Annotated in this window: 92 protein-coding genes and 5 pseudogenes (2 of these 97 running past the window's edge); 47 read left to right on the plus strand and 50 right to left on the minus strand. The window is 63.8% G+C overall.

Going from position 1 to position 115,343, the window contains the following annotated elements; translation table 11 throughout:
• The 7 genes and pseudogenes from U9J23_RS25215 to U9J23_RS25245 all read left to right on the plus strand — a co-directional run.
• Window positions 1-24 carry the final stretch of a chaperone modulator CbpM gene (locus U9J23_RS25215; RefSeq protein ID WP_145709045.1) on the plus strand. 306 nt of this gene lie to the left of the window's left edge, so only the last 24 of its 330 coding nucleotides appear in the window; the start codon falls outside the window, past its left edge; it ends in the stop codon at window positions 22-24.
• Entirely contained in the window at window positions 6-2,639 is a 2,634-nt protein-coding gene (gene clpB, locus U9J23_RS25220; RefSeq protein WP_272268843.1) for an ATP-dependent chaperone ClpB, read from the plus strand. Before U9J23_RS25215 ends, clpB begins: the two co-directional genes overlap by 19 nt.
• 14 nt (window positions 2,640-2,653) lie before the next feature.
• The gene (gene trxA / locus U9J23_RS25225) at window positions 2,654-3,106 is read left to right on the plus strand and encodes a thioredoxin (RefSeq protein ID WP_029540149.1); all 453 of its coding nucleotides are present in this window, start codon (window positions 2,654-2,656) and stop codon (window positions 3,104-3,106) included.
• Window positions 3,103-3,369: a ubiquitin carboxyl-terminal hydrolase 14 gene (locus U9J23_RS25230; protein ID WP_088899721.1), complete on the plus strand. Its 267-nt coding sequence runs from the start codon at window positions 3,103-3,105 to the stop codon at window positions 3,367-3,369. Before trxA ends, U9J23_RS25230 begins: the two co-directional genes overlap by 4 nt.
• Window positions 3,347-5,062, plus strand: a complete 1,716-nt coding sequence (locus tag U9J23_RS25235; protein WP_145709047.1) for an FAD-dependent oxidoreductase — start codon at window positions 3,347-3,349, stop codon at window positions 5,060-5,062. The genes U9J23_RS25230 and U9J23_RS25235 overlap by 23 nt, the downstream gene beginning before the upstream one ends.
• Before the next feature lie 13 nt (window positions 5,063-5,075).
• Window positions 5,076-5,515: pseudogene (locus tag U9J23_RS25240) on the plus strand (DUF1931 family protein).
• Window positions 5,516-5,909: 394 nt separating this feature from the next.
• Window positions 5,910-6,867 (plus strand): annotated as a pseudogene (locus U9J23_RS25245) (IS256 family transposase); the annotation flags it as partial.
• On the opposite strand, the gene U9J23_RS25250 reads toward U9J23_RS25245, so the two are convergent.
• The 5 genes from U9J23_RS25250 to U9J23_RS25270 all read right to left on the minus strand — a co-directional run bounded on the left by U9J23_RS25250 (window position 6,848) and on the right by U9J23_RS25270 (window position 10,952).
• Entirely contained in the window at window positions 6,848-7,789 is a 942-nt protein-coding gene (locus tag U9J23_RS25250) for an energy-coupling factor ABC transporter ATP-binding protein (RefSeq protein ID WP_272268845.1), read from the minus strand. The pseudogene U9J23_RS25245 and the gene U9J23_RS25250 sit on opposite strands and share 20 nt — an antisense overlap.
• Window positions 7,786-8,538: a cobalt ECF transporter T component CbiQ gene (cbiQ, locus tag U9J23_RS25255; protein WP_272268846.1), complete on the minus strand. Its 753-nt coding sequence runs from the start codon at window positions 8,536-8,538 to the stop codon at window positions 7,786-7,788. The genes U9J23_RS25250 and cbiQ overlap by 4 nt, the downstream gene beginning before the upstream one ends.
• A gap of 37 nt (window positions 8,539-8,575) precedes the next feature.
• Complete coding sequence (locus tag U9J23_RS25260; protein ID WP_088899715.1) at window positions 8,576-8,929, minus strand: energy-coupling factor ABC transporter substrate-binding protein; 354 nt, start codon at window positions 8,927-8,929, stop codon at window positions 8,576-8,578.
• Window positions 8,916-9,629 (minus strand): energy-coupling factor ABC transporter permease, encoded by a 714-nt coding sequence (locus U9J23_RS25265; RefSeq protein ID WP_272268847.1) that lies wholly within the window; start codon window positions 9,627-9,629, stop codon window positions 8,916-8,918. The genes U9J23_RS25260 and U9J23_RS25265 overlap by 14 nt, the downstream gene beginning before the upstream one ends.
• A 240-nt stretch (window positions 9,630-9,869) precedes the next feature.
• Window positions 9,870-10,952: an AAA family ATPase gene (locus U9J23_RS25270; RefSeq protein ID WP_272268848.1), complete on the minus strand. Its 1,083-nt coding sequence runs from the start codon at window positions 10,950-10,952 to the stop codon at window positions 9,870-9,872.
• Between the two features lie 442 nt (window positions 10,953-11,394).
• Here U9J23_RS25270 and U9J23_RS25275 point away from each other — a divergent pair, with 442 nt between their 5' ends.
• Both U9J23_RS25275 and U9J23_RS25280 read left to right on the plus strand, forming a co-directional pair.
• Window positions 11,395-12,432 carry an aliphatic amidase gene (locus tag U9J23_RS25275; protein ID WP_272268849.1) on the plus strand — a complete coding sequence of 346 codons (1,038 nt, stop codon included), beginning with the start codon at window positions 11,395-11,397 and terminating at the stop codon, window positions 12,430-12,432.
• 117 nt (window positions 12,433-12,549) lie between these two features.
• Window positions 12,550-13,644 carry a substrate-binding domain-containing protein gene (locus U9J23_RS25280; RefSeq protein WP_272268850.1) on the plus strand — a complete coding sequence of 365 codons (1,095 nt, stop codon included), beginning with the start codon at window positions 12,550-12,552 and terminating at the stop codon, window positions 13,642-13,644.
• Window positions 13,645-13,755: 111 nt separating this feature from the next.
• Here U9J23_RS25280 and U9J23_RS25285 read toward each other — a convergent pair whose 3' ends face one another.
• On the minus strand, window positions 13,756-14,214 hold the full coding sequence (locus U9J23_RS25285; protein ID WP_326603142.1) for a MarR family winged helix-turn-helix transcriptional regulator: 459 nt from the start codon (window positions 14,212-14,214) through the stop codon (window positions 13,756-13,758).
• 306 nt (window positions 14,215-14,520) lie between these two features.
• On the opposite strand from U9J23_RS25285, the gene U9J23_RS25290 reads away from it, so the two are divergent.
• From U9J23_RS25290 to U9J23_RS25305, 4 genes are all read left to right on the plus strand, one after another.
• Window positions 14,521-16,065: a tubulin-like doman-containing protein gene (locus tag U9J23_RS25290; RefSeq protein ID WP_272268852.1), complete on the plus strand. Its 1,545-nt coding sequence runs from the start codon at window positions 14,521-14,523 to the stop codon at window positions 16,063-16,065.
• The gene (locus U9J23_RS25295; RefSeq protein WP_094979951.1) at window positions 16,062-16,379 is read left to right on the plus strand and encodes a hypothetical protein; all 318 of its coding nucleotides are present in this window, start codon (window positions 16,062-16,064) and stop codon (window positions 16,377-16,379) included. The genes U9J23_RS25290 and U9J23_RS25295 overlap by 4 nt, the downstream gene beginning before the upstream one ends.
• A 12-nt stretch (window positions 16,380-16,391) precedes the next feature.
• On the plus strand, window positions 16,392-18,101 hold the full coding sequence (locus tag U9J23_RS25300) for a hypothetical protein (RefSeq protein WP_326603144.1): 1,710 nt from the start codon (window positions 16,392-16,394) through the stop codon (window positions 18,099-18,101).
• Window positions 18,102-18,300: 199 nt separating this feature from the next.
• Entirely contained in the window at window positions 18,301-18,681 is a 381-nt protein-coding gene (locus U9J23_RS25305) for a hypothetical protein (RefSeq protein WP_272268854.1), read from the plus strand.
• A gap of 58 nt (window positions 18,682-18,739) precedes the next feature.
• On the opposite strand, the gene U9J23_RS25310 is transcribed toward U9J23_RS25305, so the two are convergent.
• Complete coding sequence (locus tag U9J23_RS25310) at window positions 18,740-18,994, minus strand: hypothetical protein (protein WP_272268855.1); 255 nt, start codon at window positions 18,992-18,994, stop codon at window positions 18,740-18,742.
• 162 nt (window positions 18,995-19,156) lie between these two features.
• Window positions 19,157-19,693, minus strand: coding sequence for a helicase associated domain-containing protein (locus U9J23_RS25315; RefSeq protein ID WP_159419404.1), 537 nt, complete (start codon window positions 19,691-19,693; stop codon window positions 19,157-19,159).
• Window positions 19,694-20,246: 553 nt separating this feature from the next.
• On the opposite strand from U9J23_RS25315, the gene U9J23_RS25320 reads away from it, so the two are divergent.
• Entirely contained in the window at window positions 20,247-20,507 is a 261-nt protein-coding gene (locus U9J23_RS25320) for a hypothetical protein (protein WP_272268856.1), read from the plus strand.
• A 178-nt stretch (window positions 20,508-20,685) separates the two neighbouring features.
• Here U9J23_RS25320 and U9J23_RS25325 read toward each other — a convergent pair whose 3' ends face one another.
• Entirely contained in the window at window positions 20,686-21,861 is a 1,176-nt protein-coding gene (locus tag U9J23_RS25325; protein ID WP_139000153.1) for an ATP-binding protein, read from the minus strand.
• Window positions 21,862-22,428: 567 nt separating this feature from the next.
• On the opposite strand from U9J23_RS25325, the gene U9J23_RS25330 reads away from it, so the two are divergent.
• The gene (locus U9J23_RS25330) at window positions 22,429-23,379 is read left to right on the plus strand and encodes a phosphatidylserine/phosphatidylglycerophosphate/cardiolipin synthase family protein (RefSeq protein WP_272268857.1); all 951 of its coding nucleotides are present in this window, start codon (window positions 22,429-22,431) and stop codon (window positions 23,377-23,379) included.
• A 202-nt stretch (window positions 23,380-23,581) separates the two neighbouring features.
• Here U9J23_RS25330 and U9J23_RS25335 read toward each other — a convergent pair.
• From U9J23_RS25335 to U9J23_RS25375, 9 genes and pseudogenes are all read right to left on the minus strand, one after another.
• Window positions 23,582-24,357 (minus strand): annotated as a pseudogene (locus tag U9J23_RS25335) (VOC family protein).
• Window positions 24,358-24,604: 247 nt separating this feature from the next.
• Window positions 24,605-25,780, minus strand: coding sequence for a zinc-dependent alcohol dehydrogenase (locus U9J23_RS25340; protein ID WP_272268860.1), 1,176 nt, complete (start codon window positions 25,778-25,780; stop codon window positions 24,605-24,607).
• A gap of 597 nt (window positions 25,781-26,377) precedes the next feature.
• Window positions 26,378-27,766, minus strand: a complete 1,389-nt coding sequence (locus U9J23_RS25345) for an NAD-dependent succinate-semialdehyde dehydrogenase (RefSeq protein WP_326603149.1) — start codon at window positions 27,764-27,766, stop codon at window positions 26,378-26,380.
• 67 nt (window positions 27,767-27,833) lie between these two features.
• Window positions 27,834-28,406: a helix-turn-helix domain-containing protein gene (locus U9J23_RS25350; protein ID WP_272268862.1), complete on the minus strand. Its 573-nt coding sequence runs from the start codon at window positions 28,404-28,406 to the stop codon at window positions 27,834-27,836.
• An 85-nt stretch (window positions 28,407-28,491) separates the two neighbouring features.
• On the minus strand, window positions 28,492-29,475 hold the full coding sequence (locus tag U9J23_RS25355) for an ABC transporter permease (RefSeq protein ID WP_272268863.1): 984 nt from the start codon (window positions 29,473-29,475) through the stop codon (window positions 28,492-28,494).
• Window positions 29,472-31,010, minus strand: a complete 1,539-nt coding sequence (locus U9J23_RS25360; RefSeq protein WP_272268864.1) for a sugar ABC transporter ATP-binding protein — start codon at window positions 31,008-31,010, stop codon at window positions 29,472-29,474. Before U9J23_RS25360 ends, U9J23_RS25355 begins: the two co-directional genes overlap by 4 nt.
• Entirely contained in the window at window positions 31,007-32,653 is a 1,647-nt protein-coding gene (locus U9J23_RS25365) for an amidohydrolase (protein WP_272268865.1), read from the minus strand. Before U9J23_RS25365 ends, U9J23_RS25360 begins: the two co-directional genes overlap by 4 nt.
• Complete coding sequence (torT, locus tag U9J23_RS25370) at window positions 32,650-33,822, minus strand: TMAO reductase system periplasmic protein TorT (protein WP_272268866.1); 1,173 nt, start codon at window positions 33,820-33,822, stop codon at window positions 32,650-32,652. Before torT ends, U9J23_RS25365 begins: the two co-directional genes overlap by 4 nt.
• A gap of 84 nt (window positions 33,823-33,906) precedes the next feature.
• Window positions 33,907-35,043, minus strand: a complete 1,137-nt coding sequence (locus U9J23_RS25375; protein WP_139000141.1) for an FAD-dependent oxidoreductase — start codon at window positions 35,041-35,043, stop codon at window positions 33,907-33,909.
• 1,691 nt (window positions 35,044-36,734) lie between these two features.
• Between U9J23_RS25375 and U9J23_RS25380 the strand changes: the two genes are divergently transcribed.
• Window positions 36,735-37,433 carry a GAF domain-containing protein gene (locus U9J23_RS25380; protein ID WP_272268867.1) on the plus strand — a complete coding sequence of 233 codons (699 nt, stop codon included), beginning with the start codon at window positions 36,735-36,737 and terminating at the stop codon, window positions 37,431-37,433.
• Between the two features lie 539 nt (window positions 37,434-37,972).
• Here the strand turns inward: U9J23_RS25380 and U9J23_RS25385 are convergent.
• Both U9J23_RS25385 and U9J23_RS25390 read right to left on the minus strand, forming a co-directional pair.
• Window positions 37,973-38,593, minus strand: coding sequence for a cysteine hydrolase family protein (locus U9J23_RS25385; RefSeq protein ID WP_272268868.1), 621 nt, complete (start codon window positions 38,591-38,593; stop codon window positions 37,973-37,975).
• Window positions 38,594-38,622: 29 nt separating this feature from the next.
• Complete coding sequence (locus U9J23_RS25390; protein ID WP_145709439.1) at window positions 38,623-39,696, minus strand: LLM class flavin-dependent oxidoreductase; 1,074 nt, start codon at window positions 39,694-39,696, stop codon at window positions 38,623-38,625.
• A 265-nt stretch (window positions 39,697-39,961) separates the two neighbouring features.
• Between U9J23_RS25390 and U9J23_RS25395 the strand changes: the two genes are divergently transcribed.
• The 5 genes from U9J23_RS25395 (at window position 39,962) to U9J23_RS25415 (ending at window position 46,304) form a co-directional block, all read left to right on the plus strand.
• A complete protein-coding gene (locus U9J23_RS25395) occupies window positions 39,962-40,702 on the plus strand; it encodes a GntR family transcriptional regulator (protein ID WP_120285066.1) in 741 nt (246 codons plus the stop codon).
• A 371-nt stretch (window positions 40,703-41,073) separates the two neighbouring features.
• Window positions 41,074-42,441, plus strand: a complete 1,368-nt coding sequence (locus U9J23_RS25400; RefSeq protein ID WP_272268899.1) for an MFS transporter — start codon at window positions 41,074-41,076, stop codon at window positions 42,439-42,441.
• Window position 42,442: 1 nt separating this feature from the next.
• Window positions 42,443-44,347 carry an FAD-dependent monooxygenase gene (locus U9J23_RS25405; protein ID WP_272268869.1) on the plus strand — a complete coding sequence of 635 codons (1,905 nt, stop codon included), beginning with the start codon at window positions 42,443-42,445 and terminating at the stop codon, window positions 44,345-44,347.
• A complete protein-coding gene (locus tag U9J23_RS25410; RefSeq protein WP_085471007.1) occupies window positions 44,344-45,213 on the plus strand; it encodes an alpha/beta fold hydrolase in 870 nt (289 codons plus the stop codon). The genes U9J23_RS25405 and U9J23_RS25410 overlap by 4 nt, the downstream gene beginning before the upstream one ends.
• Window positions 45,214-45,347: 134 nt before the next feature.
• Window positions 45,348-46,304 carry a 3-carboxyethylcatechol 2,3-dioxygenase gene (locus U9J23_RS25415; protein ID WP_088898913.1) on the plus strand — a complete coding sequence of 319 codons (957 nt, stop codon included), beginning with the start codon at window positions 45,348-45,350 and terminating at the stop codon, window positions 46,302-46,304.
• 209 nt (window positions 46,305-46,513) lie between these two features.
• On the opposite strand, the gene U9J23_RS25420 is transcribed toward U9J23_RS25415, so the two are convergent.
• Both U9J23_RS25420 and U9J23_RS25425 read right to left on the minus strand, forming a co-directional pair.
• A complete protein-coding gene (locus tag U9J23_RS25420) occupies window positions 46,514-47,425 on the minus strand; it encodes a ParB/RepB/Spo0J family partition protein (RefSeq protein ID WP_272268870.1) in 912 nt (303 codons plus the stop codon).
• Window positions 47,425-48,129: a ParA family protein gene (locus U9J23_RS25425; RefSeq protein WP_085471009.1), complete on the minus strand. Its 705-nt coding sequence runs from the start codon at window positions 48,127-48,129 to the stop codon at window positions 47,425-47,427. The genes U9J23_RS25420 and U9J23_RS25425 overlap by 1 nt, the downstream gene beginning before the upstream one ends.
• 1,286 nt (window positions 48,130-49,415) lie before the next feature.
• Here U9J23_RS25425 and U9J23_RS25430 point away from each other — a divergent pair.
• The 7 genes and pseudogenes from U9J23_RS25430 (at window position 49,416) to U9J23_RS25460 (ending at window position 58,281) form a co-directional block, all read left to right on the plus strand.
• Window positions 49,416-50,515 (plus strand): annotated as a pseudogene (locus U9J23_RS25430) (carbon-nitrogen hydrolase family protein).
• A 355-nt stretch (window positions 50,516-50,870) separates the two neighbouring features.
• Entirely contained in the window at window positions 50,871-51,830 is a 960-nt protein-coding gene (locus U9J23_RS25435; protein ID WP_006553303.1) for a helix-turn-helix domain-containing protein, read from the plus strand.
• Between the two features lie 1,647 nt (window positions 51,831-53,477).
• Window positions 53,478-54,062 (plus strand): TetR/AcrR family transcriptional regulator, encoded by a 585-nt coding sequence (locus U9J23_RS25440; RefSeq protein ID WP_326603160.1) that lies wholly within the window; start codon window positions 53,478-53,480, stop codon window positions 54,060-54,062.
• 22 nt (window positions 54,063-54,084) lie between these two features.
• Complete coding sequence (locus tag U9J23_RS25445; RefSeq protein WP_326603162.1) at window positions 54,085-55,335, plus strand: acyl-CoA dehydrogenase family protein; 1,251 nt, start codon at window positions 54,085-54,087, stop codon at window positions 55,333-55,335.
• Window positions 55,332-56,408: a selenide, water dikinase SelD gene (gene selD / locus U9J23_RS25450; RefSeq protein ID WP_272268873.1), complete on the plus strand. Its 1,077-nt coding sequence runs from the start codon at window positions 55,332-55,334 to the stop codon at window positions 56,406-56,408. Before U9J23_RS25445 ends, selD begins: the two co-directional genes overlap by 4 nt.
• Complete coding sequence (locus U9J23_RS25455) at window positions 56,405-56,950, plus strand: adenylyltransferase/cytidyltransferase family protein (protein ID WP_272268874.1); 546 nt, start codon at window positions 56,405-56,407, stop codon at window positions 56,948-56,950. The genes selD and U9J23_RS25455 overlap by 4 nt, the downstream gene beginning before the upstream one ends.
• Window positions 56,947-58,281, plus strand: coding sequence for an alkaline phosphatase family protein (locus tag U9J23_RS25460; RefSeq protein ID WP_272268875.1), 1,335 nt, complete (start codon window positions 56,947-56,949; stop codon window positions 58,279-58,281). The genes U9J23_RS25455 and U9J23_RS25460 overlap by 4 nt, the downstream gene beginning before the upstream one ends.
• A gap of 274 nt (window positions 58,282-58,555) precedes the next feature.
• On the opposite strand, the gene U9J23_RS25465 is transcribed toward U9J23_RS25460, so the two are convergent.
• The 5 genes from U9J23_RS25465 to U9J23_RS25485 form a co-directional block, all read right to left on the minus strand.
• Window positions 58,556-58,915, minus strand: coding sequence for a DUF5313 family protein (locus U9J23_RS25465; RefSeq protein WP_255312755.1), 360 nt, complete (start codon window positions 58,913-58,915; stop codon window positions 58,556-58,558).
• Window positions 58,916-58,941: 26 nt separating this feature from the next.
• Window positions 58,942-59,478, minus strand: a complete 537-nt coding sequence (locus U9J23_RS25470) for a MarR family winged helix-turn-helix transcriptional regulator (RefSeq protein ID WP_088898921.1) — start codon at window positions 59,476-59,478, stop codon at window positions 58,942-58,944.
• Between the two features lie 446 nt (window positions 59,479-59,924).
• Window positions 59,925-60,509 (minus strand): acyl-CoA-like ligand-binding transcription factor, encoded by a 585-nt coding sequence (locus U9J23_RS25475; RefSeq protein WP_272268876.1) that lies wholly within the window; start codon window positions 60,507-60,509, stop codon window positions 59,925-59,927.
• A gap of 953 nt (window positions 60,510-61,462) precedes the next feature.
• Window positions 61,463-62,551, minus strand: a complete 1,089-nt coding sequence (locus tag U9J23_RS25480; RefSeq protein WP_272268877.1) for a helix-turn-helix domain-containing protein — start codon at window positions 62,549-62,551, stop codon at window positions 61,463-61,465.
• 14 nt (window positions 62,552-62,565) lie between these two features.
• Window positions 62,566-63,531: an alpha/beta hydrolase gene (locus tag U9J23_RS25485; protein WP_326603315.1), complete on the minus strand. Its 966-nt coding sequence runs from the start codon at window positions 63,529-63,531 to the stop codon at window positions 62,566-62,568.
• Between the two features lie 179 nt (window positions 63,532-63,710).
• On the opposite strand from U9J23_RS25485, the gene U9J23_RS25490 reads away from it, so the two are divergent.
• A complete protein-coding gene (locus U9J23_RS25490) occupies window positions 63,711-64,892 on the plus strand; it encodes a serine hydrolase domain-containing protein (RefSeq protein WP_272268878.1) in 1,182 nt (393 codons plus the stop codon).
• A 699-nt stretch (window positions 64,893-65,591) separates the two neighbouring features.
• On the opposite strand, the gene U9J23_RS25495 is transcribed toward U9J23_RS25490, so the two are convergent.
• The 3 genes from U9J23_RS25495 to U9J23_RS25505 form a co-directional block, all read right to left on the minus strand.
• The gene (locus U9J23_RS25495; protein ID WP_272268879.1) at window positions 65,592-67,346 is read right to left on the minus strand and encodes a sigma-54-dependent Fis family transcriptional regulator; all 1,755 of its coding nucleotides are present in this window, start codon (window positions 67,344-67,346) and stop codon (window positions 65,592-65,594) included.
• Window positions 67,347-67,783: 437 nt separating this feature from the next.
• Window positions 67,784-68,845 carry an alpha/beta fold hydrolase gene (locus U9J23_RS25500; protein ID WP_272268880.1) on the minus strand — a complete coding sequence of 354 codons (1,062 nt, stop codon included), beginning with the start codon at window positions 68,843-68,845 and terminating at the stop codon, window positions 67,784-67,786.
• Between the two features lie 119 nt (window positions 68,846-68,964).
• Window positions 68,965-70,608 carry a flavin-containing monooxygenase gene (locus U9J23_RS25505; RefSeq protein WP_272268881.1) on the minus strand — a complete coding sequence of 548 codons (1,644 nt, stop codon included), beginning with the start codon at window positions 70,606-70,608 and terminating at the stop codon, window positions 68,965-68,967.
• A 1,182-nt stretch (window positions 70,609-71,790) separates the two neighbouring features.
• On the opposite strand from U9J23_RS25505, the gene U9J23_RS25510 reads away from it, so the two are divergent.
• Entirely contained in the window at window positions 71,791-72,723 is a 933-nt protein-coding gene (locus U9J23_RS25510) for an MHYT domain-containing protein (RefSeq protein ID WP_272268882.1), read from the plus strand.
• A gap of 111 nt (window positions 72,724-72,834) precedes the next feature.
• On the opposite strand, the gene U9J23_RS25515 is transcribed toward U9J23_RS25510, so the two are convergent.
• From U9J23_RS25515 to U9J23_RS25525, 3 genes are all read right to left on the minus strand, one after another.
• Window positions 72,835-74,280, minus strand: coding sequence for an NAD-dependent succinate-semialdehyde dehydrogenase (locus U9J23_RS25515; RefSeq protein ID WP_138999841.1), 1,446 nt, complete (start codon window positions 74,278-74,280; stop codon window positions 72,835-72,837).
• A 135-nt stretch (window positions 74,281-74,415) separates the two neighbouring features.
• Complete coding sequence (locus tag U9J23_RS25520) at window positions 74,416-75,285, minus strand: alpha/beta fold hydrolase (RefSeq protein ID WP_088898931.1); 870 nt, start codon at window positions 75,283-75,285, stop codon at window positions 74,416-74,418.
• 34 nt (window positions 75,286-75,319) lie between these two features.
• A complete protein-coding gene (locus tag U9J23_RS25525; protein ID WP_006553284.1) occupies window positions 75,320-75,727 on the minus strand; it encodes a hypothetical protein in 408 nt (135 codons plus the stop codon).
• A gap of 217 nt (window positions 75,728-75,944) precedes the next feature.
• Between U9J23_RS25525 and U9J23_RS25530 the strand changes: the two genes are divergently transcribed.
• Window positions 75,945-76,913, plus strand: coding sequence for a LysR family transcriptional regulator (locus U9J23_RS25530; RefSeq protein ID WP_138999840.1), 969 nt, complete (start codon window positions 75,945-75,947; stop codon window positions 76,911-76,913).
• Between the two features lie 302 nt (window positions 76,914-77,215).
• Window positions 77,216-78,235 carry a nucleoside hydrolase gene (locus U9J23_RS25535; protein ID WP_183070853.1) on the plus strand — a complete coding sequence of 340 codons (1,020 nt, stop codon included), beginning with the start codon at window positions 77,216-77,218 and terminating at the stop codon, window positions 78,233-78,235.
• Between the two features lie 262 nt (window positions 78,236-78,497).
• On the opposite strand, the pseudogene U9J23_RS25540 reads toward U9J23_RS25535, so the two are convergent.
• The 6 genes and pseudogenes from U9J23_RS25540 to U9J23_RS25565 form a co-directional block, all read right to left on the minus strand.
• A pseudogene (locus U9J23_RS25540) lies at window positions 78,498-79,592 on the minus strand (hypothetical protein).
• A 331-nt stretch (window positions 79,593-79,923) separates the two neighbouring features.
• Window positions 79,924-81,303 (minus strand): MFS transporter, encoded by a 1,380-nt coding sequence (locus U9J23_RS25545; protein WP_039584280.1) that lies wholly within the window; start codon window positions 81,301-81,303, stop codon window positions 79,924-79,926.
• 54 nt (window positions 81,304-81,357) lie between these two features.
• Window positions 81,358-82,368, minus strand: a complete 1,011-nt coding sequence (locus tag U9J23_RS25550) for a 2Fe-2S iron-sulfur cluster-binding protein (protein WP_039584281.1) — start codon at window positions 82,366-82,368, stop codon at window positions 81,358-81,360.
• Window positions 82,365-83,378, minus strand: a complete 1,014-nt coding sequence (locus tag U9J23_RS25555; protein WP_326603174.1) for a PdxA family dehydrogenase — start codon at window positions 83,376-83,378, stop codon at window positions 82,365-82,367. The genes U9J23_RS25550 and U9J23_RS25555 overlap by 4 nt, the downstream gene beginning before the upstream one ends.
• Entirely contained in the window at window positions 83,375-83,845 is a 471-nt protein-coding gene (locus U9J23_RS25560; protein ID WP_006552196.1) for an aromatic-ring-hydroxylating dioxygenase subunit beta, read from the minus strand. Before U9J23_RS25560 ends, U9J23_RS25555 begins: the two co-directional genes overlap by 4 nt.
• Window positions 83,842-85,107 (minus strand): aromatic ring-hydroxylating dioxygenase subunit alpha, encoded by a 1,266-nt coding sequence (locus U9J23_RS25565; RefSeq protein ID WP_272268885.1) that lies wholly within the window; start codon window positions 85,105-85,107, stop codon window positions 83,842-83,844. The genes U9J23_RS25560 and U9J23_RS25565 overlap by 4 nt, the downstream gene beginning before the upstream one ends.
• 164 nt (window positions 85,108-85,271) lie before the next feature.
• Between U9J23_RS25565 and U9J23_RS25570 the strand changes: the two genes are divergently transcribed.
• Window positions 85,272-86,006, plus strand: a complete 735-nt coding sequence (locus U9J23_RS25570) for an IclR family transcriptional regulator domain-containing protein (protein WP_326603317.1) — start codon at window positions 85,272-85,274, stop codon at window positions 86,004-86,006.
• A gap of 829 nt (window positions 86,007-86,835) precedes the next feature.
• Here the strand turns inward: U9J23_RS25570 and U9J23_RS25575 are convergent.
• Genes U9J23_RS25575 through U9J23_RS25590 form a run of 4 tightly spaced genes read right to left on the minus strand, consistent with a single transcriptional unit; the run spans window position 86,836 to window position 90,822 of the window.
• Window positions 86,836-87,813 (minus strand): PDR/VanB family oxidoreductase, encoded by a 978-nt coding sequence (locus tag U9J23_RS25575; RefSeq protein ID WP_272268887.1) that lies wholly within the window; start codon window positions 87,811-87,813, stop codon window positions 86,836-86,838.
• Window positions 87,814-87,815: 2 nt separating this feature from the next.
• Window positions 87,816-88,322 (minus strand): hypothetical protein, encoded by a 507-nt coding sequence (locus tag U9J23_RS25580; protein WP_326603177.1) that lies wholly within the window; start codon window positions 88,320-88,322, stop codon window positions 87,816-87,818.
• Window positions 88,319-89,506: a zinc-dependent alcohol dehydrogenase gene (locus U9J23_RS25585; protein ID WP_088898940.1), complete on the minus strand. Its 1,188-nt coding sequence runs from the start codon at window positions 89,504-89,506 to the stop codon at window positions 88,319-88,321. Before U9J23_RS25585 ends, U9J23_RS25580 begins: the two co-directional genes overlap by 4 nt.
• A gap of 32 nt (window positions 89,507-89,538) precedes the next feature.
• Window positions 89,539-90,822: an aromatic ring-hydroxylating dioxygenase subunit alpha gene (locus tag U9J23_RS25590; RefSeq protein ID WP_006552202.1), complete on the minus strand. Its 1,284-nt coding sequence runs from the start codon at window positions 90,820-90,822 to the stop codon at window positions 89,539-89,541.
• 313 nt (window positions 90,823-91,135) lie between these two features.
• Between U9J23_RS25590 and U9J23_RS25595 the strand changes: the two genes are divergently transcribed.
• The 4 genes from U9J23_RS25595 to U9J23_RS25610 all read left to right on the plus strand — a co-directional run bounded on the left by U9J23_RS25595 (window position 91,136) and on the right by U9J23_RS25610 (window position 95,918).
• Complete coding sequence (locus U9J23_RS25595; protein WP_272268888.1) at window positions 91,136-91,966, plus strand: IclR family transcriptional regulator domain-containing protein; 831 nt, start codon at window positions 91,136-91,138, stop codon at window positions 91,964-91,966.
• Window positions 91,967-92,219: 253 nt separating this feature from the next.
• Window positions 92,220-93,464, plus strand: coding sequence for an MFS transporter (locus U9J23_RS25600; protein WP_272268889.1), 1,245 nt, complete (start codon window positions 92,220-92,222; stop codon window positions 93,462-93,464).
• Entirely contained in the window at window positions 93,461-94,255 is a 795-nt protein-coding gene (locus U9J23_RS25605) for an IclR family transcriptional regulator domain-containing protein (protein ID WP_272268890.1), read from the plus strand. The genes U9J23_RS25600 and U9J23_RS25605 overlap by 4 nt, the downstream gene beginning before the upstream one ends.
• A gap of 454 nt (window positions 94,256-94,709) precedes the next feature.
• The gene (locus U9J23_RS25610; RefSeq protein ID WP_326603182.1) at window positions 94,710-95,918 is read left to right on the plus strand and encodes an MFS transporter; all 1,209 of its coding nucleotides are present in this window, start codon (window positions 94,710-94,712) and stop codon (window positions 95,916-95,918) included.
• Window positions 95,919-96,123: 205 nt separating this feature from the next.
• On the opposite strand, the gene U9J23_RS25615 is transcribed toward U9J23_RS25610, so the two are convergent.
• Complete coding sequence (locus U9J23_RS25615; RefSeq protein ID WP_272268891.1) at window positions 96,124-97,599, minus strand: aldehyde dehydrogenase (NADP(+)); 1,476 nt, start codon at window positions 97,597-97,599, stop codon at window positions 96,124-96,126.
• Window positions 97,600-97,761: 162 nt separating this feature from the next.
• Here U9J23_RS25615 and U9J23_RS25620 point away from each other — a divergent pair, with 162 nt between their 5' ends.
• From U9J23_RS25620 to U9J23_RS25665, 10 genes are all read left to right on the plus strand, one after another.
• Window positions 97,762-98,898 carry a CaiB/BaiF CoA transferase family protein gene (locus U9J23_RS25620; RefSeq protein ID WP_138999832.1) on the plus strand — a complete coding sequence of 379 codons (1,137 nt, stop codon included), beginning with the start codon at window positions 97,762-97,764 and terminating at the stop codon, window positions 98,896-98,898.
• 50 nt (window positions 98,899-98,948) lie between these two features.
• On the plus strand, window positions 98,949-100,067 hold the full coding sequence (locus U9J23_RS25625) for an acyl-CoA dehydrogenase family protein (protein ID WP_272268892.1): 1,119 nt from the start codon (window positions 98,949-98,951) through the stop codon (window positions 100,065-100,067).
• A 7-nt stretch (window positions 100,068-100,074) separates the two neighbouring features.
• Window positions 100,075-101,274: a CaiB/BaiF CoA transferase family protein gene (locus tag U9J23_RS25630; RefSeq protein ID WP_230792362.1), complete on the plus strand. Its 1,200-nt coding sequence runs from the start codon at window positions 100,075-100,077 to the stop codon at window positions 101,272-101,274.
• Window positions 101,271-102,425 (plus strand): zinc-binding dehydrogenase, encoded by a 1,155-nt coding sequence (locus U9J23_RS25635; RefSeq protein WP_264721955.1) that lies wholly within the window; start codon window positions 101,271-101,273, stop codon window positions 102,423-102,425. Before U9J23_RS25630 ends, U9J23_RS25635 begins: the two co-directional genes overlap by 4 nt.
• Window positions 102,422-103,546, plus strand: a complete 1,125-nt coding sequence (locus U9J23_RS25640) for a glycoside hydrolase family 88 protein (RefSeq protein WP_088898947.1) — start codon at window positions 102,422-102,424, stop codon at window positions 103,544-103,546. Before U9J23_RS25635 ends, U9J23_RS25640 begins: the two co-directional genes overlap by 4 nt.
• A 10-nt stretch (window positions 103,547-103,556) precedes the next feature.
• Complete coding sequence (locus U9J23_RS25645) at window positions 103,557-104,783, plus strand: GAF domain-containing sensor histidine kinase (RefSeq protein ID WP_326603190.1); 1,227 nt, start codon at window positions 103,557-103,559, stop codon at window positions 104,781-104,783.
• A complete protein-coding gene (locus tag U9J23_RS25650) occupies window positions 104,780-105,418 on the plus strand; it encodes a response regulator (protein WP_272268893.1) in 639 nt (212 codons plus the stop codon). The genes U9J23_RS25645 and U9J23_RS25650 overlap by 4 nt, the downstream gene beginning before the upstream one ends.
• 130 nt (window positions 105,419-105,548) lie before the next feature.
• Window positions 105,549-106,859 (plus strand): MFS transporter, encoded by a 1,311-nt coding sequence (locus tag U9J23_RS25655; RefSeq protein ID WP_230792364.1) that lies wholly within the window; start codon window positions 105,549-105,551, stop codon window positions 106,857-106,859.
• Window positions 106,860-107,040: 181 nt separating this feature from the next.
• Window positions 107,041-107,802: an SDR family oxidoreductase gene (locus U9J23_RS25660; RefSeq protein WP_064060768.1), complete on the plus strand. Its 762-nt coding sequence runs from the start codon at window positions 107,041-107,043 to the stop codon at window positions 107,800-107,802.
• Window positions 107,803-107,816: 14 nt separating this feature from the next.
• Window positions 107,817-109,199 (plus strand): potassium channel family protein, encoded by a 1,383-nt coding sequence (locus U9J23_RS25665; protein WP_326603194.1) that lies wholly within the window; start codon window positions 107,817-107,819, stop codon window positions 109,197-109,199.
• Between the two features lie 165 nt (window positions 109,200-109,364).
• On the opposite strand, the gene U9J23_RS25670 is transcribed toward U9J23_RS25665, so the two are convergent.
• The 6 genes from U9J23_RS25670 to U9J23_RS25695 form a co-directional block, all read right to left on the minus strand.
• Entirely contained in the window at window positions 109,365-109,622 is a 258-nt protein-coding gene (locus U9J23_RS25670) for a MoaD/ThiS family protein (protein WP_064060767.1), read from the minus strand.
• The gene (gene fdhD, locus U9J23_RS25675) at window positions 109,615-110,490 is read right to left on the minus strand and encodes a formate dehydrogenase accessory sulfurtransferase FdhD (protein WP_064060766.1); all 876 of its coding nucleotides are present in this window, start codon (window positions 110,488-110,490) and stop codon (window positions 109,615-109,617) included. Before fdhD ends, U9J23_RS25670 begins: the two co-directional genes overlap by 8 nt.
• A gap of 156 nt (window positions 110,491-110,646) precedes the next feature.
• Window positions 110,647-113,007: an FdhF/YdeP family oxidoreductase gene (locus U9J23_RS25680; RefSeq protein ID WP_272268895.1), complete on the minus strand. Its 2,361-nt coding sequence runs from the start codon at window positions 113,005-113,007 to the stop codon at window positions 110,647-110,649.
• 349 nt (window positions 113,008-113,356) lie between these two features.
• Window positions 113,357-113,554 carry a tautomerase family protein gene (locus U9J23_RS25685; RefSeq protein WP_006552221.1) on the minus strand — a complete coding sequence of 66 codons (198 nt, stop codon included), beginning with the start codon at window positions 113,552-113,554 and terminating at the stop codon, window positions 113,357-113,359.
• Between the two features lie 125 nt (window positions 113,555-113,679).
• The gene (locus U9J23_RS25690) at window positions 113,680-114,936 is read right to left on the minus strand and encodes a metal-dependent hydrolase family protein (protein ID WP_039583665.1); all 1,257 of its coding nucleotides are present in this window, start codon (window positions 114,934-114,936) and stop codon (window positions 113,680-113,682) included.
• Between the two features lie 69 nt (window positions 114,937-115,005).
• Window positions 115,006-115,343, minus strand: the 3' portion of a protein-coding gene (locus U9J23_RS25695; protein ID WP_088898952.1) for an aldehyde dehydrogenase. Its footprint extends 1,138 nt past the window's final position; the window shows 338 of its 1,476 coding nt (coding positions 1,139-1,476); the start codon falls outside the window, past its right edge; its stop codon occupies window positions 115,006-115,008.

Raw genomic sequence — 115,343 nt, forward strand, 5'->3', positions numbered from 1 at the left:
CCCCCATGGACACCGGCAGTCTGACTGAAAGGTCACGAGAAGCCCTGCAGGAGGCCCAGAACATCGCGACCAGAATGGGCCACACCGAGGTCGACGGAGAGCACCTGCTGCTCGCGTTGGTCGATCAGCAGGAAGGGCTCGTACCGCGACTGCTCGAGCAGGCCGGTGCGAACGTCGACGCCCTACGCTCCGATCTGGAACGGGCACTCATGCGTAGGCCGAAGGTCAGCGGCCCCGGCGCGACGCCCGGTCAGGTGATGATCACCCAGCGCCTGGCCAAACTGCTCGACGCCGCCGAACGAGAGGCAAAGCGACTCAAGGATTCCTACGTGTCGGTGGAGCATCTCGTGATGGCCCTCTCCGAGGAGGGGTCGACCAGTGCGGCCGGACGGGTTCTCACCAGCCATGGGGTCACACGAGAGACCTTCCTCGCCGCCTTGACCACAGTGCGCGGCAACCAGCGCGTCACCTCGGCCACCCCGGAGGGGGCGTACGAGGCGCTCGAGAAGTACGGACGCGACCTCGTCTCCGAGGGCCGAGCAGGCAAACTCGATCCGGTCATCGGGCGAGACGCCGAAATCCGCAGGGTAACGCAGATCCTGAGCCGGAAAACGAAGAACAATCCGGTGCTGATCGGCGACCCCGGCGTCGGCAAGACCGCGATCGTCGAGGGACTCGCCCAGCGGATCGTCCGCGGCGACGTGCCCGAGGGCCTACGCGACAAGACGATCTTCTCGCTCGACATGGGTTCCCTGGTGGCCGGCGCGAAGTACCGCGGCGAGTTCGAGGAACGGCTGCAGGCGGTGCTGTCCGAGGTGAAAGCGGCCGAGGGGCGCATCCTGTTGTTCGTCGACGAGTTACACACCGTCGTCGGCGCAGGATCGGTCGGCGGCGAGGGATCTCTCGACGCCGGCAACATGCTCAAACCGATGCTCGCCCGCGGCGAACTGCACATGATCGGTGCCACCACTCTCGACGAGTATCGCAAACACATCGAATCCGATGCAGCATTGGAACGTCGATTCCAGACCGTTCTCGTCGACGAACCCAGTGCCGAGGACGCAATCTCGATTCTGCGCGGACTTCGAGAACGCCTCGAGGTGTTTCACGGCGTGAAGATCCAGGACGGCGCACTGGTGGCCGCCGTAACCCTCTCGCACCGGTACATCACCGACCGTTTCCTTCCGGACAAAGCGATCGACCTGGTAGACGAAGCGTGCGCCCGGCTACGCACCGAAATCGACTCGATGCCAGCCGAACTCGACGAACTCACCCGAAAAGTGACCCGGCTGGAGATCGAAGAGGCCGCCCTGGCCAAGGAAACGGACGCGGCCAGCAAGACACGCCTCGAGGAATTGTGTAAGGAACTGGCCGATCTGCGGGCCGAGACCGACGCCCGGCACGCTCAGTGGGAGGCAGAGCGCCAAGCGATCCGGCGGGTGCAGGAGCTACGGGGAGAGCTGGAACGCTTGCGCCACGAAGCCGAGGAGGCCGAACGCAATTACGACCTCAATCGGGCCGCCGAGCTGCGATACGGCGAGATCACCGAACTCGAACGCAAACTCAAGGCGGCGGAGGAGCAACTGGCCACCAGGCAAGGCCGCAATCCGTTGCTGCGCGAGGTGGTCACCGAAGACGAGATCGCAGAAATCGTGGCCGCATGGACGGGTATCCCGGTCGCTCGACTGCAAGAAGGTGAGCGGGAGAAACTGTTGAAGCTCGACGAGATCCTGCACGAGAGAGTCATCGGTCAGGACGAGGCGGTACAACTAGTCGCAGACGCGGTAATCAGAGCAAGGTCGGGTATCCGCGATCCACGCCGGCCGATCGGTTCGTTCATCTTCCTGGGTCCAACAGGTGTGGGGAAGACCGAACTCGCAAAGACGCTGGCCAGTGCCCTCTTCGACAGCGAAGACAACATGGTGCGCCTGGATATGAGCGAGTACCAGGAACGGCACACGGTGAGCAGACTCATCGGTGCACCCCCCGGGTACGTCGGGTATGACGAGGGGGGCCAGCTCACTGAGGCGGTACGTCGCAAGCCGTACTCCGTGGTGCTCTTCGACGAGATCGAGAAGGCCCACGCCGACGTCTTCAACACCCTTCTACAGGTGCTCGACGACGGCCGGATCACCGATTCTCAAGGCAGGCAGGTCGATTTCCGGAACACGGTGATCATCATGACCTCGAACATCGGATCCCAGCATCTCCTCGACGGAGTCACAGCGGACGGCGAGATCAAGCCGGACGCCCGGGCGCGGGTGCTGGCGGAACTGCGCGGGCACTTCCGTCCCGAGTTCCTCAACCGGATCGACGACATCGTGTTGTTCACCCCGCTCACGCTGCCCCAGATCGAGCATATCGTCGAGCTACAACTCACCGATCTGCGGAATAGATTGTCAGAGAGACAGATACACTTGAACATCACACCGGAAGCACGCCGGCTCATTGCCGAACACGGCTTCGACCCGGTCTACGGTGCACGACCCCTGCGCAGGTATATCGCCCATGAGGTCGAAACCAGGATCGGACGTGCGCTGTTGCGCGGCGAAATCGAACCGGGCGGCACCATCGATGTCACGGTCGATGACGGCGAACTCTCCGTCGCATATGCGGAACCCGCCATCGCGGCGGCCTGAGAAGAGGTGTCGTCATGGGATCCGACAAAGTGAAGTGCCCACACTGCGGCAAGGTCAACAGGGTGCCAGCGGCCGGGAACGGGAGACCCCGCTGCGGAAATTGCCACGAGCCGCTGCCCTGGATCGCCTCGGCAGGGGACGGCGACTTCGCGGAGGTCGCCGAGAAATCCTCGGTGCCTGTACTCGTTGACCTCTGGGCGACGTGGTGCGCTCCGTGCCGAATGGTCAGCCCTGCGCTCGAGCAGCTCGCCACAGAACGCGCAGGCCAGATCAAGCTCGTCAAGGTTGACGTGGATGCTGCACCCCAAACGGCCGAACGTTTCACCGTCCGTGCCGTTCCGACGCTGCTGGTGATGGACCGCGGTGAGGTACTCGCTCGTCAGGCGGGCGCCGCTCCGGTACCGGTGTTGCGCACATGGCTCGATCAGGCGCTCTCGGAAAAGGCAGGTAAGGAGGCGAACTCATGACTTTTGCCCACGCGGACCCACATGTGATCGCGATCCGGGCCGTGGCGCCCCGCACTCCACAAGGTTGCGAGGAATGTCTTCGCCTCGGCACCCCGTGGGTACATCTGAGGCTGTGCCTGACGTGCGGACACGTCGGTTGCTGCGACTCCTCGCCGGGCAAGCACGCGAGCGCACACGCTCACGCCCTTGGCCATCCGATCGTCCAGTCGATGGAACCCGGTGAAGATTGGCGCTGGTGTTATGTCGACCAGAATTTCGTCTGAGGACGCCACACGCCTCGGCGACGGTCAGCCCGTCGACGACGAGACTCCGGATGCAGTCGGGGCATTCCCGCGGTTGACGGACGCCCAGGTAGCGACGCTCGAGACCGGAGGCACACGTCGATCGGTTCACGCCGGCGAGGTGCTGATCCGAGCGGGCACCCGCAGCAGCGACTTCTTCGTCATCCTTTCCGGCAAGGTCGCGATCATCGACGAGGGCGCCGAGGACGGTGAGCGTCGGATATTGCGCCTGCACGGTCCGGGCCGATTCCTGGGCGAGCTCGGACTGCTGGAAGACCAGGTGGCGTTCTTCACCGCCGAGGCGATCGAAGACGGCGAGGTGCTCGTCGTCCCAGCCGAGCGGGTGCGCGAGCTCGTCGCCCACGACCTCGTGCTCAGCGATCTGATCCTGCGGGCCTACCTGGTGCGCCGTCACCTACTGATCGGGCTCGGTTCGGGGTTCCGAATCATCGGCTCCTGCTATTCCCCGGACACGTTGCGGCTTCGCGAGTTCGCGATGCGCAACCGGCTGCCCCACAAATGGATCGATCTGGAGCAAGACGAACGGGCGGAGCAACTGCTGCAAAGCCTGGGTGTCACCCCAGAGGACACTCCCGTCGTGATCTGGCACGGCGAGAAGGTGCTGCGCAATCCGACGAACGCCGAACTCGCCCGCATCGTCGGGCTTCCGGTCCCGGACGCAGCGCACGACGTGTGCGACCTCGTCGTCGTAGGTGCCGGACCGGCGGGTCTGGCCGCGTCCGTGTACGGCTCATCCGACGGGTTGAACACGGTGACACTGGAGTCGATCGCCGCAGGTGGGCAGGCTAGCACCTCCTCCCGGATCGAGAACTACCTGGGTTTTCCGGCGGGGATCTCCGGTGCCGAATTGGCGGAGCGGGCCGTGATTCAGGCCGGGAAGTTCGGTACCCGCCTTCTAGTATCGGCGGAGGTGACCGGTTTGGGATCCGACGGCGGGCACCATGTGCTCCAGCTGGCGGACGGCGGCGAGATCCGCGCCCGGGCGGTCGTGCTCGCCACCGGGGCGCGATATCGCAAGTTGGAGGTTCCGGGAATCGAGGCGCTGGAGGGGAGAAGCGTGTATTACGCCGCAACCAATCAGGAAGCGCGTCTGTGCGGCACCGACCCTGTAGCCATCGTCGGCGGCGGAAACTCCGCCGGCCAGGCCACCGTCTTCCTCGCAGACCATGTTTCCCACGTTCACCTCCTCATCCGCGGCCACGACCTCGGAAAAAGTATGTCCCGGTATCTCGTCGACCAGATCGAACGCCATCCGCGCGTGACCGTGCACCGAAATGCCGAGATTCGTGAGGTCCACGGCGACAAGTACCTCGAAGAGATTGCAATCGAGGACAATTGCACGGGCGACAAGGCCAGGATCCGGGTGCACGCTCTGTTCGTCTTCATCGGGGCGACGCCGCATACCGGGTGGCTGACCGACGCGATCGCGCTCGACGACCACGGCTTCGTCCTCACGGGCGTGGACGCCGTCCCCGCCCGTGAGGACGGCAACCAGAGACTCGGCGCCCCGCCGTCGAGAACACTCGAAACAAGCCGGGCCGGCCTGTTCGCAGCGGGTGACGTCCGCAGCGGCTCGGTAAAACGGGTCGCATCCGCTGTCGGTGAAGGAGCGATGGCGGTACGACAAATCCATGAATACTTCGAGAGGAGCTGACGACATGCCAGTGATGGGCACTGCAAAATTCCAGCGGTTCTTCCGGGCAGCGGCTGGACTGCACGTCGACCGGAACGATCTCAAACGCTATACAGATTTCATCGACGACAAGATCTACGACGTGATCCTCATCGGTAAGGCCTCGGCAAAGGCAAACCTTCGGGACGTGATCGAACCGTGGGACCTGCCGATCACCAAGGGGCTGCAGGAGAGCATCGACCGATTCGAGAAGCTGGACGAGGAGATCGAACTACAACCTCTGCTCGACCAACTGGCGGCCCAACCGCCCTTGGACGTAGCCCTCTCCGAGAAAACCGAGCAGAGGTTGCCGCTGATTGCCGGAGGCTTGAGCGTGGCGCTGGCGCGCACTTTCGTCACTGTCCAGCCGGACCGCAAAAACCCGGGACCGCCGAATGGAACGTCACCTTCGACATCTTCCATCAACTGCTCTGAACCCAGCCAGCGACCGGGCACTGATGGCGGACAAACGTGCCAGACACATCGAGGACGATGTGATCTGGCCAAGATGCAAAGGCGGAATGCACCGCTACTCACAAACGACATCTCGTAGATGAGGACGATCAACATTCACGTATCGGTCTTCCCTCCTGCGGTCGTTGTCGTCAAAGCATGCGGGTACATCGCCACGTTCATCCGGGCGGAACACCTCTCGTTGCCGCTTCGTCTTCGGCCTACATTGCGCCGCTTCGTGAACTGGATCTGTAACGACATACAGAAGGAGGGATCACCCCGGGGGTGTGCCGCAACTTCACCGCCCCGCATAGATACGCTCGATGCCCGCTTCCAACACGCACGGGATGCGCGGGCCGGGAACGGTCCTACTCGGTTGACTACCGGCGAGATCGCCGCCCACTTCGACGACGTCTACGGCGCGACGGTGTCGAAGGAGACGATCAGCAAGATTCCCCCGAGCACTGCGTGCAGGGAGGTACCCCCACCGACAAGGTTCTTGCCGAAATGACGGAGTGGTCCGTCCGGCCGCTCGATCCGGTGTATCCGGCGGAAGTTCATCGATGCGATCCCCATCAAGGTTCGCGACGGACAGGTCACCAACCGGCCGGTCTATGTGGCGATCGGCGTGACCGTCGACGGGCATCGCGACATCATCGGACTGTAGGCCGGCGACGGCGGTGAGGGCGCGAAGTTCCGGCTCGCCGTCCTGACCGAGATCAAGAACCGCGGCACCGGCGACGTGTGCATCGTGGTGTGTGACGGACTCAAGGGCCTACCCGAGGCCATCACCACCGTGTGGGAGCATGCGATCGTCCAGACGTGTGTGATCCATCTGCTGCGCAACACCTTCCGTTACGCGTCACGCAGGTACTGGGACGAGATGAGCCGGGATCTGCGGCCGATCTCTCCCCCGAGCACTACGTGCAGGGAGGTGCCCCCACGGCAGCTACCGAGGCGAGGCCAGCGAGCGGTTCGACGAGTTCACCGTCAAATGGGGTCCGCGCTATCCGGCGATCACCCGGTTGTGGCGCAACGCCTGGAGCGAATTCGTGCCGTTCCTCGATTACGACCCGGAGATCAGACGCGTGATCTGCAGTACCAACGCGATCGAGAGCATCAACGCGCGATACCGCCGGGCGATCCGGGCCCGCGGGCATTTCCCCTACGAACAGGCCGCGTTGAAGTGTCTGTATTTGGCGACCCGAGAGTTGGCGACCCGAGCGCTGGACCCGACAGGGAAGGGAAGAGCACGATGGGCAACGAGGTGGAAGCCGGCACTGAACGCTTTCGCTATCACGTTGGAGGGCCGGATCACCCCGAGTGAGAACTAAACCTATGCGCCAGAACCGGATCCACCGGAGAACTGACAGGCCCTGCCCCCTCCGGTGTGAACTGCAGCTGCCAGGCGGTGTTGCGCGACTGTAGTAGTTCGGCGATGTGCTGTGCGCATTCGTCGGTGTTTCGTGGCACGGAGCGGGGTAGTTCCACCTCGCGTGCGTGTAGACGGTCCCATAGCTCGATCAGCCAGGGGGGCCGCAGCCGTGCCGCGGTCATGACGTTGCCATCGCGCAGTATCTCATCGGGGGGTCCTTGCCGAACGGCGCCTCCGTGTACCACGGCTACGGAGTCGGCCCATTCGTAGGCCAGGGCGGTGTCATGAGTCGACAAAACGACTGTGGTGTGGTTTTTTTCGAGCTTGTCGAGTGCTTGGAACATTTCCTCGACTCCTGCTGGGTCAAGACCGGCTGTTGGCTCATCGAGCAGCAGCACGCAGGGGCGCATAGCCATCGCGCCTGCAATGGTCACGCGTTTGCGCTCTCCGTAGGACAGTTCGTGCGTCGGTCGGCTGGCGAGCGGTTCGATAGACAGCAGATCAAGCGCCTCGGCGACCCGTTCGCTTATTTCTGACCCGTTCAAGCCGAGATTGGCCGGTCCGAACGCCACGTCATGGACAACATCAGCCGAGAACAGTTGGTCGTCGGGATCTTGCAGCACGAGTTGAACGTCCTGCCTGTGCCGGCGTAGTCCGTGTCGGGTGTGCCGAAGCGGTATACCGTCGACTTCGACGGTGCCGCTGGTAGGTTCGAGCGAGCCGGCGAGAATCTTCAGGAGTGTCGTCTTCCCTGAACCGTTGGCACCCAGGATCGCCACCCGAGACGCGGGTGGGATGTCGATCGTGGCGCCGGCGAGAGGTTCGGTGCCGGAGGGATAGGAATAGGATATTCCCTTGGCGCACAACGATAGATGGCTCACAGCAATGTTCCTTCCAGGAGGGACGCTCCGGCAATCGCGCTGAACGTCACCACACAGGCGCCGATGAAACGCCAGTTCACCGCCGGTGTATCCAGCGTCGGCATCGAAATACCGAAGTCACGTCCTGCAAGCCCCATCTCCAATCGGCGTGCCTGTGTCCAGGCTCGTGTGAGCACGGCTGCGGTGAGCAGGCCCGCCGAAGTGAGGGTGCGTCTGGGAGTCGAGTATCCGAGGCGCGAGGTCTGGGCTTGTCGGATCACCGAGATCGATTCGAGGAGAACGAATACGAGTCGGTACATAACGGTGACCACGTCGATGCAGGGTCCCGGCACTCCGAGTCGTCGGAGCGATGCCATCACCGTGGTCAGTGGCGTCGTCGAAGCGAACATCAGCATCGCGATGGATGCGGTCATTGCCCGGGCACTCAGTGCGGCTGCCTGCACGATTCCTTCTTCGGACACAGACAGGTCCCAGTTGTTCAAGTCCACCGTGAGCATCGTCGACGCGGCCGCAATGACGATGAACGCCGCGGGTCCGCGGGCGCAGCGCAGCACGTGTCCTGTTCGGATGCCGGCCGGCCGGGTCGTTGCCAGGCACAGTGCCAGCAGCAGTGGAATGGTCGGCCAGGGCGGTAGCACCACTGCAAGTGTGGCGACCCCGCCGTACAGCACCGCTTTTTCGGCGACGGTTTTCTGCCGCCACGGGCTTCGCCAGGCGACTGTGTCGATTCGTGCTGCGCTCGAGGACATTGCGTTCCCTTCGGTGGGGGCATCGCTGGTGTGATGATCAATCCTCTGCTGTGGCGGCCGTCGGCGCCGGAGATGTCGCAGACGGCCCCGATTCGGTGCGCCGGCGTTGCCATAGTGCGCCGACAGCGAAGCCGAACACCGCAGCCCCGACGGCGGCCTGCACGGCGAACAGGCCCGACTCGATCTCCCCCGATCCGGGGGTGAACACCGGGGAGAACCAGGGTTGGTACTCGGGGTTGGCGTCTTCGATGTATTCGGTCGCGGCGGTGTCGGTACCGACGAAACTCGCGTCCTCGTCCAGATCACGGTTGAGCCAGATCGAGGCGACGAAGATGAGGGCGATCGCGATCACCAGTGATGCGGTCGTGAGGGCGGACTTATGACGCAACATAACTATCCTTCGTCTGGGGCTGGGCTTCTGCCCGGTTGCGGCGCGTCAGTACGCTCAGGCCTGCGAGTTCCGGGCCGGCGATCCTGCGCAGTGTGCGGAAGACCAGGACGCCGAGCAGTCCTTCGATAACTGCGAGCGGGATCTGTGTGAGCGCGAATACCGAGAGGAACTTCACCAACGAACCTCCGATTCCGCTGGTTGCGTCGGGAAATGCGATGGCCAGCTGCAGTGAGGTCGTGCAATAGGTGGCGAGGTCGGCGCAGAACATCGCGGCGAAGATGCCGACGCTGACAGGAGCATTGAGGGTGCGGAGCCCGCGCCATGCGCCGTATCCCACCCAGGGGCCGATGATCGCCATGGAGAAGACGTTGGCGCCGAGGGTGGTGAGACCACCGTGAGCGAGCAGGAGTGCTTGGAAGAGCAGCACTACGGTGCCCATCAATGCCATCACCGGGGGCCGGAAGAGCACGGCCCCGAGGCCCGTGCCGGTGGGATGGCTCGAGCTTCCTGTCACCGACGGTAGTTTGACGGCCGAAAGAACAAAGGTGAAGGCTCCGGCTGCACCGAGGAGTAGGCGCGTTTCGGGTTTCTCCCGTACTTGGCGCACCACCGCTGTGGCACCGTGAACAACGAAGGGTGCGGCTGCTGCCGTCCATGCTGCCGCTTGTAGAGGCGGTAGAAATCCTTCCGCGATGTGCATGTCTACAGGCTCCTTTCGGAAGAATATGAGTACTCGCGCCCGAGTTGCCGATATCTGGGCGGGCCGGGGTATGCCGATCAGGGATCTGATCCTCGCTACTACCAGATCGGCTCGGTCATGGACCGTCTATGTGCAGTCGCTGCTCGAACTGTGGAACCGAGGGATCGCGCCGGGCGGTGAGGTGACAGGCCCTGCGGTGTCGAGAGGAGCCGATCAGGGTGGTATGGCCCCGCTCCGAGGTCAGAACGCGTCGTTCCTGCACTTGACGGCGATGATTGTTTCGCGGTGGACCGAGGTTGCGATCCGGAAGGGTCGGTCCTGCAGGTCCGAGTTGACGACGAGGTCGGCGATGGGTGCATGCAGCTGCGTGCGCACAACCCTCTTGAGATTACGCGCACCGTAGACGGGGTCGAATCCTTTGTCCGTCAAGAACCCGCAGATGGTGTCGTCGGGTTCCCATTCGATACCGTTCTTGAGCAATTGTGTCCGCAGACGCACAAGCTCGTGGTCGACGATCATCCGGGACTCGTCTCGGCCCAGCGGACGGAACTTGACGATCTCGTCGAAGCGGTTGAACAACTCGGGGTCGAAGAAGTTTTCCACCGCGTCCATGACAGGGTCGTGGTCCGTAGCGAGACCGATGCCGGCTGCGCTTTTCACCGTATTCCATACATTGCGCATGGTCGTGGAGTCGGCGCGTGCTTGTCGGGCCAGCTCATGGGATCCGAGATTCGAGGTGAGGAGGATGATCGAGTTTCGGAACGAAATGCTCGACGTTCCCGAGGCGAGGGTGAGGACACCGGTGTCGAGAATTTGCAGCAGTGACCGCAAGACGGTCTTGTGGGCCTTCTCCACCTCGTCGAACAGGACGATTCCGGGTCTGGAGATGTTGCCTTCGACCAGTTCCCGGTCGAAAAGAGTGAACTGCTCCTTCGAACCGGAGTACCCCGGGGGAGCGCCGGACAACGACGCTGCGTAGTGCTCCTGTGCAAGTGAGTTCATGTCGATCCGACAGAGCTTGTCCGGATCTCCGGCCACTTCGGCCGCTATCCGTCGAGCCAGTTCAGTCTTTCCCACACCCGTCGGGCCGACGAAGAGCAGCGACGCGATCGGGCGGTGCGGGTCGCGAATACCGGCGGCGGCAATCGTGAGGGCACGCACCACCGAGGCGATTGCCTCGTGCTGGCCCAGGATTGCTTGCTGCAGGTTCTGGGACAGCTGTTGAGGGGACGTGCACCGGCCCATGGCGAACTGCCGGGGGGCCGGTCGTGCGACGTGCCCCGAGTTCAGGTCGTCGACTTTTTGAGACAGGTAGCCGGACATCGAGATTCCTCCTCCTTGTGATCAGCCCCGGCGCGGCGCGCATCCACACGTGTATCGGTATTCACCTCAGGCGATCCGCGTGCCGGTCTGGGTCGCTGCTGCCGGATGGACGATCTCGGAGGTACGCATCGATGCCGTCTCCAACCAGATGTCATTCAGGCACCCGAATCACTCGCCGCACAGACCGCGACGGGACGTGCACCGAGGCATTCACGGCCGAGCACATGAACTCTTCCAATCGGAAGCATATGCTACTGATACCAGTATCTCCATAGCGGTGACAACCAGACAACCTGCAATTTTTCGCCAACATTCGACCGATCGGCCAGATTTAACAGTCTGGAAACAGCCATTGCTCTAGTGTGGAGTTACTTTCAGATGGAAGTAATCTCGCCCCGCGGATGGGGCACAGTACCCGCTCAACGAGAGAGGTCCCACTCAAGTGCGACACGGAGACATTTCATCGAGCCCGGATACCGTCGGCGTCGCGGTCGTCAACTACAAGATGCCGCGCCTGCACACCAAGGCCGACGTCCTGAAGAACGCACAAGCAATCGCGGACATGGTCGTAGGAATGAAGGCAGGACTTCCCGGCATGGACCTGGTGGTCTTCCCCGAGTACTCCACCATGGGAATCATGTACGACCAGGACGAGATGTACGCGACGGCGGCAACGATCCCCGGCGACGAGACAGCGATTTTCTCCCAGGCCTGCCGCGAGGCGAAGACCTGGGGAGTCTTCTCGATCACCGGCGAACAGCACGAGGATCATCCGCACAAGCCCCCGTACAACACCTTGGTACTCATCAACGACGAAGGCGATATCGTCCAGAAGTACCGAAAGATTCTGCCGTGGACGCCGATCGAAGGCTGGTACCCCGGAGATCAGACCTATGTCACCGAAGGCCCGAAGGGCATGAAGATCTCGCTGATCATCTGCGATGACGGCAACTACCCCGAGATCTGGCGCGATTGTGCGATGAAGGGTGCCGAACTGATCGTCCGCCCTCAGGGCTATATGTATCCGGCCAAGGACCAGCAGGTTCTCATGGCCAAGGCGATGGCGTGGGCGAACAACTGCTATGTGGCCGTGGCGAACGCTACAGGTTTCGACGGCGTCTACTCCTACTTCGGCCACAGCGCCATCATCGGCTTCGACGGTCGCGCACTGGGTGAGTGCGGCGAGGAAGAGTACGGCATCCAGTACGCGCAGCTGTCCCTGTCCACCATCCGCGACGCCCGCGCCAACGATCAGTCCCAGAACCACCTGTTCAAGCTGCTGCACCGTGGCTACACGGGCGTCCATGCTGCCGGCGACGGCGACAAGGGTGTGGCGGAGTGCCCATTCGAGTTCTACCGGAACTGGGTCAACGACGCCGAAGCCACCCAGCGTCAGGTCGAATCGATCACCCGGGAGACCATTGGCGTCGCCGACTGTCCGGTGTACGATCTCCCCACCGAGCGAACGATGAATGCCTAGCGAATCGTTCTGGTGAAGGTCGCGCTGCGTACGGATAGGGCAACGTCGCTCTGCAGGTGACCGTACAACTGCAGCCTTCGGCCCAGAACGCCGCTTCTCACCGGTGGAGGAACGCGCATGTCCCGCGCGGATCAGATCAAGATCGGCTTGGTGATTCCCGAAAGTGGTCCCTCGGGAATCTTCGGTCCCTCGTGCGCAGCAAGCGCCCAGCTGGCGGTCGAAGAGATCAACTCCCGGGGCGGAATCCTGGGACGCGAGGTTGTGGTGTCGACCATCGACGGTGGCACAGAGCCGGTCACGGTGGCCAACTGTGTCCGGACTCTGTGCCACCAGCAGGCGATCGACGCGGTGGTCGGCTGGCACACCTCGGCGGTCCGACTCCGGGTGGCAGCTGCGATAGGGGGACAGATCCCCTACATATACACCGCCCTCTACGAAGGCGGAGAGTCCACACCCGGGGTGTTCCTCACTGGCGAGATACCCGACGAACAAGTCGTTCCCGCCCTGAAATGGATGGCAACCCACCACAACGTCCGCCGCTGGTACGTCGTCGGCAGCGACTACGTCTGGCCCCATGAGACCCTGTCGCAGATCATCGATCGATGCGTCGACGGGACCCACTCCACCACGAGCGCCGAGATCGTCCTGACCGGCGCGCGGTTCCTGCCTCTCGGCGCATCGAACTTCGATGACGTGCTCGACGCAATCGAGGTCTCCTCCGTCGACGGGGTCCTGGTACTGCTTCTAGGACAGGACGCGGTCCGGTTCAACCGGGCATTCGGTGAGCGGGGACTGCACCGGGACATCGTGCGGTTGAGTCCGCTCATGGACGAGAACATGCTTCTCGCCACCGGAGCCGAGAACGCTCTCGAGTTGTACTCTGCCTCAGGGTATTTCGAATCTCTTGCAACCGGCCACAGTATGGACTTCGCGAACAGTTACTTCGGCATGCACGGGATGTCGGCGCCCCCGTTGGCATCACCGGGCGAATCCTGTTACGAGGGCATATCTTTGTTCGACAAACTGGCACACCAGGCCAAAGCATTCGACGTCGGTGCACTCGTCCACACCGCGGACACCACCCGGATCGACTATGAAAGTCCTCGTGGGATGGTGCGTTTCGTCGACAATCACTTGGCTCAGGATGTCTACATCGCACACGCAGACGGATTGGACTTCGATATCGACGCTCGTGTCGCTGAGGTAGTCTGACTGGCGGTCACGCCCGCACGGCAAGGCGAAACACACCACGGCGATCGGCACTGCGCTCGGAAGTACGCCAGCCAGAACGGAACCCAGGACAGCAGTCGTACGAGGCGTACGTTAGTGGTCCTCCGGTGCGTTCAACGCCTGCAGCGCGTTCAGCTGTGCATCCGACCATCCCAGTTCGGCCATGAACCGGGCTTCGATCTCGCGCGCCCGCTGCGACGCGGTTGCGTGGACCTCACTGCCGCGAAGCGAGGCGTGAACCAACGTCCGACGACGATCGGTGTGATCGACGAGCCTGAACACCAACGCTTTCGACGCCAGGCGATCGACCAGCTTGGTCAGCGTCGGAGCCGGGATGGCAAGCCTGCGTGCAAGATCGTTCATGGCAATACCGTCGTGCTGCACGATCAGATCGAGCAGATAGCACGTGTCGGCCGTCAAGTCGAGATCGTTCAGCGCATGATCGACCTGTCGGCTCAGTGCACGCGAGACCGCTGCGAGCGAGCCCCCGACCAGGGAACGCGCGTCCCCCGAGATCCGAGCACTTCCGTGTGACACGTCCGCGTCAGGCAAGGCCGATCCTCTCTGGTCGTACCGATCTGGGGAACGGGAAAGAACTGGAAAACCTACCCCTCTGCAGGGTAACCCATACCCCCTGCGGGACAACCGCACCCGCCGAAAATCACCCCTACCAAGATCGTTACACGGATTTTTCACAGAATTACTTTACAATGACAGTATCTGTCGTAGTCTCTACACTTGCGTGCTGCAGATCAGCAATACGTATCTGACCAGTGCATATGCCGTCGCTCATCGAAGCGCATCACGGGACAACCACGCTCTGAGCCTGGTATATGGACCGTTTGAAAGGAATCACGAATGTCAGGGCTACATTCACACGACCACGGGCACAGCCACACCGCATGTGATAGCGAATCGGCAGGCTACGCCACAGACAAGGTTCGACTCGAAGCACTCATCACCGACAACGTCCACCGCATCGGTGAGCACGAAGGCCCGTTCTCGATCCACACCGTCGGCATCGGAAAGACCGGGGCGAACATCGTCGAAGCACTGGTGAAGCAGTACTCCGAAGGCGGCGTCGCCACCGCCGGGACCACGAACTTCACCGGCCTGGCGATCGACATCGGAGATACCGAACTGGCCGGAGTTCGAGCCGCGGCCGACACCACCGACGCGCGCGTCACAGTACGCACGGTCGACCTGCCGGCACTCGACAACAGCAACCTGTTCGCCGGCCTTCGCCGGTACCGCGAATTCCTCAAGAACGAGTATCCGCGCTACTACTGGAACCCGAACTACGAGCCCTGGCTGCCGAGCGACCTGGAGGTCCCGGGCGCCGGTGAGCACTTCCCCCGCGCAGTATCCAAGGGCATCTACGGTGTCGAGTACTACACCGGCGGCGAAGTCGCCGACGCGCTCGACGAGTTCGCCGAAGGAGTGCTGAACAGCTCGGAAACCCCGCTGGTGATCGTCGCCTTCTCCATGGTCGGCGGCACCGGAAGCGGCATCGTCGTGGAACTGGCCCGACACCTGTCCAACATCCGCCTCGGTCGCCGCGCCCTGGTGCTCGGCCTCGGCGTACTGCCGGCCGACGCCGACCCGGACGAGCTCAAGGACGGCCGCGCATTCGTGGCCATCAACGAACTGGACTGCATGGTCGATGCCGTCAAAAACAACGGCGTCATGACCGTCTGGGGCGATCTGTACAAGAACCCGTTCACAGCGGGCTTCTTCGCCATCCCCCAGAACGCGGTGATAGCCACCTCCAACAGTCTCGACGAGGCACACCGTAAGATCGACACCGGTGTCGCCGAGTTCGTCCTCCGGGACGGCGGCACGCATCTCTACGAGTCGATCAAAGCTCTGAACTGGATGAACGTTCCCGCCGACGCGTGGCACCCGGCCACCCGCGGTGATCAGACCGACAAATGGATCAACCTGCTGGCAGTCGGTGTCGAGGCCGGCAACCCACTGATCACCGGGGAGCTGCGCTCCGGCGCGACACCGGAATTCGCCGAAATCCGCTCCTTCGGGGCCGACCCCTCGGCAGTCGAGGTCTCGGCCAAGGCACTGACCGAGACACTCGCCCCACAGGTCGGCCCCTCGCAGCTCGCCTTCGACGCCACCGGCGATGACGCTGTGGTTGCATTCGTACCGCGGCTGAGCAAACTCGACCTGGCCTCGTTCGTCCCGTCCCGCGACCGTTACGACAAGCTCGGCTGGGAAGAGAAACTGATGCGGCACGCGTGGCTGCTCGACCTCGGTGTCCTGCTGTGCGAGCCGTCCACGCGTTTCGAAGGCGTCGGCGGCGAGTGCCTGCTCGGGTGCGCGTGCTGGGTCGTGGTGCCCCACGCCGCCATCCGCGGTGAAGTACCCGAGGAAGCGATGGTGGCGTCATGACCTCGTCTTCTGTCCAGGAACTCGACTGGGACCACGTCGTCGAGAAGTACCGCGACGGCGCCGCAGTCGAGACACTGCCCGGCGGCGCAGCCATCACGGTCAGCGGCGCCGACGCCGACAAGATCTACGTCAAGCACCGCCTGTGGACCGCCGAGCTCAATCGAGCCAACCTCCAGCGAGGAGTCGCCCTCGTCAACGAGGGCTTGATCTCGCGCAACGCCAATCAGTTCATCGACAAGTACCGGACCCTCGTCGCCGACGAACGTCCCACTGTGGCAGCCACGGTCCTGAAGGACCTCGGATACCTCGACTAGGAAGACACCTCAATGGCACTATCGCTGTACCACAGCGCCACCGGTAAGCAGGCGCCTCACTGCATCAACGTCGTCGGTCTCGGCAAAGCAGGTGCCCAGCTGATCGACGCATTCCTCCGCACGGGCGAGATCGAAGATCTCCTCGAAGACCCTCGCGCTCGGTTCACGGCGTTGGCCGTCGACATCGGTGACGGCGACATGCGCCAGATGCAGCAGTACGCCGCCTCCTTCCGCGAGCGCCTGGAAAGCCGCGGCATTCCCGCGGACAGGGCGCAGATCAAGACGTTGAACTTGGAGGTCCCCACCGCCGAGGATCTGATGTCCTCGGTCTCGCGGATCCCCGAATACCTCGGACGGGAGTTCCCCCGCTTCGAGTGGAGCGGTGCCGACTCCTCGCCCACCGTCAACTGGATCGCGCCCGACACGGCCATGCCGAACCCGGACAAGCACTACGAAGCTCAGCTCGAGGTGCCCTCGACCGACGAACACGTATCCCGCTCGGTGGCCAAGGCGATCTACAACCGCGCCTACTACGAAGGCGACCGGCCTGCGTATCAGGCACTGCGCGAATTCGCCTCGAGCATCGACGACACAGGGCTGCCGTGCCTGGTCTTCGTGGCCTTCGGCGTCGGTGGTGGCACCGGAAGCGGCATTGTCGTCGACCTCGCCCGACATCTGACCACCGGGGCACTGGGCCGTCGGGTGCCTGTCATCGGCGTCGGTTTCCTGCCGTGCTCCGGGGATCCGGAGTACCGGCGCGGCGCGTCGGTGTACACCACGCTCAACGAGATCGACTGCATGCTCGACGAGTCGAAGAATGACAAGATCACCGCGATCTGGGGTGACATGTACAAGAACCCGTTCACCGGTGGGTTCTTGGCGCTGCCGCAGGAGCAGTCCTGGGAGCGGCTGTTCCGTTACACCACCATCAAAAAGGGTGTGCGGCCCGAAATCCGCCGACAGCAGGCGCTGCATGTCACCAACAAGTTCGTCGACGACTCGTTCGCCCGCTATGTCGTCCACGACTACGGCCGAGAGATCTTCCGCGTCCTGCGTCCCGCCGGCTTCACCGGCGCCCCGCACGAGACGGTGAGCTTCGGGGCCCGCAACTTCACCATCTTCAACGTAGCCAAGCTCATGCATCCCGGCGTCGAAGTCGTGCCCGGCGAACCGATGAGCAAGTGGCGCAGTGCCATCAGCGACTGGGTGGGCTACCTGCCGAAGTGGATGGGCCTGAAGGACGGCTTCAAGACCGATCACATCGAGGCCCACACGTATTCCGCCCGCGGCAAGTGGAATGGCACACTCCAGAAGCAGCTGGAAGACGTGCTGTCCCACTACCTGCTACCCGGCGAGGACGGCTACCTCTATACGACCGAGAGCGAGTTCTTCGACGCGCTGACCCTGTACACCAACGTCATCATCCCCGGAGTGGCAAAGACCGACCTGACCGCGTTCGATGAGGCGAAGAAGCTGTACGACACGACCCCGGAGTCCAACCGGGTCGCGTTGAGTTCCTCGCTTCTGGAGCTGGGAATCGTACTGTCGGAACCGTCCGAACAGTTCGAGGGAATGATGGGTCAGGCCCTGCCCGGTGCCCCCGGCTGGAACACGCGCATAACAGCGTTGTCGTTCTACGGTAAGGATGTGCCCCGCACGGCCGTCGACCACACTCGTGAGGTGATGGCTGAGGTCGTTCCCACCGTCGTGCCGACGCCGTGACCTGACCGTCAGATCACAGCCATCGTGTATGAACATGCGTCGAGACGGAGTCGCTACTGCCACAGCAGTACTCCGTCTCGACGCACCAGGCGCAAGAAACGACGAATCGGTGGTTACGGATTCTCACGCGCACTGGTCGACGATGTTCTCACAATGGATACGGAGGGTACGTGCTACCCACTATTCGATACGGGAATCGGTGGCGCAAGAATCCGGGGATGCACTGCGTGCAGAACGCGTAGCGATTCAGGTCATCCAGCACATGGTTTCACGTCCTGCCATTTTTCGGCATCGAGGGAAGGAATACGACCGGCGAGTATCGGCCCTGACCGAGCTGTTCACCGCTTCCTACGACAACTCCGCCCCCTGCCATCTGCCCAGCTGGGAACAGCTTGCACAGCATCTCAACCACATGCCAGAGGGTTTGAAAATCGTACACATGGCTGTGGCCGTATGCGGAAAGACAGTCTCCGAAGCGGCCTCGGGAACAGAATTGACCAGTGCCGATATCCCCAATCTCCTGGCCGATCTCGAAGAGTATCTGTCTTTCGGCCAGACCACTCCGGAAGGAAGTCATTAGAGCATCGCGTGCACCCACCCGACCCAGCCTCAGCGTCTCGAGATGAGCTCCCGCGCAGTCACTTCGCTATGACATTCGATACCGTACACACTTCGCCACCCGACGCGTCCGCACAGAACCCATCGAGATGGTTGATGCCGGCATCACCCTCGGAACGTTTCGTACCGCCGATGCGCGGACAGCCGAGCTGGGCACGATCGGCATGCTCAACTCGATTGCCTGGTGTGATCACGAGGGCAGCGAAGCGGCGCAGGTTGCCGATGATCTCCTCGACAAGGCAGTGCGCATCGTTCAAGGCGACAACCTCGACCATCAACCACCCACAGGAGAGCATGTACATCTCGCGTGTGCACTTCGTAGGTTTGTAGCCTACGAAATGCACACTATTTGGAACGCTGGTGCCGTTGGTCGGATTCATATGGAACGACGCCCCCACTGAATCCGCCCCGACCGCACCGATGCCGGATCGGGGTGTTCAGTGCGCCAAGGCTGCAGACCGCCGGGTAGAAGTCCCTCGCCTGGCGGTGCGTGGTCCGCGCGGCCGAGGAGTCGGTGAGATGCCGAGAAGTTCGAGGACAGCCTGCTCGTCAGCCGGGAGCTGACCGTCGCGCCACTTGCGGACCTTGCGGTAGAGCCACTCCCCCACGGGCTCACCCTCGTCGGAGAGGTAGGTGCTCGGAATCTCTCCGGTACCGTGCTTTTCGCGGTAGGCAGCGATCTCGAGCAACATCCGGCGATGCTTGCTGTCGAAACCCGCGGGACGAGGGGCTTTCCAGTCGAATCCGATCGCGTCGAGCTCGGCCTCGCGATCTGCGGGAAGGATGCCGAGGGCACGGGCGATGCGGTGCCGGTCCGCCCAGCGTCCGAGGTGAAATCCGTCCTCGGCCAAAACATGTGAATCCAGGTCGGTGTTGTTCGCATGCTTGTGGTAGCGACGCACCGCCGGCGACAAGGCGGCGGTGGGTCGGAGTCCTCGACGAGCGTGGGGAGCTGCGCAATCTGGCATTCGCATGGGTTCAGTATGCCCACCGAAACTGCCGCTCACACCCCTTGGGCGGCAGGATGAGCGGCCTGCCGAGCTTGTCTGCCGTTGACGTAGGGAACTCAACGCCACCGAGCGCCGAACCGCCGGCCCCTACATTCACACCCAGGCGCAGCCCCCAAGTCGACTACAGATCGGCGCTGCCAGCGTGTGGGGCGCCATCCGCGCACCCGCGTGGGCCGTCGAGACCGTGCCCGCATCGAATAAACCAGGCAAGAATCACGTCGTCGACCGCGACGCCGACCACTCTTCTTCCCAATCACCGGAACCGCTGGTACCCGTGCTGATTCACCAACCCCACGCCGCTCACCGAGTTCCGTACCCCAATCAGGAGAGATCACCGAGCGCGCACACGTGCAGGCGAACAGAACTCGACATCGACCATGATCCGCCTCTCGAGCGAGCATCCGCACAACTCATCGAACGCGTCCGCGTACTGTGCACGATCGTCGGTATCGACGGCGCCCAAGCTCTGAACCACGACGGCACCGCTCGCGGATGGACATGGCCCACGGTGCACGTGATGACCTCACCCTTGCGTGTTCGCAATGCGATGGCCAGCAGGGCATGCTCGGGCTTGCGGCGCCCGTCGGCCGAAGCCGTGTCGACGAACTTCTTGATCTCGCCGGCGGCGTGGATGAGTGCCACACCGCGATCGCAGGCGATCTTCCGCAACAAGTTCTGCGCGTGGATGACCATGGTGCTCTCGTACCACGAGTCGATCTTCAAGTCGCCGATGTGCTGCTCGACGTTCCCGGCGGTGGGCGCGTTCCTTGATCCGTGAGACTTCTCCAGGCTTGCAGTCGGTGACCGGCGGCTCACGCGGGTGACGGCGTCTCGTTCGTCTCCACCGGCGGTCGTGCGCTTGATGGTTGCTCCTGCCGTTCGCTGTGCTGTTGTGATGGCACAACTTTCACAACAAAAGACGGTGGGTGTCCCAGTTCTGCAGCCGGGCGCACGGGTCAGACAGTAGGTTGGCGCCGAATGAAATCCGCCATGCCGGGCACGGTGAATGCGATCCGACCGTGCTCGGGCGCCCAGATCAGGCCCTTCTTGATCGCGGATTCGCGGACGTCGCTGACACCGCTGGTGGTCACCCCCATCAGTTCGGCCACCTTGCCCGACCGAGGTGCATCTTCACCGGTGGCGGCGAGGGCCGTCAGATAGCGACGTTCCCTGTCCGTCGCCCGATTCCACCGGGAAGGAAAGAAACCTTCATCGAGGTGGCGCCGCCCGACCTCGACGGCAAGTTCTGCGTCTTCCGTTTGGAACGGCGCCTCCGGGGCGAGATTCCAGATGGCCTTGCCATACTCCTGCAGGAAGTACGGGTAGCCGCCGCTGGCGGTGACGAGCACTTCGAGCGCGTCGTCGGTGAAGTCACCTCCGTGTTGACGAACGGGGATCCTCAGCGCGTCGGCGGCGGCGTCTCTGTCGAGGGGACCGACTGTGCTGTAAAGGAACTGACGTTCGGCGTAGGAGCGGTTCTCGGCCAGGATGGCAGGCAGGTTGGGAAGACCGGCGCCGATGAGGAAAAACGGCCATTCGCGTTGACTGGCCCGGTGCTGGACGGTCAACAGCGCCGAGAGCAGGTCAGCGTCGAGGTCCTGCATTTCGTCGATGAACAGGCCGAAGGCGCTGCCCCGCGGTTTGAGTGCGGCGGTGATCGCTTCGACGAGTTCCTCGATGTCAAGGTCGATGTCGCCGCTCGAGGCGGCGGGTTGAGAGGTGCCAACGTTGACGGTGGCCGGTCCGAGGCCGATTTCGACGGAGAATCCGCGGGCCAGCTCGATCAGGGGGTCGATGAGCTTCTGGATTTTGTGCTTGCGGCTGTATCGGCGCAGGCCGACAGTCAGTTCCTGGCCCAGTTTGGCGCGCACAGCGGCGGTACCGGCAGCGTTGGGTCGTGCTTCGATACCGATGGTCAGCCAACCCTCCCGGTCGGCGTGTTCGGCGAGAGTGTTCAACAAGGTCGTCTTACCGACTCCACGCAGGCCGGACAGGACCATACCCCGGTCGTAGTTGTGTCGTTTGCTTCGCGCGACGAGCAAGTCGAACGCCTCGATCTGCTGGTCCCGACCTTCCAGCGCGGGAGGCCGCAACCCTGACCCGGGCTTGAAGGGGTTCAGTTCCAGATCCATATGGAACAGTATAGATAGATATGGAAAATTTCCCATACTTTCCCATACAGCCCCCGAAGTCCCCCAATTCGCGGCCCTACATCGCCTCAGCATGCTCCTGGGCATCCTCTGGACGGCGGATCGCCTCACGGATCTGCTAGATCTCGCGCAGCAGTGCCTACCGCCGGCGCCATCCGAATCCCGACCGTGCCTGGATACACAGCGCTCAAACTCGTCGCCTGACCCGACCGGAGCGAGGTCGGCGGCGGCGAGGATGCCCCTGGTTGCGGACGGAGCCATTCCCGCTACGCCGACGCCGTAGGCAAAACGAGGTGCCGCAGTGCCCTGTACGAGCCCCCTGCTCCCTATCAGGGCACTGCGGCGCCTCAGTGTCGCAACCGCCACCACCGTCATAGAAGACTTGTCATCCGCACGAACGAATCCTCCGACGCAACCCTTCGCACCCGAAGTAAAGCACCCGATCCGGCAGTAATGTCGCCCCCGCAGAACCCCACCCCACATCGACAGGACACATGGCGCTCATCATCTAGCCCGTGCACCGCATCATCCTTCGGTACCGTGCCGACCATGGGTACGACCCTGCACGCACCCCACCCCTGGCCGCACATCACCGCTGCCCTCCGCGGACCCGGTCCCCACCGTGTCGCCATCGCCTACCTCGACCACACCGCCCTCGACCTGCTACCACTGCGTGCCGGGGACCAACTCATCGTCAACGCCGCACGACCCGCCGTGCGCGCGCACGCCACCTCCCCCACCGCCCTCGCCCACTTCCTCAACGCCGGCGTGCGCGTGCTGTCGACTCCGAACCTGCACACCGGCCTGATCCTCACCAGCGAGACGGTGATCGTCGGCCCTGCCAGCGCCTCGATCAGCTCCACCGTGGCCGACGAAACCGCGCTGATCACCGACGACCCCGACGCCATCGCTGCCGCCCACGCCTTCCTCGACGATCTCGAAGACACTGTCGTGGTCGACGAGGTGTTCCTCGACAGTGCCACCGCGATCTGGCAGATCGGACGAGTGGTGCCCCTAACAGGGATCGGCAGCCACACCCGCACCGGCCACGATTTTCTTCCTACCCCCGTGCGCCGGATGTTCCTACGGCACCTCGGTGACTACAACCCCACCGATGAAGACGAAACATTATGGGCCGCAACCGCCGCCAGTTGGAACCGGCCGGACCCGCGCTACCGCACCACATGGATCCGCCAGAACACCCCCGGTCCCGACCGCCGCACCCGCCTGCAACCCGGCGACGTCATCCTCCGGATCAGCGACGACGACACCCGGCTGCATCCGCCGGCCGTCGTCGACACCGGCCCGCACCGCATCCCCCACACCCGCTCTGCGGGGGCCTACCGGCTACGCGTCCGCACCGACCTCGACCCCATCTCAATAGCGGACGCCGCGCGCAGTCTCGCCGAGCACGGCCACCCGAACCCGCGCCTGCACACCGATCACCGTGTCATCTCCCCGAGCCTGCGCGCAGCATTGCTGCGGTTGTGGAGGCTATAACCCCTCGACTCCCCGCACACCTTGCTTCCACGCTGACCAACAACCCGATGGCGGATACGCTCCACGCAAAAGCCGAAAGGAAGCGACCCTCGCAAGGAACGGCGCTACCGCCTCTTCAAAGCACCCAGGCCGACGGCCCCGCGATCACCGTCGGCGCCACCGAGCACGCACCAACTGCGGGCAGATAGCCCGATAGGAGCGTCTACCCCTGTACACCCCGCAGCGGGGAACCCACCGTGAACTTTGCACCGAACGGATCAGTGACCTCCGCGGTCCGCCCGTACGGCATATCCATCGGATCGTCCGCGGTACCCCCGCCTGCCCGGGCCGCGGCAACGACCACGTCGGCATCGACGACCTGGAAGAGCGTGCCCCAGGAGGACACCGCGGCGGACGGGTCGCCCACGATACCGCCGATCTCGTGCCCATCCGGCCTACGCAGAAAGGTGAAGTCCACGCCGGGCAAATCGTCGTTCCCGTCCAGGGTGAAGTCGAACACCGCCGCGTAGAACTCCCGCGCCGGACCGGGATTCGGGGTCACCAAGTCGTTGCGTAACAATGTGTTCGGCTCGTTCACGAGCTCGCAACCGACATGTGCCCGGCCCTGCCACAGGCCGAACTGCGCACCGGACGGATCCCGCACTATCGCCATCCGACCTTGGTCGGCGATGTCCATCGGCTCCGTCAGCAGCGCGCCGCCCGCAGCGACGGACCGAGCGACCGTCGCATCGACGTCGTCAGTCGCCAGGTAGACGTTCCACCAGAACTCCGTCGCGTTCTCGTCCAGATTCGGCATCAGCGCGGCGACCTTTTGCCGCCGAGCAGACACATCGTGTACCTGCCGTACTCCTCCGGACCGATGTCGAACTCCCAACCCAAGACCGACCCGTAGAAGGCCATCGCCCGGTCGAGATCCGGGATGCCCAGGTCGATCCAGGTGGGGGTGCCGAGAGGTTGATTCGTGGTGACCGCGCTCATCGCTGCTCCTCCGCCGGGTGGATACACTCGACGCTAGCCCGCGGCACCGACATTCGACGGCAGAGCCAGGGATTCACTGTCGCGCTTCGCGAACCGTCGGTACCGCCCGTTCGGTCCGCATGTCACCACAAGCACACCACTGGATAGCGCACTGCGCCCATGACCACCGGACCACGGTCGAGGCATGACCGTCCGAGCCCGATCCCACGGGATCGAAGTCGCGCCGCCCGGCCGGGGCTACGGCTCGCTACGGCTTGAGGACCACCTTGATGCAGCCGTCTTCCTTCTTCTGGAACTTCTCGTACATCGCCGGCGCCTCATCCAGCGGCGCAGTGTGCGTCTTGAGATCGAGCACGCCCAGCGGATCCGAGGGATCGTCGACCAGCGGCAGCAAATCCTCGGTCCACCGCCGCACATTGCACTGACCCATACGCAGCTGCAGCTGCTTGTCGAACATCGTCATCATCGGCAGCGGATCCTTCATGCCGCCGTAGACCCCACTGATCGAGATCGTCCCACCGCGCCGCACGGCGTCGATCGCGGTATACAGCGCATCGAGCCGATCCACCCCGGCCATCTCCATCGCCTTACGCCCCAGCGGGGACGGCAGCGCACCCACCACCTGGTGGGTCGCCCACGCGATGGGGGAACTGTGGGCTTCCATCCCGACCGCATCGATCACAGCATTCGGGCCCCGGCCACCGGTGAGATCCTTCAACTTCTCGGCGACCTCGCCCGTCGAGTCCACCGTATGGATGCCATGGCGTTCGGCCATCGTCCGACGCTCGGGAACCGGGTCCACCGCGAACACCTCGTAGCCCAGATGGCGGCCGATCCGGGCAGACATCTGCCCGACCGGTCCCAGACCCAGCACCGCCAGCGATCCGCCCTGCGGCGGCGCGGCATACTGCACCGCCTGCCAGGCGGTCGGCAGCACATCCGAAAGGTACAGGTAGCGTTCGTCCTCCCCGATCTGCGGCACCTTGATCGGCCCGTAGTCCGCGTGCGGCACACGCAGGTACTCGGCCTGTCCGCCAGGCACCGAACCGTACAGGCGGGAGTACCCGAGGAACTGGGCATTGTTGTTGTACTCGCGCACCTGGGTGATCTCGCACTGGGACTGCAGACCCTGGGTGCACATCAAACAGTGGCCGCAGGACACGTTGAAGGGGATCACCACCCGGTCCCCGGCCTTGATGTGGGTGACGGCCGAACCGACCTCCTCCACGATGCCCATCGGCTCGTGACCGATGATGTCGCCCTTGTCCATGAAGGGAGTGAGCACTTCGTACAGGTGCAGATCCGAGCCGCAAATGGCGCTGGAGGTGATCCGCACGATCGCGTCCGTAGGCTCCTGGATCTTTGGGTCCGGGACATTCTCCACGCTCACCGTGCGTTTTCCCTGCCATGTCAGAGCCTTCATGGTCCTCCTTCACAGGGCTGCCGCCCCACCAGAACGACAACACGTTGATCCGATCGAGTTCCCACGACCCGACGAGCCGAAACGGACGTCGGCCGGAGTTGTCACGGTCTCGCGCAGGGGTGTGCGCAGCACCTACTGGTGACGATCGGTCCCGTCGCCGACCGGTCTGGGGCGCCGACCGAGACGGGCCGATCTGTGCTCACCTTCGACGTGGCTGATACGACGAGTCGGGACCGATCAGGTCCGAAACACATCGCAGAGCCATCATCGACAACGCCTCCACTTTCATGCGGTGGCCGCATCCCCGGGCTATGAACGACTCTGACGGTGAAAACGAAATCCAGGCGGACCGGCCAGCATGGACCGTGAGCAGATCACCCATCACTGCCACCGAGAGCTCGACGAGGTGGCAACGAGATCACCTGCAACTGATACCCGTGAACCAAAGGGCTAGGGCAAGGTCACCGTGCACTTGCAGTGCCAAAGGTGCACGGCGACCTGGCCTAGGCGATCAACATGCTCACGAGATTGCGGACATGACCCGCACGGCCGAAGGACGAGGACAGCGTGATGAGGCGACGTCCGAAGCTCTCGTTGTCACTGTGGCCAGTCGACGCTCAGGTACTGGGTCTCCTGGAAAGCTCGAATTCCGTCGCGCGCCCCTTCGCGTCCCAACCCGCTCTGCTTGACGCCACCGAACGGCGCCGATGGATCGGACACGACACCTCGGTTGATCCCGACCATCCCGGCCTCGAGCTGTTCCGCGAGCCTGATCGAGTACGCCAGGTCACCGGCGAAGACGTAGGCGGCCAGCCCGTGCTCGGTAGCATTCGCCAGCTCGACGACTTCTTCCTCATTCCTCCAGACCACGATCGGCGCCACCGGACCGAACAGTTCCTCCTGGAGAAGAGCGGCGCCGGAGTCGACATCAACCAGGACGGTCGGGGCGACAAAGTGGCCAGGAAGATCGGGCAGCTGCGCCTGGCAGGTCACACGAGCACCGTCGGCCACCGCCGAGGCGATGAGCTTGTTCAAGCGGTCACGCTCGCGTTCGTTGATCATCGGGCCGATGTCGGCACCGGAATGTGCGGCCCCGACCTCGAGCCGACAGACCTGCTCGCTCAGCTTCTCCGTGAAGCGCTCGACGATGTCTTCGTGCACCAAGATGCGGTTCGCTGCGGTGCACGCTTGGCCCCCGTTGCGGAACTTGGCCACCATCGTGCCGGCGACCGCTCGGTCGAGGTCGGCATCTGCCGCCACAATGACAGGCGCGTTGCCGCCCAGTTCCATCGAGCAGTTCACGACACGATCCGCGGCGCTCCGCAACAGGAGGCGGCCGACCCGGGTCGACCCGGTGAACGACAGTTTGCGGACACGCTCATCACCGAGCCATGCATCGACGACCGGGCCCGGATCAGACGTCGTGACCACCGTCAGCAGGTCGTCCGGGGCGCCCGCATCCGACAGCAGATCCGCGATAGCCAGAGCGGTCAGTGGGGTTTCGGCGGCAGGCTTGAGAACTGCTGAACAGCCCGCAGCGAGTGCAGGTGCCACCTTGCGCGTCACCATCGCAGCCGGAAAGTTCCATGGCGTCACGAGGGCTGCTACCCCTACCGGTCTGTGGGTGACGATCGTTCTACTGGTTCCACCGGGAGCCGTGCCGTAGCTGCCTTCGGGCCGGACAGCCTCTTCGGCATACCACCGGAAAAATTCGGCTGCGTAGCGAACCTCGGCGGCAGCGTCGGTGAGCGATTTGCCGTTCTCACGGGTGATGAGTTCGGCGAGTGTCTCGGACTGTTCGAGCATCAGCTCGTAGGTCCGCATCAGGATGTCCGCGCGCTCCCGGGGCGCACGGCGCGCCCACGGGACGAGTGCGAGATGGGCACGCTCGACAGCATGTCGAGCATCGTCCGGGCCCATGTCCGGGATCTGTGCGAGGGTTTCCAGCGAGGCTGGATCCTCGACGATGAAGGTGTGGTCGAGCACAGGTTCCTCCTCGGAACATGCAGAACACTCGTGACAGAGTGGCGACGAGAAGAATGAGCCGGCTTGTTCAGACTTTGGCTGAAATCCACAGCCAGCGAACAGCAATCGAGCCTGGGTTGCGATAAGAATGCGGGATGCGAGGATCGACGAGCAATGACTCGCCCTGTTTCAGAAGGCGCGTCATCTCCCCCGACCTGAACTCGAGCTCTCCGTCGAGGACGAGGATCAGTTCTTCTTCCTCATCGTGCTTGTACGGGGCGACGCGGGACTGGTCCCCGGGCTCGAGGATCGCCTCGAGGACCTGGATCGTCTTCGCGTCGGCAGGGGTGATGAAGCGATCCCGGTACATTCCGGAAGGGTGCACAGCATGCCGATGAGGACCGTTACCAGGCTTTTCATCCGACGGGCCGGCTTCAGGGACTGTCGAGTCGGCCATCAGCGCCGACATCGGGAGGTTGAGGGCCCCGGCGATCCGGAGCAACGATGCCAAGGAGGGGTTCGATCGGCCTCGTTCGAGCATGGACAGATATCCGATCGACAATCCGGTCTGCTCGGACAACTGCTGAAGGGTCATTCCGCGCTTCTTGCGCGCACTTCGCACCTCGGCGCCGATCTGTTCGGGGCCGTCGAGCTCGCTCACTAGTTCCTCAGAAGTCGGTGATCGGTTGACATGTCCACCCGCACTTTACCCATGCATCGGCGCCGTAAGCGGTGAGCCATGTACCTCACGTGGCCTCCCTCAACCGCTCGAGCCCCACCGCGCAGATCAACACGGCACCGATCACAAGCTGTTGGACATAGCTGGAAACGTGAAGGAGGTTCATGCCGTTACTGAGCACCCCCAGAAACAGCACCCCTACGACAACCCGCCAGACCTTCCCTTCGCCTCCGAACAGAGAGGTTCCACCCAGCACAGCTGCAGCGATCGACAACATGACATAGCTTCCTCCGAGGGACGCTTCACCGGAGCCGACGCGCGCGGTGAGAAGAACCCCCGCCAACGCTGCAAGTACCGAGCACAAGACGAATCCGATCAACATCGTGCGACGCACATCGATACCTGCTGCACGGGCCGCCTCGGCATTACCACCGATGGCATACATATCGCGGCCGATTCTGAAGCGTCCGAGCAGCAGTCCGATCACAGCTATCGTCGCCAAACCCAGGAGCACGGAAACGGGGATGCCCAGGATCCGTGAGGTGCCGAGGATGTCGGAGAAAGTGAGCGGAATCCCGGTGACCGGCGCGCCGTTCGAGATGATCAAGGCGAGTCCGGTCAGTACCGACGTGGTGCCGAGCGTAGCCATGAAAGACGGAACCCTACCGAAGGCAACGATGGCACCATTGACGAGCCCGATCACCACTCCTGCTCCCAGCCCGACGAGGAGCCCGACGGGGACGCTGGCGGCGGGCACGACCTCACGAGTCGCAGTTGCTACCAGCACGCTGGTGGCCGCCACAGTCGCACCGACGGACAGATCGAGTTGCGCGTGGATCAGCACGATCATCTGCCCCAGAGTGATGAACAACAAAAACACGGACTGCCGAGCAACATTCACCAGATTGGAACCGTCCATGAACTGGGGTTCGAGTGCCGCGAAGACCACCACCATCACGATCAACATCGCGGGCAGTAGGTAATCGTTGAGTCGGCGTAGCACCAGTTGCGGTTCGGTACGGGCATCGTGCCCTACGGCTGCAGTGGTCATGAGACCGTTTCCTTTGTCCGGGAATGGGAATCGCACGTCGATGTGGTGTGTGCCGGCAAGCCGAACATCGCACGTCCGACGCTGTCGGCGGTTATCTCTCGACCGCTGAGGTGGGCGGTGACACGCCCCTCGGCGATGACATAGATTCGGTCGCTCACCCCTACCAATTCGGTCAGGTCGGAAGAGATCACGATTACTCCACAGCCACTGTCGGTGTAGTCGCCGAGGAGCCGATAGACATCGGCCTTGGCGCCGACGTCGATTCCGACCGTGGGCTCGTCGAAGACATGGACATCAGCGTTGTGCAGCATGCCGCGGGCCAGAACTGCCTTCTGCTGGTTGCCTCCGGAATAGGAGCGGATCGGCCGTTCGAGATCGCGGGGACGCATGTCGAGACTCGCCGCCACCTTCTCGCACAACGCGTGTTCCTGCTTGCCGCGAACCACACCGAATCCGGTGAGTCCTCCGGCTCTGTGGGCTCCCATCGTCATGGTTTCGCGCGCGGCGCGCATCGGAACGATGCCCTCACGTCGACGGTCCGCGGGATAGTAGACCAGTCCGTGACGAAGCATCTGCGATGGTCGTTTCGGGTGCACGGGAGAACCGGCCAGGGTCACGCCCTGCGAGGTAGACGGTTCCAGGCCGAACAGGGCCCTGCCGATGTCCGACTTCCCGCACCCGATGAGACCTGCGATGCCGACGACCTCTCCACGGCGCACCGTCACACTCACCTCCTGCAGCAAGGCGGTGTTGAGCTTCTCCACCCGGAGGACCTCCTCACTCGGGGTACGGGAGGTGTGCTGGTAGAGCGACTGAGCGGACCGTCCGGTCATACGCTCGACGAGATCGCTTTCTACGACCGGCCGGCAGGAGGTGTCGACGTATCTGCCGTCACGCAGCACGGTTACTCGGTCAGCGATCTCCACGATCTCGGCCATTCGGTGGCTGACGTAGAGCACTGCCACACCGCGTCCACGAAGTCCGTCGACGATTGTGAGCAACTGCCGGCTTTCCTCGTGCCCCAACGATGCCGTCGGCTCGTCCAGGATCAGAACACGAGGCTCGTGTCGGAGCGAGCGTGCGATCTCGACGAGCTGCTGCTCGGAGCGCGTCAACGACCTCGCCGGACGATCGACGTCGAGATCGACACCCAACTGCGCCAACGCTCGAGAGGCTTCCCGGCGTATCTGTGCCGGCCGGACGAACATCCGTGAACCGGGCGCTTCCCCGAGGACGACGTTTTCCGCGACAGTCAGGGACGGGACGATGGTGAGCTCTTGGAAGACGGTCCGGATACCTGCGGCGCGAGCATCCTGTGGACTGGTGAAACGGACCTCCCGACCGTCGACCCGGACAGTGCCCGACGTGTGCTGGTGGATACCGGCAAGAACCTTGATCAATGTCGACTTGCCGGCACCGTTCTCCCCCATCAGCGCATGAACCTCGCCCGCTCGGATATCGAGCGACGCATCGGCGAGCGCCGTGACGGGGCCGAACTTCTTGCCCACCGAGTGCAGTGTGATCACAGAGTTCATACCGACGCCGCCTCGTACTCGAGCACACCGTCGATCCAGACCTGTCGTACACCCACGTCACGGATCGTCTCGATGTCCACCGTGCGCGGGTCGCGGTCGAGAACGACCATGTCCGCCCGTGCTCCGATATCGATGGTGCCGACCTCGCCTGTCATCCCGAGTGCTTCGGCAGCGGCCAGGCTGTGGCAGCGCAGCGCCTCACCGACGGAGATCGCTTCGTGGGGTTCTACCGGGCGGTCCCAGTAACCGAGCCTGTCGACCGAAGCCGCGATGGTGGACAGGGGGTTGCTTGCCCCGATCTCGCCTCCGACGGCCACATCGGAACTGAAGGCGGGCCAGATACCTTCATCGAGGATTGTGCGCAGCGGCATGCGTCCCCGGGTCCCGGTCGCGGGGAACAGCATCGGCACGAAGTCCGCAATGAAGTTGCGCAGGAACCCGGGCTGCATCACCGGCAGGACCCCGGTGTCGCGCCATCGACGAATGGTGCTGGGGTCGTCCAGCACGTTGCCGAGATGCTCGATACGTACGCCACCACGACGGACGCCACCGACCATCGCCACTGCATCGAGTGCTTCCTGCTGCGCACGTGTGCCGTTGGTGTGAATGGCCAGCTGCACGCCCGCAGCTTGCGTGTCCTCGACGGCCGCAACCAGGGCAGGACGCTCGAGGTTCAGCTTGCCTCGATAACCTGCGTACGGTGCGTGATCGGCCGAGTACGGAGCGTTGCTGGCTGCATTGCGCGCTGAATATCCGCCATCGGCGAATACCTTGGTGCCACAAGCGGTCAAACGACCCGGGAGGATGGCTTCGCGTACCCAGGTCAGCGCCCGCTCGTGAGGGGCGAAGGAGGGTGCCATCGCATAGAGCCCGAACCGCGCGGGGACGCTGCCATCCGTTGATGCGGCGCTGAGGGCATCGAGATAGTGCTCGGACTCGAGCATTTCCCCGATCGTTGTCACTCCGTATTTCAGGAACTCGGTGCGGTAGGTAGTGGTGAAGGCCTCGACCAGTTCATCGTGATCGGGTTCAGGAATTCCCAGATGGCGATCGATTTCGGCAACGAGGCCGGTTGGACGTCCCGATTTGTCGACATCGATGACCGGGCGTCCCCACAGCCCTTCGGTGCTGCCGATGAATCGTTCGACACGCACGCGTTCCAGGGCTGCGGTGTTCAGCACCGAAACATGGCCACCACAATGAACCACGATCGGATGACGAGTGGAAACCCGATCGAGCTCTTCACGCGTCGGAAGCCGCCTTTCCGCCAGTTTCTGATCGAAGAACAAGTTCCCGTACCCCACGAGCCACGGCCCGCAGAACCGTTGCGCTCGGAGTCCGTCACGCAGAGCATCGAGAACGTCGGAGATCGTACGGACCAGCGGCACACGGCAGTCGATGGCAGTGGCCCGAGCCGCAGCGTATTGGGAGAAGTGCGTATGAGGATCGACAAAACCCGGAAGGAGTATGCCCTCTATCTCGGTGATGTCGGCACCGAGACCGACATGATGATGGAGCAAACTATCGTCTCCGAGATCACTGATCCGACCGTCTCGGACCACGACAGTAGTCACGTCGGAGCGGTTGGACATGGTCAGGACCTGGCCGTGCAGAACCAGATCGAGGTAGGAATCTGTGGTCACTGTGTGCCCTCTACAGAGAAAGTGGGACGGAATTCGCTCGGCGCGAAGCTGCCCGCCAGATCGAAGCTGTCGATGTTGTCGAAGTCCCCTTCGGTCGGCCCGCAGGCCACCATGGGGACGGGAGCGTAGCGTTCGACATCACCGGCAGCGGGAACGTCTTCGAGAATCCGAATTGCGTAGTCGACCGCCATCTGCCCGATCAGTGTCGACTGTTCGGAAGGACCGCAATTGGCGCGCCCGGCGCCGATGAGGTCGACAAGTTCGGGTGTCACATACGTGCTGTAGATACCGAGCTTGCCGATGAGACCACGCTCTGCGGCAACTCGTGTCGCGGCCTCCGCCATGACCGCATTGCCCACCAGGGCATCGAGGTCTGGATTGGACGCCAGTACATCTTCTATCAGCCTCAGCTGGACTTCCTTGCCCGTATCTCCGTACTTGACGTCGGCGATGTTGACCTGTGACCCCTCGATCGCGTCCGTGAAACCGGTGACCGACCGTTCGGCCCACCCGGCTCCTGCCGGGCCGGGCAGCAGCGCTACGCGTAGAGGCCTGTCCAGGTCGGCCAGATGCTCGCCGATCATCCGGCCCATGTCGATATAGTCCTGGAGCACATGACCGGCGACTTCCGGGCTGGAGACACCGTTGCCGACGTCGATCACAGGGATTCCGGCCAGGGTTGCATCATGGACGGCATTGTTAAGGGAATCGAAGCTCACGGCGCTCAGCAGAATCGCGTCCGCGCCGGATGACACGCAGTCTTCGATCTGGGAGATCTGTTGGGACAAATTGGCGTACCCACCCGCGTCGCTGGTCGACAGTGCCACTCCCAGCGACCTGGCCTGACTCACCTGGCCGTAGTTGACGCCGATCCAGGTCGAATCCTTCATGTGCGGCAATACCGAACACAGGCGCCACGGCCGGCTGACGTCGTCTCTCGAAAGAGAGGTGTACGTGCCTTCCGTGTTGGGGCCGATGCATCCGGACGACTCCACATCTGCTGCGCTGCAGTCGGTCAGAAGCGCGTCGACCGACCAAGGCCGGCCCGATGTGTCGGCACTGGGAATGCGGTCTGTCGCGCCCGTGTCGTGGGCGCAGGCAGACAAGACGAGGGCCGAGGCGAAGAGTAGAGCAGAAACTCCTGCATATCGCGGCACTGAGGCGTGCATGTGCGCACCTACTTCCTTGTGTTGACGCCAGCATGCTCAGGTCGAGGATCAACACCCGTAGAGTCGCTGGTCGCAGGCGGCAATTCAGGGAGCTTTGACGAGTTCGCCCTCAGGGAAGATTTCCGAAGCGAAGTTGATGGCGGTTTGAGCCGACTTCGTACGGAGGAAACGTCGAACCACCGAGGATCGCACGCCGAGCAGCGGGTTCGGCCACTGCGTTCCGACCTGGCCGTAGATGCGCGAGTACTTCTGCACCCCATCGCTCATCTCACGCTGCTCACTTTCCCAGATGCGCAATGCGCGGTCGATCGAATGGCTCTGGCGCAACGCCAGAGCCAGCGCGACAGCATTGGTCATAGCGACACAGGCAGCTTGTCCAAGATTCGGCGACATGGCGTGGGCAGCGTCCCCAAGGAGCGCAGCGCGACCGGAGAACCAGCTCGAAACGTGCACGTCGTAGAACGGCGCCCACCGTCCTTCTCCGTTGGTAGGGATCCGCTCGAGCTGTGAGCGGAAGTCGGGGAAACTCTCGATCCACGTTTCCGGGTCGAACGGCTGCTGCTGCCGCCCTTCGAGATCGTCTGCGGGACAGCACAAGAAGATATAGGTTTCGTCCGGAGAGCAAGGGACTACACCGATGCGGCGACCGCCGTTCCACTGTTCGATTGCACGCCGGACCGGGTCTTCGCTGGTCCGCGGGATGAGGTGGCGCCCACCCCCGTCATGGAGGTCGACCATCTTCGTCCGCAGCCCGAGAGATTCGCGCACACGCGAGTAGACGCCATCGGCACCGACGACGAGATCGGCCGGGTATCGGTTTCCGTCCGATCCGATGAGAACACCGCCGGGCTCAGCTCCGACAATCGGCGACTCGGTACGAATCTCCACACCCAGGTCGGTCGCCGTATCGACCAGGCTCCGATGAAGATGCCGGCGACCGACCGTATACAGCCGCTTGCTGCGCAGCCACTCGGTCTGCAGTGTGCTGCCGTTGTGATCACGCAGGGTCGGCTCATCGAGGCGCTCGGCCCGGGCAGTCACGGCTTCGTAAGCCCCGATCGCCTCGAGGGCACGTAATCCGTTTTCCCACAGATAGATACCAGCACCGATTTCACGCAGTTCACTGCTTTTCTCGTGGACGCGTACCGTCCAACCGGTTCGCGCCAGAGCGGAGGCGAGGACAAGGCCGGATAGACCTGCCCCAGCGATTTCTGCATGCATCAATATCTCCTCACATAGTGCTGATCGATCGGCCGGAAAGACCGTCGGATGTTTTCCGCCCCTCGGCGATCCGAGCGGCGGGAAGTCAGGGCGTCAAGTCTGGGACACCTCGGCTGTGATGACGACCAGATCTTCACTGTCGGTGAATTTATAGCGATCGACCGTCGAGATCAATGGTTTCTCAGCACTTATTTTTTTCTGACAGTGAAAATTTAGAATCCTGCAGGCCGTCGAGAAGCGGAACGACGACGTCACCTGCACGCCGCGACCTCCGAAGGGACCCGGACTCACCCCACGATGGACGTCAACTCCGCTCAGGCACGGCCGCCCCACCGCGACCTTTCCGAACGGCCGATGCCACCGATCGGATCCGCAACCGGGTACGCCTTCCCATAGAGCGCTTCACCTGCTTCCACCGTGACGGCACCGCTTGCACCAACCCGACTGAACACGTGAACAGTTGGTGCGACCAGAGCGAATGCGCGGGTCTCGTGCGCCATGACCCCACCACAGCGTGGCATCGTGCAGAGCACTGCGCGATACCGAACTCCACATCCACCCCACCATGGACACCGGTCTCGACCTGGGTGAACTAGTCGATATCTGGATGACCTTGTGAGCGACCGCCGACGAGCGTCCCGGCAGACTACGCGTAGCCACCCCCAGGGGGAGATACTGGGTGTGGTCGTAGAGGCGAACGCCGTCGACAGGTTCGCCACTGCACCTGCGGGTTCATCAGCAGGGAGACGACACTGCGTGCGCCAGGGCGGACCTGGTGCTTGTTAGCTACGTGCGGATCGAATCTCCTCATACATGACGGCACACAGCCTCGGCGCGCGGTATGGTCCTCGGTCGCCAGAACATGGGGATCGTCGAGATGGGCATAACGCTGGTCGGCGATTTCGGTGGGCGGCGCCCGAGGTGGGGCACCTTATAACGGCATCCTCCGCTTGCATTTACATGCCTCGGCTCGCGTGTGTCGCGACCGTTCGCCGTCGTTGTCCTGGTCAAGTGGCGGTATCTCACGTTGGTCGCGGGCGCGGATGACACGACCGAAGACTGCAGCGAAGGTCACCGATACGGCAAGCCACGCGACAATCAGCCAGAAACCCCAGTTCACATACCGGACACCGATCTCTGCGGCCCATTTGTTACCGACGAGTAGGCAATTCACCCGTGAAATCACCCGCTCGCATGCAACCTCTATCTCGCGACCGACCCGAGCCGTGACCCGATGACCCGCTCTTGCCGGGCCACACCCGGCGCTCCCGCTCCTCGCCCCTGCAGGAACGAGTGCGGCCGGCGACATGCACGGTTCGCCACCCTCCCCAGCGTCATCCGAGGCCGCGGCGATCCATCTCCGTCCGGCAAGCCTTGATCGAGCAGATCCATCCGATGGTGAACAGCATCGACGCGCCACCGTCGAATCGCGAGCGGACCCCTGCGCGTGTGAATTTGCTTCGGATAGCGGCCTCGGCGGTCGGACCGCCCGGCCGCCGGGACACACACGACCTCAGGTGGGATTCGACCGCGTCGATCCGGTCGGCGCTGCGCGCGGCGGTGATGATATGCCGTCAAGTCCGATGCCCATGCTCGCTCGGAGAGTCGGTGCAGGTCGTAGACAGGATGCAGCCAGTTATGTCAGTCTCGACTGACATGTTTATCCCTCAACCTTCGGGGAAATCGAGATCATGAGCGACCCTCAGGACCCGGCCCGGTCCGACAGACATGCAGGGCCTTTCCTGCCCCGCACTCGTTCTCACTGTGACCGATGCGCTGATCTGACCGGTGTCGACGGCGCAGCCGTGGCGATCTTCGCCAGTGACACCACCCGAGACCTGGTCTACGCCACCGATACCATCGCTGAGCAGGTCGACGAACTCCAATTCACCCTGCGTGAAGGCCCCTGTCTGACCGCCTACCGCACATCCGTCCCCGAGATACACCCCGACCTCGCAGACCCCACCGCCACCCGCTGGCCGATGTTCACCTCCGAAGTACTCGACCTCGGCGTCCGCGCCCTCTTCGCCTTCCCCCTCGCGGTAGGCAATGCTGCCAATATCGGCGTCCTCGAGCTCTATCGAACCAGACCCGGCCCCCTCGAGACCCAGCACTACCGCATCGCCACCGATTACGCCGCCGACCTCGGCCCCACCCTTGTCGATGAACTCGACCCCACCCGCACCTCCTCTCCGATGCTGGACCCCGCACTGTTCCCCCGCGGCAACGTCCACATCGCCGCAGGAATGCTCGCTGTCCAACTCCAGATCTCCGCCGGCGACGCCCTCGCCCGATTACAAGCAATGGCATACACCCAACACCGCAGGATCACCCTCATCGCCCACGACATCATCACCCACCACCTCACACTCGACCCCGACAATCCATAGACAACACCGACAGGCCAACGCGCCGGACCGCATGCAGATGCCACAGCTGGGATCGTCGAGACCAATGGCATTGCACATGGCGCCCTACGACGGACACTGCTCAACGGGCGACCGATCTCCGTGTAGGGCTATCGGCATCTCCGACCAGCGACCGCGACGGTGCAGACGCCTGCTGCCGCCGTTTCGCGTGCAGCTGCCAAGACCTTCGCGCAATGACCGAGGAGAACGTCGATGCTTTCCGGTGATGTGCAGGCGGCACGGAAAGTGATCGGCGCACTCCTGCCAGCCCGACGGTATCGCGGTGTCAGCTCTATTTGGCGCGAGTGCATACCTCACAGAACACCCCACGGAGCCGCTCACCGGGACCGCACAAGCACATACCGTCGAAGTTCCTTCGGGCATGTGCCGGGCGAGGCGGGCGTCGCAAATGGTGGCCTTCACATACGAACTGCTGATGTAGACGGTTTTTTGGTCTGAGATCAGCAATGTGAGGGCGGATAGGCATCGACGCGCTGTGCCCGAGAACTGGGTGTCGGCGGTCAGACCGGGGTGCCGGTGGTCGTCGTAGCCAAAGCAGCGCGGACTTCGTCGACTGTGCTGATCTCGGCCAGTAGCGCGAGGGAGTCGATGCTGGCTTGATGCGCTGCGAGAGTGGCCGCAGAGCATGCATCCTCGACAATCACCACTCGGTATCCGAGATCGCCTGCGACCCTGGCTGTTCCCTCGACGGAGGCGTTTGTGGCCACACCGGCGAAGAGGAGGGTGGTGATGCCCTTGCTGCGTAAGATGGTGTCGAGGTCGGTACGGGCGAAGGCTCCGATGCGCTGGTGAGTGAGCACGATGTCCTCATCATGCGGCGTGAGAGGTTCGATGATCTCGGCGAGTTCGCTGCCTTCCTTGAGGCAACCGGATTGGGCGACGATGCCGAGTAGGGGCGAGTTGGCGTCGAGATCGGACAAGTCCGGCTTCCATGCGACCCGGGTGTAGACGATCGTGGTGTGGGCGGTACGGGCGGCGGTGATGAGCGTGGCTATGCGGTCGATGACCTTGCGCTCGGTCACCTGCTGGTAGAAGAAGTCGGCGAAGGCGCCGGTAGGTTCGACGACGTCGCCTTGACAGTGGACAGCCACGAGCGCAGTGGTACGCGGGTCGAGTTCCATCAGTATCTCCTGGGAAGAACGGGGAAGGATCAGGCGTGGGCGAGGATCGAATGCCCGATGTTGTCGATGTCGCGGGCGGCTGTGCGTGGGTTGGACAGGAAGACTTGAAGGATGTCGACGCCGGCCTCGCGCATCAGGGCTGTTTTTTCTCGTAGCTCGGCAGGAGAGCCGTACAGGCACCAGTAGTCGACGAGTTCCTTGGTGATGATCGGACGGTGCCGGGGGTCGAGGCCGCGCAGGTACTTCGCCCAGACGTCGAGGTAGTGCGGTTGGTCCGCGGATTTCGGGTCGCCGAGGTATTGCTGGGCGGCGGTGAGTGAGGCGTCGACGATCGAGTCGCCGAGTTCGTCGCGGTGTTGGTCCATCAGTCCGGCGTTGGTGATGCATGAGCTGATCGGTCCGGATCCGAAGCCGTTGGTGACGCCGTCTTCCCAGGTTTCTCCGTTGCCGAGTTGGTAGAACCAGGACAACGAGACGAGCTTGACAGAGCCTGGGGCTCGTCCGGCATCGGCGACGGCTTTGTCCAAGAGCCTACGAATCATCTGGATCATGTCGATGTTCGGTCCGAGGCAGTAGACGACGGCGTCGGCGTATTTGGCTGCTTCGGCAAGACCGCGGGGCCCGCCGGCAGCAACCCAGATCGGGATGTGGTCGGTGACGTTGTAGAAGCCACTTTCCTTGTCGAGAAACTCCACGTCCCGGGACTGTCCGAGCCAGGTGTGGTTGACCCGGCGGCCTGCCATCAGTTCACGGGAGACCTCGATGGCGTGGGACAGTTCGGAGATCTTCGCGGTGCGGTTGCCCATGGAACGCAGCGCGTTGTTGGCGGTACCGATACCGAGGAAGGTTCGGCCTGGCGCCAGGGCATTGAGAGTGGCCATGGAGTTCGCGGTGACGGGGGCGATGCGGGTCAATGGGTTGGTGACCATGGTGCCCAGGTGGATGCCGGTGGTCTGCTGCGAAGCCAGTGCGAGGAACTGGTACGGATCGGAGAACAGCAACGGGCCTTCGCCGACACCGAAGTGAGTGACCCCGAGGTCCTCGGCCTGCTTCACCATCGCGACCTGGTCGATCTTGGCGCAGGTGCCGATACAGAATTCCATAAGTTTTCTCCTTGCACGGGGCCCGGTGGTGTGCACTCGGCTCGTCCTACCCGTCGTAGCGGGGATGTGTCCGACGGCCTCACTGCGGGTGTGCATGCCTCCGGAGTGGATTCCGCGATCGGGGATGCTGCCTGCTGATCGCGAACTGGAATGCTAGCGTTCCAGACGAACGTAGCTCACAGTGACTCACACCACAAGTACTAGAATGCAAGTCGCTGCCTTCAACTCCCAGCACCACCCGATAACCGACGGAAAGCCTGAGCCGATGACCTCGACCGATCCCGGCCCTACGGCTAGCACCGAGGCTGCCGCCCTCCTTACGCACGTCCGCACGTCCGGGGCACGCCTGTCCTCCGCGCTCTACGACATCTTGAAGACCCGATTGCTCGAAGGCCGCTATACAGCTGGCGAGAAGATCGTCGTCGAGTCGATTCGGCAGGAATTCGGGGTGAGCAAACAGCCGGTCATGGATGCCCTGCGTCGCCTCTCGAGCGACAAACTGGTCTACATCGTCCCTCAGGTCGGATGCGAGGTCGTTTCCTACACCCCGCGTGAGGTCGAGGACTTCTTCACCCTGTTCGGTGGTTTCGAAGGAGCCATTGCTGCGGTGGCGGCCACGCGGCGAACCGAGGCGCAGGTGCGGGAACTAGATCTGATCTCTGCACGCGTCGATGCCTTGATCGCTTCCGACGACCCCGAGGTCCGCGCCCACGGATACCGAGTTCACAACAGGGAATTCCATGCCGCCATCCATGCGATGGCGCATTCACGGATCATGGAGGAGACCAGTCAGCGGATGTGGGATCTGTCGGATTTCCTGATCAACACCGCCGGCATCACCAACCCGCTCGCGAGTGCGTTACCCGACCGCCAGCACGACCATCACGAGATCGCTGAGGCGATCCGAAATCGCGATGCCGCTGCGGCGCGTGAGGCGATGGAGCGCCATATCGTCGGCACGATCGCGGTCATTCGCGACGAATCGAGTGCTCAGCCATCGCGCTGATGGGTGAGCCGCTCGCTGTAACGGGTTCTGTGCGACCGGACAGGCCTACAGGCTTCCGCCCCGCCTGCGGCGCTGTATCTTCAGGCAGCGCAGCATCACATTGATCGCCACAGAGCGATCCAGCCTCCTCCGACAGAGACTTGCGTCACCATTCGCGCTGGAGTAGCTTCGAAACTAGACGTCTAGCATTCCAGTTGCGCGGCCCGTTTCTGCAGCGGCCCTCTTCGACATCCCGACGAATCTCAGACGAAAGGCGCGGCCATGACCGCCTCGCACCCAGCATTGTTCGCAGTGCCAGCCTGCCCCGCCCCTCGCAGCGGGGGAACCACACCGTGACCACCGCGCCGATTTCCGCAACGAAGACCTCCCCGATGCGGGTGGCCCTGGCCAGCTTCGTAGGGACCACCGTCGAGTACTACGACTTCTTCATCTACGGCACCGCGGCCGCACTGGTCTTCCCCACCTTGTTCTTCCCCGATGTCTCACCTGCTATCGGAATCCTGTTGTCCTTCGCTACTTTCGGCGTCGGATTCCTCGCCCGACCCCTCGGAGGCATCGTCTTCGGCCACTTCGGTGACCGGGTCGGCCGCAAACAGATGCTCGTTATCTCTCTCGTCGGTATGGGTGCCGCCACAGTACTGATGGGACTGCTACCCGGTTACGCCCAGATCGGCATCGCCGCTCCGATCCTGCTCACCTTGCTGCGCCTGGTTCAAGGCTTCGCCGTAGGCGGCGAATGGGGTGGCGCCACCTTGATGGCAGTCGAGCATGCCCCCACCGCGAAGAAAGGATTCTTCGGCTCCTTCTCACAGATGGGTGCTCCCGCCGGGACGAGCATTGCAACCCTGGCGTTCTTCGCCGCTTCCCAGCTCCCGGACGAGCAGTTCCTCAGTTGGGGCTGGCGGCTACCGTTCCTGTTCAGCGCGCTCCTGATCGTGATCGGCCTGTTCATCCGCCTGTCTCTGGCCGAAAGCCCCGAATTCGCCGAGGTCAAAGCCAACAGTGCTGTAGTGCGGATGCCGATCGCCGTCGCATTCCGCAAGCACTGGAAAGAGATCTTCCTCGTTGCCGGCACCTACCTCTCCCAGGGAGTGTTCGCCTACATCTGCATCGCGTATCTCGTCTCCTACGGCACCACCGTCGCCGGGATCAGCCGCACCTTCGCCCTGGCCGGCGTGTTCGTCGCCGGCCTCGTCGCCGTCCTCCTCTACCCCATCTTCGGCGCCCTGTCGGACACCTTCGGCCGCAAGACCATGTACCTGCTCGGCGCCGTCACCATGGGGGTGGCGATCGGCCCGGCCTTCGCACTGATCAACACCGGAAACCCCTGGCTGTTCATGACCGCGCAGGTACTGGTCTTCGGTATCGCCATGGCTCCCGCCGCCGGAGTAACCGGATCGCTGTTCACCATGATCTTCGATGCGGATGTGCGCTACAGCGGCGTCTCGATCGGCTACACGATCTCCCAGGTCGCGGGCTCGGCGTTCGCCCCGACCATTGCGACCGCCCTGTACGCCTCCACCAACACCAGCAACTCGATCGTGCTCTACCTGTTCATCGTCTCGGCCATCTCGGTGGTCTCGGTGGTCCTGCTGCCCGGCGGCTGGGGACGCAAGGGCGCGACACGCCAACTGGATGCCGACCAGCGCACCTCGACACCGAACGCAACTGCCACCGCAGCTTTTTCGACTCCGCCCACCACCGACGCCGCACAGTCCCTGCGGACCCCGGACAAGTGAAGTGACCACCATGAACGACCACGACCCCACCTACGACACCGACATCATCATCGTCGGACTCGGTCCCGCCGGAGGCACAGCCGCTCTCGCCCTGGCCACCTACGGTGTGCGCGTCCACGCCGTCTCGATGTTCCCCTGGGTGGCGAACTCACCCCGCGCGCACATCACCAACCAACGCGCCGTAGAAGTGCTCCGCGACCTGGGCGTCGAAGACGAAGCCCGCACATACGCCACTCCGTGGGACCAGATGGGCGACACCCTGTTCACCACCAGTCTGGCCGGTGAAGAAATCGTCCGGATGCAAACATGGGGCACCGGCGCCCGGTACGGCGACTATCTCGCCGGCAGCCCGTGCGCGATGCTCGACATCCCTCAGCCCCTGATGGAACCGGTACTGATCAAGAACGCGGCCGAACGCGGTGCGTTGATCAGTTTCAACACCGAATACCTCGATCACAGCCAGGACGAGGACGGTGTCACGGTGAGATTCCGGGATGTGCGCTCGGGCACCGAGTTCACCCAGCGAGCGCGCTTCCTGCTCGGCTTCGACGGTGCCCGCTCGAAGATCGCCGAACAGATCGGACTGCCCTTCGAAGGCGAGCTCGCCCGTGCCGGCACCGCCTACATCCTGTTCAACGCGGATCTGAGCAAGTACGTCGCTCACCGGCCGAGCATTCTGCATTGGATCTTCAACTCCAAGGCCGGTTTCGGTGAGATCGGCATGGGTCTGCTGCGGGCGATCAGACCTTGGGGCCAGTGGATCGCCGGATGGGGCTTCGACATGTCCCAAGGTGAACCCGACATATCCGATGACGTTGTGCTCGAACAGATCCGTACCCTTGTCGGCGACCCTGAGCTGACCATCGACATCGTGTCGCGCTCGTTCTGGTACGTCAATCAGCAGTGGGCCGAGCATTATCAATCCGGCCGGGTGTTCTGTGGCGGCGACGCCGTACACCGGCATCCGCCGAGCAGCGGCCTGGGCTCGAACACCTCCATGCAGGACGCATTCAACCTTGCCTGGAAGATCGCCTACGCCGTCAAGGGATACGCGGGACCGGGACTGCTCGAGTCCTACTCCCCCGAGCGGGTCCCGGTCGGCAGGCAGATCGTCGCGCGCGCCAACCAGTCCCGCAAGGATTACGCCGGTCTGCGCGAGTGGTTCGATCCCACCAGCGACGACCCGGTCATCGCCGGCCTGGCGAAACTCAAAGCTCCCTCCTCCGAAGGCGCGGCACTGCGTGAGCGCCTATACGAGGCACTCGAGGTCAAGAACACCGAGTTCAATGCCCACGGCGTCGAACTCAACCAGCGTTACACCTCGTCTGCGGTGGTCCCCGACCTTGAAGCCGGTGAGGAGGTATGGGGACGCGACCGGGAACTGTACCTGCAGGCCACCACTCGTCCTGGCGCGAAGCTGCCACACGCCTGGTTGGTCGGCCCGGACGGTACCCGGGTCTCGACCCTCGATGTCACCGGCAAGGGACAGATGACCCTGCTCACCGGCATCGGCGGCCAGGCATGGAAACGTGCCTCTGCCACATTGGACCTACCGTTCCTGCGCACCGTAGTCATCGGTGAAGCGGGCATCAACGACTCGTACGGGTACTGGCGGCAGATCCGTGAAATCCATGAGGCCGGGGCTCTTCTCGTGCGCCCCGACGGCTACGTCGCCTGGCGGTACAGCGCTGCGGTATGGGACGACAGCGAAGCACTCACCCACCTCGAGAACGCGCTCAGCATCGTCCTCGACCGTGCCCCGCATGAGACCCCAACCGCCGGGAACGGCGGTACGCCCCAGTACAGCACCCACGCCGTACCGATCGTCGTCCCGCACGTCACCGCCGACGACGCAACACCAGCCTCCACAGCCAGCATCACACCAATCGAGGGAGCACACGCATGACCCGCCCGTACACCAGCGTCTGGGACGATCTGAACCAGGTCGAGTTCAGCCAGGGGTTCATCCAGGCCGGCCCATACCGCACCCGCTATCTGCACGCCGGGGACGACTCCAAGCCCACACTCATTCTCCTACATGGCATCACCGGCCACGCCGAAGCATATGTCCGCAATCTGCGTTCACACGCCGAGCATTTCAATGTGTGGGCCATCGACTTCATCGGCCACGGCTATTCCGCCAAACCCGATCACCCGCTCGAGATCAAGCACTACATCGACCACGTGCTGCACCTCATGGATGCCATCGGCGTCGAGAAGGCATCCTTCTCAGGCGAGTCGCTGGGCGGATGGGTCACCGCCCAGTTCGCTCACGACCACCCGGACAAAGTCGAGAGGATCGTGCTCAACACCATGGGCGGCACCATGGCCAACCCACAGGTAATGGAACGGCTCTACACCCTGTCGATGGAAGCCGCCAAAGACCCGAGCTGGGAACGCGTCAAAGCACGCCTCGAATGGCTCATGGCCGACCCGAACATGGTCACCGACGACCTCATCCGCACCCGCCAGGCCATCTTCCAACAACCGGACTGGCTCAAGGCATGCGAAATGAACATGGCCTTGCAGGACCTCGAAACCCGCAAACGGAACATGATCACCGATGCCACCCTCCACGGCATCACCGTGCCAACGATGGTTCTGTGGACTACCAAAGATCCCTCCGGTCCGGTCGACGAAGCAGAGCGCATCGCCTCCCACATCCCTGGCGCCAAGCTGGCGGTCATGGAGAACTGCGGACACTGGCCCCAGTACGAAGACCCCGACACCTTCAACAAACTGCACCTAGATTTTCTCCTCGATCGCAGTTGACAGATGCAGTCGGTGCCGCCCTCCCCTGAACCCCCTGGCGGCACCGGCAGGACCCACCCATCCGACGAACCTCATCCGCTCTCGCTCGAACCATCCGGGCAGAGGCCGTGAAGTACCAGCAAGGAGACTCCGCGATGCCTGTGGCGCTGTGCGCGATGTCGCACTCCCCCCTGATGGGACGCAACGACCCCGATCAAGAAGTCATCGACGCCGTCGACGCCGCCTTCGACCACGCGCGCCGGTTCATCGCCGATTTCGCCCCAGATCTGATCGTCATCTTCGCCCCCGACCACTACAACGGGGTCTTCTACGACCTGTTGCCACCGTTCTGCATCGGAGCCGCTGCGCAGTCCGTCGGCGACTACGGCACCGAAGCTGGCCCCCTCGACGTCGACCGCGACGCCGCTCACACTATTACGCGCGAAGTACTCGACAGCGGCATCGACGCGGCGTTCTCCGAACGCATGCACGTCGACCACGGTTTCGCCCAGGCACTACAACTACTCGTCGGATCTATCACCGCAGTACCGACTGTGCCGATCTTCATCAACTCCGTCGCAGAACCCCTCGGCCCCATCAGCCGAGTTCGGCTGCTCGGCGAAGCTGTCGGACGAGCAGCCAACAAACTGGGCAGACGCGTCCTGTTCGTCGGATCCGGAGGACTCTCCCACGACCCACCGATTCCGCAGTTCACCACCTCGCCTGAGCAGGTGCGCGAACGGTTGATCGACGGCCGCAATCCGAGCGACGCCGAACGCGAAGTCCGCGAACGACGCGTCATCGCCGCCGGGCGAGATTTCGCTGCCGGTACCGCCACCATTCAGCCGTTGAACCCCCACTGGGACCAGCATCTTCTCGAAATTCTGGCATCCGGCGAACTTGAACAAATCGACACGTGGACCAATGACTGGTTCGTCGAGCAGGCCGGCCACTCGTCCCATGAGGTGCGCACCTGGATCGCCGCCTACGCCGCGCTCCACGCAAACGGCCCCTACCAGGTCACGTCGAGCTTCTACCGCGAAATACCTGAGTGGATAGCAGGATTCGGAATCACGACAGCCCTCACTCGATCCTCGAACCACGTGAAGTGACCGGCAGCTGCACCCCCAGAAAAGGTCTGTCGTCTTCGACAAGTCCAACTGAGCGCGACCATAACCGCACCGCCGCGGTTATCAAGCAGTGCACTACTACAGGCCCACTAGTCACTCTTCCAAGCCGGGCCCATATTCCAAGTACATCACTACGCAAGGTTGAGCAGTGGAAACCACTGTGAAGCAACGCTATCGGATTTGGATCGCGGTTACCGGAGCTCGAGTGCATCGATGAGCTTGCGGCGCTCGTCGTCAGTGAAGTGCTTCCGCACCGCCGCGGCCAGCACATCCGGATTCGCTCCCAGGCGCTTGAGTGCCTGAGCCACCTTGTCCACCGGCTCGAGCTTGCTCGCAGGCTCTTTCGGCTGCGGCGCGTCGGGCTCGGCAGCCTCTTCCTTTGCGGGTTCCGGATCGGGGTTCTGGGCTGCTTCCCACGCCGCGACCTGTTCCTCGAGCGGAACCCGGGCCAGCGAGCGAGCCTGGCGCACAGCGAGATCACCTGCCCGCAGCGCTGCTTGCAACTCGGGGGCGAGTTTGAGCAGAGCACGACGCTGCGACACCCAGCCCTTGGAGCGGCCGAGTTTCTTCGCCGCCGCATCTGCGCTCCCGAACTCGGAGACCATCAACTCCACAGCCTTGGCTTCTTCGAGCACATCGAAGTCGCGGCGGTCGATGTTCTCACTCGTTGCCGCCCACAGGATTTCGCCCTTGTCGACGGCGATGCTGTCGCGCAGCACCACATCGAGGCCGGGGCGGCCGTACTTCTGGGCAGCGGCGAGCCGGCGGTTGCCGTTGACGACGATGTACTGCGCTGCACCGAGGTCGTCTTCGTCTTCGGGCCACAGTTTCAGCCACGCGGTGCGGCTGACCACGGTGCCCGGTTGCAGCTGCCGGTCGGCGATCGTGGCCAGATCCGACAGGTCCCCGAGTTCGTCACGCGGGTTGCGGGGGTTGGCGATGAGCTGATCGACCGGAACATCGGCGAGCAGTTGACCTTCGAGCGGCTCGATCGTCGTCTTCGTCTTCGTGGGTGTGGGGGTGCGCTTGCGGTCGACCGGAGAATTGTCGCCGACTGCTCCGACGAGGGAGGCGAAGTTCGCGCGCCCACCCTTGGGCGGCATCAGCGACCACCGTCCGCGAGCTCGAGGCTGAGCTTGTAGAAATCCTCCCGTGCCTGCAACGAGACGCGGTTGGCTTCGTACTCGGTGACCACGCGGCCTTCGGCGGCGGCACGGGTGTGGACCTTGTAGTGCCGCACCACGGTTCGGGCCAGCGGCCAGCCGTTGGCCTGGACGAACTCGCGGGTCTGCTCGAGGTCCACCTTGCCGTCGCGGGGATCCCAATTGTTCACCACGACAATGAATTTCTTGCCGAGAGGTTCGATCACCTGCTTGATGGTGCGCGCGGTGGGATCGAAGCACAACGGTTCAGGTTCGATCGGAACGATGACCAGATCGGCGACTTCGAGCACCGCGCGCAGGGCGTCGGCGGAACTGCCGGTGCCGAGAACATCGGTGCCGTCGTCGGCGCCGGACAGGTCGATCCAGCCGGGGGTGTCGACGTAGACGTGCTTGATGCCGGGCAACTTGTCGAGATTACGTAGCACGTCGAGGTTGTCGTGGACCTGGTCGATCAGAAACGGCAACTCCTCGACGCGTGAGGCCCACCAGACTGCGGAGCCCTGCGGGTCGACGGAGATCGCGGCGACCGGGGACTGAACATCGTCATCGGCGCCGGCGGTCACGGCGGTGAGGACATCCGCTTTGACAGCGGCAAGGTTCATAGTGAGCGTCGATTTTCCGACACCACCTTTTTGGTTGAGCATGACATGAACAGCCACAGGTTACCTCCGTATGCTTCACCCCAGGGTGGGGCTACTTCGGACTCGCGTCGTCATCTCTTGACGGAGATGATGATTGCGCCTGCACCACGGTAATCTCCGCGAGACGCGCAACACGTACGATAGACCCTTACAGGTCTACCGAACAAGCTTTCGCCGAATCATCTCAGATGCCTTGCGTTCTCACCCTCACGTGAGAGCGCCGACCGAGTCGACGCCACCTCCAGCGCCACCGAACACCTTCTCTTCAAAGACATTCTGCACCAAGTGAATACATGGTAACTATCTCAATCCTGCTATCTCCCTGACACTGTCGATGCGGAAACGGTCCCACACGGCTCCGCAAACATACGGGTTCCCTATACCGCGCCGAACTCGGCCCGATCGGTGGCGTGCCAGGGTTCAAGAATGCAGATTGACGAGATGATGCGGGCAAGCCCTGACGGTCGAGCGCTGATCGCGCTACTTTGAACCGCCCATCACTTTCGTCACTGTGACAGCGAACCGGCGACCAAGTCACACGACTCGGCAACCCACCGCGCTACTGAGGACCGCCATGAACCCCACTGCGGTTTACCGCGGTAAACCAGAGATCACCTCGAACCGTCGGCAGGGACGCATTGCCACGATCAGAATTCACGGGTGCACCCAAGGCCGCACCGCTAGCTACCGAGATCCCGTTGGCCGAGAACCCCAGCGCCGAAGGCTTATCCACACCCTCAGACACGCGGGAGCAGCGGAACCCGAACTTCCACCCCGAATCGAATTATTACTTTTGCAAAGCACCTACATCGCCTACAGTCGACCACATGACCTGACCGTCTCGGAAGTCGCTGTCCAACAAGTAATGTGGTGCATCGACAGCATGCTACCACCGACTTCGCGGAGTGCAATCACGCCCTTACTCTCACAGAGAGCACGTAATTGCGGCGTGGACACATTCCTGCCGAACGACTACCACAAACCCATCGATCCCCCGCTACTCGACGATCGAACCAGCAACGGGGACGCACAGCCGACGTAGACCTCGACCTATCCGCCGTTCCGCAGAAGGACACCGACCACCACCACTTCAACATCTTTCAACGTGCCCGGCCAGTCCTTCGACGAATCGAAACGGCGAAGAGCCGCCTCGGACCCCCGGCCGAACCGCTCGATGAACTCCCCTACACGGGTGGCGCAGAATGCCAGGACCCGTGTCATTCCACGTCAATTCATGCGCCTTTTCACCTCGTACTGTCCTGCCAAACACAAGCAACGGAGGTACGGACATGGTCGAATACACAAACACATTCAAAGTTGCTGCGGTGCAGGCACAGCCTGTGTGGTTCGACGCGGCCAAAACGGTCGACAAGACCGTGTCCATCATCGCGGAAGCAGCCCGGAACGGGTGCGAGCTCGTTGCGTTTCCCGAGGTATTCATCCCGGGGTACCCGTACCACATCTGGGTCGACAGCCCGCTCGCCGGAATGGCGAAGTTCGCCGTGCGCTACCACGAGAATTCCCTGACGATGGACAGCCCGCACGTACAGCGGTTGCTCGATGCGCCCGCGACCACAACATCGCCGTAGTGGTGGGAATCAGCGAGCGGGATGGCGGCAGCTTGTACATGACCCAGCTCATCATCGACGCCGATGGGCAACTGGTCGCCCGACGCCGCAAGCTCAAGCCCACCCACGTCGAGCGTTCGGTATACGGAGAAGGAAACGGCTCGGATATCTCCGTGTACGACATGCCTTTCGCACGGCTTGGCGCGCTCAACTGCTGGGAGCATTTCCAGACGCTCACCAAGTACGCAATGTACTCGATGCACGAGCAGGTGCACGTCGCGAGCTGGCCTGGCATGTCGCTGTACCAGCCGGAGGTCCCCGCCTTCGGTGTCGATGCCCAGCTCACGGCCACGCGTATGTACGCACTCGAGGGACAAACCTTCGTGGTCTGCACCACCCAGGTGGTCACACCGGAGGCCCACGAGTTCTTCTGCGAGAACGAGGAACAGCGAAAGTTGATCGGCCGAGGCGGAGGTTTCGCGCGCATCATCGGGCCCGACGGCCGCGATCTCGCAACTCCTCTCGCCGAAGATGAGGAGGGGATCCTCTACGCCGACATCGATCTGTCTGCGATCACCTTGGCGAAGCAGGCCGCTGACCCCGTGGGCCACTACTCACGGCCGGATGTGCTGTCGCTGAACTTCAACCAGCGCCGCACCACGCCCGTCAACACCCCACTTTCCACCATCCATGCCACGCACACGTTCGTGCCGCAGTTCGGGGCACTCGACGGCGTCCGTGAGCTCAACGGAGCGCACGAACAGCGCGCATTGCCCTCCACACATTCCGACGAGACGGACCGGGCGACAGCCACCCTCTGACTCGGGCGCACCCGTGGCGCCTCCGAAGCGCCACGGGTGCGTGAAGGGGCGAGACAGGGGAATCGGAGGATCACCGAGTACAACGCATCGTCGATCGCAGCGAGTCAGCCCGCCCGTAACCCCCGATAGGTCCACCCCACGTATCCCCGCCGGTCACGCCTTCTCGACATGGGGTAATCGAGGTCGTCGTGGCCTGTATCGACATCCAGAGTCCCTGAGCTGAAGGCGCCCACCACCCTATGTCGCGATGACCTTCTCGCCGCACCGCAGAGAGCCGACATCGAGACCGAGCCCGGCATCGCGATTACGGCTACCCTGAAAAGAACAATGAACGGGGTTAGCACCAGGTAGGTCGATGAACACTTTCTTCTCCTCTGACCAGGTCTCGGCACCCGATCGCGTCGCGCTCTGGCACGATGTCATCTGCCGCAGCTATGTCCCGCTCAACATCACCCTCACGAGCGAGCAACCCTTCATCGGTACGGTCTCGACGGGCAACTTGGGCACGGTACGTATCGCGACGTCCTCGTCACTGCCCCAGCAGATCACCCGCACTCGTCGCTTGATCAGCCAGGACGAGCGTGAGTACCTCATGGTTGGGGTGCAGTCCGCCGGCCATGCACTCGTGCAGCAGCACGGCAGAACTGCACGAGTCGGTCGCGGTGGACTGGTTTTCTGGGACACTCGCCATCCCTACGACATCCTGTTCCCGACAGACTGGAGAATGAGCGTATTCCAGTTCCCGCGATACTCTTTCGGCTTCACCGAAGATTTCATCGGCAGGATGACCGCGGTGAATGTCGGGGGCGATCGCGGTATCGGACGAGTGGTTTCATCCTTCATGACAAGCATCAACGATGCGACCGATGCAGGAGACTTGGCGGAGGTAGCTTCACTCCACAACAGTGCTGTCGATCTTTTGTCAGCGGCGATACGGACCGAGCTTGCCGATCAAGCCGCCGCCTCCGACGGCCTACTCGAGTGCGTGCTTGCGTATATCCGACAGAACCTGGCCGACCCGAACCTGTGTGCCTCACAGATCGCGGCGGAGCACAACGTCTCTGTGCGGACCCTCCACCGACTGTTCTCGGCCACGGGACAGGGCGTGGCCGAACACATCCGTACCCTCCGACTCGAGCGCATCAAGACTGAGCTGGCAGACCCAACGAGTCGGCGATATACGATCAGCGCGTTGGCGAGAAAATGGGGGTTCCTCGATCCCTCAACGTTTTCACGCGCGTTCAAAGACGCCTACGGCATCACTGCCCGAGAGTGGGCGGCTTCTGCATCAGCACCACCGACGGAGGCTTCGTAGAAAGAGCCCGGTATCCGGCCTGCCCTTGTTCGCTTGCACACCGTTCGGTCCGTCACTTCCGATGAAGCCGGAGCCGGCAGGTTGGCTTCCTTCCGCAATTCGATCGCTCGGGGATTGTCCGGGGGCACCGCTGGTGACCTCCAGGACCATTCCGGCCTGGTGTCCGCGAGCGGTATGCACCTGCCCAGATGCATCCGGGCCGCGATGCCAGTGCTCGGCAGGACCCACCGGCGACGACGGCCAGCGTGACCCCTGGACCGGTCGGTCGAATTCGCGCCTGCCGACCGAGAGTCGGGACCCGGTGTGCCGCCGCAACGCTCCCAGCCGGTGACCGGATCGGCGGACGAGCACGCTAGGTGTCCATCGTCCTGTCCGTACATCAGCCACACCGAGTGTTCGCGTGCCGGTGCGTAACCAGTCCCCCGGCTGGGTCAAGAGCCTTGCGATTCGCCGAGCCGGCCCTCCATCGGTGAAGCCGATCCGATCGGTGAAGTGCTGACCACCGGATGAGTAGCACCCGTTCCGACAGGTGTCAGCGCGGGGTCGCCGCGGTACTCGAGCCGAGCGGGAACATCGCACGTGCGTCGAGCACGGGGACCGGGGCCACCGTCGCCGCTGTGATCGCAGCCGTGGTCTCGGTGGTATCGAACGGCTATGGAGCCGACCTCGCGTCGTCTCCGCTGCGTACCGATGCTGACAGCTGCCGGCATATATCCGCAGATGTCGCTGCGGGCGTTCGGTGGACAGGCGCTGCGAGCAGCAGTGCAGCGCACTGTAGTCAGTGGCTCGACGGCGATCTCGTCCACCGCCAGAACGTGGTGCCGGCTGTCACCGACGTCGGAGTCCTACCGGAATCGATCACCCGGTTCGGTCACCAGCTGACCGAACCGGACCACCCCTTCGACCACACCACCCTTCCCTCCCTCAGGTCGAACAGAGTGACGACACAGAACGACCGAGGATCGCCCGGAAGGAGACGGCACGGACGGCTGCCGAGCCACCCCATTGCCGACCGGACCGCACCGTGCACCCAGCTGAGGGTCACATCAACGGGAAAGTTCGAGCCGCCTACACACCGGGGCTTGGCGCCGAGCAGGTGGACTCGGATCCGGAAGCCGCGAGCAGGCGCTGGTGCATCTCCGACGACCGGATCGGAGTGTGCAGCCCGCAGCGTCGGGCCGTGCCATGACGCCGTCGGTCACCAGCGCCTGCAGCATGTCCTGCTACTGCGGCGGGCAGCGAGAAAATCGCCTGTTCAGCATGCCGTCGGGCATCGCTGAGGTTGCCATGAGCATCATGTGAACCATCGATGGTGGGTGCATCCGTGTGGACGCAGAGCGCGAGTGGTCGACGGTGCACGAGCTTGTCGACTGTGGGGCCGTTCTCACCTCGGCCGACCGAGTACACCGGGTCTCGTTCAGACGCCGGATCCACGCGCTCGGTCGCTCGGTATCGGCGACGGCTGGGACGCAGGCCTGATGCCGGTACCACTCAGAACAACCCCGACAGTGGGTCCGGCAAGCTGGAACCGTTGACGCCCCTCATAGAAGAGAACTACAGTTAAGGAAACTGAACGCTGTTATGGAAAATGACATGTCGATCAATGCTCAGAACACGGTCCGCGAATCCGGGTCACGGCGCGGTGCCGTGCGGGAGTTCAAGAAAGGACTGATACGCGATGCCGCGAAGCGCATCTTCGCCGAACGCGGCATCGACGCCGCCTCGATGCGCGAGATCGCCCAGGCCGCGGGCTACACAACGGGAGCCATCTACACCTACTTCGACACCAAGGAAGAGCTCTACGCCGAAGTGCTGCGAGACTCCCTGCACGCCCTGCAGTCCGAAGTGGCCACCACCGTCGAAACCTCACCCGACAGGCCGGCATCGGCCGCGGCACTGCACGGCTTGTGGTCCTTCTACGACACCCATCCCGCCGACTTCGAACTCGGCTTCTACCTGTACGGCGGAGTCCGCCCTGCAGGCCTCAACAAGAAGCTCGACGAGGAACTGAACACCCTGTTCGACCAAGTGATGACGTTGATTGCGAATGGTCTGATCACCGACGGACTGGCAACCGAGCAGACTGCACACCACCTCGCGGTGGTCCATGCCACCTGGGTCTTCGGATTGCTCCTGATGACAAAAACCGGTCGCGTGAAATCGGTCCGCGACGACGCCGAAGCCATGCTCGACAGCTACCTGAAGATGGTGGCTACGCACCAAAGGCTATGACCTGAAACAGAATCGAGGGACGATGACCGAACACTCCATGTCGATCGCTCCTACCGCCCGGGTGCAGGAGTACACCGACCGTTTTCGCCGGTTCCTCGACGAGGACGTCCGTCCACTCGAAGAGGAACTCGCGAAGCACAACGTCGGCACTGCCGGACAACCGAAGCTCGACAGTGAAGGCCGAATGCACCCGATCGTGTGGGAGGCTCGCCGTGAGGTGCAACGGCGCGCCGGCGCCCTGAACCTGTACGCCCCACACATCAGTGCCGAACTCGGCGGCGGTGGATTCAACCGCGTGGAGATGCACCACGTCGAGGAATTCGTCTACCGCCATTCCGGTCTCGGGCTCGGTTTGGCCGCCCTTGCATGGACAGAGGGCCCGAACCCCGCGAGCGAGCACATGTCGGAAGCGCTGCGGGAGCGGTATCTCACGCCGTTGATCAAAGGTCAGATTACTGCTGCGTTCGCCAACACCGAACCCAATGTCGGCACTGATGTCCTGGGTATGGAGACCTGGGCGAAACAAGACGGCAGCGACTGGATCATCAACGGCCGCAAAGCATGGATCACCAGTTCCCATTTCGCCGACGTATACCAGGTCGTCGCCGTCACCGAACCCGGCGCCGGAACCCGGTCGTTGACGATGTTCCTCGTCGATGCCGACACCCCCGGTCTCGAGCGCGGCCCCGACCTGCCGACCATGATGGACGACGGACTCACCGGCGAACTCGAATTCCGTGATGTGCGGGTGCCTGCGGAGAACATCGTCCGTGAGGTGGGCGACGGCTTCGCCCTGGCCATGTCCTGGATCAACTGGCGGCGATTGTGCCGCGGTGGCATGTGTTCCGGATGGGGCCAATGGCTCATCACACGAGCGATCTCCCGATCGCAGGAACGCAAATCCGGTGGCCGCCCCATCGGTGATCTGCAATCGATCCAGCACCTGATCGCCCGCATGGCTCTCGAGTTCTACCAAGCACGCTCGACCTCCCTGGTCGCACAAGCCGAACTCGACCAGTGGGGCGCGTTCGAGATCCCACTGCACAAGGAAGCGCCGCGCCTGATCAGCCTCCTCAAGATCATCAATGACGAGGCGTTCTACCGCCTGGCCGACAGTGCAATCCAGGTCCACGGCGCCAACGGTTTGCTGCGTGGCTCCCCGGAAGAAAAACTCTTCCGAGTGGCCCGCAACCTGCGGATCCCCGCTGGCACCTCCGAAGTGCAGCTCAACGCCATCGCCCGTGGCCTACTCCGCGAAGCAGCAGTGTCATGACCACCACGATGCGCCGCCTGACCGAGTATTCCCATGGCGGAGGATGCGCCTGCAAACTCCCACAGTCGATGCTCGACGACGTAGTCACCATGATGCGACAGGCCGGAGTTCCCCAGTCGGACGAGTCCGGATTGCTGATCGGACTCGACACCCCTGACGACGCTGCCGTCTACGCCATCGACGACACGAAGGCATGGATCGTCACCACCGACTTCCTCACTCCCCTCGTCGATGACCCCCGCGACTGGGGCCGGATCGCCGCCACCAATGCCCTGTCCGATGTGTACGCGATGGGCGGCCGCCCCCTGATCGCCCTCAACATCCTTGCCTGGCCCACCGACCTCGGCGCGGACATGTTGAACAAGGTTCTCCACGGCGGCGCGGATGCTGTCTCCGCCGCCGGCGCTCTGGTCGTCGGCGGCCACAGCATCACCGACCCCATCCCCAAATACGGCCTCGTCGCGATCGGTGAGGTCGAGCGCGACAAGATCCTCACCAAAGGTGGCGCTCGCCCCGGCGATCTACTGGTGCTGACCAAACCCATCGGGGTCGGCATCATCAGTACCGCAATCAAACGTGGTCAAGCCCCGCAGAACTCACGTACCGCTGCAGTCGCGAGCATGACCAGGTTGAACTCCTCGGCCAGCCGGATCGCCAGTGAGGCCGGGCTGAAAGGAGCGACCGACATCACCGGCTACGGATTGATCGGCCACCTGCACGAGATGGCGGCCGCGGCCGGCCTCGGAGCTCGCATCGACATCGACCGAGTTCCTCTTCTGCCCGGAGTGACGGCTCTGATCGCCGACGGCTGTTCTCCCGACGGAAGCCGCAGGACATTGGTCAATGCACTGCGGAAAGGGTGGTTCGAGCCTTCTTCGCTCCCGCAGGAGCAGCAGCTCCTATTGGCCGACGCCCAAACCTCCGGGGGGCTGCTTCTGGCCGTTCCACCCCACGATGCCGCCTCGGTCGTTGCCGCTCTGCGCGCCGGCGGTGATGCCCATGCCTGCGTGATCGGTGAATTCGTCGACGACGGCCGTCCCGGCGTCGTCACTGCTGAAACGAGCACACGATGACCGAATTCGGTTGTGTCACCGGCCGATTCCAGCCTGTGCACAATCAGCACATGGAACTGTTCGAGATCGCCCTGAACGAGTGCGATCACCTGGTGGTGGCGATCACCAACCCGGATCCGAGCGCACACCACGAAGAAGCAAGTTCGGCGCACCGACACACCCGGGCGGCCAATCCGTTCACCTACTTCGAGCGGGCCCGCCTGCTCGACGCTGCCCTGACCGACCACGTCCGGGCCGGACGAGTGACCATCGTGCCGTTCGACCTGACCCAACCGCAGCTCTGGCCGCAGTATGTACCCCACTCGGCACGGCATTTCGTGCGGGTTTTCAGCGACTGGGAACACGACAAAGCCAGATGGCTCGCGCAGGCCGGCTACGCGGTAACCGTCGTCGACGGCGACCCGGTAACCAAGCTGAACGCGACCGACATCCGCCAGGCGATGCTGGCCGGTGACGACAGCTGGCGACACCACGTGCCCACAGCCACCGTGGCGTTGCTCAGCGAGCTCATCGCCACGAGCGTGCTGGAGGAACAGCCATGAGGATGCCCGGCTACGGCGAAACCCAGCCCCGCCTCGACGACGATCGGATGCCCGTCATCCTGGTCACTCTCGACGGGCTCGGGGACCGACCCGTCCCGGAGTTGTCGGGCCGGACCCCCGCTGAGGCGGCATGCACCCCCGTCCTCGACCGATTGACCGCCCGCGGGAGCAGCGGGTGGCACATACCGTTCGGATGGGGACGCGCCCCCGCCTCCGAACTGGCCCATTGGGCCATGTTCGGATACTCCGACATACCGTTTCCCGGACGTGCCGTCCTCGAAGGAGTCGGCGCGGGCATCGACCTACCGCTCGACGCCGCGACCACTTTTGCCGCACTACGCACGTCCTGCGTCCAGAACGGACAGGTATGGATCACCGGGCGCGTAGGTAAGGACGACGCTGCCGACGCCGATCGATTATTCGAGGAACTGGCACCGCTGTTCGACAAGGCCGACGCGCAGCTTCATCCGGTCGGTCGAGGGGAAGCGGTGCTCGTCCTCCCGCACCACACCCGCGGCGACGTCACCGACTCGGACCCCTTCTTCGAAGACTTCCACCCTTGGTTGCAGGTCACATCGGCCGGTCCGGAGGCGACAGATCTGGCCGAACACCTCAACGAACTGCTGCTGACCGCCCGGCGTCATCTCCTCACGAGTCCGGTCAACGCAGTACGTGCCGCCGACGGACGCCCCGCTCTCGACGTCATGACCACCAAATGGTCGGGCAGCCGGCGACCCGTGCCGGATTTCCTCACCCACGCCGGCGTGGCAGGAGCTGCCGTCACCAGCACCCGCCTCTATCGAGGCATCGCTGGGCTCCTCGGGATGCGGCACCATCACCTGCCTCCCGCCACCGATCACGGTGTGGATATGACCACACGTATCGAGGCGGCCGAGCAGTTGATCGACGAGGGTGCACGCTTCGTCCACATCCACACCAAGGCCACCGACGAGGCCGGGCACACCAAACAGCCACGCGCCAAGCTGGATGTCCTCGAAGCGCTCGACCCGGCGTTCGAACGCTTCGAGTCCTTGTCGGATCGCGCCGTTATCGCGGTCACCGGCGATCACGCCACTCCCTCGGTCGACGGCGTCCTGCACACCGCCGACCCCACCCCGCTCCTCGTCGTCGGACCCACCGTGCGGCCTGACGCAGTCACTCGATTCGGGGAATCGTTCGCGCACCGCGGCTGGTACGGAACCGTCGCTGCCCGCGACCTGCTTCCCCTGTTGTTCGGTCACGCGAATCGGCCGGTGTTCCTCGGCCACCGAGCAACTCCGCGACAGACCCTCGCGTTGCCTGATAGCCCTGCCGCGATGCCGGCGGGCTGACCTTCCTTTCCCGGTCTGCGCAGCACCGCTACGCCGAACGACGACTGTCGCCGCCATGTGCACCACTCACTCACCGGTTACACGAGGACGCCCCTCGTGCACCGTGTGCGGTACCGAAATCGGCCGTAGACCGTGCGGTCGTGCGTCGATGCCGGGGCATCCCACCACCGCCGCAAACGCCGGGCAGGGGGCCCGGCCGCCCGAATCCGCCGACGTGGGTGAGACAGGCGCCGGTCCGCAACCCTGACTCCGCGTTCAGAGCTGCCCATACTGGCTAGGCTGCGCGACCGAACCGGCGTTCGTAATCCTCGCGTTCACGCGAGGCGCGCGCCTGTGCCTTCGCACTGAGCAGATCCGGATCGAGACCGTGTTGCTGGAGTCGATGACGTTGCCAGATGCTCATCAACGCCACAGAAAAGTACATCCAGGGCAAGAGCAGCAACATCATCATCGAGACGGGAATCCATACCGGTCCCGGGATCAGCAGGAACAACAGCAGCAGCGGGATGACCGGCACATTCCACCGAAGAAGATATCGGCGCACGCCACCCGGCCCCAGGATGTCGTTACGGACCCAGTCCTGCATCTGCGGAGGCAAGGGGCGGCCAACCACATAGGCCAGGCGCTGAATCACGGTAGGTCGTGTGCGAAGTGGGGTCGTCACAGCGTTCCCTTCGTTGTATCCGGTGGCTCGGATGGATCTCGGGACGGACGTCGATCCGAACTGGTTGTTGCATGTGCTGCAGCATCATTGAGACGGGTCAGTGCCCGATGCAGCTCCTGGAGCTCCGCGGGCGAGACACCGAGCTTCTCGACTACGGCGACCGGGACTTTCTCAGCTTCGTTCCGCAGGGCGCGACCTCGGGCAGTGAGATCGACGACCAGTTGACGTTCGTCTACACGACTGCGCGAACGAGTGATCAGCTGCGAGGCTTCGAGGCGCTTCAACAAAGGTGAGAGCGTGGGCGAGTCCAGCGCCAACGCTTCGCCGATCGCCTTGACCGACATCGGAGCTTTCTCCCACAGCGCCAACATCACCAGGTATTGCGGGTGAGTGAGCCCCAGCGGCTCGAGGATGGGCCGGTAGACAGCCAGGACGGCCCGGTTGGCAACGGCAAGCGCGAAGCAGACCTGTCGGTCCAACGCCAAGAGGTCGTCGTTCCCCAGCCCGATCGAAGCGAGGTCACCTGTGGTCACAGGACGAGCGTACCGGAATCGATCGTGCGCGAACGAATCGTGTACGAGGAATTTTCGAGATGTGCATCACCGGCACGGCCTGCGATGCAGTTCGACATCCGAACAAGTGCGACTCGCACCTGCGCACCCACTCCGATCGCTCGAAGTGTCGCGAATACCGAACCCAGTGGCGCCACGCGCTTCACCGGCCAGATACTTCACCAGTTCCCCATCGGGCCGAGCGGCGACGAACTCTGCCCGGGCCGGCGGTTCGGCACGATGCAGCGCCTCACGATCGACGGCCGGCATTCCGGACGGCAACGGGCCGGGAAACGGTGAGTCCCGTCCGCGGGCAAACCACCACCACCGGCGGTGCATCGATCCGGTACATCGACGGTGCGCACGTCACTGGCCCTCGGGCACACCTCGCACGTAGGTTCCGCCACTGCGCAGGAGGCCGATGCGCCTTACTTGCAAGGTTGTTCGTCGATCCACTTCTGCAGGCTGTGCCCCAGCGAAGCCAACGACCTATCGAGTATGGTCAACACCTCACTGGGGGATGCGGGAGACCTCACTCCCTCGCGCAGGACGGCGAGCACCACGGACTGCACCGCACCCCCGACAGCAGCCGGCACCACCGCCGCCGGACGCGTACCGACACGGGACGCGACGAACGTCGAGACGACCTCGGACCACACCAACCACCGTTGCGCACCCTCGGCCTGGAGTTCCGGTGAGGCGTCGAGGATCCGAATCTGGGCGGTCCAGACGCCCTCGTCGTCGAGTCGGGCCGCTACCGTATCGATCACCCCGGCCCGGATCGCTTCCATGACCGGCACCTCATCGTCGACCGTGTCGAAGGCGCTCTGCAGATCGCGGGTGCTTTCCTCGAAAGGAAACCACACGAGCGCCGCTTTGCTGGAGAAGTACCGGAAGAAGGTGGTCTTGCTGATCCCTGCGGCCGCAACGATGTCCATGATCGATGTCTCCGCATAGCCCCGTTCGAGAAACAACTCGAACGCGGCGGCCTCGACCTGCGCACGAGACGACACCTGTGGACGTCCACGTCTGCCGGTAGCCATCGCGTTCCCCCTTTTTCCGACCCGAGACTTGATTTTGGGTACCCGGTACCGTAAAGATAGGCGACGCGCGAAGCGACCGACAACATGATCTTGCGACACCCACCACGACCCGTCACCCCCTGTCGGCGGACCGTGGATCCCGGTCGGTGAACCGACCCCGTCCCGGATGCCCTGCCTGTCCCCCCTCCTCCAACGGGCAGGGCATCCGGGCCCTCCATACCGAGCAACGCAGGGCGGGGTTGTGTGCCATCCGTTCGGTCGATGAGCTCGCCATGTCCCGCCGGTGCCGTTCGCCGGTATTTACCTGCGGGACAGTCGGTATGCCGATCGCTCTCACCGTCCAATCCCGCCCCCTTATCGGAATCTCTTGACGTTCACCTGCGAACATGGACGGTACCGCTCATGCAGAAAAGATCCGGACATCCGATCGGAGGGTGCACCATCGATGTCGGCTGCTCGTTCGACTCCGCGGCATGATCGACTTGATTTTCGGAACCGAGTAGCATAATTATAGTTGAACAATCGACTACCGCTGCTGTCGTCCGAGCCGATCCGCCCGGACGATCAACTCCGGCACGTAGATGGCAGGTCCGATCGCGATCGGCAGACCCGTTCTCCCGACGGGACGCCCCGGCTCCACCGGACGACACACGACCAAGGAAGACCGTTTTCTGATGATTTCCAGCCTCGTAATCCAGCCTCTGGCTCGCGCAGTCGCAGTCGTGCTGATCGTCGCCGATACCGCCCTCGCCACCCGAGTGCCGGCCCTACCCGACTGGGATGAAGACGGCTCCGCCGCCCGGAGCTGACGTCGCAAGGACATCACCCACACAACGATGTGCCACTTCCGGCGATCACCGACACGCCAACGCACCGAACCGGCACAGAGATGACCGAGACCACATCGTGAAGCGTTGACGGCCTCATACCGTCGCGCGGCGAGCAGGACCGAGCACGGCGACATTGCCGGGTGCCGCAGCCGCCGGCAGGTCGAGGACCGTCGACGTACGCAAGCGATGCAGCAGGAACGCTGCCCCGAGCCGGCTGCGCCCGAATCCCTCGAACGGGTTGAAACCGAGTGTCGCAGTGATGGTATCGATCCTGCTCTGAAGCGTGCTGTGGTGGATGCTGAGCAGTCGCGCCGCTTCCCGAACGGACTGCGCAGCGACGACGGCATCGATCGTCTCCATCCCCCAGGCGTAGTGTGCGATGGCCTCGACACGGTCGGCGTCGCTGTGCGGAGCGTGCTCATCGGCGTCGGCAAGCAGTTCGATCAGACCCCCGTAGGAGTCGGCAACGACCTGGGGTTCCTTCGGGGCTCGGCACAGGCGCAGAGCGACCATCGCGGTCCGGAACGACCGATCCAACGAGTCCGGCGGCGTGGCTGTTCCGATACCGCACGGCGAAGCGCCGAACGGCGGGTACCGCTCCGGCACAACGATGGCGTGGACCGGACCGAACGGGGTGGCAATCACGTCCTCCGGACCGGCGGGATGATTGCGCCACACCGCGAACAGCGGGGCCACCACGAGGCGATACATGCCCGTTGCCGACAAGCCGAGCGCGCTCGCCGCGGTCAACCGCTCGTCGGGCGTGCTCTCGCGACCGGTGAGTATGCCGAGGTGGCGGCGATTGTCGATCTCCCGGGCTCCACGCCCGTTCCGGATCCGCACGGCCAGTGCCAAGCGCTCGAGGATGAGTGCGTCGTTCGGCCCAGCAGCACCGTCGCGTTCGAGCCAGACGTCGATGCCGTCCTCCGACGCCACGTGCAGATTCGAAGGATCTGTCGGCGATTCACCCTGCACTGCTTCTCCTTTCGGAGTGACTCGTAGAGTCCGCGGCGGGACGCTCTGCCGGAACCCTGCAGTACAACCGGCCAGCGCGGCAGCGGTCGCCAGCAGGGCACGGGTGTTGACGTTGCCGACGATCAACTCGTCGAAGCACGCGATGACACGCAGACCCAAACTGGCGCTGGGATCGAGGCGGGCGATCCGTCCGAGTAGCTCTTGCATGTTCGTTCCTGCCCTCAGTCCGCAAGGATTTTCTCGACCCAGGTGTTGCGGGTCCGGATCATGGACCGGCCCACGCTGGTGTGCGGGGCGAAAATGTCGCACGCGTGAAAGGCGCCGGACCATACGTGCAACTCGGCATCGCCACCGGCTTGCCAGATCCTGTTGGCATAGTCGATCGCCTCGTCCCGGAAGATCTCGGCCGCACCGACGTCGATGAAGGCCGGCGGCAATCCGCGCAGATTCTGCGCGCGGGCCGGGGCTGCATACGGCGAGACAAGGTCGGTGCCCCGCTGCTCACCCAGCAGGGCGGTCCAGCCGGTTTCGTTGCTGATCCGGTCCCACACACCGATACCGTCGAACTGCTCGATCGAAGCGGTCATGCACCGGTCGTCGAGCATCGGATAGTCGAGCACCTGCCCACACAACCGGGGACCACCGCGGTCCCGCGCAGCCAGCGCGAGACCGGCTGCCAGTCCGCCACCGGAGCTGGCACCGGCGACCAGGATCCGGTCCGCCCGCACGTCCAGATCGGTGAGATGCGCAGCCAACCACTCCAGGGCGGCATACATGTCCTCACGCGGATAGGGGTCGGGATACTCAGGGGCCAAACGATAATCGACCGTGACAAGAACCGCCCCCAGTTCGGTCACCCAGTCCAGCACCAGGTCCAGGCCGCTGAACATGTCTCCGAACATCAATCCTCCGGAGTGCGCGTACAGCACCGCAGGACGGGGCCCGCTGACGTCCCGGGAACGAAGCACCGCAGCGGTGACGGCAGCGCCATCGCCCCCTGAGAAGGTCACTTCGTTCACCGCGATCCGGCGGCGGTCGAATTCCTCGTCCATCGGAGGGGACGCATAGGACGTACGCATGAACTCGATCAGGTCCGCAGTGACGGTCGGAGGGAACATGCCGCCTACAACAGCCAATCCCGCCTTGAGTTCGGCATCGAATGGTGGATGGGGCACGGCTCGGGCCATCGTCACGTCACCTCCTCGAAGACTCGGATCGAGAATACGGCGGCCCTTCGACTGAGGGACCCGCCATTCGGCGGGGAAACAGAGCGAAACTGCGCCGCCACGGCGGTTGAGACGTCCATCACACGTTCGTAAAACTTGGAGCAGCGTCACTGTCGACCGAACGAGAGGAACAACCTCGCATGTCCGATACCCAGCGCGTCGTCGACGCAGCCCGCGAAGCCATCCACGCCACGGTGAACAGCGGTGCCGTGCCCGGAGTAGTGGCGGGCATGACGAACGGCCAAGAAACTATGTTCATCGAGTCCGCCGGGGTGCGGTCTGTCGACAACGACCAGCCGATGACCGATGACACCGTCTTCAGCATCTTCTCGACCACCAAGGCGCTCACCGGCACCGTGGCGCTGCAACTCGTGGAGTCCGGTGATCTCGACCTTGATTCCCCGGCCGAGGAGTACGCGCCCGCGATCGGCGAACTCCAGGTCATCGAGGGCTTCGACTCGAACGGCGAGCCGCTGCTGCGAGCACCGAAGACCGACATCACGACCCGCCAACTACTGCTGCACACCGCCGGCTTCGGATACGACTTCTTCAACGAGACGTACAACCGCCTCGCCGAGAACCATGGTCAGCCCAGCATCGTCACCGCCACCAAGGACGCGCTCAAGACACCGCTGCTGTTCGATCCCGGCACCCAGTGGGAGTACGGCTCGAATATCGACTGGGCAGGCCAGGTGATCGAAGGCATCGTCGGCACCCGCCTCGGCGAGGCGCTGAAGACACGAGTCCTCGACCCACTCGGCATGACATCGACGTCCTTCACTCCGTCCGACGACATGCGTGCGCGTCTGGCGACCATGCACCAGCGCACCGACGACGGGCTCCAGGCCACCGATTTCGTCATCCCCACCTCGCCCGAGGTCGACATGGGTGGGCACGGACTGTTCTCCACCGTCGGTGACTACCTCGCCTTCATCCGGATGTGGCTCAACGACGGCAAGGCAGACGACGGCACCGTCATCCTCCGCCCCGACACCGTCGAGTGGGCGACCAGAAACGACCTCGGCGACCTGACCGTGAAGATGCTTCCGGGTGTCATCGGGTCGCTGTCGAACGACGCCGAGTTCTTCCCTGGCCAGCGCAAGGGCTGGTGCTACACGTTCATGACCAACGAAACCGAAGCACCCACGGGCCGTCCCGCAGGCTCTCTCGCCTGGGCAGGCCTGGCCAACCTCTACTACTGGATCGACCGGCACAACAAGATCGGAGGCTACTGGGCGACGCAGATCTTCCCGTTCGCCGACCCCGGCTCACTCGGTGGTTACCTCGACATGGAGACCGCCGTCTATCGAGCCCTTTCCTGACCCGGTTCCATCCCAAGCCGCGGCACCGGACATCGACCTCGATCCGTTGACCGCTCGCGTAACCGGCGCGCTCGCCGAACAGCCACACGACGACATCAACGAGATCGGGTGAAATCCCCCACCCGACGCACGGAAACCACACCGCTGCGGGTGTCGAAACACCCGCAGCGGTGTGGTGTTGCCACGCCGTTCGAGGTCTGGGTGCAACAGGTCGAGCGCGAACACCATCTCCCACGGGCTTGCCGCGAGGGCGATCGATTTCCCGAGGTCGCCCGGAGACGAACCATCCTGCACCCTGATACTCGGCCATGAGTCCGGTCGGGCTGTGCTGCATACCGATTGCGAGAGAGCAGCCCACCTGCCCTGGAAGCGCGCGCCACCGCCACGCTTGCCCAGGGCGTAGGCAGCTCGACACCACAAACAGATACAACAACGACATCGTGTGTGTTCAACTGTGCCCCGGCACCGCGGTCGGCCTCCGGCATGATCGACCACCACGCGATCGTGCGTGAATTCGATGGTCAGGACTACACATTCAGTCACACCTCCCCGGGCAGACTGAACTACCCGAGCACCTGCGATCAGACCTGGTGCGCCGGAAACCTGCTCTCCGGCATGAAATCAACTGCACCTTCCGACAGTCACCGCTACCGGACGCAAGGCCATAGGACGACTCTCGGATCACCGCATTCTGCGCGATCACACGTGGATGCCGAACGTGTCGATCTTGCGGTAAAGAGATGACCGCGCAATCCCCAGTAACTTCGCGGCGGCCACGCGATTGCCACCGCTGTCCCGTAGCGCAGCCACTATGGCGTCACGCTCGGCTCTTTCCATTGCCGACATCGTCCGCCGAGGTGCGGAGCTGAGCGCAGAAGGCAGATCGGCTGCCGCGATCGTTCCCGCCGGCTTGGCACGAAGTATTTGCTTGAGAGTGTCGACGAGTTCACGGACGTTGCCGGGCCAGTGGTACTTCTTCAGGGTTCGCATCGCGTCGTCGCTCAAAGCGCTTTCGCGGTGAGGTGCAAGGTGCATTCGGATGATGTCCGGGATGTCATCGGGGTGATGACGCAATGCGGGGACCTCGACGGTGGCGATGAAATGCTCGGCAAGAGCAGAATTCTGAAGTGCGTCCCCATCAGTGGATATGGTCGCGACGATCCACCGAGCCGGATATCGGTGTTGATCGGCGGACATGAGGTCGGCGAAGAGCTCGTCGGTGCTCGCATCGAGTTGGTCGATGCGACGAAGGACGATCGTGGTCGCCGCGGAATCGAGCGCAGTTCGCAATTCCTCGTGAGCGGACTTTCCAGCAGAGCACTCCACGACGACAATCGGGGCTTGCGGATTCTTGTACAGGTGCATGCCCCGAACGAGAGTGAGTTTGCCGCTTCCGGGTTCACCTTTGAGGATCACGTTGGCATCTGTCGCGGCGAGGGACGTCAACTCCCCTCGACACCGGTTCCATTGGAGCGAAGACCCCGCCACCCCCGGAAACACGGGAACCGTGCGCCGGGGTTGCACGGTCTTCGTGGGACACGATGTCGCCTCGACTTCGAGGACGATGCCGGCGATGTCGCCGCCATGTTCGACGAGGGTGCGCTTGACGGTGATGCTACCTCCGGACGGAAGGCGCAGGTCGAACTGGGCAACTCGTGACGGATCGAGCATCGACTGTGCTTCCTCGCGGAGAAAAGCCTCGTCGATCGGGTCGAGAAGGCGCGAGCCGATCTCGTTCGACATGAAAACACCGCAACTGAGTGAGTACACCGCCGTCTGCCGGCGCCGACAGGCTACGAGGAACTCGCCGAGCACGAGCTGTTGCTTGATCGATCCCGTGGCGCGAAGAGCCGACTCGATATCACGAGCCGCTCCAAGGGCGAGCTGGCGCATCAACGGGTTCGATGTGTGGGTCAAGCCTGTGATGTCGATCAGTCCTTCGACACGACCGGTGGTGGGGTTGTGAATGGGCGCGCCGGCACAGGTGAAGTACTGGATCGATTCGTGATAGTGCTGAGCGCCGTCGACGTAGACGGCCATCCCGGTCTCGAGGGCTGTGCCCACTCCATTGGTACCGACGAGCTCTTCGGCGTAGGTGAACCCGGGAGCGAAGTACACCTTGTCCAGCTTCGCGGCGAGGACGGGATCATTGTCCCGCCGGACCAGCACACGCGCATGCTCGTCACTCAACGCGACACTGAGGGACATGTCGGACAGGTCGTCATGGAGCCGATCGAGGATCGGCAGGGCGCATTGCACCAGTCGTCGGCGAAGATCGAGGTCTTCGACGTACTGCAGCTGTGGAAGGTGCGAGCCGTCCGGGATGACACCCGCCTGACGTGAGCGTCGCCATGACTGTGCGATGAGGGGCGAGACGTCCTCGGAGGGGGAACCGGCGAGGTCATGGAGGTGCCGGGTGGTGGTCACACGGCGTCGGCGGTTGTCACTGTCCATCACATTTCCTTGCAGGTCGCAGTACTGCCATCCCCCTCAATGTGCCGCACATCACATTCTATGGATGTCCCAGAATAGGACATCAACCTGCCGTCTCCAACGGCAGTAACGGGGGCGGGTACGACCACCCCGCCGGCCGGAGGTCGGCACTCGCGGTCCGCACCGCGCCTACTCCCCGGACCACCGACTGCCGGGATCCGGGGTGCACACCACCATCAGGAGACTGACGTCAGGTCGTCGACGGCGACCGGATCACCGGGCTCGGCTTCACCCCCAGGGGAAGCCGAGCCCGTTCCATCACCTGCCCCGCCCTACGCATAGAGGTCGACATCGCCGGCCACCGCGCGAAAATCTCGATGTTCTCTGCCGCCACGACCGCCGGCGGGCACACTCACTACCGTCCCGCCCACGTGGACCGTTGTCGTGGCGGCACCGCTTCAGACCTCGATCGCGAGAAGATCCGCAAGGTGGCGGTCGATCTGCGGCATGTAGGTCGGAGCGACAGCGAACAGACCCAGATGCCCGAGCACATCTTCGACCACGCGCAGTTCACTGCCCTTGATCAGTTCCTGCTCGGCAGCACAGTCGCGAACCGGGAACAACTGGTCTTCGTCGATGGGAATCACGAAGGTCTTGGCGGTGATCCGTCCGAGTGCAGCGGCCAGGTCTCCCCCGGTATGCCGGGAGACGTCACCACGTTGCCAGGCCCAGGATTGAGTGAGGAGTGCGTTGGGATCCATCGCCGTGAAGTAGGGCTCGAGGAATCCGGTCAGGAACGCGTCCAAGGAATCGAACTCCATTGATCGCCATACTTCTTGCTTCCAGAACTCGGTCGAGAATCCGAGCACTCCCCAGATGTGAGCCTGCCTGGTGAGGCCGTCGACGACCTGCGTATGCGAGGTGTATTCGCCGCCGTTCCAGCCCGGATCCGACAGGATCGCTTCGCGCATGATCTCCGCGATCAGGAAATCACCGGGAGTGTTGCGTGCCGTACCGGCAATCGGTGCTGCGCGCAGAACCTTGTCGGGGAACCTCACCGCCCATTCGTAGGTCTGCTGAGCTCCCATGGAGCCTCCCGTCACCAACGCGAGGCGTTCGATCCCGAAATGCTCCCGGAGCAGCCGCTCCTGGGCCACGACATTGTCCCCGATCCGAACACGAGGGAACTTCGACATGGCGATCTCTTCGTTGACGCCGGTGGCGTTGTGCGGAGACGTCGACAGACCGTTGCCGATCTGATCCACGCAGACGATGAAATACTTGTTCGGGTCGAGAGCATGGTCAGGACCGATGTATGCGTCACGCCAGATCTGATGGGTCCCCGAGTACCAGGTGGGGATGAGGATTGCGTTGTCCTTGGCTTCGTTCAACGTTCCGAACGTTGCCACCGCGAGCCGGCAGTCCGGGATCGAGCCACCCTCCTCGAGGTCGAGGGCTCCGATGCCGATCAGGTCGTAATCACCGTGGAAGTCGTGCGTGTAGTACGGGTTGTCGATCATCGAGATCGTCCTCCTGAGCTATGAGAAAGCGGTAGCAGCGCGTGCTCACCCGATGACATGCACCTACGCCGCCGTGAGACGAGCAGTGGTCGACCGCAGGGGCCGGATATCCGAGAAGGTCAGCTCAGCTGGAATCCCTTGTAGCCGGCCGCGGCGGCCGCAAGAGTGAGTTCTCGGTAGGTGCCGACCCCACCGGTGTAGGACAGCACGCGGCGAGGTTTTCCGGGAACGTTCGCGCCGTTGTACCAGGAATCGGTCTTCGAGATCAGCGTGGCATTCGCGGTTTCGTCGTGGTGGGCGACCCATTCGTCCTCACCCTCGACGGTCGGTTCGATGACGGTGTACCCGTGCTCACGCATGTGCCGGATGCACTCGGTGATCCATTCCGTCTGTTGCTGCAGACAGGTGGTCATGTTGCACAGTGCTGCAGAGGGGGCGAGCGGGGCGCCGGTGGTCAGCATGTTGGGATAGCCGTGCACCATCAGGCCCATCGTCGTGCGGATGTCACGCGCCCAGTCGCTCGCGAGCGATCGATCCTCACGTCCACGGATATCGATTCGTGTCAGCGCGCCGGATCCCGCATCGAATCCCGTGGCCAGGATGATGACGTCGACTTCGTGCAGCGTGCCGTCCTCCAACAGGATCCCTTCCGGGACGATGCGGCTGATCGGATTGCTGCGCACCCCCACTGCTTCGACATTCGGACGGTGGTAGACCTCGAGATAGTTGGTTTCCAGCGGTACCCGGTGTGTACCGAAGCCGTAGTCGGTCGGAATCAACAGTTCACACAGCTTCGGATCCTTCAGTCGCGCACGCATCTTCTCTCGCACGAACTCGGACACCTGCTCACTGACCTCGTCATCGGAGAACACCTCCGCGAAAGAAGCGAGCCAGAGCTTGAGTGAACCGTTGTCATAGATCTCTTCGAGCCTTTCCCGCCGTTGCTCGGGAGTCAGGTCGACCCATGCATGCTCGAAGTCGTACTCGAAGCCACTGAACGTATGCGGCAACGTCGCGCGAAGTTCCTCGAAGCGCTCCTTGTACGCGGCAACATCCCGGTCGTCGTAGGACGGATTCTTCATCGGCAGGGCGTACTGCGGTGTGCGGATGAACACCTTCAGATGTTCGACTTTGTCGGCGATGGTCTGGATGACCTGGATCCCGGTGGCGCCGACACCGATCACTGCGACCCTCTTGCCCGCAACATCGGCGCCTTCCTTCGGCCACCGAGAGGTGTGGAAGATCGGGCCGGCGAAGCTTCCCTGGCCCTCGAACACCGACGACATCGGTGCCGACAGCATGCCGGCGCAGGTGATCAGGAACTGGGTGGCAATCGTGTCCCCGCGATCGGTGCGTACGATCCATCGCTTCGAGTCCTCGACGTAGTGCGCGCTGGTGATCGTCGTCGAGAATTGGATGTCGCGGCGCAGGTCGAGACTGTCGGTCACATAATGCAACCACTGCTCGATTTCGGGTTGGCCGGGGAAACGCTGACTCCAGCTCCAGTTCTTGTACAGCTCATCGGAGAACAGGTACTGGTAGATGTAGGCCTCCGAATCGAATCGGGCACCCGGATAGCGATTCCAGTACCAGGTGCCACCGACGTCGGAGGCGGTATCGAAGGCGCGCACCCGCAGCCCCAGCTCGCGAAGCTGATGCAGCTGATACAGGCCGGCGACCCCCGCACCGATGATCAACGCATCCAACTCGAGTGACACCTCGGTATCAGCAAGTCCGACCGCAGAGGAAGAGTGAGGCGACATGTCCTAGCCTTTCTGTAGTTCAGGTCACGTGGAAGCCATCATCGTGATGTGCGCCTCACACAGCTGTCCCATCTTCGGACACTTCCCGGCTTCGCAGATGCGGATATCACCGAGTCCGGCGCCTCTCGCATCGCCAGCACCCCAGCAGAACCGATCTACGACTCGGGGATGTTTTCGACGACGCGGTGGACAACCTTCGGCACAGAGTCCTGTAGTACATACGAAATATGCTGTCGTGCAATGATTCCTACGACCAGTCCAGTTCCGGGCCCATCTTGCCACATGCTCGACACCGCCGCGATCGCGATCTCGATTCGGGTCGCTGCCGCACCGATATGAGCACACAGTCGGCGATCCGACACATTCCGGCCTTCCAACCGCGACCGTTGGATGCCACAGAATCCGAACCGTGTTCCGGTAGCTGCAATTCGAATTGACATCGACTGATCCCTTGCGGCCGGGATCCGCCACGAAGACGGGACGAATCACAGCCTCCCCGACGACCCGAACGAAGGGGACATTCGACGAAACATGGACACCAGACCGACCGGGCCTGTTCAAAATACGCATGATCTTGCAGAAAACGAATAATCTGCACGAGCACCGCCTGATCTTCTCGCCGGCGATCTTCTGCTGACGAGGAGAGCCGACGGGGCACGACACTTCCGGCGCAGGGGGCCGGAGTCGTCGACTGCCCCGTCGGCGGTCAGGCGACCGGCCGCGCCACCGGTCGCGATCGAACTCAACGCGATGACGGAAGGAAACGAGCGGGAATCCGACACCGACGGACAGCGTGGCGTCCGCCACCGCCACGGCCGGCGTCCGCCGAAGGAGAGGCCAATCGTTTTTGCTACGGCCTCAGCCTTAATCCGTACATGGACGCAGACTCGTCCATACATCGTGCAGCCGACGAACTCGACCTTTGACTGCCTGAGGGAGATCGGGCATACAGCCCTTCACGGTGCACCACGTCGAGTCGGCAACCATTCAGCGAAGGAACCGCCGCGACCGAGGAGGCGAGGCTGTCCGGGTCGCCCCGTTGCGTTGGTCTGGTTTGAAACATAAGTCGCGTTAGGTACGCTGCTGTCGCTGCTCGGGGGGCCGAGATCGCAGTCCTGCCCGGACGGTTCGGCACGCGACCGCCGGCGCAGGTGCTCGAGCGTGCCTTGGTAAGGAACACTGATGTCACACGAAATGCACCATTTCGATCTGGGACTGTGGGTGCTCTTTCTCGCCTACGGCACCTCGATCGCCGGGTCCTTCGTCGGCCTGTCCTGCGCTCGCCGAGCCGCTACCACCCCACTCGGTCCGACGCGCTGGCGCTGGTTGGTGATGGCAGCCCTGTCCATCGGCGGTGTCGGGATCTGGATGACCCACTTCATCGCCATGATGGGCTTCGCGGTGCCCGGCACCATCATCCGCTACGACCCGATGCTGACGATCCTCTCGGCGGTCATCGCTATCAGCGCGACCCTGTTCGGGCTGTGGCTGGTCGATCTACGGGCCTTGGCCGGGCGTCCGATCCTGGACAGGTCGGCGTTACTGATCGGCGGCGCCGTGATGGGCGTCGCGGTGAGCCTGATGCACTACTGCGGCATGGCCGCTATCCGCATTCGCGGCGAACTGTCCCACGACCCGGTACTCACCGCCGCCTCGGTGGCTATCGGGATCGGGGCATCCATCGCCGCGTTGTGGTTGGTACGAACGGCATTCATCCGAGCCACCCGTCTGCTCGGCGCCCTGGTGATGGGTTGTGCAGTGGCGGCATTGCACTACACCGGCATGGCTGGAGTTCACGCGTCCTTGGACCCGACGGCCACCATGCCGGAGGGCGCGACGCTCCTCGATTTGATGCTTCCGGCATACATTTTCGGCACGATCATACTGGCCACGCCGCTCGTCGCATTGGTGCTCGCTCGCCAGAGTGCCGACACCGAGGTCGACGAAGCGATCGCCACGTGGAGCGCGGAGATCAATGATGCTGTCCCCTACCCCGGTGACCGGGGGCAGGAGGCCACAGCTGAACTCGACACTCGTCGGGACGTTCCGCGTCGACCTGCCGATCCCCTTCGCAAGGGTGATGTGCAGGTAGTGCCACACAAACGAGTGCGGTAACCACCTCTCTGGTGAAGGACCCACCGTTCGGCGGGTCCTTCACCAGCCCCCGGCGCACGAGTGTTTGTTGAGGGCAGGGGCATTCGCCGGTCTGGATGCTGCCACCGGTGATCAGTGTGCGATGTACTTGGTGGCGAGATACTCGTCGATACCTTCGACCGATCCTTCGCGGCCGAAGCCGGACTCCTTCACCCCTCCGAAGGGTGCGGCCGCGTCGGCGATGATGCCTCGGTTGATTCCGACCATGCCGGTCTCGAGTGCGTTGGCGACTCGGGACGCTCGGTCGAGATTCTGGGTGTAGAAGTACGCAGCGAGGCCGTATTCGGTGTTGTTCGCCGCCGCGATCGCTTCGTCCTCCGTATCGAAGGTGGTGATCGCGGCTACCGGGCCGAAAATCTCCTCACGCAGCAGACGCGCGTCGGGACTCACACCGTCGAGAACGGTCGGGGAATAGAACGTTCCCGGCCCGTCAGGACGGCCACCGCCGATGCGGATACGTGCACCCTTCGCGACGGCGTCTTCGACCAGAGCATCGACGGTGGCGCACTGCTTCGCGGTGATCAGCGGTCCGATATCGGTTCCTGCTTCGAGACCGTGTCCGGTGCGCAAGGCACCGATGCGTGCGGTGAACTTCTCGCTGAACTCTTCTGCGACGCTACGTGCGACGTGGAATCGGTTGGCTGCTGTACATGCTTGGCCGCCGTTGCGGAATTTTGCAGCCATCGCGCCGTCGACCGCTGCATCGACATCAGCGTCATCGAACACGAGGAAGGGGGCATTGCCTCCGAGTTCCATCGACATCCGCAGGAGCCGATCCGCTGATTGACGAACCAGCAGCTTGCCGACACCGGTGGATCCGGTGAACGTGATCTTACGCAGATCAGCACTGTCGATCAGTGGTGCGGTCAGCGCTGCAGCATCGGAGGTCGGCAGAATCGACAGCACACCCTCGGGCAGACCCGCATCGGCGAAAATCTGACCGACCAGCAGCATCGTCAAAGGCGTTTCGGCCGCTGGTTTGACGATGATCGAACATCCGGCCGCCAGTGCTGGACCGATCTTGCGCGTGGCCATGGCCAGCGGAAAGTTCCAGGGGGTGATGGCCAGTACCGGCCCGACCGGTTCTCTGGTGACGACGATGGTGCCGGTTCCCGACGGGGACGGCGAGATTCGCCCGCTGATTCGGTTCGCTTCCTCGGCAAACCAGTGCAGGAATGATGCGCCGTATTCGATCTCCGCATACGCCTCGTGGAGCGGTTTACCCATCTCGAGAGTGATGGTGCGCGCGAGGTCGTCTGCCCGTTGATGGATGAGTTCGAATGCGGTGCGCAGTATTTCGCCACGTCGACGCGAGGGGGTCCGCGCCCAGTCCCCTTGCACGGTAGTGGCGTGTTCGAGAGCTCGGCGTCCGTCCTCGGGCGCGGCGTCGGCGACATGCGCAATCACGGCACCGGTCGCGGGGTCCTCTACGGGGAAAGTGGTGCCGGTAGACGAATCGACGAGTTTTCCACCGATCCAGAGTTGGGTGGGGACGCCCGCGGGGAGAGTGTGGGTCATAGCTCCTGCTGAGTGTGTGAAGGTTCATCGCCACGCCCGGCCAGTCGGCATCCGAAGGGGGTGCCGAGGCCGATGCAGGTCGCTCGGGTGTGGCCACCCGCGTTCGGTGGCCACACCCGAGCGGGCGAGCGGGTACTAGCTGGTGGTGACGGACTTGCGTGCCTTGTCCTGGAGGATTTCGAGTGCCCGGATGAGGTATCCACGGAAGACCGTGTGGTTTTCGCTCATCGGGAAGTGGCCGATCTCCTTCATTTCGATGAACTCGGCGTTCGGGATCTGCCCCGCAGTGCGGGCGCTGTCCTCGGGGGTGGTGAGGTAGTCGTAGTCACCGGTCAGCATCACAACCGGGCACCGGTCACCGTCGATGTCCGCGAGCTTTCCGCGCAGGTCGTGATCGACCGAGTAGAAGTGCAGGTCACCGCGGAAGGACTCGGAACCCTGGCTGTAGTAGAACCAGGTCTTCCAGCGGTCCGCCTCGGGCGACTGCGGGGCCATGAGGTCCCACACGCCGCTCGCGCAGACCTGTGCCGCGTTGGCGTGGGGGTGCTGCCACCAGTCGAGGTAGAAGCCGGGCGAGTAGTCCGCACCCTCGACAGGGATGACGCCGGCGAAGCGGTCAGGGTGCCGAAGCGCAAGCTGCAGGGCGATGTTCCCGCCGAACGAGGAGCCCATGAAGATCGGGTTCTCGAGTTCGAGCGCGTCGCACAGCGCCACGATGAAATTGGCGAAGTGGTCCGCGGAAAGCTGGTATTCCTCGGTCCACCATTCGGTGTTCTCCGGCGGATCCGACTTGCCGTGCCGCGGCAGGTCGTAGGCGATGACACGGTAGTTGGCGGTGATCTCCTCGTCTTCGAGCAGACCGCGCCACTGGTGGTTGTGGCAGCCGGCGGTGTGCTGGCACACCAGCGGCTGGCCGGTGCCGTTCTCGAGGTAGAAGACCTTGTACAGCAGTCCGTCGACGTCGACGTCGACGTAGTGGCCGGTGACCGGGGAAATCTTGCTCATCAGTGTTCCTTACGGCTCAAAGGGGGTGGGAGGATCAGACCGGGACGCCGACGGTGCGCAGGAGTTCGATCTGGCGGGTGATGCACCGCAGGTTCTGCATCAGCACCAGGATGTCGCCTTCGAGCTTCATGTCGCGCTGGAAGCTCGCGGCCCAGATGCCGTGGTACATCGGGGCGGGCACCGGGACGCCGAAGTTACGCCAGGTCTCGGCGCTGGCACGCAGCGCGAACTGGTACGGCACATCCAGCGGACCGGGGTCGATCGCGATGTCCACCACGTTGCCGCGGCTCATCTGGATGACGAACGTGTGGTCGGTCATGTCGAGCAGGTACGAGCAGGTGAAGTACTTGCCGTGTGCCTGGATCTCGGGGTCGGTGTTGTTCGCCTCGGTGAACGAGGCAGCCCAGTCGGCCGTGTCGAGGGCACGCGTAGTGACGGTCATGTGGGATTCCTTCGATGAGGGAGACAGCGAGGCCGAGTGCGAGCACTCGCTCCGGTATGCCGACCCGAATCCGGAAAGTGCTGGCCTCCCGGATGCCGTGCCGGCCATGACAGCCATCACACCTCGTGTCCGCCGGGTGCGTCCAATACCTATCCGGCCCGGATCGATAGGCAATGACTACTGGTCTCCCGGGGTGGTGTTGTCTATCTTCGGAAACATGCAACCCCAGCTCGACCTGCGACTTCTGTCCTATTTCGTGGCAGTTGCCGAAGAGCTGCACTTCGGGCGCGCAGCCGCCCGTCTGCACATCGCTCAGCCCTCACTGAGCGTGCAGATCCGCAAACTCGAGCAGAACCTCGGCGCAGTGCTGCTGCTGCGCAGCAGCAGGCATGTCGAACTGACCCCTGCCGGCCAGATCCTGCTCGACGAAAGCCGCCGGTTGCTGGCGAACGCCGAACGAGCAGTCAACCTCACCCGCGAAGCCGCCCACGGCGTCAGTACCCGCAAGTTGGTCATCGGCTTCCAAGGCAACGCAGCTGCAGAGCTCACACCGCACATTCTCAGCACGTTCCAGTCGCTGCATCCGGGCATCCAGGTCCAGATGCACTCCTACGACTTCTCCGACCCGTATGTCGGGTTGGCCGACGGATCCTCCGATGTCGCCTTCGTCCGGCCCCCGCTGTTGATGCAGGACTGGCTGGGCATGGAAACCCTGTTCGTCGAACCCAGGGTGATGGTCGTGTCTGCGAATCATCCGCTCGCCCAGTTGCCCGAGGTGAGCGTCGAGCAGGTCACCAACGAGTTCTTCGTCGCACGCAAAGCCCCCGAGAACTGGCGAAACTACTGGCTGGCCACAGAATCGCGCCAAGGCGAACCGGTGCGGGTCGGCGCAGACGTCGCCACCGTCGACGAATGCTTCGAAGCGATCCTCGCCGAGCGCGGCGTGGCATTCTCACAAGCCTCGACGCAGCGCTTCTACAGCAGACCGAGCCTGGCATTCGTGCCGGTGACCGACATCCCGCCCACGGCGCTGTCCATCGCCTGGCGCACGGATGTCGCATCCAAACCCGTACAGAATTTCATCGACACAGCACGCGCTGTGGCCTCGCTCCACACCGTGCCCGGAGCATGGTCCACCCGGCCTCACAACTCGATCACCGAAAGTGCCCACCGCACGACAGGCTGACTTCTCCTGGCCCCTCGAATCGGCATTCCGATCACTGGTGCCTTCTTACCGAACCCATTGCTCAGCGTGCGAGACCTGACCCCGCTATCTCACCGGTCTTCCCCTTCGATGCTCCTGCGCCGGAGGCGCCGAGGGCAACGAGCCCGCGTCCTTCGACACCTGGCTCGTCTCGTTCTTTCATGCGTTGCCGCCCCGGGACCCCGTACCGCCTCTGGGACGGCATCGTCCTCGACGACCCGACCCGGCCCGAGGGTCACCGTGTCACAGAGAACGACAACAGCTTTCAAGATAGAATCGTTTCTATGGGAGAAAACTCAATCAGTGGGGACCCCGTCTTCTACGTCGATTGTGATCCGGGAATCGATGATGCACTGGCGTTGATATACCTCATCAAATGCCACGCCGATCTGCGTGGCATCGGAGCAGTTGCCGGCAATGTCGCTGTGGACCAGGCCGCAGAGAACGCGCGTCGCTGGCTCGCGCTGACCGGCCGCCCCGATATCCCGGTCGCAGTAGGAAGACAGGAACCGATGACCGGGGAATTTTGGGGAGGTGCTCAATGGATCCACGGACCCAACGGGTTCGCCGGCCTGGACTTACCTCCGTCCCAAACGCCCACGGACCATATGGCCGCCGCAGAACGGCTGGTCGCAACGGCTCACGAGATCGGGTCCCGGCTTCACATCATCGCTCTCGGCCCACTGACGAACATCGCGGTCGCACTGGCGATCGACGAAACTCTCCCAGAAACTGTCGGTGCCATCACCATCATGGGCGGCGCTCACCTCGTTCCCGGCAATGTCTCCCCCCACGCCGAGGCCAACATCTTCGCCGACCCCGTCGCCGCATCGCAAGTGTTCTCTGCCCCCTGGCGGAATCTCACGCTGGTACCACTCGACATCACGAACAATCACAGTCTTTCCCGAGCCGACGTGGACCTGCTGCAGACCGCATCCACCGATCCGGCAGTCCAACTCGCTGCAACGATGCTCGCCTACTATCTCGACCGACACCCGGAGTTCGACCACTCCAAATGCCTGTTGCACGACCCCCTTGCCGCAGCAATTGCCCTCGGTTCGGTCAGCTTGAACGAGTCCCCCTCGTGCACGATTTCGGTAGAAACCGACGGAGAGCATCGTGGCCGCACGCTCGTGACCTTCGACGAGGACGCATCACCGGACACGTCGGCATCGCGGCACCGCATCGCCTTGTCCGCGACTGCCGATTTCGGCCCCCTTCTCATGAGCGCCCTGCTCCCGAATGCCCAGACACTTCGGGAGCCTGACGCACAGATCATCTCTTTGCCCAGTTGCCCACAATGAGCGCCGACCAGGTCACCGATAAGGCCCCCATTGCACGGACACCACCCGAAAACCGACGAAAGCATTGGCTGGTTCAGACGAATCACGACAACTCGGTCACCGATCACCCCACCACAGGCCGGATCTCACCTACGAGGTCGAGACTGCGTTCTTGTCACGATGGCCCCGTCTCACCGAACCCCGGTCAAGGTGCGAAACCTGACCACAACCATCTCGATTGATCCGTCTTTGATGTTCCCGCCACCGGATGCCCCGAGGACACCTACCCCGTCTCGTTCGACGCCTCGCTCATCTTCTCCATGCGTTGCCGTTGCCGGACCCCGTATGCCGCCTCTCGGACGGCGGCGTCGTCCTCGAGCCCCGACCCGAGCGCCCCACCGATGGTCGCAATGGACGTCAGCAACCAGGTGAGCGTCAGATAATCGGAGAAGCTCACCCCGTGCCCGAGAACACGGGACAACAGTTCCGGGGGAAGAGTCAAACTCGCAGTAGCCAACAGCAGACAAAACAGAGCCACGTGCAGCACGACGACACCGACGGTCAAGGTCACCACGGTCGCGGTATTGTACAGCACCGAACGGTCACGCTCCTCCGGTGATTTCGGACGCTCTCACAGTTCATGGTCGAGGATCAGCCAGAGAATCATCGCCATGATCGACAGGACCGTCACCGCACTCATACGCCACGGTCCCATCGTGTCGGCGAACAACCAGATCGTATTGGTGGCCAAGGCGATCGCCCCCGTGGCGAACGCGCCGACGAGAACCTTCGACAGTCCGGTCACCAGCCGCCACGGCCGGTTGGCACGCACCATCCCCGACAACAACCGCAGTCGCCGCAGTCCCGAAGGCGCAAAATACCGGATGCCGTCCTCGATCTGCGTAGACGGAAACTGCCGCGCGGCCCCGGGCGTGAGTTCCGGCTCACCGAGTATGTGGGTGATCGCAAGTTCGGTGACCGTGCGAACGCGACGCTCGATGCCGAAACCACCCACTCCCGCGACCGAGACGAGCGCGAATTTGTGGTCGGCGCTGACGTCGGCCACCACAGGCAGGGTGTCATCGCGGCGCGGCAGATCGGTGAGGTAGACGACGATGTCTTCGTGTTCCGAAGACGGATCGACCGTGTCGATGACCTCCGCGAACTCCGCTTGCTCGTCGGGAAGATACGGTTCGTTGCGCACACACACCGTCCACCGGCGCTCGACGCGAGCAGAGCTGCGCAGGCGTTCCGGCAGGTACTCCGCAATGCGTTCGGCCAGTGCCGCCGGCTCGCCCGGATCCGCGATCAACAACACCGAGACCTGCTCACCGCCGGCACCGGAACGCGATCCTTGCAGATGCTCGTTCGCCGACACCGTCTTCGCGTACCCGCTCGGTACCCCCGCAAACTCCATGCAGTCGCACGCACATTGCCGTGCAGCGCGACGTCGGCTGTCACCCGACGAACTCGCGAGCTTCCGCGATTCGCGATCTCCATCAACAACCCTGGGCACGGGCCGCCCTTCGGTTCGTCGACCTGACGAAAAGCGAACCGAAGGACGGCCCATGCCGTGGAGACGCATAACGGCAGCACTCACCGAACACCGACAGAGACGGCTCTACCCGGACCGACCCGCAAGCGGGTACGCGGACATCCGTTCGCGGAGCAGCCCCGGCTCCGACTCCTCGGCATGTCGCCGACTCGTACTACTTGTGCGCCAGCGACTGACTTTCCGCCACCGCACGGTCGGGGTGTTTGTCGCTCCGGACCCATCGACCCAGGAGCAGTACCGCCACGCCGGCCACGAGCATGGGAATCGACATCGCATAGAACACTGCACTGGCGGACCACCCCATCCCGAGAGCCGCTCCGACCACGATCGGCCCGACAATTCCACCGATGCGGCCCACACCCAATGCCCAACCGACACCGGTCGAACGCATCGATGTCGGATAGAACACCGCAGACAAGGCGATCAAGCTCTTCTGTCCGCCGCTGATACACACACCCGCAAAGAAGTTGGCAGTCAGCAGGACCCACAACGGCGCACTCAAAGCAAGACCGGTCAATGCGACGAACGCGAATCCGACGATGTACACCGTTCCGAGGGTGAGATACGCACCGAGTCGGTCCATACACGGCCCGGTGACAAACGCCGCAGCGATGCCGCCGACAGTCGTCAGGGTCGTAGCGGTGACCACCGTACCCATGTCGTAGTCCAGGCTCGTCATGATCGACGGTAGCCAGCTCTGCAGTGCGTAGAACTCACCGAGATTGATGACGAAGACCAACCACAGCAGCAGCGTGCCCAACACCCGGTCACGGGTGAACAGGTTCCTCAGTGCAGTGCGCTGTTCGTCAGGCTGCTTCTCTGCCTCGTAGGTGAAGTCGGAGCCGGCGGCGAGACCGGGATCGATCCTGCGCAGGATCGACCTGACCCGCTTGGGTTCGGCACCTTTGTTGATCATCAAGGTGAGCGAGTCCGGCAGAAAGCGCAGCAATGCCGGGAGCAGCAGAAGCGGTGCTACTGCGCCGACGACGAGCACCGAGCGCCAGCCGAAGATCGGGATCAGCCAACCGGAGACCAACCCTGCCGCGACGAAACCGAGGGAGAAACCGCAGTAGATCGCCAGGACGAAGGTCGCTCGAAGACGCTTGGGGCTGTATTCGCCCGTTAGCGCGATGGCACTGGGCGCAGCAGCACCGAGCCCCATTCCGGTGATGAAACGCAACGCCATCAGCTCGGTGACGTTCTGCGACCAGGCCGCGGCCAACGTGCCGAGCGCGAAGAGGACTGTGCTCGCAATAATCATCCGGCGGTGACCGAACCGCTCGGACAGCGGCGAGAGCGCCAGATAGCCGACCATCAGACCGGCGAGAGCGGCAGAGAAGATGGGCCCGAGCACTTGTTTCGACAGACCCCACTCCTCGGCGATGTGGGGCGCCATGTAGCTGATGCTCTGGGTGTCGAAGCCGTCGATGAACATGACCAACCCACACAGGCCGATCACGATGTACTGGTATCGACTCACCGGCCGCGAATCGATGAAATCCGGCAGTGTCACGCGCGATGGTGCGATGGACATGAGTGCCTCACAGTGTCTGGTACCGGGATTCCCGGATGTGGTGGTGGTAGCGGATCACGCGGTGACAACAAGATCGCCCGACGGTACGAAGGCGTCGCAGTAGAAGTTGTCCGGTGCCAAACCGGCCTCGTGGACGAAATCCTCGCGTGCCGCCGAGGTCATTGCGGGACTTCCGCATGCATAGACCTCGTGGCCGCTGAGGTCTGCATAATCCTCGAGCACGGCTCGATGAACGAGACCGGTGCGACCGGTCCAGTCCTCGGCGGGATGCGACAGGACCGGAGTGAAGCAAACCCGATCCGAAACCGAGGGCCACTTCTCGGGCAACTCGGGCAGGTAGATGTCCTCTTGCCGTCGTGCACCCCAGTAGAGATGCAACGACCGCTCTCCCCCGCGTTTGAGGTGGTCCTCGACGATCGACTTCACCGGGGCGAAGCCGGTGCCGCTGGCGACGAAGATGACGGGCCTGTCCGAGTCGGGGTTCAACGAGAACTCGCCGTAGGGCAGCTCGATTCTCAGTTTGCTTCCCTTCTCGAGCGTGCGAAGCACCTCCTCGGAGAATCGTCCCCCCTGCACGTGACGAATGTGCAGTTGCACTCCGTCGTTCTCGTGCGGCGGATTCGCCATCGAATAGTTGCGGCTGTCCCCGTCGTCGAGAAAAACCTTGAGGTACTGACCCGCGGCGAACTTCGCACGCACTCCGGTGGGCAGACGCAGCTGCACGACCGCGACATCGGGTGTCGGGCGAGTGATTCGGTGGACCTTCGCGGTGAGTTGCTTACGTACCACCTTGTCTCGTTCGGTGATCCGCTTCGGTGTGATGTCGACGTCCGTGGTGGGCTGCGCCTGACAGAACAGCACTCCGTTTTCGGGGCCTTGCGCCGTTCCCCGGCCGCGCACCGCGAGGCTGCCGGCATCGAGCGCACCTTCACAACTCGAACACACGCCTTTGCGGCACGAGTACGGGATCGCGTATCCCGCGCGTTCCGCCGCGTCGAGCACACTCTCGTCGGGCTCGCACGGAAAATTGATGTCCGATCCCGTGACGGTTACCTGGTAGGTCATGACGTGACTCCTGCGGTTACGTGTGATGAGGCGCCGGCGGTGGCGCCGACCAGCCGCACCGCCGCGACAACGGCGTCCGCATCGGCTGTTCCCTTGCCGGCGATGTCGAACCCGGCGCCGTGCCCGACACTGGAGAACCGCACGCCGGCGCCGATCGTCATCGCGGCTGCGGTGCGTCCGGCGAGGAGTTTGACGGGAATATGGCCCTGGTCGTGGTACATGGCGACGAACGCGTCGAAGCTGGTATCGCCGAGCATGAGGTCGGCTCCGACCGGTCCGCAGGCGTCGATCCCTGCGGCGCGCAGCCGCTCGACCGCAGGCGCTGTCACCCGCAGATCGTCGTCGCCGAACAGGCCGCCTTCTCCGGCATGCGGATTGATACCGAACACGCCGATACGCGGGGACGCGATGCCCTGGTCCTGAAGGGTCTGCACCACAGCGTGCGCTGCCCTGTACACCAGCTCCGGTGTGAGGCGCCCGAGCGCATCTTTCAATGATTCGTGCAAGGTGGCGTGCACGATGCGCAGGCCGGCACCGACGAGCATCAGGAAAACCTCGTCCCGTCGCGCGCCGACGAGTTCGGCCAGCAGGCCTGGATATCCGTTGAAAGAGATACCGGCGGCGTTGATCGCGGTTTCCGAGTGCGGGCACGCGACGATGCCGCGGGATCCACCGCCCTGCAGGCAGCGCACCGCGCGTTCGAGGTACGCCACGGTCGCCGTCCCGGCTTCTGCGCTCACCCGGCCCGGGGCGAACGCTCCGGGGGGCAACGAGTCGACGGGGAGGATGTCGACCACACCGGCGAGGGGTGCGCGGTGGCCGTCGACCGTCTCGCGGAGCGTCATGCCGCCCTGGTGGGCGAGCGATTCGATGACATGTCGATCGCTCACCAGGACCGGATTGAATGCGGGATGTTCCTGTGCTGCCACGACGGCTTTCACCGCGATTTCGGGGCCGATTCCGTTCGGGTCGCCGATTGTGAGCAGGACCCGGGGCGGGGACCCGTTCATAGTGGGAGCGCCAGCAAGGTATCGATGTTGGTGCTGTCGCACACCACGACCCGTTCGGCAATCTTCAACTGACCGTCGACCTCCACGTACCGGTCGACATATCGCCCGCTGGTGAAGATGTCGGATTGGCCGTCACGCATCACCCGCACCACCAGGAAGCTGGTTTCGGCATGGATACCGTCGCCGTTCTCGTCCAGCACCAGGGGCTGGCCCAGGATATGACGGTAGGTGTGTCGCTCGTAGATGTTGGCTTCGCGCAGTGCCGATACGCGGTCGACGAGCATGCGGCGAGTGTTGGCCCATACCAGTCCTGCGGGCAGGCCCTCGCTGTAGTTCTGCGCGGTGGTGATCCGGTACATGCAGTCCTCGACGAAAAAGTCCGGCCAACGCTCGAGCGGGCCCTCGTCGATGCAACGGGAGTAGTCGGCCTGCACACGGCCGATTCGCTGGAAGTCGTTCATGCTCATGCCTCTTCCTGTCGGTTCATCGCGGTCCGGTATGCCTTCCAGAAGCCGCGTACCGATGCTTCGGTGACACGGCTCTCGCTGGATTCGGCCAGACTTCCTCCCATTTCGAGCACTGCAGACTCGCTTGCTGCACCTGCGATTCCGCGTTGCACGAAACCTCCGACGCAGCCGTCCTCCATCGAGATGTAACCTGCGGGGCCCACCAGGTTGGACTGCTTGAGACGGATCTCTCGCTGCTCGGGCGTGTCTTCTTCGAATCCGAGATATGTCCAGTTCAAGCGGGTTTGCTCGACTCCGGTCGGCAGGATCTGGCGCACGGCCACGGAGTTCTGGATCTGTTGCAGCACGAAACCCGGGAAGACGGAGAGGATCTGCAGCGTCGTATCGTCGCCGACCTCGCTGAACCCCTCGAGCAGCGACGGATCGGCCAGTTTGTAGGCGCTTTCGGATCGGATGTTCTGGTCGGCGTAGGCGACGTCCTTCTCGGCGTCTCGGTCGATCGCCGAGTAACTGACGTGGTGGCCGCCGCTCTCGTCGACGATGATCCCGCCGCGCTGCGACAGGCGGTTGAGTTCGAAGGTGGTGAAGAACAGGTGCAGGATGCTGGCGTGGTAGGAGTCCTTGACGTTCTCTACGTACAGCTTCCAGTTGTTGGGAAGCACCTGCGTGAAGCGTCCGATGATCTCGGGCGTACGGCCACTGAGGACCCGGGCGATCCGGCTCGTGATCTCTTCGCCGAGATACTCTTCGATGTCCGGCACGTCATCGGAAAAGCTTCCGAAGACCAGGCCGTGGAGGACGGCGATGCGCATCTTGCGCGGGCCGTGATCCTCCATGCAGAACGAATCAGGCATTCCCCCTTTGCCTTTGATTCCGTCTCTGAAGGCGACGCCGGTCAGATCGCCCTGCAGGTTGTAGCTCCAGGCGTGGTAGACGCAGGTGAAGTCCTTCGTGTTTCCGCGGTCGTCCAGTGCCAGGAGGGCACCGCGGTGGGCACAGCGGTTCTCGAATCCGTAGAGCTCCCCGTCGCGATCACGTGCCACGATCACCGGCGTCTCGCCGACGAAGGTCGAGCAGTAGTCTCCCGGGCCGGCTACCTCTGCCTCGAGGCACAGGTAGCTCCAATACGGCCCCTGGAACAGCTTGGTCTGCTCGGCGGCGTAGACATCCTGGTCCTGGAACACCCGATACGGCACTCGGGTGAGATCGTCGGTCCACTCCACCGGGGTATCGCGGCCTGTGTCGACAACGCTGCTTTCCATTATTTCTCCTCAGTCTGGACAACCAGTCGGGACATCAGAGAACTCGCTCGCTTGGGCTTGACACACCCCGCGCTTGTTCGTATAACGAACAGATGAGCAATTCTCGAACAATTAAGCAGGACGCCCAAGAAAGTGTCAAGAGTTCTTCCCGCGCCCCCGAAGGAATGGCCGGATTGGCGAAGGGTCTGGCGGTCATCGAAGCCTTCGACATCCGCCACCCACAACTGACCGTCACCGATGCCGCACAGCGGACCAACACCTCTCGCGCCGCGGCACGGCGCTGCCTGCTCACCCTCGTCGAGCTCGGCTACCTGACCCACGACAACGGAAACTTCCGCCCGACACCGAGAATGCTCCGTCTCAGCGGCGCCTATCTGGACACCGCGCCGCTCCCGCAACTCGCCCAGCCGCAATTGACCGAGGCTCGCGATGCGTTGGACGAATCGGTATCGCTCGCTGTTCTCGAAGACGGATGGGCCCTGTTCGTCGCCCGCGCCGAGGCCACCCGGATCGTGTCGACCGGAGTCCGGGTCGGCGCCAAACTGCCCGCCCACAACTCGGCAACCGGTCGAGTACTGCTGGCAGGACTGACCGATACACAACTGGACGACTATCTCCGACAGTGCCACCTCCAGACACGCACACCCCAGACGCTGACCGAAATCGATGCCGTCAGGGAACGGATTCTGGCAGCGAGGGAGAGCGGCATGGCGTATACCGACGAAGAAATCGAACTCGGCATGCTGTCGATAGCCGTACCGGTCCGAAACGCCCGCGGTGAAACCGTGGCGGCCATGAGCGTCAGTGCATCCACCGCCAGAACCACCCTCCACGACCTCCAGGAGGCGGCCGTACCCGTACTGAACGAGTACGCCCAAAGGCTCGGCCGGCTTCTGTGAGATCCCTCGAAGGGTGCACCCGGGCGCGACATCCGTGCGCGAAACGATCGCTGCACCCTGCAGGCGTGCCTCCGGAAGAACACCGACATCAAGGATGCGACGACCGATCCATGGAATCAGGTCTTGATGCGGTCCTGAACACCTCAAGAAGACATGCGCGAGGGCGGTTCGCAGGGCCCTCAAAGGGTGCGAGGTCGACAAGTATGAGAACTTCTACCCGCGAACAACAGTGCCCACGTGCACGGACAGCTGGTCGCACTATCGGCGCTTCGGCGCTGGCGACCGGTCTCCAGGACCGGCAGGCCGGACGTCATCGACGTCCGGCCTGACAGTCCTGCGAGGGCAACGAGGCACTCGCGGGGATAGCCGATCTCGCCGCGGTGAGTGGTACGGAATCCGAGTGCACGGTCGATGATTCCGCTCCGCACGCGATAGTCGACGCCCGCGGGGTCAGCACATCGGCTGGTGGAACGATTCGATCGATCATCGCTGCAACGACCATCCGGTCACCGCAGCTTCCACCCCGCCCGAAGAATGGACGAGCGCTCGTCAGGGCCGCCGAGGTGTGTTCGCGGCAGGAAGAAAGGCGCTGGAAGTCTCACCGATCGCGTCGTCCAGGAAGTTAGATCCGATACCGGAATCGAGGGACGCGATAGCCCTTGCCGATGCGGCACCGTCGACGCATGGTTCGAGAAGTTCTTCGGCAACGAGCATGCCCGGTTGCAGCAACCGCAGGCCCTGCAATGGATAGTGCGAGTGCGGGTGGTCCGTCCCGTGATCTGAAAACATGGGAAGGCGGACACCCGACTCCTCGCAGCATCCCGCTACGTCAGGCGTCGAGGACCAGCGTGGGTGTGCGAGAACGTCCGACACAGATCATCATCGTCTGGCCCTTGTCTCGGTCTGCCTGAGAGAGGATCGAATCGTGATGTTCGGGAACTCCGTCGAGCACGCGGGTTTCGCAGGACCCGCAGAATCCGTCCTCGCAGGAGTACAGGATGTTCGGGTTCGCTTCGAGAACGACTTCGAGCAGGGTGCGGTCTGCAGGCACCTTCAACGTGCACCCGGTCCGGCGCAGTTCGACCTCGAATTCGGTGGGCGACTGCCCGTCCGATGCGTCGGCAGCCTCGGAGGAATCGACCTCCACGACAGGGGCACCGAACCGCTCGAAATGAATTGCTTCGTCACCGAGCGCCGGACCACACACCGATTTCACCGCCTGCAGTAGACCTTCGGGGCCACAGCAGTACACGGCGGTGCCGACCGGAACGTCGGCCACGGCGCCTGCCAGGTCGAGGTTTCCGAATTCGTCTGCAGGACAGACGTCTACTTCGCCGAGTCCGCAAATCTCTTCCACGAATGCCATCGTGGCGCGGCTGCGGCCGCCGTAGAGTGCGGACCAGCTGGCGTTCTCCCGTGACAGTTTCCGTGCCATCGAAAGAATGGGAGTGATTCCGATTCCTCCGGCGATCAGGAGGTAGTGGGATGCAGGCTCGAGGACGAAGTGGTTGCGGGGTCCCCGCACCGCGAGGAGGTCCCCCACCCGGACACTGTCGTGGATTTCCTTCGACCCACCGCGTCCTTGCTCTTCTCTGAGAACGGCGATCCGGTAGGCAGTCTTGTCCTCGGGGTCACCACACAGGCTGTACTGCCGAACGGTCCCGGAGGGCAGCACGAGGTCGATATGTGCTCCGGGCTCCCATTCGTCGAGGGCGGCCCCCTCCGGATGCTCGAGGGTCAGCGACAACACGCCGTCGGATTCGAGTCGTTGTTGCCGGACCACGAGGCGGCTGGTCTCTTGTGTCATTGTCAGATCCTTGAGGTCGAGAGAACTGGCGCGTAAGCACCCGGGGTGCGGTATCCCCCTTTGAGAACGTCGACGAAGGCGGTGGCGAGAGAGACCTGGGTGAGGGACACCAGCATGTCGAGTTCCATCCGCAGTACTGCCATCGCTTCGGCGCCTTGCGGGCTGTCCCAGTCCTGTTGGTCGATCAGGACACCGGCGAGCAGGTTGCCCGATTCGCGGGCTGCTTCGGCCATGGCGGTGGCGAAGCCGATGGGGACCTGGGGCAGTACCGAACCGATGAGAATGACCATGTCCGATTCGGTGACCAATTCGTCGATACGACGCACCACCGTGGCCTCGGCGTTGATGTCGCGTACGGCCGCCTCGGCGGGCGAGTGCGCGGTGACGACGTCGACATCGGTCAACCCCGCCCGAGCCATCTGCTCGACCAGGTCGTCACCGGACTTCCCCTGGGGCACCAGCAGTATTCGAGCTACGTAGGACAGCCGGCGGGGTGTCGTCTCGCTCATGACAGCGTTCCTCGTTTCTGAGTGTTCGGGCGGCGCAACTGTGGACGGATCACGACGTGGGGGCTCACCGGCCCCTGTCCGGTGGCCATCCGCCCCAACATGTCGTCGACCTCGTCGAGGCCGACGTCGACGGAGGGCACGATCTCCAATCCGGATCGGCCGCCGGCGAGAAGTTCGATGCTGCGTGTGACTGCATCAGGAGAGCGGCCTCGGACACCGACGATGGTGTTGGCGCCGCGCACCAGAGATTTGAGATCGAGTTCGCAGACCGGGGTCGACCCCAGTCCGCCGATGACCAGCCGGCCCCGCTTGCGCAGCACACGGGCGGCGGCGGCCACGGCCTGTCCCCCGAGTCCGACGGTGTCGAGGAGTACATCGGCTCCCTCACCGCCGGTGGCTCGCAGGATCAGTTCGGCAAGGTCGTCGTTGTCGTTGATCACCGGCACCGCACCGAGAGATTCGGCGATCTCGAGGCGCCCGGCCGACTCCGGTACCCCGATCACGACGATGCGGGCGGCACCGACAGCCCGGGCTGCGGCTACTGCGGAGATACCGTGGTAGCCGGGGCCGATGATCACGACCGTCGACCCCTCCTCGGCGCCGCCGGCATCGACCGTCCAATCCAGCGCGTTGGCGAAAGGCTGTGTCCACGCCGCGAGGTCCGCATCGAGATCCGCCGGTAGGCGGTACACGAGGCTGTTTGCGCTGAGCTGCATGTATTCGGCGTTGCCGCCGTGCAGACCGGACCCGTCGTTCGCCGGGACCAGACCTACTCGCCGCTTTCCTACGAACAGATCGGTCTGGGGGCACATGCGGTGATCACCGATGCGGCACGCCGGGCAGTCCTGCTGCATACACGGCAGGTACTCCTCCAGCGCGACCCTGTCGCCGGGCCGCACGTCCCATGCGGCGGACTGGGTCCGATCCACCGAGACGACGGTCCCGACGACGTGATGGCCGAGCACTGTGGGCGAGTCCAGTCCGGCCCGATAGAGACCGACATCGGTTCCGCACACCGCGGAGGATTCGACTTCGAGCCAGCCCACGGCACCGACGGCTGCGCTGGTGTCGAGGTGGCGGATGGTCGTCGTTGTGTCGGGCATCGATACCGCGGCGCGGACCATCGTCGGCGGGCCGGCTAACGAGGGTGTCGATGCGGTGTCGATGTCGGCTCTATTGGTCACGACGGATTCCTTGTTTCTTGTTGCCGGAGTGGTCAGATGGAGACGAAGTCTTCGCCTTCGACCATGCGGAGTGCGTCCTCTGCACCCTCCTGGAAGGGCGTTGCCTTCGGCAGCAGGACCGAGGTCGACCGCACACGCTGGTGTTCGGGCTGCAGGCCGGGCAGGGTTTCCGCTTCGAGTTCCTCGAGGGCGGCGAGCAGTCGGCGGCGGGCCAAGATGATGCCGGCGTCGGAGGTTCCGAGGCGTTCCTTGGTGCGATCGCAGATTGCGCCCATCGATTCCTGCAGGGAGAAGTCCTGGGCGGCGATGCCCTCGATGCCGGAGAACGTCTTCTTCTGCTTCTGTGCCTCGCGGTCCATCAGATAGTCGTTGTCCTTGTTCGCCAGCGTCCGGTAGGTCCCGGGGATGTACTTGGCGTGGATTCCGTCTCCGTTGCGCATCGACGCGAGTTCGTCCTCGCGCAGCTCCCGGGTGGGGTGGTAGTTGATGCTCCACGCCCAGCACGTCTCGTCGTCGATGGGCACCCAGGCGTGCCCGCCGAGCGGATTGTGGGTGCCGAACGGGGGAATGATGGTGTACCAGGGCATGATCCACTGGGTGATCCGCCAGTAGTACTCGTCGTCGTTGGCGTTGCGGCGAGCACCGATGACCAGACCGCCGTCGCTCTCGGCGACCTCGAACTTGGGGCGGGTGTCGGCCTTGAGGTACTTGTTGCCCTCGGTCCCCGAGTGCATCGGGTCGTCGTCGAGGTTGAATCGGTGGGCGAACGAGACGTGGCTCGAGTCGATGCCGCCCTCCATTGCCTGCAGGTAGTTCGTCTCCTGCAGTCGCTTCGAGACGAATCGGTGGCCGTCGCCGAGCATGGCCCATTCGAGTTCGGGGAGTTCGGGCTTGAGCTCGGGCGGACCCATGTAGGTCCAGATCACGCCGCCGCGCTCGACACACGGGTATGCCTTCTGCTTGATCCGGGACTTGAACTTCGAGTCCTCCGGTTCGGACGGCATGTCCACGCAGTTGCCCTCGACGTCGTACTTCCAGCCGTGGTATGCGCAGCGCAGGCCGCAGTCCTCATTGCGGCCGAAGTACAGCGAGGCGGTGCGGTGACTGCAGAACTCGTCGAGCAGCCCGAGCCTGCCCTGGGTATCGCGGAATGCGATCAGTTGCTCGCCGAGCAGCTTGACGCGGACCGGGGCGCAGTCCGGCTCCGGCAACTCCTCCGCCAGCAACGCCGGGATCCAGTACCGGCGGAAAAGCCGGCCCATGGGCGTATCGGGGCCCGTCTGAACCAGCAGAGTGTTCTGGTCTTGCGTCAGCATGGCAGTCCTTTCGACCTTCAACGACTGATTGCGTCCGAATAGCGCGCATGTGCGCGGAAATTGATCGGTGGGAGCACTGTGGCACACGTCGCTTCGCACCGTCAACCATGGGCGGCCTTATTTTTCGCCCTAAGGCCCCTGGTACTCGCTGTTTCTGTCGCCGAGACACGCGATGGATCACCACCGGCGAAGGTCCGCACTCCGCCGTGGAAGGTCCGAAAGGAACGCGCATATGCGCGCAGATCGGACTCCACTACACTCGCGGTCGTGGGATCGAAGAAGCCCACTCAGTGAGGGCACCGGAGAGGAACAGATGACGCGAGCCAAAAGCGCGGTGGACGCCATGCCGTCGTCGACCCCCGTGCGGCCGGCCCGCCCGAAGGACGCGGTCCAGTCACTCGAACGCGCCATCGCAGTGCTGACCACCTTCGACCGCGAGCATCGCCACCTCACATTGACCGAGGTGGCAGATCGGTGCCGACTTCCCCGCTCGGCGGCGCGCCGATTCCTGCACACCCTCGTCGAACTCGGATTCGTCGAGGTCTCCGGCCGCAAGTTCACCCTGACACCGCAGGTACTCGAGCTGGGCTATGCCAACCTGTCGAGGTTTACCCTCGCCGATGTGTGCCAGCCGCACCTCGAGGCACTTGCGCGAAACCTGGGGCTCTCCGCGTCCGTCACAGTGCTCGACGGTCCGGACATCCGGTACGTCAGCAGAGTGGAGGTTGCGTCCGGCATGTCGGTGTCCTTGAAGGCGGGTAGCCGATTGCCCGCCCATCGGACAGCGACCGGACGGGTGCTGCTGGCCGCACTTCCCGAAGCCGAACTGAACCGGCATCTCGACTTCTCGGCTCCCCAGGACCCGCACCCGGCGCCAGCCCACGACGAGCGCAGTCGACTCGAGCGCGAGTTGGACATCATCCGCCGCCAGGGCTGGGCCTTCGCCGACCAGGTTCTCGATGTCGGAGTGCAAGCGTTGGCCGTGCCGCTGCGCTCTCGAACCGGCCGCGTCGTCGGCGCACTCACCGTGTCGATGTACCAAACGCACGAATCCGCGCGCACCCTGGTTCCGCGGTACCTTCCCCCACTCCTCGAAACCGCCGGTCGAATCTCCCTGGAACTGCGCGCCGGAATCGACGTCTGAGCGCATCCCATCCCGCGAGGACGCGCACGTCCGCCCGTCGCCGAACACCCACGGCGTGCTCCGCGGCCTCCCGTCACATCTCGCCACGCTTCGATGGCCCACGAGAGCCGGGGACGCGGCGAGGTAGGTGCCACACCCTAGGACGTGCGACACTTGCGTCCGAAGATAGGTTTCTTGAACGCTATGCGGACGCTTTGCGCTGAGATCGTGCGCACCGTCGCACAGCGATAGGACTGTCGATGGAGTGCCTGTAGTGAACAACCGCAATTCCCGAGCATTACTGCCGTTGCTGACGGCAGCCATGGCGATCGGCCCACTGCTGACCTACGGCCTGAGCGCGACGAGCGCGCTGGTCATCGACTCGCTCGGCATCACCGCGGCGCAGTTCGGAATGCTCGCCACGCTCAGCTTCCTGGCGGCGGCTACCCTGTCCCTGACCTTCGGGCGATTCAGCGACCGCTTCCCCGCTCGCGCACTGCTCGTCACGATCTTCGCGGGCGCCGCACTCTCGTTCGTCATCGCGGCGCTGTCGACGAACTACCTGTGGCTACTGGCGGCCATGGCCTTGTCCGGGGCTGCACAGGCCCTGTCGAATCCCGTCACCAACCGCGTGATCAGCGATAATGCCCCACCGGCCAAACGCTCTCCCTGGATCGGAGTGAAGCAGTCCGGGGTGCAGGTCAGCCAACTCGCCGCCGGAGTCGGATGCCCCACCCTGGCACTTGCCTGGGGATGGCGAGGCCCACTATGGGTCGGCGCGGCCATCGCGGGCATCTCGGCCCTCTGGGCCTGGCGTTGCGCACCGTCCCGGAACCGTTCCCAACGGCCGGCGAGCGCCCCCGAGCGTGCCGCACCCTCCTCCGACCGCACCGAGCGCCGCACCCTGCCCCCGGTCGTCTGGCTGTTCGCCGCCTACGCCTTGTTCTCCGGCGCCGCCCTTCAGGCCACCAACGTCTATCTTCCGTTGTTCGCGCACGACGAAATGGGATTGAACCTGACCGTGGCCGGGCTGACCGCCGCGATCGCCGGCCTGATCGGTGTCACCGCGCGAATCGGCTGGGGCCGCGCGCTTTCCGGAAGAACCGGCCCCTTCACCCTGCTGCTGGTCCTCGCATCGGGCTCCCTGCTCGGCGCACTCTCCCTGCTCGGTGCCGAACTCTGGGGATGGCTTGCCCTCCTGTGGATCGGCGTCGGCGTGCACGGTGCGACCGCCCTCGCAGCCAATGTGGTGTTGATGGCCGGTGCGCTCCGCGTGGTTCGAACCAGCACCGTAGGCCGCGCCTCGAGCGCCATCGCAGTCGGGATGTATCTCGGATTCGCCGGCGGGCCCGCCCTGATGGGCCTGCTGACCGATCACACCGGCGGATTCGCGACCGGCTGGTCTGCGGCGGCAGCGCTGTACGCAGTATGCGTCGCGCTCGGCCTCTGGGGGATCCGCACTTCTCACGCCCCCACTCGATCGGCAGCATCACACGAAGTAGATAGGTTGAGCCTGTGAGCGAGAACGAAGCAACCACGACGACCCCGGAGCAGAACCGCGATCACGTTCAAGCTCTCGGCCGGGGGCTCGAGGTACTCAAACTGTTCGGGCGAGAACGTCGCCCCCTGTCGGTCCCCGAAGTCGCGACCCTCGCCGGTATCACCCGCACCGCGGCCCGGCGTTTCGTGCTGACACTTGAGTACATGGGCTATCTGTCCTACGACGGCACCGCCTACACCGCCCGCCCCGCGATACTCGAGATCGGCGACGCCTACGTCCTGAGCAGCGGACTTCCCGAGATCGTCCGGCCCCACCTCGAACGCCTGGCCGAGCAGACGCAGGAGACGGCCTCGCTCACCGTGCTGCATCACGACAGGATCTTCTATGTCGACCGGGTCCAGGCCGACCGGGTCCTCACGGTCGAAATCGTGGTCGGGACGAGTCTGCCGGCCTACGCCGTCGCCACCGGTCGTGTACTCCTGGCCGACCGCACCGATGCCGAACTCGACGCCTATCTGGCTAGCGTGGACACCCACAGTTACACCGCGGCCACCACGATCGACACCGACGAACTACGCGAGAAGATCCTCGCCGCACGCAACGAGGGATGGTCGCTGGCGGACGAGGAACTCACCGAGGGAGTGCGGTCGATCGCCGTGCCCGTTCGCGACGCCGAAGGCTACGCAGTCGCTGCTCTCAACGTCTCCGCCCAGTCCTCGCGGGTATCACTCGATCACATGCGGGGATCGATCCTCACCGCTCTGCGCACTGCGGCCGAGCAGATCCGCGAGGAGCTCGCAGCGATGTGAGGCCCTGTCCGGTGATCGCGGTCGTCATCGGGACAGCGCCCTGCGCGCCGCGTGATCGACGGATCGAGCGGCGATCACATGTTCCGGCCGATGGAGGCCTCCCCGGACCAGACCGGCGAGCAATGCGTCCGAATAGCGCGCAATTGCTCCACAAACGGACGCAAACATTGTGTGAACGCGATCACCTTGATAAAACAGGTGCAGCGCTCGACCGGTCGAAGGTGACCCACCCTGAACTTTCCGCGACATACCCCCTCGTGACGTTCACAGTCCCTTCCACACCTCGACTGCACCAACGCTATTCAACTGACGGCAGCGATCCTCTCCCCGAGAACCCGGGTAGCAGCACACAACCCGAGACCGCCCTATCGCGCCGAGACCAGACAGGAACCCCCTCGTGCAGACGATTTCCACATCACCTGATCAACAGGCACGCAACCGATATCGGTGGGTCGTGCTAGTGCTCTGCTGGCTCGCCTTCACCATGACCTCCGTCGATCGCTCCACCTGGGGCCCGGCATCGGTCTTCGTCGGCGAGGACCTCGGCGTACCACTGGCCAGCCTCGGCGTGTTCGCCACCGCGTACTACATCGGCTACGTCTGTTCCAACGCCCTCACCGGGGTGCTCTCCGACCGGTTCGGTGGCCGCGAGGTGGTCACCGTCTCACTCGCCGGCGCCGGCGTGTTCATGATGATCTTCGGATCGACCACCTCTGCGGTCATCGGCATCGGCGTGCAAGCAGTCGTCGGCTTCTTCGCCGGCGCGGATTACGCCGCAGGCGTCAAGCTCCTGGCAAGCTGGTTCCAGCCCAAGGAACTCGGCAAGGTCATGGGACTGTTCACCTCCGCGACCTCGCTCGGCACCGTCATCGCCAACACCGCCGTCCCGTGGATGATCAACCACTACAGCTGGCACGCCTCCTACCACCTTTTCGGTGCCATCTCGATCGTCACGGCGGTCATCTGTTATGTGATCATCCGGCCGGGACCGGTCACCAACACGATCGCTACCGCAGGCGGCGGCAAGCGCCCCTCCGCCTGGAAGACCCTGACCACCAACCGCGACCTCATGCTGCTCTCCCTCGCCGGATTCGGCGGGTTCTGGGGCACATACGGATTCGTCACCTGGTCCAACGCCCTGCTCATCAAGGGACACGGCGTTTCCGGCACCACCGCCGGGTTCATCGTGGCGATCTTCGCGGGTGTAGCGGTCGTCAGTAAACCCCTCACCGGAATACTCGGCGACCGGATAGGCAGCGCCCGAAAGCCCGCGATCGTCATTCTCGCGCTGTTCTCCGTCATTCTGATCTTCTTCGGAACGCTGGACAACGTCCCTGCGCTCCTCATCGCAGCACCCATCCTCGGTCTGGTCGGTTACGGATACCTGCCCCTGATCGTCGCGATGATTCCCCGCCTGGTCTCGAGCGAGGTCACCGGCACAGCCGCCGGCGCATCCAACGCCTTCTGGCAGATCGCCAGCACCCTCGTCCCCCTCGCCATCGGCGCGGTCTTCTCGGCCACCGGCTCGTTCCTGGCAGCGTTCGCGGCCCTCGCCGTCGGACCGTTGATCGGCGCAGTGATCCTGTACTTCGTCGACGAGAACGGCGGAAAGACCACCGTCGCCGACACAGAACCGGTCACTCCCGACACCACCACCTCCTGAGACTCACCTCCCGACGACACGGCGGCCTCCCTCAGGAGACCGCCGTGTCGTTGATTGTGCAGCACACCTGGGCGTGACTACCCGTGCTGACCCGGATGTTCTTGTGACACAACGCCGCATACAAACCCGGCCCGAAGCGGCGCAACAGACGTAGTCCTCTGCGCACCCTGTCCGGATCGAGGTGACGTCGCGAGCATCGGTGGCCCTACGACAGCCGGCCGTTCACCCGGCGGGGGATACCCCACGGGTTCGCATCGACGAGAGCGGACGGCAGGTTCGCTTCGGGCACCGACTGGTAGGCGACCGGACGCAGGAACCGTCGAATCGCGGTGGCCCCGACGGAGGTGTGTACCGAGTTTGTGGCCGGGTACGGACCACCGTGGTGCTGAGCCCAACCCACGGCCACACCGGTGGGCCATCCATTCCAGATGACGCGCCCCGCACGGCGCGCAAGCGCACCGAGCAGTCCCGCAGCATCGGGATCGTCCTCGGTTCCGTGAACGGTCGCTGTCAACGTGCCCGGCAGAACTGCCATCGCCGCGTACAGCTCCTCGATCGACGTGTAGGTCACGATCAGCCCGAACGGACCGAAGCATTCTTCGAGCAGGTCCTGGGGGTTTCGACGCAGTGCCCGAGCGTCGGTCACGCCGATGACCGGGCGCACCGACAGTTCGTCCAGACCACTCTGCTCGGGCACTGCCACCGGCCGGACCTCGGGATGGTCGAGGATCTGCTGGGACACCTCGAGGAACGACTGCCGGATCCCTGCGTGCAGCAGACGGAACGAATCATCGGCGACCGCGGTTCGAACGAGCCACTCGATCGAACTCTGCTCGGGAACGAACAGCAGCCCCGGCTTGGTGCAGAACTGCCCCGCGCCGAGGAGCAACGATTCGAGGAACTCGCCGGCGATCTTGCCCGACCGGTCCTCGGCGGCGGCAGGTGTCACGAACACCGGGTTGGTGCTGCCGAGCTCACCGTAGAACGGGATGGGATCCGGTCGGCCGGCTGCCAGATCGGCCAGCGCACGGCCACCCGATGTCGAGCCGGTGAACCCGACGGCGGTGATACGCCGATCCTGGACGAGCTGACGTCCGATCTCGGCGCCCTGCACAACCCCGAAGGTGCCGTCCGGGGCGCCACCCGCCCGCAGTCCCTCGTCGATCGCCCGCGCATAGGCGGCGGTCAAACGTGGCTGAGCAGGGTGAGCTTTGGCCACAACCGGGCAGCCGGCAGCCAATGCCGACGCGGTGTCTCCACCGCCGAGTCCGAATGCGAACGGAAAGTTGCTCGCACCGAACACTGCGACAGGTCCGGTGGGCACGAGGATCCGGCGCAGATCGGGACGCGGAGCAGGGTGCGCGTCCGGATCGGCCGTGTCGATGATCGCTTCCAGCCAGGAGCCCTCCTCGACGACCTCGGCGAACATCCGCAGCTGCGTCGTCGTCCGCGTGACTTCGCCGCGCAGGCGCGGCTCGGGCAGTGAACTGTCGGCGGCCGCCAGCGGCACCAGCTCCGACGCTGTGGCGTCGAGCGCATCGGCCACCGACCGCAGAAGGTGCGCTCGCTCGTGCAGGTCCGTACGAGCAAGAGGTGTCGAGGCGGCCTCGGCGGCGTCGAGAATCCGCTCGTAATCCTGCGCGGTGGTGTCGGGGAGAGTGTCTGTCGCAGTGGTTTCCATTGCTGTCCTGTCGAATTCGGAGCGTCCCGTGCTGAGTATGTGGATCTGAGTGTGCGGGAGACCCGATGTGATGCGACATCTCCACATGGAGATGGTGTGAGTGCAGTCACCGCCTCCAGGATGGGCATCACACGAGATACCGGATGACTTTGGAGGACGACGATGACCGCAACGACAGGACCACTCGCGGGGGTTCGGGTACTGGATATGACACGTCTGGCGCCCGGACCGTACGCGAGCATGCTGCTCGCGGACCTCGGCGCAGAAGTGATCGCAATCGGTGGTGGTCGTTCCGGACTCCCGGTGCCCGCGCTGTCGCGAGGCAAGGAATTCATCTCGCTCGATCTCAAGACCGCCGACGGCCTCGACGCCCTGCACACCCTCGTTTCGGAAGCCGACGTCTTCATGGAAGGATTCCGCCCCGGGGTGGCAGACAAGCTGGGCGCCGGCTACGCGGAACTGTCGGCCCTCAATCCCGGACTCGTCTACTGCAGCGTGACGGGCTACGGCCAGAACGGGCCCATGGCGCAGCGCGCCGGTCACGACATCAACTACCTGGCCATCGCCGGTGCCCTCGGGACCTTCGGCCCCTCCGATCACCCGCCGACGCTGCCGCTGAACCTGGTCGCCGACTTCGCAGGCGGCGGATTGCTGTCGGCATTCGGCATCATGTCCGCCCTCTACGACCGCACGCGTACAGGCAAAGGCCGGTACATCGATGCCGCCATGGTCGACGGCGTGCTGTCGATGATGGGAATGAACTTCGTCGATTGGCAGACGCCGACACTGCCCGGACGTGGACACGGCGTACTGACCGGATCGATGCCGTTCTATCGGTGCTACCGCTGCTCCGACGATCGCTACGTCGCAGTCGGAGCCCTCGAGACCGCCTTCTTCGAACGGTTGTGGACCACCCTCGACCTCGGTGCCGTTCCGAATCATTTCGACGAGTCCACCTGGGACCACATCGAAAAGTCACTGACCACAGCATTCGAGACGAAAACGATGGCGGAGTGGACCACGGTCTTCGCCGACGTGGATGCCTGCGTGACACCGGTACTCGAACCGCACGAACTGGCCACATTCGATCAGATCGTGGCCCGGGACCCGGACTTCGCACTGAATTCGGTCCCCGTGGTCCCGGTGTTCTCCGACGGCCCGACACGGCGCGCCACCGACACCCACGTCAAGACCGAGGAAGTGCTGCGCCGTGCCGGTGTCGCCGAAGACCTCGCCCACCGGGCGGCCGCAGCCGGTATCCCCTCGTCCGTGACGGGTCTGAGCTGGCCCCCACTGTGACCGTCGAACTTCCGAATCATCACCTTCCCCGCACAGACCAGGAGAAATTCATGAGTATCGAATATCGCGAATTCCGCGAGAGCGTCCGCAAACTCGCGCAGACCAAGATCGCACCGCACGCCGCCGATGTGGACGACAAGGAACGATTCCCCTCGGAATCCTGGGCAGCCCTGCGCAGCAACGACCTGCCCGGACTCGCCTACCCCGAGAGCCTCGGCGGCAGTGGAGCCGACCTGCTCGCCCAGGTCATCGCTGTCGAAGAAGTCGCAGCGTCCTGTGCAAGCACGGCACTGGTCATGCTTGTCAACTGGGCCGGCACCTCCACCGTGCTCCGCCAAGGCTCCGACGAACTCAAGCAACTGGTGGTACCGAACGTCGCATCGGGCGCCGCCGGCGCCGCATGGTGCATGACCGAGCCGCGCGTGGGCTCGGACCTGTCGGCGATCGCAACGACCGCAACCCAGGATGGGTCCGACTGGATCCTCAACGGTCAGAAGCGGTTCATCAGCAATGCGCCGTGGGCCGACTGGTACGCCGTGCTGGCCAAGACCGGAGAGAAGTCACTCGGCATCTTCATGGTGCACAAGGACGACGCCGGCGTCAGTTTCGGCGCTCCCGAAAAGAAGATGGGTATGCGCGGCAGCCCCACCACCGACGTGATCTTCGACGAGTGCCGACTGCCCGCCGTCCGGGTCGTCAACGACCCCTACCAGGGGTTCGCGTACATCTCCGAGGAACTGAACGTCAGCCGGGCACTCATCGCCGCGCAGGCCCTCGGCATCGCACAGGGCGCATTCGATGCCGCCGTGTCGTACACGACCGACCGCGAGCAGTTCGGCCAGTCCATCTCCCGCTTCCAGCTTCTGCGCGGCATGGTCGCCGATATGGCCGTCAAGATCGAGTCGGCCCGCACGCTGCTGTACGACGCAGCCCGTCTCATCGACGACGGGGAACCGGCGGGACGGACGAAGGCGGCCATGGCGAAGCTGCTGTGCAGCGACACCGCCATGTCGGTGACCACCGATGCGCTCCAACTGCACGGCGGATACGGCTATGTCCGTGACTATCCGGTCGAGCGGATGATGCGCGACGCCAAGATCACCCAGATCTACGAGGGCACCAACCAGATCCAGCGACTCATCATCGCCAAGTCGGTATACGGAAAGTAGGCGCACCGTGCACCACCCCCAGCAACAACAAGCGCTGAGCGGCATCCGGGTCCTCGACCTCGGCGAGATCATGCAGGCGCCCGTGGCCGCGCAGGTTCTCGGCGACCTCGGCGCCGAAGTGATCAAGGTCGAGCGCGGTGTCAACGGAGACATGCTGCGAGGCCTCGATCGCGAGTCACTCGACGAAGGTCGCCCCAGTGCCTACTTCGCCGCGGTCAACCGCAACAAGCGCAGCATCGCACTGAACCTGAAAACCCCTGAGGGGCAGGACATTCTCCATCAGCTCCTCGCGGAGGCGGATGTTCTCATCCACAGCTACCGGACCGCGGCAGTCGAACGACTGGGCTTGACCTACGACGATCTGCACGAGCGCTATCCTCGGCTCGTCTACGGTACCGCGACCGGATTCGGCGAGACCGGACCGTACGCCCACAAAGCAGGCCAGGACATGCTCGCGCAGGCACTGAGCGGAATGGCACGCGCGTGCGGCGACCCGTCGATCTCGGCATACGTACATCCGGTACCGACCGTGGACTACGCCTCGGGTATGGCCCTCGCCCAGGGAATCTTGGCAGCACTGTTCGAACGCGAGCGCTCCGGCCGCGGCCAGAAGGTCAGCGTCAACCTCTTCGATACAGCACTGGCCCTGCAGACTCTCGAAAGCTCCACACTGCTGGCGTACCAGCGTGAGACCAACTGGGTCAGCGACTGGTACAGCGGCATCTTCGAAACGACCGACGGTCTGCTCTTGGTACTCGGCCTGTTCCGCGAGAACGCTCTGGGTCTGGCATGCAAAGCTCTCGGCATCGACGATCTGTCCGTCCAGCCGACGTTCGCCACACCACAACTCCAGGCAGAGAACAAAGAGGCCGCCAACGCGGTTCTGCGTCCGCTGGTCGCACAGTTGAGCACCGCCGAGGCGGCAGAGTTGTTCGACGGGGTCGATCTGCTGTGCGCACCGCTGCTCACCCTGCAAGAAGCGCTCGATCATCCCCAGACGCGGCACAACGGCACGCTCGTCGACGTCGAGATCGAGGGTGTGCGCACCACCCGGCTGATGGGCAACCCTGTCACGTTGTCCCGTACACCCGCCCAGGTGCGCCGTGGGGTGCCGGCGGTCAGTGAACATGCCGACGAAATCCTCCACGAACTCGGGATCTCCGAGTCCGATGTCCAGACTTTGCGCAGTAAGGGAGTGATCCGATGAGTAATGCGATGCAGACGGACCCGACGAGCCCGACCACCGGCACCGCCACCGCGATGGTGCTCGAAGGCTTCGGACAGACCATGACCGCGACGACGTTTCCGCGCGTGACCCCCGACGCCGGCGCGGTCGTCGTCGACGTCACGCACGCGGGAATCTGCGGAACCGACATCCACCTGCAGCAAGGTCGCCTGCCCATTCCGGTACCGCTCATCCTCGGACACGAGGCGGTCGGTCGCGTACACGCCCTCGGGGAGGGAGTCACCACCGATGCCCGGGGCGAGCAACTGCACGTCGGGGACGCGATCTCATGGGCGTCCAACATCCCGTGCGGGCACTGCTACTACTGCCAGGACCAGCACGAACCGTCGCTGTGCGAGACCCGCAAGGTGTACGGCATCAACCAGTCATCGGCCGACTGGCCCCATCTGTCGGGTGGGTGGTCCGAACAGATCTACCTCCAGCCCGGCTCGACGATCATCCGCATCCCGTCCTCGGTGACCCCGCAGCAGGTAATCGCACTCGGCTGCGCCGGCCCGACGGCCGTGCACGCCGTGAACGATATCGCCAAGCCGCAGACAGGTGATGTCGTCGTGGTCCAGGGCAGCGGACCGGTCGGTCTGGCCTGCGCCATGTACGCCACACTCGCCGGCGCGGCGAAAGTGATCATCGTCGGCGGGCCGGCCAACCGTCTCGAGGTCGCGCAGGCCGCCGGCATCGGCGACATCCACATCGACATCTTCACCGAGACCGATCAAGAGGCCCGCCTGGAACGGATCCTCGCGCACACACCGGACGGGCGCGGCGCCGACGTCGTCATCGAGGCCACCGGAGTCCCGACCGCCGTGGCCGAAGGCATCGACCTCACCCGCCGCGGCGGCAAGTACCTCGTCGTCGGGCAGTACACCGACCACGGCACAACCCCGATCAACCCCCACTACATCACCAAGAAGCAGTTGCAGGTGCTGGGAAGCTGGGCGTTCTCGCCGCAGAACCACCTCGAATACGTCGAATCCCTCCCCCGGCTGACCGCCCACTTCGATCTCGCGTCGATGGTCACCGAATACCCGCTCACCGAGGCGGACGACGCCATGGCCGATATGCGGGACGGGCGCACGCTCAAGTCGGTCCTCACCACCGGAGGCCGGTCGTGACCAACTCCCGGTACACCGCGGCGATCGAGGCGATGCTCGAGCGGATCGACTCGACCGCCAAGCAGACCGACGGCACCTTCCCGCACTACGGCGACATCGAATCCGGCGAATGGACCACCACCGCCGACGGAAACTGGACCGGAGGATTCTGGGGTGGCCTGGCCGCACTCGGCTTCGCCGCCTCGGGTGACAAGCGCCTGGCACACCTCGCCGACGACATCACCGCGCAGATCCTGCCCCGGCAGAATTCCGACACCGCCTTCCGCGGCTTCCTCTTCTGGTACGGGGCGGCAGTCAACCACCTCGTCACCGGAAGCGACGACGCGGCGCAGACCGCTCTGGCAGGTGCCCACGGACTGCTCACCAGCTTCAACGATCGCGCCGGCATCATCCCACTCGGAGCAGAAGCAGAAGAAGCAGAAGCGGTCGGAGAAGGCGCCGCGAACATCGACGCCGTCCCGGGCACCGTCGCGCTGCTCTCGTGGGCCTCGGCACATACCGGCGACCCACGCTTCCACGACGCCGCGATCCGCCACGCGCAGCGGCACATCGAACTGTGCATCCGCACCGATGGCTCGGTCTGTCAGTCGGCACGATTCGACACAGCCAATGGTGCACTGCTGGACCGCTACACCCACAAGGGCATGAACGCCGACAGCACCTGGGGCCGGGCACAGGCGTGGGCGATGGTGGCATACGCCCAGGCCGCACAGTGGTCATCGCCGTCCTTCCTGCCGACCGCCGTGCGCCTGGCCGAGTGGTGGCTCGACCGCACACCGACCGGCGCCGTCGTGTCCTGGGACTTCGACGCCGGCACCGGTCCGGACGTTCCGATCGACACCTCCGCCACGGCCATCGCCGCTGCCGCGCTGCTCAAGCTCGACCGGCTCGTCCCTGAGCGGACCGACTTCCGGGACCGGGCCGTCGCCCACGTCGAGGCACTCCTCGATCACCTCACCCCCACCGGACCGCACGACAGCAGACCGGCAGGGATCCTGATGGACGGTTGCTTCGACAAGCGCCGCGACTTCGCGACCCGAAACGAACTGATCTGGGGCGACTACTTCCTGCTCGAGTGCCTGATCAACCTGAACAACCGGTCCGATACGCTGAAGTTGTGACCGAGCCACCATGACGGGTCACCCGAGACCCCGGAAAGAAGATCGAGGAAAGCCGGTGTCGGAAAATACACCTACTGCAGCTCACGAGTTCACCCACTCGGACCTCAAACCGTCGATCCTCGACAATCTCGCACTTTCGCGCGCCGAGCTGCTGGTTCTGACCGACGAAGCGTCGGCGATGACCACGGCCGGCCAGCGGATCCGGGAGATCGGCGACTTCGACATGTCGCTCATCGGGCGCGTCGAGGTCGATGGGGTGATGGTTCACCGCAGTTGGCAGGGCACGAAGAGCAACGCTCTGCACCGACTGGTGGTGCCGGAAGGGATCGGGCTCGGCGGCAAGAGCATCATGCTCCAACAACCCGTCTGGGTACGGGACTATCTGTCCGACCCCGGAATCACCCACGACTTCGACGCGCTCGTCGAACAGGAGTCACTGCGAGGAATGCTCGCCGTGCCCATGGCCTATGAAGGTCATGTTCTCGGCGCCATGTACGTCGGCACCCGCGAATATTCGTCCTTCGGTGATCGAGTCATCGCAGAGATCCAATCGATCGCCGAAACGGCCGCCGTCACTCTCCTCAGCGCCCAAAGGGCCGCCACCCAGACAGAACTCGCCCTCGAGGCCGAACGGAAACGGCTCGCCGAATCCCTACACGATTCCGTGAGCCCGGTCCTTTTCCGGATCGGCGCCGAACTGCAGAGCCTGCGCGCCCTCGCTGACGCGCAGGCGATCCACGATCGCCTGCAGGAGATCACCGAACAGGTACACGCCGTCAATGCTTCCATCCGCCGATCGCTGACCGACCTCACCGCGCGGCCTCCCGAACGAAATCTTCCGGTCGGCATCGAGGAGGACTGCCAGGCATTCACGCTCCGGACCGGTATCCCGGCTCGTTTCGTGCCCCTGACCGAATCTCCCGACCTCGATGCCAGCCGCGTCGAGGCCCTCCAACGCCTTGTTCGCGAGGCGCTGGTCAACGTGGAAAAGCACGCCGACGCGTCCACCGTGGTGGTCAGCTTGTCGGTGCGGTCAGGCAGAGTGACGGTCGTCATCAGCGACGACGGCCGGGGCGTCGACGGCACCGACGATCCGATGCGAGGAAGCCAGCTGGGGCTCGGATTGGCTGCAGGGCGCCTCGAGCGGCTCGGGGGTGGCATGTCGGTCGTCAGTGACGACGAAAGCGGCACCACCGTGCGCGGCTGGGTAGACGCTCTGGAGGGACCGAGCACATGACCGCGCCACCGAAGACCATCCGCATCCTCGTCGTCGACGATCATCCGATCGTGCGTGGCGGCGTGGAACTGCTCGCCCGCGAGGACACCGACCTCGAAGTCGTGGGAGGGGCACTGACCGGCGCGGCCGCGGTCGAATTGGCCCGCACCCTGCCCGTCGACGTCATCCTTCTCGATCTTCGGCTCCCCGATATCCCTGCACCGGAGCTCATTCCGCGTCTTCGGCGAGCCGCGCCGCACGCGCGGATACTGCTGTTCACCGCGTTCGCCGATCACGGTGCCATCGATCTGCTGATGGAAGCAGGCGCCGACGGCTGCCTCGTCAAGGACATCAGCGGACAGGACTTCGCCACGGCCATTCATCGCGTGTCCAGCGGAATTCGGGTGGTCGACCCGAGGTTGACGGGGCCACGAAAAGCCGTGACCTCCGAGGCGCTGTACCGGGCCGGCCTGACTCGGCGCGAGTACGAAGTGCTGCGTTTTGCGGCCATGGGTCACAGCAATCCCGAAATCGCTCAGGAACTGTCTCTCACCCGCAACACCGTGAAGACCTATCTGCAGAGTGCCATGCAGAAACTGAACGCGCGCAATCGTGTCGAAGCCATTGCACGCGCTCACGAACTTCGCTTGCTCTGAATCGAATTCGCTTTCCCCGGAGTGCACTCCACCTCTCCACATGGAGATGTTGTGTGTTCTGGGTCACCCATATATTCGAGCCGCAGAAATTATCTCGCGCTCGCGGCAACGGAGGCCCCACATGCCAAAAATGTCCCAAACATCGAAAGTAGGATTTGCCAGCGGTGTCGGCACAACGGTCGAATGGTACGACTTCTTCATCTACGGCACCGCAGCCGGACTCGTCTTCAACAAGATCTTCTTCCCCGAGTTCGACTCTCTGATCGGCACTCTGCTCGCCTTCGCCACGTTCTCCGCCGCCTTCGTGGCGCGCCCGCTCGGCGGAGTGGTGTTCGGTCACTTCGGTGACCGGATCGGACGCAAGTCCATGCTCGTGATCACCTTGACCATCATGGGCTTGACCACTCTCGGAGTCGGGCTACTCCCGAGCTACGAGACCATCGGCGTCGCCGCACCGATCATCCTCGTCACCTTGCGTTTCGTGCAGGGTCTCGCACTCGGTGGTGAGATCGGCGGGGCGATCCTCATGGCCGTCGAACACGCTCCCGCCGACAAACGCGGCTACTACGGCAGCTGGGTGCAGATGGGCGTGCCGGCAGGATTGATGCTCGGTAACACGGTCTTCCTGTTGATGGCCGGACTGTCGCCCGAAGCGTTCGAATCCTGGGGATGGCGCATTCCCTTCCTGATCGGCGGCGCATTCGTCGCGATCGGCCTGTTCGTCCGACTGCATGTCGGCGAAAGCCCGAACTTCGACCGCGTCAAGAAGAACGCACAGCTGGAGAAGCTGCCCATCGGGGTGGTCCTTCGCCACTACCCCAAGCAGGTCCTCCTGACCTGCGGCGCCTACTTCGCCATCGGCGTCACCTTCTACGGCACTACGGTATTCGGCCTCAGCTACGGCGTCACGCAGGTCGGCTACACCCGAAACCAGATGCTGACACTCGTCCTCGTCGCCATGGCGGTCACGTTCGTCGCACTACCGTTGTTCGGCAAGCTGTCGGACGCCTACGGTCGAAAGCCGGTCTTCCTCGCCGGGGTTCTCGCCATGCTGCTGTTCACCTTCCCCTGGTTCTGGCTGGTCAACTCCGGATCCTTCGTGCTGGCGATGATCGGGTTCGTGGTGTTCTGCCTCGCCTTCGCCACCTCCTACGGTCCCCTCGCAGCCTTCTTCGCCGAAGCCTTCGACACCCGCATCCGCTACACCGGAATCTCCTTCGGCTACACGATCGGTACCCTCGCCTCGAGCGCTCCCGCACCGATCGTCGCCACCTACCTGCTCGATCGCACCGGCTCGTACGTCGCCGTGGCGCTGTTCATGGTCGCAATGTGCGCCGTCTCCGTCGTCTGCGTGATCGCCATGCGCGAGACCTACCGGCAGGACCTGTCCGACAACGACGAAACCTCCGGACAGGAACAGCTGTCACCGACCTCTCACTGAGCACGCTCACGCACCGGTCCCCGGTCCCCGGTCGCCGACGCCCCGCCCCCTTCGGCAAGCCGCCGATTCGTCCGCGCAGGATCCCACGGCCGTGGACCTCGACAGACATCCATCCCACCCCGATTCCCGGGGGCGCGGAACTCCTCCCCCCGCGCCCCCGGCACCCTCGAAACGAGTCCAGATGAGCATCGCCGAACCGTCGCTGCACCCGTTGGCTCTACCCACCACCTCACTGCGTGTCCTGGTCACCGGCGTCGAACAGAACGAAGGTGCCCACGTGGCCCGAACGTTGGCAGCAGCCGGACACCACGTGTTCACGCACAGCTTCACCCTCGATGCTGCCGAGCACCTCGCCGGCCGAGTCGCTGATGACGACGGGATCGCTCATCCGGTCGCGGCCGATCTGACCCTCGAATCCGACGTCGACAACATGTTCACCCACCTCGAGCGACGACATGGCGGCATCGACGCGCTCGTGCACACCGCATGGCTACCCGGCCCGGAAACCGCATGCCACTCGCTGAGCAAGATCCGCCCCGCCGACTGGGGCCGGTTCACCTACGACCACATGGCGTTGTTGTTCCACACGACCAGACGTGCTGCAGTATCCCTCCACCGCACCGGCGGCATCGGATCGATCGTCACCGTAACCGGCCTGGACACGCTCCGCAGAATCACCGACACCGATCGAGGACCGGCGCGAGACTCCATGGACGGCGCAATCGAATCCTTCGCTCTCGCCGCCGGACGTGAACTCGGCAGTAACCTCTTGCGGATCAACAATATTCGTCTGGTACCCACCCCGAATCCGGAGACAAGTGTCACCGCTGCTGCCCCGATACGCCTCGAAGCGGTGCTGCCGGAGCTGATCGACCCAACATCCGATATCAGCTCCGGTGGCATCTTCACTGCCTACACCTCGTTCCCTGCACCTGTGCGGTGATCGGCGTCGGCCCGATGTCCCCCTTCGTTGTCATCGGCGCGTCGAATGTTGCCCGGCTCGTGTGCGCGTCACTCACCCAACGCCACTTCGATGTTCTCCACCTCGATGCACCCGACGACCCGGAACTTCTGCAGATCACCCAGCACGACCCGGCCGGGGTCGCCGTCGTCACCCACGACGACGCGGTCGCCGTCCGTTATGCCCTCGCCATCGCCCACATCAGTCCCCACACACCGATGGTCGTGACCGTCTTCGATCGCACCATCGCCAACCAACTCACCCAATTGATGCCCCACTGTCAGGTCACCTCCCCCGCAGACCTCGCGACACCGTCCCTGGCCGGCCCGTGCATCGCTGCCACGATCGACGCCGCGCACACCGCGCCCGATGGCACCACACGCGTCCTCCGGCAATCGGCCCACGGTGACCAACCGACCTGGCAGCCGCTACCCCACAGCCGCACCAGCAGAATTCGCCGCCGATTCGTCCACTCCGTAGGCACACTGCGATCCCACGACGCCGGCACCCGCATGCTGCTCACCGGCCTTATCGGACTGCTCGCCATCCTCCTGATCGATTGGATATGGCTCACTGTCGGCAAAGGCCACCACTGGGTCGAGTCCCTCAAAGAAGCAGTCCAGGTCGTCGCCACCGTCGGTCCCGCACCGGCCTCACACGGCGACCACACCTATGACGTGTTCGCGGCTCTGGCGATGTTGGCGGCGATCGTGTTCACCGCCATGTTCACCGCCGGGATAATCGAACGTCTGCTCGGAACCAGCCTCATCGGCTTGATCGGTCAACGGGTTCTCCCCCGCCGCAACCACGTCATCGTCGTCGGATTGGGACAGGTCGGTCTCCGGTTGTGCCTCGAACTCCGCAAACTCGGCATCCCCGTCGTCGCCATCGAACGCGACGATCGAGCCCGCAATCTGCGCCTGGCCCGAGCGCTGAACATTCCCACCATCGTCGGGCACGGTACCGACAGAACCCTCCTCGAACGCGCCCGCCTCGACCGGGCCCGATGCCTTGCCGCCGTGGGCTCCGACGACCGTGACAACATCGCCGTGTCCGTGGCAGCCCACGGAGTGCACCCCGACGCCAGACTCGTCCTCAGAGCCGGCGAACACGAAGCCCTCACCGACACCGGATCCCTCCTCCCACTCGGGATCACCAGAAACGTCGCAACCTTGAGCGCAACCTTCGTCGTCGCCCGACTGCTCGGTCTCGACGCCCACCGCGTCGTAATCGCGAACAACGCAATCCACCTCGAACTCGACGACGCCTTCGAGCAGTTCACCCTCACCGCACCGCACCATTGCCCGCACCTGACCACACAAACATGCCCACCTCTCGCTCACCGCGCGTATCCGGAAAAGACCTCAACGAAGCGATGAATATTCATCCGAGGAGTCCTCTCCGATGGCGACGCTGCAGGCCGGCGCGGGCACGGCCTTATCAACCCTCGCCGAACTCGAAGAATTCGATGTGCTCACCTACGTGTCGGACTGCTCGTCCGTCGTCGTTGTAGCAATCACACGTATCGACATCGAGGTCTCACTTCAGCCGCCGGCGAACGGTGGTAGCACGTCGACTACAGGACCCACAGCACGAGCGGGGTCACGGGTGAGCTCATCCCCGACCAAGAACATCGCCACCGACAGCACACGAGCCATATCGGGGCCGTGTCGGTCGATCAGCACCGTCTTCAACGTCCCGAGGTCGGTGGTAGGCGGCAATGCCACCGTTTCCTTCTCCGTCCCTGCGGTCTCTGCCGCTGCGGCGAAGTAGCGCACCTCGATAGCCACTGTCCTATCCATCAAAAGCTCCGGTAGAAGTGCTCGCAGAGTCGAGACCTGCGTTCCCCGTACCAACCCGTTCGGCGCGGGTATAGACGTTCATGGTGTCCCCGCGCAGGAACCCGACAAGAGTCAAACCGGCGTCATGAGCAAGGTCGATGGCCAGCGACGACGGCGCGGAAACGGCCGCCAGAACAGGAATGCCGGCCATGACCGCTTTCTGGGTCAGCTCGAAGGAGGCACGTCCGCTCACCAGCAGCACGGTATGGCGCAGCGGTAATCGTCGGTGCTCGACCGCCCAGCCGATGATCTTGTCGACGGCATTGTGGCGTCCGACATCCTCGCGCAGTGCGAGGAGTTCCCCTGCAGCGGTGAACAATCCGGCAGCATGCAATCCGCCGGTGCGGTCGAAGGTCTCCTGCGCCTGTCGCAGCGCGGAGGGCATTACCGCCAGCACTTCCGGATCGACCACGACCGGGTCGTGAGCCGGTGAGTGGCGGGAGCGTTGGCGGATCGCATCGAGGGAGGCCTTCCCGCACACCCCGCACGAGGAGGTGGTGTAGAAGTTGCGTTCGATGCCGGTCTCGGGCAGAGCCACTCCGGGTGCGAGATCGATATCGAGGACGTTGTAGGTGTTGCGCCCGTCGTCGCCCGTGCTGTTGCAGTAACGGATTGCAGCAATATCGTCGCGGCCGGTGACGATCCCTTCAGTGAGCAAGAACCCCTGGGCAAGTTCGATGTCGGAACCGGGAGTGCGCATCGTCACCGCCAGTGCAGTGCCATCGACGCGCAGTTCGAGTGGTTCTTCGACAACGACCGTGTCCGGACGCACCACCCGCTGCGTTCCCTGCAGTCGGGTGATGCGGGCACGGGTGGTCACTCGCCCCATGATTCGAACCCATCGTCGAAACTGTCGCACCGGCCGGCGAGCACACGCTGTTCCGACCGGGGCGCAGATAACGCCGAGGACATGCCTACACAACGCAGCAGCAGCTGGACGACAGCAATGAACACATGAGCGAACAGAACAGGCATCGAGATTCTCCTACGCAGACTTCGGATCGAGCTCGATACCCGGCCCGTCCGGCCGCTTCCCAGGCGCCCGACGAGGCACAAGGCGGACGGTGACCGCCTTCGAAGCAGGAGTGTTGGACTTGAGTGCCACATGGTCGAGAGGCACGAGCGGGTTCGTTTCGGGATAGTAGGCCGCAACATTGCCCATCGGGGTCGAATAGGGCACGAGCCTGAAGTCCTCGGCCCGGCGCTCCTCGACGGTGCCGTCGGGACGGGTCCACTCCGACACCAGATCCACCCGGTCGCCGGGAGCGTATCCGGACGCTTCGATGTCGTCGGGATGGATGAACAGGACCCGCCGGCCCGCCTTGATGCCGCGATAACGGTCGTCGAGGCCGTAGACGGTGGTGTTGTACTGATCGTGGCTGCGCAACGTCTGCAGGATCAGCCGACCCTCGGGGACAGGAAGCCAGTGCAGGTCGTTGACGACGAAGGTCGCCTTGCCGGTGTCGGTGGTGAAGCGGCGTTCGTCCCGCGGCGGGTGGGGCAGGACGAACCCGTCCGGCCGCCGTACCCGGGTGTTGAAGTCCTCGAATCCGGGGATCACCCGCGAAATCGCATCGCGAATGCAGTCGTAGTCGTCGGCGAACCGCGCCCACGGCACCCGATGGCCGGAACCGAACAGGTGCTGGGCGAGCTCGCACACGATGGCGACCTCACTACGCAGATGCGAACTGGCGGGTGTGAGCCCTCCACGCGACAGGTGCACCACCGACATCGAATCCTCCACCGACACCATCTGTTTGCGTCCGCCGCGGATGTCCTTGTCGGTCCGCCCCAGGGTGGGCAGGATGATCCCGGTCGCTCCGTGCGCGAGATGACTGCGATTGAGTTTGGTGGAGACCTGCACCGTCAGCGCGCAACTGCGCAGTGCGGCGGCGGTCACCTCGGTGTCGGGGGTGGCAGACAGGAAGTTACCGCCCATGGCCATGAACACCGACGCCTTGCCGTCGCGCATGGCGCGGATCGCGTCGACCGCGTCGTAACCGTGCTGGCGGGGACAGCGAATCCCGAACTCGGTATCGAGGGCCTGCAGGAACGACTCGGGGGCTTTCTCCCATATGCCCATGGTGCGATCACCTTGAACGTTGGAGTGTCCCCGCACCGGGCACACCCCCGCCCCACGCGTGCCGATCATCCCGCGCATCAGCAGCAGCGCTACCGCGTCTTCGATGGTGGCCACGGCGTGGGGATGCTGGGTCAACCCCATCGCCCAGCAGATGATCGTCGCTCTCGAGGCGACCAACGCTGCTGCAGTGTCCTCGAGCTGAGATCGGCTCAGACCCGTCGCAGTCGACACGGTGTCCAGATCCACGGCGCGGATATGGGTGGCCCACTGCTCGAAACCGGCACAATGCCGGTCGAGGAAGTCGCGGTCGAGGACCGTGCCGGGAGCACGGTCCTCGGCGGCGAGCAGCAGTTTCGCCAGACCTTGGAACAGGGCCTGGTCACCGCCGAGGCGGATCTGCAAGAACTCGTCGGCGATCGCCACTCCCTCGCCGAGCACGCCACGCGCCTTCTGAGGATCTTTGAAACGCAACAACCCGGCTTCGGGCAGCGGGTTGATCGCGATGACTTTCGCGCCGCGGGCCTTGGCTTTCTCGAGTACCGACAGCATGCGGGGATGGTTGGTCCCGGGGTTCTGGCCGGCGATGAGGATCAGGTCGGCGTGTTCGAGGTCGGTCACCGACACCGAACCCTTGCCGATGCCGATGGTCTCCGACAGGGCCGTACCGGAAGACTCGTGGCACATGTTCGAGCAGTCCGGCATGTTGTTGGTGCCGAACGCCCGAATCATCAACTGGTACAAGAACGCGGCCTCGTTGGAGGTCCGCCCCGAGGTGTAGAAGATCGCCTCATTCGGGTCCGGCAGCGCCCGCAGATGCTCGGCGATCACCGCGTAGGCATCGTCCCAGTCGATCGGCTCGTAGTGGAGGCTGCCAGGCCGGATGATCATCGGGTGCGTCAGCCGGCCCTGGCGACCGAGCCAGTAGTCGGTGCGTGCGAGCAGTTCCGGTACAGAATGGCGGGCGAAGAAACCGGGGTCGACGGTGCGAGTGGTGGCTTCCTCGGCGACAGCCTTGGCGCCGTTCTCGCAGAATTCGGCACGTTTCCGGTGACCTGGTGTTTCCGGCCACGCGCAGCCCGGGCAGTCGAAGCCATGCTGTTGGTTCAGCTTCGTCAAGGTGCGGGCGGTGCGCACCGGACCCATCTGCTCGAATCCGTGCCGCAGCGAGACCAACACCGCCGGTACCCCGGCGGCATAGGATTTGCGCTCGCTGACTTCGATGTCGTTCTCGTCGTGAACGAGCGGATCGCTGATATCGGTCATACGCTGTGTCGTACCCATCGATCGGTCGGCGAGCACACCCCACCGAGAGAAAGTCGGTTTCGACGCCGAGAAGACGAGACCCCCTGTCGCGGCAGTTGATAACCGTGCCCTCTCGGAGGTTCCGTTGGTTGTTTCCTGACTGCATCCGAACCTATCGAGCGTGGCGGCGTCTCCACGATTCGGAGGTGATGTACAGAATCCGGATTACTGATCATCCAGTAATATATGCTGGCGGCGCGCAGCCGAAAGCTGCGCGCCGCCAGCATGTATCGGAGCGGCAGAGGTGGTTCGCCGAACCACGGTGGTACCGGTGAGTTGCCGAATGCGCACCTTTGCCGGCGGGGTCTGCTCAGCTGCTCTTTTCCATGGTCCGGCCTCCATGTCCCCACCGCTCACGCGGTACACCATGCAGCACGACCGTTGTTTCCGATCCGATCTCTTCTCCCAGGATCGAGGACACCGCTTCGGTCAGCGCTGCCACCATCTCGCCGGAGAACTTCGTCTCGGAGAACCTTTCTTCGAAGAAGCTTGCTTCGATGTACGGCATTTCCTTCTCGCTTTCTCGTCAATTCAATTCGTGCAACTACTATCGGCCGAGGCCGGAGTCGTTGATGTTCGGCCCCGGTTTTCAGATTTCCGGTACCGATATCTGCTTCCCGACGGAGACGACTCTCAGAGCGAGAGCAACGCGGCCGATTCCTCCAGATAGCTGGTGACGTCACGGCCCGATCGGACGACCGCTTTGATTCCCTGTCGCAGGCGAGTTATGTCCGAAAGGATGGTCCCATCGACCACCAGCGCATCTCCGATCGAGCCGGGTCGCAGCGAGCCGATGTCCGGGCGGTCGAGAAGTTCCGAAGCCACGACGGTGGCTGACGCCAACGCTTCATTCACCGACATCCCGTGTTCGACATACAGTTCGAGTTCTCGGTAATGGGCACCGAACGGGCACAGGGACCCGGATGAGTCCGTTCCCATCGCGATCTTGACTCCAGCCGAACGGGCGATATCGAACGATTCCAGAGCCCGATCGTGCGCCTCGCGCAGGCTTTCGACTCCGGCTTCGGTCAGGCCTCGGGCCGTCCCTTCGCGTTGGCACCAGTCGTTGAACGCGAGGGTCGGGACCAAGAATATTCCCTTTTGCGCCATTTCCGAAGCGCATTCTTCGTCGAGGAACGAGCCGTGCTCGATGCTGTCCACGCCGGCTTCGATACTGCGTCGAATCCCTTCCAACGACAGGGCATGCGCGGCGACGCGCAGATCCATGTCGTGCGCCTCTTCGACGATCGCCGTGAGTTCCTCGACACTGTAATTGGGCCAGTGCGGTTTCTCTCCTTTCGACATACCACCGCTGGCCATGACCTTGATGAAGTCCGCACCGCTTCGGGCCTGCAACCGGACCATTTGCCGGCAGGCATCGACACCGTCTGCGGTATCCCATTCGCGGCGTGGCGTGTAAGGAGGGTAGAACAGGTCACCGTGGCCGTTCGTCATGGTTATCCACCACGGCGCGACCAGAAGGTTCGGAGCGACGATCAGGTCGTCGGCGACCATGTCACGCAGTTCGACTTCGCCCACTCCCCGATGCCCCATGCATCGGAGCGTGGTGAACCCTGATCGTAGGGCACGGAGCGAGTTGCGATAGCCATGAAGCAGCTTTTCCGGACCGCTTTTTTGACCCCGGAACACATCGCTGGGAAGGATCCGCTCGTGATCCGAGTTCGTTGTCAGGTGCACATGACAATCCACCAGACCCGGCAGAACGACACATCCCGATGCATCGAGCCGCGCGACGCCGGGCCGGACCACCTCTGCCTTGTATTCGCCCGCATAGCTGACCCTGCCGTCTTCGATGTAGAGCAGTCCCTCCGAATAGGATTCGTCCGGGCCTACCCACACCAAGCCGTGTTCTATGGCAATCTCAGTCACATGATCCTCTTACGGTCGGCTTCGGTCGTCTGACCCGGCCGTGGTCTCTGCACCGCTCCGGGCACGGGTCTACTCGGGAGGTGCGTCCAGGACAACAGTCTTGTTCTCCAGGTACGCCTGCAGTCCTGCTACCCCGCCTTCGCGTCCGATACCGGATCTCTTGAATCCTCCGAACCCGATACCGAAGTCCACACGATTGCCGTTCTGCCCCACGGTGCCGGAGTGAAGCCTACGGGCAATGTCGAAAACCTTCTTCGAGTCATGGGTGAACACTGCAGCATTCAGACCGAACTCCGTTGCGTTCGCAATCCGAACGGCGTCCGTGAGATCCCGGGCCGGGGTCACGGCCAGCACCGGACCGAATATCTCTTCCTGAGCGATCCGCGACGTCTCCGACACATTTCCGA

The sequence above is a fragment of the Rhodococcus sp. PD04 genome (genome assembly GCF_035918275.1).
In the GTDB taxonomy this organism is placed as follows: domain Bacteria; phylum Actinomycetota; class Actinomycetes; order Mycobacteriales; family Mycobacteriaceae; genus Rhodococcus; species Rhodococcus rhodochrous.

Coding starts and splice junctions, on each gene's coding strand:
- clpB (WP_272268843.1), top strand. CDS start 6: ATGGACACCGGCAGTCTGACTGAAAGGTCACGAGAAGCCCTGCAGGAG.
- trxA (WP_029540149.1), top strand. CDS start 2,654: ATGGGATCCGACAAAGTGAAGTGCCCACACTGCGGCAAGGTCAACAGG.
- U9J23_RS25230 (WP_088899721.1), top strand. CDS start 3,103: ATGACTTTTGCCCACGCGGACCCACATGTGATCGCGATCCGGGCCGTG.
- U9J23_RS25235 (WP_145709047.1), top strand. CDS start 3,347: ATGTCGACCAGAATTTCGTCTGAGGACGCCACACGCCTCGGCGACGGT.
- cbiQ (WP_272268846.1), bottom strand. CDS start 8,538: ATGTCCTCGAGCGCAGCACGAATCGACACAGTCGCCTGGCGAAGCCCG.
- U9J23_RS25260 (WP_088899715.1), bottom strand. CDS start 8,929: ATGTTGCGTCATAAGTCCGCCCTCACGACCGCATCACTGGTGATCGCG.
- U9J23_RS25265 (WP_272268847.1), bottom strand. CDS start 9,629: ATGCACATCGCGGAAGGATTTCTACCGCCTCTACAAGCGGCAGCATGG.
- U9J23_RS25270 (WP_272268848.1), bottom strand. CDS start 10,952: ATGTCCGGCTACCTGTCTCAAAAAGTCGACGACCTGAACTCGGGGCAC.
- U9J23_RS25280 (WP_272268850.1), top strand. CDS start 12,550: ATGTCCCGCGCGGATCAGATCAAGATCGGCTTGGTGATTCCCGAAAGT.
- U9J23_RS25290 (WP_272268852.1), top strand. CDS start 14,521: ATGTCAGGGCTACATTCACACGACCACGGGCACAGCCACACCGCATGT.
- U9J23_RS25295 (WP_094979951.1), top strand. CDS start 16,062: ATGACCTCGTCTTCTGTCCAGGAACTCGACTGGGACCACGTCGTCGAG.
- U9J23_RS25300 (WP_326603144.1), top strand. CDS start 16,392: ATGGCACTATCGCTGTACCACAGCGCCACCGGTAAGCAGGCGCCTCAC.
- U9J23_RS25310 (WP_272268855.1), bottom strand. CDS start 18,994: ATGGTCGAGGTTGTCGCCTTGAACGATGCGCACTGCCTTGTCGAGGAG.
- U9J23_RS25315 (WP_159419404.1), bottom strand. CDS start 19,693: ATGCGAATGCCAGATTGCGCAGCTCCCCACGCTCGTCGAGGACTCCGA.
- U9J23_RS25320 (WP_272268856.1), top strand. CDS start 20,247: ATGACCTCACCCTTGCGTGTTCGCAATGCGATGGCCAGCAGGGCATGC.
- U9J23_RS25325 (WP_139000153.1), bottom strand. CDS start 21,861: ATGGATCTGGAACTGAACCCCTTCAAGCCCGGGTCAGGGTTGCGGCCT.
- U9J23_RS25330 (WP_272268857.1), top strand. CDS start 22,429: ATGGGTACGACCCTGCACGCACCCCACCCCTGGCCGCACATCACCGCT.
- U9J23_RS25340 (WP_272268860.1), bottom strand. CDS start 25,780: ATGAAGGCTCTGACATGGCAGGGAAAACGCACGGTGAGCGTGGAGAAT.
- U9J23_RS25355 (WP_272268863.1), bottom strand. CDS start 29,475: ATGACCACTGCAGCCGTAGGGCACGATGCCCGTACCGAACCGCAACTG.
- U9J23_RS25360 (WP_272268864.1), bottom strand. CDS start 31,010: ATGAACTCTGTGATCACACTGCACTCGGTGGGCAAGAAGTTCGGCCCC.
- torT (WP_272268866.1), bottom strand. CDS start 33,822: ATGCACGCCTCAGTGCCGCGATATGCAGGAGTTTCTGCTCTACTCTTC.
- U9J23_RS25375 (WP_139000141.1), bottom strand. CDS start 35,043: ATGCATGCAGAAATCGCTGGGGCAGGTCTATCCGGCCTTGTCCTCGCC.
- U9J23_RS25380 (WP_272268867.1), top strand. CDS start 36,735: ATGAGCGACCCTCAGGACCCGGCCCGGTCCGACAGACATGCAGGGCCT.
- U9J23_RS25385 (WP_272268868.1), bottom strand. CDS start 38,593: ATGGAACTCGACCCGCGTACCACTGCGCTCGTGGCTGTCCACTGTCAA.
- U9J23_RS25390 (WP_145709439.1), bottom strand. CDS start 39,696: ATGGAATTCTGTATCGGCACCTGCGCCAAGATCGACCAGGTCGCGATG.
- U9J23_RS25395 (WP_120285066.1), top strand. CDS start 39,962: ATGACCTCGACCGATCCCGGCCCTACGGCTAGCACCGAGGCTGCCGCC.
- U9J23_RS25400 (WP_272268899.1), top strand. CDS start 41,074: ATGCGGGTGGCCCTGGCCAGCTTCGTAGGGACCACCGTCGAGTACTAC.
- U9J23_RS25410 (WP_085471007.1), top strand. CDS start 44,344: ATGACCCGCCCGTACACCAGCGTCTGGGACGATCTGAACCAGGTCGAG.
- U9J23_RS25415 (WP_088898913.1), top strand. CDS start 45,348: ATGCCTGTGGCGCTGTGCGCGATGTCGCACTCCCCCCTGATGGGACGC.
- U9J23_RS25420 (WP_272268870.1), bottom strand. CDS start 47,425: ATGCCGCCCAAGGGTGGGCGCGCGAACTTCGCCTCCCTCGTCGGAGCA.
- U9J23_RS25425 (WP_085471009.1), bottom strand. CDS start 48,129: ATGCTCAACCAAAAAGGTGGTGTCGGAAAATCGACGCTCACTATGAAC.
- U9J23_RS25435 (WP_006553303.1), top strand. CDS start 50,871: ATGAACACTTTCTTCTCCTCTGACCAGGTCTCGGCACCCGATCGCGTC.
- U9J23_RS25445 (WP_326603162.1), top strand. CDS start 54,085: ATGACCGAACACTCCATGTCGATCGCTCCTACCGCCCGGGTGCAGGAG.
- selD (WP_272268873.1), top strand. CDS start 55,332: ATGACCACCACGATGCGCCGCCTGACCGAGTATTCCCATGGCGGAGGA.
- U9J23_RS25455 (WP_272268874.1), top strand. CDS start 56,405: ATGACCGAATTCGGTTGTGTCACCGGCCGATTCCAGCCTGTGCACAAT.
- U9J23_RS25460 (WP_272268875.1), top strand. CDS start 56,947: ATGAGGATGCCCGGCTACGGCGAAACCCAGCCCCGCCTCGACGACGAT.
- U9J23_RS25480 (WP_272268877.1), bottom strand. CDS start 62,551: ATGCAAGAGCTACTCGGACGGATCGCCCGCCTCGATCCCAGCGCCAGT.
- U9J23_RS25485 (WP_326603315.1), bottom strand. CDS start 63,531: ATGGCCCGAGCCGTGCCCCATCCACCATTCGATGCCGAACTCAAGGCG.
- U9J23_RS25490 (WP_272268878.1), top strand. CDS start 63,711: ATGTCCGATACCCAGCGCGTCGTCGACGCAGCCCGCGAAGCCATCCAC.
- U9J23_RS25495 (WP_272268879.1), bottom strand. CDS start 67,346: ATGGACAGTGACAACCGCCGACGCCGTGTGACCACCACCCGGCACCTC.
- U9J23_RS25500 (WP_272268880.1), bottom strand. CDS start 68,845: ATGATCGACAACCCGTACTACACGCACGACTTCCACGGTGATTACGAC.
- U9J23_RS25505 (WP_272268881.1), bottom strand. CDS start 70,608: ATGTCGCCTCACTCTTCCTCTGCGGTCGGACTTGCTGATACCGAGGTG.
- U9J23_RS25510 (WP_272268882.1), top strand. CDS start 71,791: ATGTCACACGAAATGCACCATTTCGATCTGGGACTGTGGGTGCTCTTT.
- U9J23_RS25515 (WP_138999841.1), bottom strand. CDS start 74,280: ATGACCCACACTCTCCCCGCGGGCGTCCCCACCCAACTCTGGATCGGT.
- U9J23_RS25520 (WP_088898931.1), bottom strand. CDS start 75,285: ATGAGCAAGATTTCCCCGGTCACCGGCCACTACGTCGACGTCGACGTC.
- U9J23_RS25525 (WP_006553284.1), bottom strand. CDS start 75,727: ATGACCGTCACTACGCGTGCCCTCGACACGGCCGACTGGGCTGCCTCG.
- U9J23_RS25530 (WP_138999840.1), top strand. CDS start 75,945: ATGCAACCCCAGCTCGACCTGCGACTTCTGTCCTATTTCGTGGCAGTT.
- U9J23_RS25535 (WP_183070853.1), top strand. CDS start 77,216: ATGGGAGAAAACTCAATCAGTGGGGACCCCGTCTTCTACGTCGATTGT.
- U9J23_RS25545 (WP_039584280.1), bottom strand. CDS start 81,303: ATGTCCATCGCACCATCGCGCGTGACACTGCCGGATTTCATCGATTCG.
- U9J23_RS25550 (WP_039584281.1), bottom strand. CDS start 82,368: ATGACCTACCAGGTAACCGTCACGGGATCGGACATCAATTTTCCGTGC.
- U9J23_RS25555 (WP_326603174.1), bottom strand. CDS start 83,378: ATGAACGGGTCCCCGCCCCGGGTCCTGCTCACAATCGGCGACCCGAAC.
- U9J23_RS25560 (WP_006552196.1), bottom strand. CDS start 83,845: ATGAGCATGAACGACTTCCAGCGAATCGGCCGTGTGCAGGCCGACTAC.
- U9J23_RS25565 (WP_272268885.1), bottom strand. CDS start 85,107: ATGGAAAGCAGCGTTGTCGACACAGGCCGCGATACCCCGGTGGAGTGG.
- U9J23_RS25570 (WP_326603317.1), top strand. CDS start 85,272: ATGGCCGGATTGGCGAAGGGTCTGGCGGTCATCGAAGCCTTCGACATC.
- U9J23_RS25575 (WP_272268887.1), bottom strand. CDS start 87,813: ATGACACAAGAGACCAGCCGCCTCGTGGTCCGGCAACAACGACTCGAA.
- U9J23_RS25580 (WP_326603177.1), bottom strand. CDS start 88,322: ATGAGCGAGACGACACCCCGCCGGCTGTCCTACGTAGCTCGAATACTG.
- U9J23_RS25590 (WP_006552202.1), bottom strand. CDS start 90,822: ATGCTGACGCAAGACCAGAACACTCTGCTGGTTCAGACGGGCCCCGAT.
- U9J23_RS25595 (WP_272268888.1), top strand. CDS start 91,136: ATGACGCGAGCCAAAAGCGCGGTGGACGCCATGCCGTCGTCGACCCCC.
- U9J23_RS25615 (WP_272268891.1), bottom strand. CDS start 97,599: ATGGAAACCACTGCGACAGACACTCTCCCCGACACCACCGCGCAGGAT.
- U9J23_RS25620 (WP_138999832.1), top strand. CDS start 97,762: ATGACCGCAACGACAGGACCACTCGCGGGGGTTCGGGTACTGGATATG.
- U9J23_RS25625 (WP_272268892.1), top strand. CDS start 98,949: ATGAGTATCGAATATCGCGAATTCCGCGAGAGCGTCCGCAAACTCGCG.
- U9J23_RS25635 (WP_264721955.1), top strand. CDS start 101,271: ATGAGTAATGCGATGCAGACGGACCCGACGAGCCCGACCACCGGCACC.
- U9J23_RS25645 (WP_326603190.1), top strand. CDS start 103,557: ATGACGGGTCACCCGAGACCCCGGAAAGAAGATCGAGGAAAGCCGGTG.
- U9J23_RS25650 (WP_272268893.1), top strand. CDS start 104,780: ATGACCGCGCCACCGAAGACCATCCGCATCCTCGTCGTCGACGATCAT.
- U9J23_RS25655 (WP_230792364.1), top strand. CDS start 105,549: ATGTCCCAAACATCGAAAGTAGGATTTGCCAGCGGTGTCGGCACAACG.
- U9J23_RS25660 (WP_064060768.1), top strand. CDS start 107,041: ATGAGCATCGCCGAACCGTCGCTGCACCCGTTGGCTCTACCCACCACC.
- U9J23_RS25665 (WP_326603194.1), top strand. CDS start 107,817: ATGTCCCCCTTCGTTGTCATCGGCGCGTCGAATGTTGCCCGGCTCGTG.
- U9J23_RS25670 (WP_064060767.1), bottom strand. CDS start 109,622: ATGGATAGGACAGTGGCTATCGAGGTGCGCTACTTCGCCGCAGCGGCA.
- fdhD (WP_064060766.1), bottom strand. CDS start 110,490: ATGGGGCGAGTGACCACCCGTGCCCGCATCACCCGACTGCAGGGAACG.
- U9J23_RS25680 (WP_272268895.1), bottom strand. CDS start 113,007: ATGACCGATATCAGCGATCCGCTCGTTCACGACGAGAACGACATCGAA.
- U9J23_RS25685 (WP_006552221.1), bottom strand. CDS start 113,554: ATGCCGTACATCGAAGCAAGCTTCTTCGAAGAAAGGTTCTCCGAGACG.